Below are 115,343 nucleotides of genomic sequence, written 5' to 3' on the forward strand. Positions count from 1 at the left end.
ACCTTACTTATACGAACGAGAAGGAACCAACTGCGAGAATCTCCCTGAAACCCATGCTTTCTTGAAGAAGCTACGCAAGCATGTGGAATCGAACTATCCAGAGTGCATGTTGCTTGCAGAAGCCAATCAGTGGGCTGAAGATGCTGCTGCCTACTATGGCGATGGCGATGAATGTCATATGAACTTTCATTTTCCATTGATGCCGCGCTTGTTTATGTCTGTGCGAATGGAAGATAGCTTTCCGATCAATGACATTCTGCAACAGACTCCACCAATTCCTGAAAACTGTCAGTGGGGCATTTTCTTGCGGAATCATGATGAACTGACGCTGGAAATGGTGACAGATGAAGACCGAGATTATATGTATCGGGTCTATGCTCAAGACAAAGAGATGCGGGTGAATCTGGGAATTCGGCGGAGATTAGCACCATTACTCGGTAACGATCGACGACAGATCGAACTGCTCAACAGTCTCTTACTGACTTTTCCGGGTACACCTGTGCTGTACTATGGCGATGAGATTGGTATGGGGGACAATGTGTATGTGGGCGATCGCAATGGGGTGAGAACTCCGATGCAGTGGAGTGACGATCGCAATGCCGGATTCAGTCGCGCGAATCCTCATAAACTATACTTACCAATCATTGTGGATTCTGAGTACAACTATACGACGGTGAATGTTGAAGCTCAGCGATCGAATCCGAACTCTCTGCTTAGTGCAATGCGCCGCCTCATTGCAACTCGTAAGCGCTTTCAGGCATTCGGACGGGGTGACTTTCAACTGTTACACCCAGAAAATCGCAAAGTTCTAGCTTTCACTCGCACGTATAAAGATGAATGTATTCTGGTTGTGGCAAATCTGTCACGATTTGTGCAAACGGTTGAGCTAGATCTCTCTGCTTTCTCAGGTTCGATTCCAGTGGAAGTGTTTGGACGGACTGAGTTTCCAGCGGTGAAAGAGGCTCCTTACTTCTTGAGCTTAGGAGCTTACGCTTTCTACTGGTTCAGTCTAAAGCCTGTTGATTCTTCAACTCAAACAGAACTTCCCACAATTAGAAGCACCTGGGAGACATTGCTGGCTCGTTCTAGTAGCAGAGCAAAGCTAGAAAATATTCTGGTTGATCACTTTAAACAATATCGTTGGTTCAAGGCGAGAACGCAATCGGTTCAATCGGCTCAAATCATTGAAATGATTCCGATCTCCCCTGAGGTTCAACTCATTTGGCTGCAAGTAAGCTACATTCAAGAGCAACCCGAAACGTATGTGATGTTTATTGCGCATGGCGATCGCGAACTCGATGCTTCTGTGATTGCTCAGCTTGAGGAGGGTGTTTTATTTGAGGCGGTGACTGATCCAACTTTTCTGACTATCTTACTCAGTCTCTTGCGACATGGTGTGCAAGCAACGGGAGAGTTTGGACAACTGAAGTCAACGACTGTCAATCTTCCCAATTCTTTTGAAGCTTGTTTACTTAAAGGCGAGCATAACAATACTTCGATTCTCTACGGCGAATCTGTCAAAACTGGGGCAGAAGCTGAACTTCTTCTAAAAATATTCCGTCACGTTGAAGAGGGGATGAATCCGGATCTCGAAATCCGTCGATTTCTCGATTCAAAGTTCAACCATATTCCCCGAATTCTAGGCTCGATCGAGTATCAAATTCCTGGACGTGCTCCGATGACGATCGCGGTTCTTCAAGAGTTCATTGCAGGAGCGCAAAGCACTTGGGACTATACTCTCGACAGTCTTCGCACCTACTTCGAGTCGCTGAACAATCATGAAGTTCCTGAAGTTGCGACGCTAGAGGATATTCCTGATTTTATTCAAACTGCGATCGGAACTTATCTCGCGAATATTCACCTCCTAGGACAACGAACTGCTGAATTGCATCTTGCACTAGCTACTGAGTCTGAACATCCTGACTTCAAGCCAGAACCCTTTACATCGTTGTATCAGCGATCGATTTACCAATACGCTCGCAATCTCACAGGACGAGTCTTTTTAGCACTCAGAAACCAACTTCATCACATTGCTGATCCGTTACTAGCGCGCGATGTTTTAGAACTATACGAGCCTTGTCTAGAACAGTTTCGCGGCATTTTAGATCAGAAGATTACAGCTTTGCGGACTCGATATCATGGCGACTATCATCTGGGTCAAGCGCTCTATACGGGCAAAGACTTTGTTCTGATCGATTTCGAGGGGAATTCGTTGCGGAGCTTAAGCGATCGACGAATTAAACGTTCTCCGCTCAGAGATGCTGCGGGGATGATGCAATCGTTTCATGTTGCGGCTGAAATTGCTTTAGCCAATGAGATCAGCACGGCTGAGCATTCACCGAGCCAACTCAAGAAGATGAAACAAGGGGCACAGCATTGGAAGTATTGGGCAGGCGGAACTTTCCTCAAGTCATATTTTGAGACGGCACAGTCGGGGAAATTTTTACCTCAAAGCAGTGATGAATTAAAGCGATTGCTCAATCACTATTTACTAGAAAAAGCGATCGCATCTTTAGGTAAAGAATTAAATGAGCGATCGGACAAAATCGAAATTGCTCTCCTCCGCATCCTTGAACTTCTAAATTAACCTCAATGTCCTTTGGCGATCGCTTCGGTACGAAAGTATGCAGTTAAATTATTGATATATGACGTGCTGACAGAGGTGATTGTGCAATGGAGAAATTAGAACAGTATCGGCAAGCAATTCGGTCATTACTCAAAGAGTATGCCACTAATGAAAATCAAGATGATTTAGAGACTCAAGTCATTTTTGATCAAGAGCATGATCATTATCAGTTGGTAAGTTTAGGCTGGCAGGGACAGCGACGATTTTATAGCTGTCTAATGCACTTGGATATCAAGGGTGGAAAGATCTGGATTCAACGTAATCAAACCGATCGATTAATTGCTCAAGAACTCGTAGAGATGGGCGTGCCAAGAGAGGATATCGTCCTGGGGTTACAGCCTGCTTATGCTAGACCTGACACAGGTTATGGAGTCGCTTAAATCTTTTGGAGTTCGCTTCAGTCAAGAATGATTTTATACTTCATCATCCTGAAACTTCACCCGATCGCTAATCTCGCTACCCAAAATCCACCTAGCAACACCAACGCCACCCAATCAAATCGCTTCAAAACTAAATGATGCCACTGCACCCGATGCTGATTTGGGCTAGTAAATCCTCTCACCTTCATTGCATTTGCCATCTGTTCCGCCCGCAGCAGCAAATTCTGCAACAGCCGCTCCGCCACTGACAAACACACCTGCGCCGTTCGCTTAAAGCCCAACTTCTTCCAGTTAATTGCTCGGGTTCGCACCGATCGCACTAAATTCTGAAATTCCTCTAGCACCAACGGAATGAACCGCAAAGATAATGTCAATGTCAATGCAACCTCGGTCACGGGCAGATTAAACCGTCGCAACGGACGCATCAAATCCTCCAAACCTGCGGTCACTTCCTCTGGAGCAGTCGTCAGCAAAAATAAATTCGTACTATAAATCAGCGTAAACAGCAGAGTACTGACTCGAATTGCCAAATCCAGCGATCGCCGAGTCACCCGAATTGGACCGCGTTGAAATACGACATACCGATAATCTGTCGGCTGCTTTAATTCCGGTCGTCTCTGGCTTTTCGCAAACTCTTCTTGCGCCTTCGGAGTCGGCTGAAACGGGTTAAACCAGGGCTTTTGCGGTGCGGGTTCCGGTATCGTCGCAGGCTGTTGCACAAACGCCAATTCGTTCTCCGGCAATCTCGGTCGCGGTTCCACACTCAACCCATCCGGAGCGATCGCCACTAGCGAGAACACATACAGCGCCAAAGCCAGCAACCATCCCATCTGCTGTCGCCATACGCGCATCGGAATCCGCGCCACCACCGTCAGCAGAATCAGCACGACCACGATCGCCAATCGCCATTCCGCTGTCGCCAAAATTGGAGCCGCCAAAAAACTCATCAACCAGGCAATTTTTACCCGGGGATCGAGTCGGTGCATCCAGGTAATAGGCTGCTCCAAATACAACCCGATTGGCAACGATCGCAGTAAATCCATGCTTTAGACCACCGTCTTAAACTTTGGTTGCACGATTCGGGCTATTTCCCCGTTCCACTTCCCGCAGTTTCTTACCTCGCCATAATAGCCGCAACGGAGTGCCTTGGAACCCTAACGATTCGCGGAATTTACGATCGATATAACGCCGATAGTTGTCGTTAAATAAATGCGGATCGTTGACAAATAGCGCGATCGTTGGAGGCGCAGAGCTGACCTGCGTACCGTAGTAGATCTTCCCTTGTCGCCCTTGGCGAGTCGTGGGCGGTGTATGCCAGGAGAGCGCATCTTCTAGCACTTCATTAATCACAGAAGTCGAAATGCGTCGCTTATGCTGCTCGGCAGCGCGATCGACGAGTTCAAAAATCTTTTCGACCCGCTGCCCGGTTTTCGCACTGATAAAAATGCTTTCCGCCCATTCGACGAAATGCAAGCGATCGCGAATTTGCTGATCGTATTCATAAATCGTGTGTGCGTCTTTCTCGATCGCATCCCACTTATTCACAATTACGACGCAGGCACGCCCTTCATCATCAATCCGCCCTGCCAATTTCTGATCCTGCTCGGTCACGCCATCTAAAGCATCAATGACGAGCAACACCACATCAGATCGATCAATTGCCTTAAATGCCCGATTGATCCCGAAAAATTCCGGGCCATATTCGACATTCTTCTTCTTACGAATCCCGGCTGTATCAATCAATCGATACATCTTGTCATCGCGTTCCACGAGCATGTCGATCGCATCTCGTGTCGTGCCAGAAATCGGGCTGACAATCGAGCGATTCTCACCGACAAACGCATTCAAAAGACTGGATTTACCAACATTCGGACGACCCGCGATCGCAACTTTAATTTCAGGACTTTCCTCGATCTCATCAGTCGGTGGAAAATGTTCAACCACCCGATCGAGCAAATCCCCTGTGCCGCTGCCATGAATGCTGGAAACTGCGAAAGGCTCACCCAGTCCTAACTCCCAAAACTCTGCTGCCTGCACTAATCCTTGATCCACGGACTCGCACTTATTCACAGCGATCAGGACTGGAACAGGTTGCTGTCTCAACCATCGAGCAATTTCTTCATCTGCCTGGGTCAATCCCGCCTGCCCATCGACGACGAAAATCGCTGCTTTCGATTCTGCAAGTGCCGCCATGGCTTGCTCTCGAATCAAGGGCAAAAATTCAGTGTCGTCATCAAACACTAATCCACCGGTATCGACCACCTGAAATTCTCGATCGCGCCAAAATGCCCTTTTGTAAGTGCGATCGCGGGTCACTCCAGGCTGGTCAAAGACGATCGCATCCTGTACCTGAGCTAAGCGGTTTACCAGGGTAGACTTACCCACATTCGGACGACCAATAATGGCAACGATCGGCAATGACATAATGTTTGAAATGGAATTGATTCAAGGCAGCATATCATTGTAGCGCGATCGTTTCGAGATTTGGTTTGATACGATTTGAAATTGTCTGTTAAGGAAAGCCGAATTCTTGGGATGGACATCGACGCACGCATTAAGATCAGTTTCAGATTGGCAATCTGTCGCGATCGAACTGAGACTTTGTGCCTATGACACAGTCTTAGTTCGATTGCTTATGATTCAGTGAGCAATTTTATAAATTGATAGAGTTTTGCGCCTATGTCTGAACGGTCTTATGATGTCATTCTCTACGGTGCTAGCGGTTTCGTCGGCAAACAGACTGTGCAGTATTTTGCGAAACATGCCGCATCTCAGACCGTGCGATGGGCGATCGCAGGACGAAATCGGCAAAAGTTAGAAGCAGTTCGGGATCAAGTCGGGGTGAATGTCGATGTACTGGTTGCTGATAGTCGGGATCAGCAGGCGATTGATGCGATCGTGGCTCAAACTAGAGTGATTCTCACCACAGCAGGCCCATTTGCACTTTATGGCGATGCAATAGTCGATGCCTGTGTGCGATACAAAACGCATTATGTAGACATTACGGGAGAAACGCCTTGGGTGAGAACGTTAATCGATCGCTATCATTCTCAAGCTGCCCTCGACGGAACTCGCATTATTCCCTGCTGTGGCTTTGATTCGGTTCCATCGGACTTAGGCGCTTACTTGATTGTTCGCTATCTGCAACAAGAATTCCAGCTCTCTTGTCAGCAAGTGAAGGCTTATTTTCAAGCGGCGGGCGGTTTTAATGGGGGCACTTTGGCATCGGCATTCAATCTCTACGATTCAAAAGGATTGGCGCAGATGACTCGCCCTTTTTTGCTGAATCCATCCGCAAATCAGTCTCCCACTCAAATCGAGCGCAGCCATGACCCGCAATTGCCTTTCTTTGATGCTGACCTGAAAATTTGGGTAGCACCTTTCTTCATGGGTGTAGTCAACACTCGCATTGTGCGCCGCAGTGCTGGACTGTATGAAGACTGGCAGGAGTCATATGGTGCAGAGTTTAGCTATCAAGAGTATCTGAAGTTTAATGAGCCACTGTCTGCTTTTGGACTGACGGCAGCACTGGGATTGATGGTCGGAGTGCTCCAACAACCACAATTGCGATCGCTGATAAAACCCATCTTGCCGCAACCTGGTAGTGGTCCATCTGAGCAAACCATGAATGATGGCTGGTTCTCGTGTGAATTAATTGGAACTGCGAGCGACGGGCGAAAGGTACAAGTTACGATTCGAGATCAGGGCGATCCGGGCAATCGTGCAACGGTCAAATTCGTCTGCGAGTCTGCCTTGTGTCTAGCACTTCAAGCAGATGAACTCCCAGGAGGTTCAGCAAGAGGAGGAATTCTCACACCCGCAACTGGACTGGGCGAAGTTTTAGCAGAACGCTTACGAGGTGCGGGAATGACAGTGGACGTATACTTGTCATCTAATTGACTAGGCTCGCAAGGCAGGCGTTTGGGGAGCGGAAATGCCAGCACAAGAACAGCGGTGGAATCAATTCTGCGAGATTTCCTGCTAAAGTCTATTCAACTCGATTCGCCTGCGTCTCAAACCTTCGCCCAACAAGTAAATTGATGAGCTTCTACCGTTTCTGACATGATAAGGGATAGCGATTCCCGCGCCACGTTGTCCAACCTGTTGCCGATCGCGTTTGCGGATCGTAGCGCAGGAACCAATTATCCTGCTCTTTCCCTTGATATCGAATGCCAAAATCATTGCCGCGACTGTAGCGCTTTGCTAAAGGAACCCAAGCACTCCCACTGTCGCTAAACCACCCGACCACTTTTACTCCCGAAGTCGTGGAGCAGACTCCGCCTTGGCAATGTGTGTTTGGAGCATCTACTACTTTCCATTGCATTTGGGCAGGTCGTCCATCAATTCGACAGTTCCATTTACCGAAGTACCATTCAGAAACAACTTGGCTGGCATGAGCCGTTCCAACAGTCAGCAAAACAGTAAACGGTAAGAGAGCAACACCAAGCGTGCGTTTTTGGAAAAGCTGATGTAGAGATTTCATAGTTTGGAGATGTTTGGGAATGTGTATCAGTGGTTTCTACTCAACCAGTACGATTCAAATTTGGGAATTATGCAGCGATAATTTGCGATCGTACTGCAACGGTCATCTCGTCTCAACAGATTCCTGAACCCAAGGTGAGCAGGTCGAGCGAGCTAAAAAGCGTGAATTACAGCCTTGGACACTGATCGTATAGATTCGGTTAGGTCGAACATTCTTAAACGTAAAGCGTCCAGAGCGGTTAACGACTTGCTTCTCACCGCCTCCCTTCACGCGGTAGCGAACATTGTAAAAGTCCCACCCCGAAATTCCGTCAAATCGGAAAATTACCTGATTCCCTGACTGATAACTTTCTGTGAAACAGGGTTGATCAACCGGGCAAAGCCGAGGGTTACTAGCCATGACAGTTTGGCTCGACGATAAACCTAAACCCATCAGCAGTGTCAACAGAGCACCAGCTTTCAACATTTTCATTTTCGTTCTCCTAAGTGAGTTGAGTGAGGCAGCTTTTCAGAATGCGTATCTAATGCTCTCTACGATTTATTTTTTGTCTTATGCAAGTGCGAGTTGAAATCGTCTGAAGCTCGATCGTCATCGCAAATTGTGTGAACACAGGCTCCCATCGCGCTATCAGACTTGCCTCCTGCCCGTCTTTGCGAAGATGGCGAGGGATCTCCGCCACAAGGCACTATCTGCACGCTTTTCAAAAGAATCGCAAAGTTGTCTAAACTTTAGAGCTAAAGAAATTCAATTGCTGCGATCAGGGCAGTAAAAATAGAAAAGGAAGTGTTGCAGGAGCGATCGCATGATGCCCGGTCGGGGAGCCAAATCAAAAAAACTACTCCAACATTCACCACCGGATCAGCGCGACTGGTCTTGGTTCTTCTGGTTCACCTTGCCACTTTACCCCTACAGCAAGCGCCGAACCAGTTGTCGGGAAATTGTGGAGAACACAATCTGGAGCTTTGAACAACTTCATGGCATTCTCTATACGGTGACTCCGATTCGGATGACGGTCGTGCGTCTCGAAGCTGGAGGGTTACTCGTTTATGCGCCTGTTGCTCCCACGCCCGAATGTTTGCGTTTGGTCAAAGCCTTGGTCGCAGAGCACGGTGATGTGAAGTATATTCTGCTGCCGACCGCTTCAGGGCTAGAGCATAAAGTGTTTGTCGGCCCGTTTGCGCGGTGTTTTCCAACGGCTCAAGTGTTCGTTGCGCCGCATCAGTGGAGCTTTCCGGTAAATCTTCCCCTGAGTTGGCTAGGCTTTCCCAAGGATCGCACCCAGATTCTGCCGCAAGATAGCAAGCTTGCTCCGTTTGCTGACGAATTTGATTATGCAGTCCTCGATATTGATCTCGGTCGGGGATCGTTTGTAGAAGTAGCAGTACTGCACAAAGCATCACGATCGCTGTTGCTGACCGATACCCTTCTTTCAATCTCCGAAGACCCACCTACGATCGCTCAACTCGATCCCTATCCCTTACTCTTTCATGCTAGAGAAGATGCGGCGGAACCCATCGAAGATACTGAAGCGAATCGGCGCAAAGGATGGCAGCGCATTGCTCTATTTGCCGTGTATTTCCGTCCCGCAACGCTCGAACCGATTGGACTCAAGCAAGCAGTTCGCGAGGCACTGAAAGCACCGAATCGCACAAGAAAAGCCTATTTTGGGTTATTTCCCTGGCGATGGCAAGCCGATTGGCAGCGATCGTTTCAGGCACTCCGCGCCAACGGACGACCCTTTGTGGCTCCCATCTTACAGACGCTAATTTTGCCGCAAGCCCCGCAGCAGGTGATTGAGTGGGCAAATCAAATTGCCACTTGGGAGTTTTGCCGGATTATTTCTTGCCATTTTGACGCACCCATTGCAGCAACACCCTCTCAGTTCCGGCAAGCCTTCACCTTTTTAGAGCCATCTGAAACGAATCTCGTGGCGCTGCCCGAAACCGATGTTGCCTTTATTAAGAGCATTGAAACGAAGCTGCTAGAGCTAGGCATTGCCACCCTGCCGCCAGAAAACGATATATCCTATTGAGGAACCTAGCTCCTGCTGGGCAACACAACTTCTCGTTTCTCGCGAGCTTTTTCATGTCTCCTACTCTAACGCTGCGGCAAACTCTCCTCTATAGTTGCACTTCGATCGGCATCAATTTGATCAATACCTCTGTTTCTACCTGGCTACTCTATTACTACGCGCCACCTGATACCGCAGGGGTGCAATATCTCTCGGTTGCAGTCGTCGGTACATTGCTGGCGATCGGTCGAGTTTGGAATGCCATCATTGACCCTTGGATTGGACATTGGAGCGATGTTACTCGCAGTCGATGGGGGCGACGTAAACCCTTTTTGATGGTGGGTAGCGTCATCACACTATTCTCGCTGCTGTTGCTTTGGATGCCTCCGACTGCACAGCCTAGTCTGCTGAATGCGATCTACTTTCTTACGATGACGATCGTCTTTTATACAGGGATTAGTCTAGTTGGTGTTCCGTACGATGGCAGCTTGGCTGAACTCGCAACAACGGCAGCGGAGCGGGTTCGTCTCAGCATGTGGAAGAACATTTTTGGCATCGTTGGTGTGTTGGCAGGTGCAGTGATCGCAAGTGTGGTTTATGGTCGCTGGGGTGCAGTGGCAATGGGGGCGGTCATTGGAGTGATCGGGCTAGTGACGGCGGGACTCACGGTGCAGGTACTCCCAGAGCATCCAAAACACAATGCCACCGTGACGATGAGCTTTGGGCAAAGTCTTCGCGCAATGTTCCAAAATCGACCCTTTCTGATTCTCTGTAGCTCGACGATTCTAGTACAGACTGCGTATGCAATGTTGCTGTCGAATCTACCTTACTTTGTCACTCTGATTCTGCGTGAGCCAGAGGCAGCAGTAGGACGATATCAAGCGATCGTAGTAATTGCGATGCTGATTGCTGCGCCGATTTGGAATCGGTTGAGCCGAATTTACCGCGATCGCGCATTGCTGCAAGTCTCTCTGCTAGGGTTCGCACTCACCAGCGCATTACTGACCGGAGTAGGATGGTTTATCAATGTTTCCAGTACGCTCCAAGCTGCGATCGTCTTTGGTATTCTTGGACCTTTTTTGGGCGGATATTTTGTCTTAATTTACGCCATGATGGGAGATGTTGTAGAGCAGGATGCTAAGGTGACAGGACAGCGACGAGAAGCTTTTCATTACAGTATTTTCTCTTTCTCGATCGGGATGGGACTCTCGTTCTCAACTCTGATCATACCGCTCATTTTTTCTCAATATGGTTATTCTCTGGAGAATCCAACAGGGGTTCGGATTGTATTTCTGGTTGCTGCGGTGCTTGTGATATTGAGTGTTATGACCTTACGGGGCTACAGGTTGACAGAGGCTGATACGAAAAGGTGAGCATCAACGATCGAACTTCAGTTTGATACCGCATTCACCAGGGTTTGCGGCACAGTCAAGGCAATCTTTCCAAATCGACGATCGCGGTTTTGATACTGTACTAAAGCATCATGCAGCATTGATCGATCGAAGTCGGGAAACAGCACATCAGTAAAATACAGTTCCGTGTAAGCCATTTGCCAGAGCAGATAGTTACTAAGCCGCATTTCGCCGCTCGTACGAATCAGTAAATCTGGATCAGGCATTCCTGCCGTGTAAAGCTGTTCCTCTAGTCGGGAAGCATCAATATCTGAAGCATCTAACGTTCCCTGCTGCACCTGTTGAGCAAGCTGACGACAGGCAGTCACCAGTTCGTGACGACTTCCATAATTGATTGCAACATTGAGATGAACCGCAGAATTACAAGCCGTTTCCTGTACAGTCCGTTGCATCTCCTGACGGAGCGAGGCAGAAAGACTGGAGATATCCCCAATAAAGGTAATTTTGACTCCTTCGCGCTGCATTTCTGCCAGTTCATGACAGAGGAGTTGTTCAAACAAATTCATGAGGAACTGAACTTCTGAGCGGGGACGGTTCCAGTTTTCGGTAGAAAACGCATAAGCCGTCAGAGTAGGAATTCCCCAATCTTTGCAGCAGCGTAGTAGTTCTTTTAGAGCATTTGCTCCCTTACGGTGTCCAGCGAAGCGAGGCAACCCCCGTCGCGTTGCCCAACGCCCATTCCCATCCATAATGATTGCAATATGGGAAGGCAGTCGCGTCGGATCTAAATTCTTAGGTAAGCTTGAAAAGTCTTGACTACTCATCGTTCAATCTCCCTAGTAACACGGGCTTGCACCCAGTACATCTTGCAAGAATGTGGGCGTGAGCGTTCGATTCCAACGACCCAAGAGACGGAGCGCTTGGATGCAGGTCAATGCAAACGTCCATCGATTTTTCGCAGACCAAGTTTGCCAGGCTAGTACCTGAGTCATGCGATCGAGCGTACCGACTAAACTACTGCGATCGCGTTGATACGTCATTCGTCCTTTTGTGGTTTGAAGTAAACTCCATCCCACTCGCGGTAACGATGAGTTAGGATATGCCCAAACCCCAAAGCCCCAAAACTTTGCCATGTGGTTGATTTCGTCGAGCAGGAGTTCATGTAGTACAGCGTGTAAAGCTCCGGTCGTCTGTGCCATCAACCAAAGGTAAAGACACGCTGCCCCGTATTCTGTTGCCACTCGATGCAATCCGTGACGGTAAAGCGAGATCGCGGGATCACTCACCGATTGATAAGCTCGAACTGTGTGAGGCTCGACAATCGGTTTTTCAGACGTGAGTTGTGTATAAACTTTCAGCAATGCAGGCGTGTGCTGCCGCTCTTCTTTTTCCCAAAGACCTGGTTCGAGCAATTTCCCGTCTGCCGACACAACTCCGCCCACAAAGCGAGCCATCCGAGCATCGATCGGTTCTAAATACTGGCGACTGGTTTGGGTGTAGTCTCGAATCGGCGCTTCTGTGTTAATTGCACCCCTTAAAATTGACAGGAATACCTCAGGATCGATGCCAACAATTTGATTAACAGAGATCGCCTGCCAATCGATCGAGTTCCAAGGGCGAGGTTGGGGATGATGAAACTGATGGGGTAAGTCCTGAAGCCGATCGTTTAAGTGAGCGATCGAAAAATAATGATTGAGCAGTTCCCGTAAATGCGGCTGAAGATCAGAACTTGATGGAGTGTGATGCAGCAGTGGAGAATCAATTGTCATAAAGTAATTTTGTAGTAGATTCAGTTTCGGTCGCCTACAGCCTAAGCAATCCCGCTGGTTCGTGTCAGTCGGTGAGAGTCGGGAATTGAATCTGTGCAGAAGTCGGAAAAGTCGGAAAGTTGGAGGGAGAGACAGAGACTAGCCCGACCGATTAGAATGGATAGAACTCTTGATCAATGATTCCGCAATGGAAGCTGAAACTGCACTGGCGTGGGTGGATCAGCTACTCGCTCGAAAAACTGGGAAACGTCTTAGCGTCTTACAAAGAGACATTCTGAGCAAGGTGCTACGCGGGCAAAAATATTTGGAGATTGCAGCGCACTCGGGTTACACAGAGGGACACATTAAAGATGTGAGTGCCCATCTCTGGAAATTGCTGTCTGGGCTATTGGGTGAGCGAATTACTAAAAGTACCTGTCGAGCAGTGCTAGCGCAGTATTCGCAGCCATTATTTGAGGTTTCGGCAACATTTCTACCTGCACCGTCTCCGATCGACGATCGCAGATCAAGCAATCTTCTAGGGCGTGAAGGTGCGATCGCAGATCTCGATCGTCTGATTCAGCAAGGCTGCAAAGTCATTGTCATTCAAGGTGAAGGCGGTTTAGGCAAAACAACGCTGGCACAGCACTATCTCCAGACTCAGGGGTTTGAACAAGTGCTGGAATTGTTAATCGCTAAAGAAAGTCAGAACATTACTTCGGCTGAACGAATTGTCGAAGAGTGGTTAAAACAAGACTTTCAACAAGAAGCCGGATCGGAATACGGAATTTCGCTCGGACGCTTAAAGCGCCAACTGCACCAACGGCGCATCGGAATCTTGATTGACAATCTCGAACCTGCGCTCGATTCAGAAGGGCGATTGATTCCACCGCATCGAGCTTATGTCGAGTTGCTACGAGTTCTAAGCGATGCCGGAGTGCAAGCAGTTACTCTGATCACGAGTCGCGATCGTCTGTGTGAGCCTGATTTAGCAGTCGAACACTATCGTCTACCTCGACTCGATCTCACCGCATGGCAAACTTTTTTCAGCCGCTCCATGTCGATCGATGCTGTGACACTTGAGCAGATGCACCGAGCTTATGGCGGGAATGCCAAAGCAATGGGGATTTTATGTGGTGCAATTCGTGAAGACTTCGATCGAGACATGGCAGCCTACTGGCAGGAACATCGACAGGACTTGCTCGCAACGCGAGATCTGAAAAATCTTGTGATTAGTCAGATCAATCGTCTGCAAGCGCTCGATCCGGTTGCCTATCAGTTGCTCTGTCGATTGGGATGCTACCGATATCAAGAAATTCCAGCCATTCCCTCTGAAGGAATGCTCTGTTTGCTTTGGGATGTACCCCCGGATCAACAACGACAGGTACTCACCTCACTGCGAAATCGATCGCTAGTCGAGTGCGAACATGGCAAATACTGGCTGCATCCTGCCATTCAAGCCGAAGCCATCGCTCGACTGCGAAAAAGTTCAGATTGGGAAATCGCCCACCGCAAAGCCGCAGAATTTTGGACGACTCAGGTTTTGACGATCGAGACTGTTCAAGACGCGCTACAAGCCCTGCAAGCCCACTACCACTACCTTGAGATCCAGGACTTTGAAGCGGCAGCGGGTGTGATTCTCAAAAGCCGCACCAATCAATGGCGGCAATTTTTACCTCTCGGTAGCACGCTTTACCGAATGGGGTTGTTACAACCTGTTCTAAGCGCGATCGTGCAAGTGATTCCGAATCTTGAAAATCCTGCCAAACTCAGCGAACTTCACAATATTCTGGGAGATTTGTACTGGATTACGGGTCGCATTCAAGACGCGATCGCTTGTCAGGAAAAAACAATCGCTCTAATTGGGACTGCTGAGCAAAAACGTTCTGCTGCCCCATCCAGTCAGCACACCGCTTACTACTTCCAAATGCTAAAAGTTGATGCTCTGCTCAGCATCGGACTCTATCAGATGGATCTTTGGGAATTAGAAATGGCGGCTCAATCCTTCCAGCAAGTGATTGATCTGGCGCAGAACACCGCTCATCATCCCTGGGCAGAAAAAGCAGCCGTCTGTTTAGCCCTGACCTATTCCTATTTGGAACGATTTGAGGCGGCTTATCACTTAGCAGAAGCAGCTTATCAATCGATCGTCACTGAGAAATTAGTCGAACAAAGCGGACGATTCGCCTATTTCATTCAAATGTTAGGGCAAACCTATACGAATCTAGGAGAATTTGAGCGAGCCAAGGCAATGTACGATCGCGCCCTAGAATTTGCAGAGGAAAGTCATTACACCCAAGTCAAAGCAAAGACGCTGAGTGGACTTGCAGAACTTTGTCGCTGCCAAAATGCTTTAGATGCTTCACTGATGTACCACACGCAGGCAATTGCCCTACTTGAAACGATTGGAGCAATGTGTGATTTAGCAAACGCCTATTGCCAACTCGGATTAACTTATCAAGCAAGTGGTCGATCGCAACTGTGCCAAAACTCTTTAGAACAGGCATTACGGCTGTTTGGACAAATGCAAGCAACAAGGCAAGTTGAAAAGGTTCGATCGCAAACTCGATTTGACGATCGCTAAAGCGCTTCTGCAAGCGTAGGATGATGGACATTCAATAAGGCTCTAGAAATAGACTCTGGAGCCTTAAATTTTCAAATGACTTCTGTCATAATTTCTTGATATTTGGGAGTTTCAGAAGCATCGAAGCAGAGAATTGTTTAATTCTCGATCGCACTGGTCGCAACTGGACGTTCGGTATAGCCTTGGGATATTCCATAAGCTTGTCCGCGTGTTCCATTCGCAACAATCCCTAAAATTGGAATGTGAGCCGTTTCTAGATTCTCGATCGCATCCATCACAGCGGAGCGAATGGTCTTTCTCAAAGTCGCAACCAGAATCAGTCCGCCTGCTTGGGAGGCAAGTAGGCTACTATCCGCAAGGTTGAGAACCGGAGGCGTGTCATAAATCACTAGATCAAATGCAGCTTGTAAGTCCTCCATTAAAACTTGCATTTTTTGGCTCGAAAGTAATTCAGTGGGTTCGTCCGGAATTGGTCCAGAAGGCAACACAAACAATCCACCCCGACCTGCAATTCGCATTAGGGCACTTCCGTCTTGCGCTTGAGGTGTAATCGGGTTAATCACGCTGTTAAAGTCGAAATTGTCGAGCAATAGATCGCTCAAGCCTATCTGATTGGGCAGGTCTAACAAGGTGCTAATTTGAGGACTGCGAAGATCCGCATCCACGAGCAAAACTCTTTGTCCCATTGCTGCCGCCGCTTGAGCAAGAAACAGAGAAATCGTGGATTTGCCGTCTCCGGATTGAGCTGAACTAATGACGATCGATTTTCTGGGCGATTTCGCGTTGAGGTGACGAATTGTGGTGTTGAGCGATCGAAATGCCTCAGAAAATAGAAACTGCATTGAAGAGTTAGCAGCATTGGAGCGATTGAGCATGGCACTCCAACCTGAACTTTCATACAGCGAGGGATAGTGAGGAATTGCTCCGAGTAGGGGTAGTTTTGCTTGCCTTTTTAGATCAGAGGACGATCGGAATGTGTTGTCGAGTTTTTCGAGCAGAAAGGCAACCGCTGCCGCTGCAAGTAATCCGGTCAGTGCACCGACCAGTAAGTTCTGAGGGGTAGACGTTAGCGGAACTTGGGGACTGCCAGGTGGGGTAATTAACTGCCAGGAAACTGTTTTTTGAGCGACTTCAGCCTGGAACATTTCTCGCATTTGCAACAAGCGATTGAGGCTTTCTGTAGCGACTGTCAGTTCACGCTGAAGATCGGTGAATTGACGCGAGGTGATTGGGAGTTGTTGAGCTTGTTGCTGCCAGTACTGAGTCGCATTGTCGATCGCAGAAAGTCGGACTCGTAGAATTGCCATTTGACTCTCGATCGCGGAAAGTCGATCACCTAACACTCGACCCGCTTCTTGACGGAGCAGAGGTAACAATCGATCGCGCTGTTTCTGTAAGGCATTTAAGGTGGGATTATCACCCCGGAAACGAGCTTGCTCGATCGCGATTCGACGCTCTAACGCTTGAAGTTCACTTAGGAATTGTTGATAAGACTGAGCCTGAGATAACGCGACTCTTGCACCCGATTGATCTGCAAGACTGTTGTAAGCCTGCTGCACTTCCGCAAGCTGATTACTCACTTCTAATCGTTGTTGTTCTAAAGCAGTCAGTTGACTATCGACCTGACCTGATTTTGTTTGAGGATCAACGATCGTGTTTTGCTGTCGAAAAGCTTGAAGTTGACGCTGTAGGACATCAACGCGATTTTGTGTTGTCTTGAGTTGATCATTGACAAACTCAACGCCTTGACGCAAGTTACTTTGTCGCTCTTGCTGGCTATACCGCAAATAGCCTTCGGCAACTTTATCCAGTACAAACTTGACTCTTTGAGCATCTGAGTCTTGATAGCTGACTTCGATAAGTTTCGATTGTGGAGGCTGTGTCACTGTGAGTCCGGACACCAATACTCCATAGTTAAATCCGGGATACTGTGCCTGAATTTTTTGTGAGATCGGCTCTAGAATTTTGGGACTGCGAAGAATTTGGATTTGCGATCGGTAGTCCAAGCCGCTAGGATTAGCTGCTCCTGTGAGTCTAGGCAACGCTTGATTATCGGTGATCGGCTCAACCAGCAATTGAAAAGCACTGCTATACGTTGGCTGTCTGGTAAAGGACTGATACCAACTAATGCCAGAGACGACACTTGCCACCCCAACTATGACGATCGCACGTCGTCGCACAACATCAAGAATGGGTGCTAAGCTCCAACCGCCCTCTTCAGTCGGGGGAGCAGAAGTCGAGGGATAAGTCAGGATTGGCAGTAACTTCCCATTCGCCTCAGCAGATGCGGGGGAGGAGTTGGTGTTTTTCACGGGGCAAGATGGATAAACAATTCACAAAGGTGGAACATAAGCATTTGCACAGGTGAACTAACGTAGGAAAAAGCCGAACGGTAAGATTTTTCCAAGAAACCCGCCGACCCGATCCAAGCTGTCTTCGAGTTTTGCGCCACCAGAACGATCGACTAAAATCACGTCGTTATTCCGCAGAATGGGATTGCCTTTTTCATCTATACCACGGGCGAAATCGATCGCGATAGCTTGGCGCGATACCGTGCCGTCTGGATTGAGTCGGAGCAGTTGAACCGATCGGCGATTGGCGCGACGATTGAAGCCTCCAGCCGATAAGAGTGCTTGATTGAGCGGACTGTTGGGAGGAACTTGGACGGCTCCAGGAGATTCGACTTCTCCGACGATGTTGACTCGAATTGCAGTTGGCGCAAAGGTAGAGCCACCAACTTGAGTGACTTCCGCAGCAGTGAGCGCAGTTCCTTTTGGAATGACGATCGTATCTCCTTGTTGCAGCACGAGATCTTGAGTGGCATCACCACTAGATAAGAGTTGCCACAGATTGAGGCGCTTGGTTTGAGTGGTTCCAGTGCGAGTCGATCGACGAACTTCAACTTCGCGCACATTGGCAAGGGCGGTGATGCCTCCAGCCTGTTGAATGGCTTGACTGAGTGTAGGTAGTCCTCCTGTCGTGGCAGCGAGAACGATCGGTCCCGGTCGCATTACTTCACCAACGACAGTAATATTGAGTGCTTGTTTACTATCGCTTGCAAAGTTAGCGGTTGCGAGTTGTGAGGCTTCTGCGAGGTTAATGTCTGTATTGGTGGGAATCACAATGCTGTCGCCGTCTCGCAGGGTCAGATCTTGCCGTAGATCGCCGGTTTGTGTGAGTTCCCAGAGGTTGGCTTGAATGGTCAAAGCAGTGCCACCCGCTTGAGGACGGCGAATCGCGACTTTACGAGCATTTGCCGCTTGGGTAATGCCGCCTGCTTGCTGAATCAGTTGTGTGAGTGTAGGAAAGCTACTGTTCTCTTGAGTGGTGAGGACGTAAGTACCAGGACGATTGATTTCTCCTGCGATCGCAACTCTCACAGGACGTGCTGCGAGTAAAGTCACATCGATTCTCGGCTGATCAACGATCGGGGCATATTTGGCAGCGATCGCGGCTTGGGCTTGGAGTGGAGTCATTCCTCGCACGGATAAGGGTCCAACGAGATACAGATTGACGATGCCATTGACGAGGACTTGATACTCGCGGCTGTATTCAGGAACGTTGAACAATTCGACTCGAATGCGATCGCCTGCTCCGAGGGTATAAGACGCATCATCGATTTGAGTGGCGGGAACTTCTGGAGCGCTCTGAGCAGGAAGCGGACTTGAGGGTCGAACGGCGAGGGGTTTTGCGGGTTTTGCTTTAGGTTTTGCTTTGGGTTCTGGTACGGATTGGGAGAATAACGATGCAGCGATAATTTGATCGATCGGGATTTGATCGACTCGGATGCGAGAAATTTTCGGTTGAACTGGCGTATTCTGCTGTGAGGCGGGTTTGAGTGGCGGCTGATTTTGCTTATGAGTGGATGGAAGTGGAGTGAACTGAAACGTTTGGGCTTCAGAAATAGCCGCGATCGTTTCTGGAACTGCGATCGAATCAACGGGTTGAACGGACACCGCTGAGGATTTCGGTTTGGTTGGACTGTTTGATGGAGTTTGAGAAGTGTCCGCAGTACTCGCGCTAGTACGTCCCAAACCATAAGCGGTCAGGGCGGTGACAGTACCGAGAACAGCGACAGAAACACGAACAGGAGTAGACTGCATAGATTCAACCACTCGTTAAGCCTGAGCGAAATAAGCAAAGTTTGATACTGACTTTCCTCACTGGGTACTGATACAAGGGTGATCCGGGTTTATCAGGATGAAGCGATCGAAAAACTACAAAGTTTTCATGAAGGGACAGAAGGGTTCTGAGTGTAGATACGCTATAACGTCCCAGCAAAAAACAGTTGGAAGTCCAAAACCTTCCAACTGTTCAATTTTCAGAGAAGCGTTAACCGATCGATTTCTCTTTCTTCTGTTGCTTCTTCCGCATCATTGCGCCAACACCGAGAGCAACACCAGAGCCTACGATCGTAAAGGGTTCTGGTACAGCATTCGGAGCATTCTCAAATTGAGCGTACAAAGTAGCATGAGAAAGATCAGGCTGCCGATTTCCATTATTTAAGAAGTTAGCAGTAGACCAAGTGCCGGATAATGGAGTGCCTGAACCAAAGTGATAGTAAGCGTAATCATTCGCCGCTTTTAGAGCGATGATGAACGAACTAAGCACCTTGCCAGATGGGATTGAGATCCCGCTAATATTCCATGTTCCAGAACCCCCGCTACTAGCAACATTGAACCCACTAACGGTACTCCCCGTAGGTGGAGCAGCAGGGCTATTCACTCTTGCAACTTGATTCCATCCAGTTCCCCAAGCAGCAGATAACCCAGAAACCGTACTGATTTTGCTATTGAGATCAGTTAGTGAATCATTACCATCGTACACACCTGCACAACTATCTGCACCTGATACTACAGCAGAGCAGGGACGAACTGTGCCCGCTCCCCCGTACACCGTAAATGCGGAGGCAGGTTTCACTGCTGTAGTCATTGCAATACTCACCGCTGCTGCCGCGATCGGCAAAACAGAATTAAATCTCATAAATGAATCTCCATTTCATGTTGTTTGATTGATGCTCCCTATGGCAAACTCACCCTGAAAACTTTTGTGCCAAATGATTGATCGCGGAGTCTTGTAGAGGTGCGATCGTTCAAATTACGCTTCTGAAGGAACCGATGGCAAAGAATACTTCAAGTCTTCATGATCGAGAACGGATTGATACACCACATTCGCATACTGTCGAGCAATGATCTCAGGTGTAAACCGAGCTTTCATATAGCGTCGTCCCGATCGACCCATTTGTTCAACTAACTTCGGATTCGCCACCAAACTCCGAATAAAATTCGCGAGTCCTACTCCATCCCCGTTACTAAAACAAGCTCCACATTCCGCTTCATCAAGCATCGATCGAAGATAGGAATGCTCCTCACAAATTGCCGCGATCGGGCGACTTGCAGCCAAAGCAGAATACAACTTACTCGGCGCTACAATCCCTTCCATTCCAGGCTTCACGCTCACGAGCGACAAATCGCACGCAGTCAATGAGAACGGAAGATCCGCCTTATCTTGATAGGGTAAGAGCTTAAAATTGTGCAGGTTTAATCGATCGAGCTTTTCAATCAATTGATCGCGTTGAGCACCACTGCCAATCACCAAAAACTGAACTGGATCATCCCGAAGCTCTTGAGCGGCTGCCACGATCGTTTCAATGTCATGGCACCGCCCCATGTTGCCCGAATACAGCACCACGAATTTATCTACTAAATCATGCTCTTGAGCAAACCAATTCTCATGCTTCGGAATCGGTGTGATCAAACTCGGATCAGCCCAGCTATGAATAATCGCAATTTTGTCAGCTACTTCAGGGCATTTCGCGACAATTCGCGCTTTCATCGAAGAACTCAACACAATGATTCGGGTCGCACGTTTCCAAACTCGTCGGTTCACTGCATCCCATGCCCGCACAATCCAATGATTTGCAGGTTTAATATTTAGCTCCACTGCCACATCTGGATAAAGATCGTAAAGTAAACAGATGTAAGGTATCCCAAACAACCAATTTGCTAGGAAACCAAGAATGGGTAAAAAGGGTGGCGCAGTCGTTAGCATTAACAAATCGCCCCGATTGCGCGATCGCAGCAAATACAATGCCGATCGCAAAACAAACATTAACCCATTCAAAGCCTTGCCACGAATCCGATTGGGAAACAGTTGAGCCGTTCGCGATCGACGGACTAAAAGCTGATGAGATCGCTCGATCGCAGGCGCTTGCGATCGACTAAACGCATAACCAGGTTGACCAGTAAACACCTGCACCGACAATCCTTCTGGTTGCAAGTTACGAGACAATTCCTCGATTAGCTGTCCGGTTGCAGCAAAATCTGGAGGGAAGAACTGCGTCAGAATTGAAAACTGAACTTGAGTAGGTGGAAGTTCCAAAGAACGAGCGGGCGCTGGGACAGTCGTGCCTCTTCTTGTCATACAATCAAACCTTATTTGGGAACGAGAAATCTAATCAACTGGGGCGGAAAGTGACAAAACGTATGACAATCTGAGTGCGAAAATACTGTCTAAATTGAACCCTCTACGGTCATTCGTAGTAGATTTAGAACTTGGGCTTCTTGAGCAGTCAAATCACTTCTGCCTTGAGCGATCGTCGTTTGCTGAGCTTCAAGCGACTGCTTCGCCCAAGTCCTTAGCGCACACCGCTTTGGATAAGCAAACCAAATCATCATTGGACCCACAATAAACATTGCGGCGATGAATGCCCAAGTCCAAGTGAACCAAGGTTTTAGAGCAAGCATTGTGAGAATCAGACTCAAAACCGGGAGATACTCATAAAAGAACTCTAATCGTTTGGTTCTCCGAAGAAGTCTGTTCTTATGACAAGCGATCGGAGCGAGTTGTCGCAGCATTAGCTCCTCGTAGAACTCGTGAATCACTTGTTGATAGTTCGATAATTCCTGACGAAGCGAAGTTTCGTCGCCGTCTAACACTCGTTCTAACAGTAAATCAAAGTTGATCTTGGCAAAAACGCGATCGTAAAGCTTCATGTTCAACGATCGAATGGTTTGTAAATTCGTCTGAAGGCGAGTACCGAGCTTTTCAAACCGCGTCTGTCGTGCTTGAATTTCGTGAAAAACTTGCTGATGGCGATTCCGACAGATTTGGTGATGTGCCCAATGTTCTGGCTGCTGCAAAATTAAATTGAGACTATCCGAAATCTGTAACAATTCGCGGAATGAGCATTGTAGAATTCGGGTCGGTCGCGAGAAAGTCGCGATCGCGCTTACTAGCGAAGCCTGAGTGACTGTTTCGGGACATCTCAGATTCGCGGAATGAACAACAGCGTGTAACAATGCTTGTTCATCAGAACTCAAGTTCAGTTGATGAAAGACCGCTAAATAGTGTGGAGAATTCATCATTATTGTATATGGGGGCGATCAAGCAGTTGACTATTTCGTAACTTACATGAACTATTGAGACTAAAATTCTTTTAACCGCCAACATTCGCAGTAGCGCGCAATCCTGTACGGCGTTTGCGTCTTGACCAGCTACTAAAGCGCCAGAGTGAGAAGAATAAGACGCTAGAAACAAATGCACCGATACCCCATTTGATGGCACTCTTATACAAGGCAGTAGATTGATTCGATTTTGCTGTCTCAGCTTGAGATTTCACGTTATTTCTAACTTGCTCCACCTCGGTGAGAAGCTGATTTTTAAGGTCTGTCGGTGTGTTGACGTTGGCAGGAGGATTGCCTTGACGATTGAGGTTTTGAAGCAGGGCGTTCAGATCTTGTGAACTTGCACTACCGACTCGTTGTTCTAGCTGTTGAAGCTGACTAATTTGGGAATTGACTTGATTGTTGAGTTGGGCAGCATTTTGAACATTGAGGCGCAAGGTCAACATCAAGAGCAACGGAATCATCAAGAGGAACACAACACTTGCAACTAGCGATCCCCAGGATAGAAGTTTGACGATCGCTTTTTCCCAGCGCTGCCGCAAATCGGTTTCGCCAAAAAACACCAGGGGTAATGCCAGCAAGGGGACAGCGACCCGTTCAACGATCGCACCAATAGAGTTAAACGTCCAAGCGACATCAAGCCAGCGAACCGGAAACAGAATATTGAGCCAATCGACGATCGCGAAAATGATCAGACCGTAACCAACAATACGAAAGGCAGCGATCGAGGATAATTCTGAAGAGTCTTGAGATTTCATAGGTTAGAGTTTTTGAGAATAAACGAGTGAGAATGCAGCCCTAAAAACTTTGCAGGCGAGGTTGCCACCACTGATACCACTCTGTCCAAGCTTGTTCGAGCAGTTGATAGGCTTGCTCTGGGGACTTGTTTTGTATCGGGGTTTGGAAATGAACCAGCAAACAGCGAGTATCGCGCAGTTCGGACAGTCCGGCTAACCAGAGAAAGGGACGCTCTGAGAAAACATCGAGATTGCGATTGCGCTGAAACTGCAAATGAGTGAAGGTACTTTCGCCTCGACCGTTGATACAACTACTCAAGTGCGCTTGTTGCTGCTCGACAAAGACTCCATAGTATCCAACCTGGGATTTGTGTCGGATGTCGAGTTCAAGTTGCGCTTTGCTTTTGAGGTAATCAGTGAGAGATTGTAGGGTGGGTTTGACATCGCCATTGCTGCTTGCAAAGTTGTAGACCGTTACCTCGATCGGAGTGCCATCTTTGAGATAGCGATAGCGCCGATTCGGAATCGCATCTTGATCTTTGAGGTTAGGAATGGTGATGCGTTGACTGTCAATGGTTTGCCACCCTGAAAGCGCGATCGTGTTGGGTAGTTCGATCGCCCGGTTATTTATACTGGGAGCCGTTGGTTTCGTCAGGATTAAAGTTCTGCCGAATGTTAAAGTTATGGCTAAGAATGTGAGTGCTAATAATCCGATGCGAGCCGAGTTTTGAGGAATACGATCTTGCATGATTACCAGTCCTCCCATTCTTCAGGATCAGATTCTTCTTGCATCAGCCAGAAATAGCAAATTGCTCCGACGATCGAGACTGCGATCATCGAAAAGACCAGTGATCCATTGCCATCGTGCCAGTAGCCAAAAGCTTCACCATTTCCGGGAGCCGAGAGTACTGCTAGGATCGCAACTCGAATCGCATTGGTGAGAAACGCGATCGCAATTCCAACAATCGGCAAGATCATTCGCTGTATCCAAGTGGTTGGAAACATCAAAAAAGCTAAACCGACGAATTTGAGTACTTGCAGAATCACAACAATGCCAGAACAACCGTGATAAACCTCGATCGAGGCTCCGGTTGACAGCATGATATAGACTCCTTGCCGCTGTACTTCAAAGCCTGAAATCCAGAGCAGGAGAGTTGTAAATCGGGCAGTGATTGGAGAAATTTCGATAAATGCTAAGGCAGTCGGCGGCAATGCTAACAGAATAAAGACGACAAATTCCCGCCAGTACGATCGCAGATGTTTGAACCCTGACGCAAGCAGCGCTAAACCGAGTCCGGTAATCAGTGGGAACAGTCTCAGGAACAGTCCTAGATCGGGCAGGATGTGAATCCGGAGAAGTGCGATCGCGATTAACCCAAATCCGACCAAACTAGCAAGAATACTACTGTTGAATACTAAATCGTCACGTTTTCGCCACACCAGTGAAACAGCCGCCGCCCAAAATACAAAAGCATTCCCTTGAAATTCAGGTAGGTTTCCTTGCCAAACCAGCGAGAGGTGGATTGCCATCAGACCTGCACCGATCGCGAGGAGCCAGTATTTCGGAATTCGCAGCAGTTGAGTGGGATCAGAACGTACAAGTTTCATGAGGGAATCTTACCGAAAACAGGATGCTAATTTAGTGCAGGTACTGATAAGGTTAATCGGGAACACTTACGCGATTTGGCACAGAAAGTCTGCTGCAATGTGCGAACTATGGGCAGGTTGCAGGAGTTGCAGGATTGGTAGATCCAGGACTGAAGCAAACACTATATCCAGAGAAAGGAGTGTTAACTGACCATTGAAGACGCTGAGAAGCATTTCCAGCACTTGTATAATTACTAATTCCGATCGTTGCACTGGCTCCGTTGTTCAAGCTGGTGTTTCCCACATCTAGATCGTTGTAGGCAAACAGAATTTTATTTGAAGTCTCGTAAAGAACTGCTTGGAAAGTTGCACCGTTGTTAGCCTCTGCTCCTGTATTTTGATTTCTAAGATTGTTCCACTGCACAACGAAGCGCCGACTCCCAGCAGTGTCACCTAAAAGACGATAAGTGACATTCGAGCCATCAGATGGCTGTCCTTGTGTTCTCCAATCGTCCCAAAGGACTGCGATCGTTGGTGCACTAACTGCAACTTGCTCTAAGTTGACATTTGCTCCGCTAGTAATTGGATTATTGCCAAAAGACAGAACCCCATCAACTCCGATGTTGATATTAGTGTAGGTTGCACCAAAGAAGTTGAAGCTTATGCCAAGCGAAACTGCTGCCGCCCCGCTTTGTACATTGTTATTAGTGAAAGCTAGTGTGCCACTCGTTAAATTTTGAAATGGAACGACAGAAGGAGAGTAGGCAGTGGCAGTATACGTTCCTCCTGTGATAGTTTGTGCACCAGCAGATTTTAGTGAGCTAAGAATTCCAACGCCTGCTAATACAGCTGTGAGGGCGGTGAATGAACTGAGATTGCCGATCGTAAATAGAGACAGCGCGATCGACATTAACGATCGCTTTAACGTAACCCTCATGAGATTTCCCCAAACCAAGATAACATCAGGATGAACCCACAATAGGATCACGATCGTGCTGCAAAGTTTGGAACACGATCGTTGATCTGTTATTCGCCTGATAGAACACCCTGATGTGCGATCGCAAATAGTTGAAGCGATCGCGATGATTCAATCGAGTTAGTCCACTTTCTGGGCTGCCAATTGACGCTTTTTGCGCTTCCGCTGCATCATGCCACCGACACCCAAAGCTGCCGCACCCCCCAACATCGTGAATGGTTCAGGCACAGCAGAGAAGCCAGTCGCAATGCTATAGCCCCCATTTGTACGTTGTCCGCCCCAACCGAGCAGAAGACCAGCCACTGAAATGTTCGGAGTCCGATTCGGTCCACCAATTCCTAAGAAGTAATTGCCGGCAGACAACACCAGCGGCGAAATCGTCGAACTTCCTCCTGCAAGCTGTTGAATCGTATTTGGAGCGGTTTCTCTAAACAACCAAAGCGTTGGACTCACCAACCCTGCGATTGTCTGTCCTCTAATTGCAGCAGGTAGAAAATTCGAGTTTGGAATTGTGAAACCTCTGAGTGTTGCAGTCGCATTAAAGGTGAAAGCATTTGACAAGCTAAATCTAAACAAGTCAGTGCCCGTTTCGCTGAGTGAAAATGGAGAAATCGCTCCTAAGATCGTGTTGCTCGCATTGGGAGCGCCAAGGTTGAGTGCATTGCTGAGAGTATCTGCCGCGTCGCTCGTTAGCCCTTGACTATTTGGAATCGTAACGTTAACAATCGGAATCGTTGTTGTCGATTCGCCGTTTGCAACTGTAAATGCTTGAGCAGAACCGATCGAGCCAAGCGTCGCGATCGCAGTTCCAGCCGCAGCCAGCCCGAATCGCTGAATTGAAGTTGACAAATTGAAAGACATAACTTGCCCTAAGTGATGATCATTAAATTGCATCTGCGTGAACGTCCCTGCTGAATAGATGCAATGAGCAGAGGTCATTCGCCTAGCATCACCCTGAGCGTGAAACCGCGATGCGATCGCAGTTCCGCAAAAACCGATTCAGTATAATTACAGCGTATCTATGTAGCTGACACCCATATCACATATCCTGAAATACTGTATATCAGTATGTGCCAGAAGCTCACGTGTAAAAGCGAACTTCACGCAAACTTTATACCAACACTGTAAGGCAAAGCCTCCGTAATCGCCCCATTCAATTCATTAATCTTTTACAAAGAATACACGATTTTCTCCGAAATTTCTCCTGACTTGCCTATCGCCTCCTGTATAAGAAAGAGAAATGGCATACCCGTGCTGTGATCCCTTCTGAATCTATGAGTAGTCCGCCCCCAGCCGAGTTAGTGATTTCCGCAAATCGAGTCGAACGTCAATATTGGCAAGACCTTTGGCGTTACCGAGAACTCTTATATTTCCTTGCGTGGCGGGATCTACTGGTGCGATACAAGCAAACCGCGATCGGCGTTGCCTGGGCACTGATCCGCCCCTTTATGACAATGGTTGTTTTTACCATCATCTTCAGCGGAGTTGCCAAACTTCCCTCAGATGGTGTCCCTTACCCCATTCTCGTCTTTGCGGGTATGTTACCGTGGCAATTCTTCTCAAGCGCTCTGGGTGACTGTAGCAATAGTCTCGTCGGCAGCGCTCACCTGCTCTCAAAGGTGTACTTTCCCCGACTCCTAGTGCCGATCGCGTCTGTGATTGTTAGTTTTGTAGACTTTCTGATCTCTGGGATCATTTTATTAGGGCTAATGGCTTGGTATAACTTTGTTCCAAGTTGGCGAATTCTGACTCTCCCGTTATTTATTGCGATCGCGTTTGCGGCAGCGACAGGAGCAGGGCTTTGGCTAGCGGCACTGATTGTGAGATACCGCGATTTGCGCTTTGTCGTGCCCTTTATCATTCAGTTCGGACTTTACCTCTCCCCAGTCGGCTTCAAGTCGAGCGTGATTCCAGAACAATGGCGACTGATGTATTCTCTCAATCCGATGGTTGGGGTGATCGATGGGTTTCGCTGGGCAATTCTAGGCGGTGATAGTGCGATCGAGCCTGTTGGATTTGTGCTCTCGCTCATCCTAGTCACGCTTATACTCTTCAGCGGCATTTGGTACTTCCGCAAAATCGAGCAAACCTTTGTGGACATTGTTTAATCTGATATGAGCCATCCGATCATTCGTGTTGAAAATTTAGGGAAGAAGTACACGCTCTCACATCAAGAAAAAGCCAGCACGTTTCGGGATGCTCTGACCCAACGACTGTCTAATCCTTTTCGGCGCTCTGCTTCAAAGCCAAATGGCGGTCAACTAGAAGAGTTTTGGGCGCTGAAAGATGTGTCGTTTGAGGTTCAACAAGGCGATCGGGTTGGGATCATCGGACGCAATGGAGCCGGAAAATCAACTTTGCTGAAAATTCTCAGCCGCATTACTGCCCCAACTCATGGTGAAATTCGGATCAAAGGCAGAGTCGCGAGCTTACTAGAAGTTGGCACGGGCTTTCATCCTGAATTGACCGGACGAGAAAACATTTTCCTCAACGGTGCAATCTTGGGAATGAGTAAAGCAGAGATTAATCGGAAGTTTGACGAAATTGTTGCGTTTGCAGAAGTAGAGCGGTTCATCGACACGCCTGTGAAACGATACTCTTCTGGAATGTATGTTCGCTTAGCTTTTGCAGTTGCGGCTCATTTAGAGCCTGAAGTGCTGATTGTTGATGAAGTTCTCGCAGTTGGTGATTCAACATTTCAACAAAAGTGTCTTGGGAAAATGGAAGATGTCTCAAAGAATTCAGGACGCACTGTGGTCTTTGTAAGTCACAATATGGCAACAGTTGAGAAGCTTTGCAATAAAGGTATTTTTCTAAAGCACGGGAATTTAATCGAAACAGCCAGCATTACTCAAGCGATACAATACTACATGGGTCAGATTGAATCTAATGTAGCCATCTTCAAAGATAGCCCGGTACGGAGAGCAACAGCGGATCAAGTCGGCAAAGTCATTGAAATTACTGCTGAGTACGAGCTTGATCGTGAAATTACTCTTCCTTCTCTAGGGTTTGTCATCTCTGACTATTTGGGTAATCCAATCCTCGGCTGTAACCCTGTTGTATCTCCACCCACTCAGCCTACAACTCCCAGCAAATCCGGCATCGTCAAGGCATCTATCCAATCTCCTAAGCTGCTGAATGGCACTTATCGAATCTCACTATGGTTTGGCGATGGAAGAAAGGACTTCTTTCATCAGCAAGACTGCCTAACGCTAGAGGTCATCAATATGGCAGATGTGAATCAGTTACCCTCTGCGCTGGTCGGTCCTGTATTCCCCACATGTCAATGGAGCTTTAGTTCCTAGGGATGAAGGTTTAGCTATCTCAATCTAACTTGAGGATTAAAAATGAGCATAACGATCGCGATCAAAAGTCCCATCACAGGTACAGACAATGTAATTCTAGAGAGAACAATAGATTGTGAACTCATCATTGCAACTTACCAGGATCAGCTCAATATCAATGTAGAGAAATATTTCACAAATTTACAGCACATAGAAATTTATCGCTGCTTAGACACTGGCTATCGTTTTTACTATCCATTCAATCTAGAAGGCGACAGCAACTTCTACGAAGCCTTGCAAGATATCCCTTGGTACTATGTAGATTGGAAATGGGAATTCAATTTAGCCAGCAAGCTGATTAGCAATAGTGATCGTGTGCTAGAAGTGGGAAGTGGACGGGGCGCTTTCCTTCGACATCTGAAAGAAAGGGGGATTACAGCAACAGGACTTGAACTCAACGAACAAGCGATCCAATCTGCACAGAGCATAGGATTAGATATGCGGAATCAGACGATTCAGGAATGTTCTGTCCTACAATCTGGGCATTATGATGTGGTCTGCTCTTTCCAGGTTGCAGAGCATATTAGTCACGTTAGATCTTTTATTCAAGCTTCTGTGGATGCGCTAAGAGTCGGTGGAAAGCTGATCATTTGTGTTCCTAACAATGACTCATTTGTTCGGCATGAATCAGTCTGGATTACGAATATGCCGCCCCATCATATGGGATTATGGGGCAAAGCAGCTTTACAAAATCTCGAAAACGTCTTCCCATTAAACTTAGAGAAAATTTATACTGAGCCTCTAACGACATATGCCTGGTATTACTACCTGCAAACACAGCAACTATTAGCAAAACTGCCAAATCATCGAGTGGTTCAAAGAGTTGCGCGTATAGGCGTATCAGTTCTGCGTAGTCCGTCATTAAAGATTCTTCCACTATGCGCTCCATTCATTCCTGGTCATTCAATCCTAGCTGTATACAAAAAGATTAGTAGAGACGCACAGCTTTCTACTGCTGAGGAGTGTATGGCTCTATGAAAGTTACTTTCTGCACATATGATGCGCCTACGTTTACCGGGGGACCAAATTCCTGGCTTAGAAGGCTTTTGCCTACTCTAAGAACATTAGGAATTGAATCAGAGGTTTTATTCTTTATAAATAGCCCATTGCCTGCGGACTGTCCCTGTTTGTCGGCACTGAGAAAGCAAGGTTTCACCTGTCACTCATTTCCCTTTCAATCTACAACACCGCAGCAAGTTCGTTGGATTCTGTCAAAGCTGAAGCAAAACCCACCAGATATTTTTGTCCCAAACCTCATTGTAGGAGCATTGTATGCTAGTCGATGGGTTAAGGAAGCAGGTATCCCGACCGTTGGCGTTTTACATTCCGACGATGATTTTTATACAGGAGTAACCCAGGAGTTCATCTTTGGTGAAGAAGTTTATCAACTTTCCGCAGTGGTCTGCGTTTCGGATTTCCTGACACAAACCGTTTTGAATTCAGGACGCACCACGAGTGTAGTTATCAAAATTCCCTGCGGTGTTCCAGTACCCTCTGTTATAGCTCAAAAACCGACTAATAGCCTCCGCCTTATCTACCTTGGACGCTTAGTTGAGGAACAGAAGCAGATTTCAAAACTGACTTCCGCTCTATGTCGCGCGTTGCGCTCAGTTCCCAACACAGAGGCACTTATTTTCGGAGAGGGACCTGCAAAAGCAAATGTTCAAGCCCTTCTTTCCTCTGAGGGAAAAGGACTACCGATCTGTCTAGGCGACTTTGTAGATAATTCAAAAATTCAAGACGTACTAGCAAAAGCCCATGTTCTGGTATTGTTATCAGATTATGAAGGGCTACCTGTGGCACTGATGGAAGCAATGGCTTGTGGAGTGGTTCCAGTCTGTCTCAACATCCGCAGTGGCATTACAGAATTAGTTGAACATGATGTGACTGGGCTGCTCGTGAACAATCGAGAAGAGGAGTTTATTGCGGCAATTAGACATATTGCCACTGAGGCGGGATGTTGGGAACGTCTTTCTCAAGCCGCTCGCGCTAAAGTGGTGAGTTCCTACGCTAATGATTCCTGTGCATCTGATTGGGCAGACCTTTTCTTCACACTTCAGCAGAAAGCATCAACGAAACAGTCTCTAGTTTGTCCTAAAGCGTTAACTCTTCCTGCTTCTAACCCCTTGTTAGCATCATTCGATCGACGCGACTCTTCTTGGTGGACGGACATCACTCAACGGTTGCGGCGGCAAGTGAATGCATTTAGGAAAATTAGTCTGCGCTTGATCACCAATAACTTCATTTGATGTTTATGCACCTTTCAACTCTTCCATCTCCCATTAACATTGTTTGCACGATCGACAATCACTACGCCCAACATTGTGCAGTCATGTTGGCATCGCTGTTTCATCACAATCCGAAGCGACAATTCAGAGTCTTTCTGATCACAGATGGACTGGAGATGAGTATTTGGGAGCGGCTTGAACAGTTTTTGCAAGATCAAAAGCAAGAATATGAGCTAATTCAAATCGATAGAACTGCGTTAGGAGATGCTCCTGTGACGCACCATATTTCCCTCGCAACTTACTTTCGTCTGTTCATTCCCGAAGTTCTGCCTCAGACCCTTCAGAAAGTTCTCTTTCTCGATGTTGATATGATTGTTCGCAAATCCATTGATGAACTTTGGGACAAAGATATCCATGCATTTAGCCATGCGGCAACGATCGCGGCAGGCATGGATGAATATCCTGAGCAAATTGGTCTTCCAAGAAATTCGCTGTATTTTAATGCAGGATTATTGTTAATCAATCTTGAGGCTTGGCGCAACCTTCGAGTGTTCGATCGGGGTTGTGAGATCATTCGCCAAAGTTCAGATCGAATTACTTGGTGGGATCAAGATGTTCTCAACATTCTGCTGCACGATCACTGGATGCCGCTAGATTTACTTTGGAATGCTCAACCCTTTCTCTACAGCGAAGAGTTCCACCAGCGCCCGCAAGCACTCTATAAATTGTTTCAGAGTGCAACTGCGATCGCTGAACCTGCAATCGTGCATTTTGTTGGAGGCGGCAGTGCTAAACCCTGGCATTTCTACTGCACTCATCCATTCAAGGACGACTACCGCAAGTTTTTGAAGAAGACTCCTTGGCAAAACACACCCCTGATTTGTCAGCCTGACTTAGTTACGCAGATGCGATTTCGCTTAGGGTTGGGTAGCAAAGCTCGCAAGTTGCTCAGAGGCAGTTCAATTTAATCGAGTATTTCCCTGATGCGATTTCGCTTAGGGTTGGGTAGCAAAGCTCGCAAGTTGCTCAGAGGCAGTTCAATTTAATCGAGTATTTCCCTATGCTTCAACGACTTCTCAACCAGCAAGATAAGCTCTCAGCGCTTTGGCAGCAACTTCACCTTGGTCAGGTCGGGGTTGAAGTACATCCTTCTTGTCTCATCAAAGAGCAAGTGAAAGCGAAGCTAGGATCCGCCAATGGAGCACGCGGACAAATTCAACTCGCTCAGCAGGTACAGTTAGAGCAGGGCGTATTACTACACGCTTGGGGAGGCAGAATCACGATTTCCGAAAACGTCTTCATTGGGCCATATACGGTCATTTATGGGCATGGCGGCGTAACAATCGGAAAGGATTCACTGATCGCGATGCACTGTCGCATTCTCTCTTCTAATCATACGATTCCTGATCGATCTCGCAGAATTCGTTGGGAATCGGATGTCCATCTGCCAACGACGATCGGGGAAGATGTTTGGCTCGGTGCGGGTGTGACCGTGTTAGGAGGCGTAACGATTGGAAATGGTTGTGTCGTAGGAGCAGGAGCAGTTGTGACGAAAGATTTGCCACCTTATTCGATCGCAGTAGGTGTTCCTGTAAAAATCGTGAGGACACGAGCATGAATCCCCTGATTTCAGTCATCATTCCCACGCATAATCCGAATCTCGCACGACTTGAGCGTACGATCGCGGGATTGCGATCGCAGTCTCTGCCGAATACTCAGTGGGAACTTCTGATTGTTGATAATGCTTCCGATTGCCCGATCGAGATCGATACAGATTGGCATCCAAATGTCCGCATTATTCAGGAAAATCAGCTTGGACTCACCCGCGCCAGACTGGCTGGAATTCAAGCAAGTCGAGGACAGTATCTCGTCTTTGTCGATGATGACAATGTGCTAGAGGCGAACTATCTCAACCAAATTGTTGACATTTTTCAAGCGCATTTCACACTCGGCGCGATCGGTGGCAAGTCGCTGCCAGAATTTGAAATCGAACCAGAACCTTGGGTTAAAGCATTTTGGGGATGTTTAGCACTCCGCGACTTAGGAGAGACAGAACAAGTTTACTTCTATGACCCCAAAACCGGAGACACAAAGCAGTATCCAGATTTTGCGCCGATCGGGGCAGGAATGGCACTCCAGAGAACAGCCGCACTCCAATATGTTCAGACCATTGTTGATAATCCTGCTCGATTGGCACTTGATCGTACCGGACGCAGCTTACAGTCAGGCGGAGACTGTGATATCAATCTCACATTGATCAATCTGGGCTGGGGTGTGGGGTATTTTCCGCAACTCGAACTCACCCATCTCATCTCTGCCAATCGATTAACAAAAGCGTACTTAGCACGATTGAATCGGTCGATCGCGAAATCGTGGATACAAGTGCTGGATGCACATCAGATTCGACCTTGGCGCAAGATTTCGCGCTGGAGCGTGTTTCTCAGACAACTTAAAGCATTTGTGTCTTATCAACCTTGGAAAAGTCCGATTGAGTACATTCGCTGGCAAGGAGCATGTGGAGCTTTTGAAGGACAAAGCCTACTGCCTGACTGAATCAACCAAGGTTCCAAACTGATGTTGTTATCCTCGCCCCCCGGAAAGACCATGATGCTTGATTTATCAATAATCATTCCTGCCTACAATCGAGCAGAACTGCTGCGACAGACGCTTTGTAGTCTCAATCAAGCCTTGCAAACCCTCAGAGCCGAAATCATTGTGGTTGATGATGGCTCAGCAGAACCTTTAGAAGAACAGCTATCCGGTACGATCGATTTTCCAGTACGCTTCATTCGCCAATCGAATCAGGGATCGCTAATCGCTCGAAATCATGGGTTAGCTCATGCGATCGGCAAATATGTGTTTTTCATTGATTCGGATGATCAGGTTCATCCAGACAAGTTTCGGGTTCAAATTGCTTGTCTTGAGAAGCATCAAGCAGATGTTTGCTACTCGGATGAATGTGTCGCAACCATCAATGCTGAGCAGTCTACACTCTCGATCATAGGTGAGCGATCGCTCCCGTTTACTCCTGATCCGGTTGAACTCTATCTGAAAATCCAACCCACTCCAGGCAATCTGATTTTTCGGAGAGAGTACATCACCCAGCACTTTACCAATCCAATCGTGCCACCACAGCGATCGTTATCCCCGGTTGGAGACATTTGGATTTACTACAATCTGATGATTTATCCTGCCAAAATCGTCAAAGTCGATCAGCCTTACACGATCTACATTCAGCACGAGCAAGATCGCTACTCAAATTGTTGGGAAGCGACCGGAATTGCTTCATTATTGATGACACTGATCTTTCTCAAGCATTGTCCGAATCAAGAGTCTACCCTGCCTGTTCGTAGACAGATTGGCGAGTCTGCTCTCGTGTCATGGCGCAAACTGCCGCGAAATTTTCATGCTGAGTTTGAATCAAAAGTTTTAGAAATCTGGAAAACTGCGCCACCAACCTCGATCGAGAATTTAGGCGGTCGTCTTTTCCAAAAGCTCGCCAAACTCATTGGCATCGAAAATACAGCAAGACTACTCAGGCGGATTCAACGACCAGACTATTCCAAGATTCAAACCCTCGATCGTCAAACACTCAACACGCTCATGCAACCTCTCTCGAATCTCTAACTTCCATGATGACCAGCACCCCCAATCAAAATTTGCGCCAATTGTCAAAACAGTTAAAACTGGGTGTGTTGTTCTATCGCCTGTACTACGCACCCAAAGGTTTTGTGACCTCGCTCATGCGTGAAGGACTCCTCGATCGTGCAATCAACAACAAAGCCAGAGCGCAAATGGAGAGAGCAGCCTATGGTTTAAAACCCTTACCAATTTCCACTGCTCCAGCGTTTGACATTCACTTTCTCACAGGGAAAAGATTCTGGTATCAGACTTGTTTCTGTGCCTATTCAATGGCGCAATATAGTCCGATTCCGCTTCGTCCTGTGATTCATGATGATGGTTCTTTAGCACAAGCTTACCAAGACGAACTGCACCGCATTTTTCCGAATGTCCAAATTATCTTGCATTCAGAAATTGAAGACCGCATTGAATCTTATCTGCCGATTGCGAAATTTCCTTCTCTACGAGAGCGACGATCGAACTATCCCCACATGCGGAAGATCACAGACATCCACGCAGGTTCAACTGGCTGGAAGCTCGTTTTAGATTCAGATATGTTGTTCTTTCGCTCTCCAACTTTACTGACAGACTGGCTACAATCTCCGCAGCATCCATGTCATATGATTGATATTGAGCCATCGTATGGCTACTCCAGAACACTCATGACCGAACTCGCTCAGGCATCGATCGCGGATCAACTCAATGTTGGCATCTGTGGGCTAAACAGCAATGAGATCGACTGGGAGCAGCTAGAGTTTTGGTGCAAAACACTGATTGAACAGCAGGGAACACATTACTACCAGGAACAAGCCTTAGTCGCAATGCTGATGGCGGGAAAATCTTGCACGATCGCACCCATACAGGACTACATTGTGAAACCCGATCGCGAAGAAGCGATCGATCCCCAAGCGGTCTTACACCACTATGTTGCAGACTCTAAGCCTTGGTATTTCCGTTATGCCTGGAAACATATTGCTGCACTATGAAAGATACAAATAAAGTCATTCAAGGGTTATGGATTGGAGGAGAGCTTTCTATAATGGAACAGCTTTCGATTCAGTCCTTTCTTCAGAACGGTCATGAGTATCACCTCTATACTTATGAGCCTGTTAAAAATATCCCAAAAGGCACGATCGTGAAAGATGGGCGCGAGATTTTGTCTAGCGATCGCATTTTCACTTATCAATCTGGCTTTGGTAAGGGCAGTTATGCAGGCTTTGCTGATCTGTTTCGCTTCCATCTGCTGTACCAAAAAGGTGGATGGTGGGCTGACACAGATGTCATCTGCCTCAAGTTTTTCGATTTTTCGCCCGCGCATGTTATTTCATCAAGCTACGAGGCACAGTGGGGAGATTGTGCGAATACTTGCGTTTTGAAAGCTCCTACTGGCAGTAGCCTGCTAGCCTACCTAATTGAAAAATGCGAAGAGAAAGAAGCAAACGAGATTGGATATGGCGATATTGGTCCCATTTTGCTACAAACTTCAATTCGCGAATTGCACTATGAAGATGCTATTGTTTCTTCTAAAGCTTTTTGTCCGATTAGTTGGAGAGCTGTTGACAAGATTGTTCGCCACGATTCTGTTCTCACTCCACAAACATTTGTTAAAGCCGTTAAAGCTCAAATTCGCCCGATCGTTCGTCCCTATACCAACCCAGGGCGAGTGACTCATAAGAGCTATGCACTCCATTTATGGAATGAAATTTGGCGACAAAATCAGATCGATAAAAACGCGACGTATAGCCCTAATTGTTGGTACGAACGACTCAAACGCCGCTACTCTGTCTCACCTGCATAACTCCCATGAAACCGCTCGTTTCGATTCTGATTCCTGCTTATAACGCCGAAGAATACTTAGCAGAAACACTCGATTCTGCTCTCGCACAGACTTGGGACAATCTTGAAATCATTGTTGTCGATGATGGCTCTCAAGACAATACATTGGCGATCGCGAAACAATACGAGTCGAAGATTGTCAAAATCATTCACCAATCGAATCAAGGGCAAAGTGCCTCTGAGAATCGAGCACTCGAAGCGGCTCAGGGTGACTTTATCCAGTACCTAGATGCAGATGACTTACTGGCTCCCGATAAGATCGAGCGGCAAATTCAACTTCTTGGAGATAGCAACTCCCCCTATGTTACAGCAGGAGAATGGGCGCGGTTTTATCACACCCCAGCAGAAGCCCGCTTTATCCCTCAAGTTCTTTGGGCAGATTTTTCACCGATCGATTGGCTAGTCACAGCTTGGGAGGGAAGCTACATGATGCACGGAGCCGCTTGGTTGATTCCTCGGACTATTTCAGATCGAGCAGGCGGATGGAATGCAAATCTCTCGCTGATTAATGATTTTGAGTACTTTAGCCGGATTCTACTTGCCAGTGAAGGCGTAAAGTTTTGTTGGGGGGCGAAAACCTACTACCGTTCTGGTAGTTCCGAGAACCTCAGTGGATCAACATCTTATGCGGCTTGGAAATCAGCAGTTCTATCGATGAAGCTTGGTACTCAACATTTGCTCTCAGTCGAAAACAGTCCCCGCACTCGCCAAACCTGTGCTAATGCCTTGCAAAGTTTAATTTATACCATCTATCCCGATGCTCCAGATTTAAGACAGAACTTAGACCAGCAGATTCAGCAACTCGGAGGCTCAAATCTTCCTATGCCAGGAGGTCCAGCACTACAGATTCTATGTTGTTTGGTGGGATGGCAACGTGCTAAATCCCTACAAAAGCAAATCTATCACTATGGATATCAAAAGCTTGCTCTGGGTTGGCGATTTTCACAATGGACACAGAAACTGGCGTATCAAGCTCGCACCGGGAATGAGGAGTAACACGATGCGAATTTTCCTAAGTTGTCAGCAATCTCAAGTTCGCCACCCTGTTCCAGCGTATGGATTTTGGCAGACTTACCTTAAAGCTGGGATTGAAGAAGCTGGACATATCTGGACAGATGATGAAGCGATCGATTGGGCTGAAGGACTCGTTTATTCTGATCCTCAAGACCTGAAACAGTGGCGAGATCGCGTTTGGAGCCGTGCGATCGATATCATTCGACAACAACACCAACAACAGCAAATTGATCTGTTTCTCAGCTACCTGTTTCCCAAACAAGTTGAGCCGAGTGCAATTCGCGCAATTCAAGAGCTTGGAATCCCTTGCGTCAATTTCTTTTGTGATAATGTCCGGCAACTGCGCCAAGTTCCGCGATCGTTCTATCCGTTTGATCTCCACTGGGTTCCGGAGTATGCGGCTTTAAAACTTTATCAACGGGCAAAGCTCAACTATCTCTATGCGCCAATGCCCGTCTGGATTGCGGCTGAGCAACGGACTTGGAACCATTCTGAAATTGACAGTGTAAGCTTTATCGGCTCTTACGATATTCAACGTGCAGCATTGCTTGACCAGGTGATCAAGTTAGGCGGCGAAATCGAACTGCGAGGTGCAGGATGGAGTTCTGAACTGACTGCCAAATCTTTATTTGAACCGAAGAGTCGCTGGCAGACCTTGAGGAATCAATGGCAGTTTATTGCGGAACAAGGGGCTTCAGCTTGGATCAGAAAGCTCCAAAGCCGATCAATTCCTGGTATTCCAAGCTCTACATTCTCGGCTTGGGTAAAACCTCAACCGGATGCAGAAGCCTACATCGAGATTCTTCAGAGAAGTCGCATTACTTTAGGCATTAACCGCTATCCCAGTTTTCACTATTCCTTCACTCAGCCGCATACTTATTCTCGAATGCGAGACATTGAAGCACCGATGATGGGTGCGTGTTACCTTACTGAGTGGGCAGAAGGCTTAGAGCACCTCTACGAACTAGGCGAGGAGATTGAAACTTATCGAACGGCTGAAGAGCTAGTTGAAAAAATTCAGCATCTCAATGCCGATCCTGCAAAACGACGAACAATCAGGCAGAAAGGACAACGACGTGCTCTTTCAGATCATACGATCGCTAAAAGTTTAAACAAAATTCAGGTGCATCTGGGACTGACCGAGCAAAAATCTTTCTTAGCCCTATCATGAAGATCTTTTTCCCTAGCGATCACTGTCCAGAACTGTGGCAGCGGCAAAAGATTGAGCAGTTTGTCGCAGACCTAAAACGGCAAAGTCGAACGGTTGCTCCCCAATGTCACGAGGTCGTTTCTCATATAGAAGCAGCCGATATTTTTGTATTTGCGACTCATGTTGCAGGGTTTGATTTGTTCAACTCTAATTTTTACTTTGATCTTAGACATCATCCGCTTGTGAAACAGTTCCCCAATCGCTGTGTTCTCTGGGATGATAAAGATTTTCCGCTCCCAATCCTGCCAGGACTATACGCTTCACTGCATCAACGGGATTTTGACTCGCGAGAACATCGATCGTTTTGCTATTCCTCTGCTACGAATCCCTACATTGAGGAGCATGTTCAGCGCAATGATATTCAGCCTGATTTGCTCGTTAGTTTTGTCGGGTCGATTTCGTCACCGATTCGAGCCAGATTGTTTGAAATCGACTTTCAGCGATCGGATGTGTTCATTCAGAAGAGTCTGAATCTTTGGGATGGACTATTAACCGACGATCGACATCAAGATTTACAGATTGAATATGCGAAGCTACTCTTGCGAAGTCGCTTTGTTCTCTGTCCAAGAGGGAATGGAGTCTCTTCTTACCGACTGTTTGAAACCATGCAGGCAGGTCGAGTGCCAGTCATTCTTGCAAAAGGTTGGGTCTTTCCTGAAGGGTGCAATTGGGAGAAGTTTTCACTACGCATCGATGAACGTCAGATTCATCAACTTCCACAGCTTCTGGCTCAATACGAACCTGAAGCTCAAACAATGGGTGTACTGGCTCGAAAAGCCTAGGAGACTTGGTTTGATCCAGCCATTCGAGTTCATGCGATCGGGAAGCTAATCCAATCGATCCAACAGGCCTGTCCTCAGCGATCGTATTTCTGGCGAAGCTGGCAGCAACGATTGATCATCGCTCGATATGTGAGCCGTCATCGAAAAGGACAACTACAACGGCAGATTCATCGACAAATCGGAACGCTTTTATCCGCTTTTATCCAAAGTCACGAAATCAGGGCATTGACTGATACGAATTTGATCTTTCATCGCCACAGATTCTTGCCCCCCTGCCTACGGCACTCCCCCTTGCCAACGTGGTATTTCTGCTTCCCTCCTTGCTAAGGAGGGGTTGGGGGAGGTCAGAGATCTGTCGCACTTAAAAATCGATTTGGTATGACATTTCTCATTCACCTACGTTCAGCCAAAGTCGCGCTTATGATTACTAACCCACGCTTAAAGGAATTCCAGCTTTTCAGTCCATTTGTGCCTGATTCATCGAATCGCATCCGTCGCGCTTTTGATTGGGCACTTGAAGGGTTACGAGGATATGCTGCGCTTGCTGTTGGGTTTTATCATGTGCTCGGTCCAGAGCTTGATCCAGGATTTCAGCCCAATCGCCTTTGGGGATATCTTAATCCAGGTCCAGCCTGTGTTTTACTCTTTTTTGTACTTTCTGGATACGTCATTGGTTTAACCACAACGGCTGATTTCTCGCGTCAGGAAATGATTCGCTATCTTATCCGTCGCACGATTCGACTCGTACCAATTTATTGGATTGCGATCGTCTGTTCGATTCCCTTTGCAACTGGAGATAGTTGGGGAACCATCCTTGGCAATGCGCTCTTCCTACAAGGGCTTACCGTCCCTGTCATTACTGGAAACGGTGCATTGTGGAGCTTGAGTTATGAAGTCGTATTTTACTTACTCTTTCTCCTCATTTGGTGGCTGAGACCGAAAGTGATTACAGTTTTTGCGATCGCTACTGGATTGTGCTTACTCGGATGGCTGATTCCATCTTCAGCGTTTGGGATACAAATTCTAGCAAGTTTCTCGACCGGGTTCTTGTTTTGGCTCGTGGGCTTGTGGCTGGCTTGGAAAGTCGAACCGTCTTCTGATCAAAAGCAAATTCCTCTATTCAGTTATCTCTGTTTGTTTATCGCATTTTTCCACGTTCGACCCTTTGGAATTTTGTTTCAAGTTTTAGGGTGGTCTAATTCCCACATTGGGCGTGTCAACTTAGCGACGGTTGGATGGTTGCCAATTTGTCTATTGCTAATTGCGGGCGTTGCACGTCGAGAATTTCCCGGATTTAAGTGGCTGCAATTGATTTGTTTATTGGTTCCGATCACTAATCTGATTCCAATCATTCTGAAAGGTCGTCTGTTTCAGCAAGATTTTTGGATTTTACTGGCAGTCATTTCGCTACTCGCAATCGCGCTTTGGCGAGTCCGAATTTCTCCTACTATTCTGAAAATCTTTGCTCCAATTGGACAAATTTCTTATGCGTTTTATGTCATTCATTTACCTGTGATGGAAGCAATTCAGCAATTCTTTCCCATTCAAGGAACGCTCTGGAGCTATTTGCTGCGATTGATTATTTGGTTCGGACTCTCGATCGGGTTGTCGATTCTACTAGAGCGAATTCTACAGCCCATGATTCGCAAAAAACTCACCCCACTGCTGATCTGTTGAACATGACTGCTGCTCTCAATACCATTACCCTCGCCCATCCCGCTCCCACCCCATTTGTGCAACAAGTGGGACGAGCACTCTATGAAGCAAATCTTCTCAGTCAATTCGCAACGACGATCGTTTATCGCCCGGATCGCGGTCTGACCAGAACATTGACAACCTTGAGCGATCGTATTCACTTCGATCTCGCAAAACAACTCTCTCGCAGAGCCATCACAGAGTTTCCGCTGACTCTAGTCAAAGACAATCCTTGGTACGAAATTTTGCAACTATGTATCGGTCGAGTGGATCGCGATCGACGAGTCAGCGATTGGTTTTTTCATCGTGGGCTGAATGCTTACGATCATTGGGTTGCTCAAGAAACAGTGCGCTCGAGTCAGGCAGTTTATGGATATGAAACGGCTTGCCTTGCGACATTTGAGGCATCAAAACAAAAGGGAATTGCTTGTATCTATGATGTTCCAGCACCAGAACATGAATTTGTCGAAAATCTACTTTCTCAGGAACTTCAGCGCTATCCCGAACTAGAAACTCCCTACCGCAAATATGTGAAACAGCGACAGGCAGAACGCACACAGCGACGTAGACGAGAATGGGAACTTGCAGATGTCGTGATTGCAAATTCTGAATTTACGAAAGCGTCTTATGCTGCAGCTGGATTAGATGTGACAAAAGTTCGAGTCGTTCCTTATGGTGCACCACCTGTAAACTTAGCGGCAGTGAAAGAACCACGATCGCAGTCTACTCCGATACAGTTTTTATGGGCAGGAACCTTCAGTATCCGCAAAGGAGCACATTATTTACTTCAGGCATGGCAACAACTACAACCCCAGCACGCTCAGCTCCAAGTTTTGGGATCAATGGGATTACCTGCTACCTTAACAGCTGATCTTCCTGACTCTGTCCACCTTTCTGGAACCGTACCGCGCACAGTGCTTTACGAACGATATCGACAAGCGGATGTCCTTGTTTTCCCCACACTCTGCGATGGATTTGGAATGGTTGTGACCGAAGCACTTGCTCAAGGCTTACCTGTGATTACGACCGATCGAGCAGGTGCAGCGGATTTGATTCAACAGGGAGTGAATGGACTAATTGTTCCCGCAGGTGATCCTGACGCGCTGGCAGAAACATTGAACTGGTGTATGACTCATCGTTCAGAACTGCAAGCGATGCGCCAAGCTGCTTTGGAGACTGCCGAAAAATGGCAATGGTCAGATTATCGTCGATCGCTGATTGAGAACTTACGAGATGGGTTGAGTGCCGCAGGATTTACGCTATGAAGCGAGTGTGTTTAGTCAGTCCTGGTCATGTTGGCTCTAATCCTCGATTGGTAAAAGAAGCAAATAGTCTTCATACGGCAGGGTATCAGGTGCGAGTCGTAGCGGGAGATTACATGGCAGAAGTCCGCCCATTAGATGCCGCAATCTTATCTAAGGCAGAGTGGTCTTGGGTGCAAGTCGGACTTGGATCTCTCATCGACTATTCCAGCCGTCGAATTCGCCAAGAACTAGCTCGCAAGATTGTTCAGAAAATGCCTCATCTGCCTTGGGCAGTCTGGGCGCATAGTCCAATGAGCGATCGACTTGCAAAAGCGGCAATGGCAGAACCCGCTGATCTCTATATCGCTCATTGTTTAGCGGCTCTTCCTGCGGTTGCGATCGCGGCTAGACATCACAAGGCTCGTTTTGGATTTGATGCGGAAGATTTTCACACGGGCGAACTAGAAGATACTCCCGAAAACCAGGCAGAAATTCAAATTCGCGATCACATTGAACGCACTTTATTGCCTCACTGTGATCATCTCACCGCAGCTTCACCCAGGATCGCAGATGCTTATGTAAAACGATACGGGGTTGAGATGGAGCCGATCTTAAACGTTTTTCCTTTATCTGAAGCCCCGGATTCGTCACCAAAACAGTCCAGACCCGTTCCTTCTCTCTATTGGTTCTCGCAGACGATCGGAGCAGGGCGAGGCATTGAAGCGATCGTGCAGGCAATGGGGCAGATGCAAACGCCTGTCGAGCTACATTTGCGCGGAATTCTCGCCAATGGCTATCGAGATCAACTGATGCAGTTAGCAGAGACCATGAACTTGTGCGATCGCATTCACTTTCTTCCGTCTGCTCCACCTCCAGACATGATCAAACTTGCTGCACAACATGACATTGGTTTGTCGCTAGAACTGACCACTCCTCGCAATCGCGATCTGTGTCTGACTAACAAAATTTTTACCTATCTGTTAGCAGGGTTACCCGTGCTCATGAGCATAACGCAAGCACAGCTAGAATTATCCCGACGACTCGGATCTGCCTCTGTATTAATAGATGTCCATAATCCAACCAAAATCGCGAACACGCTCGATCACTGGCTATCGAACCGGGATCACTTGACTCAAGCTCGTCAGCAGGCTTGGCAGTTAGGGCAAAGCCACTATAACTGGGAGATCGAACAGCATCGCTTTTTATCTGTTGTCCACCGAGCACTGCTATGAACTTTTCTGGAATTTCCTATCAATCTCCCCTTGGTAAACTGCTACGATCGCCGTTACAGTGGTTGCCTAAAGAGATGCAAATGACGATTTTACAAGGCAAGCTCAAAGGCAAACGCTGGACAGTTGGATCGAGTCAGCATGGTTGCTGGTTAGGAAGTTACGAATACGATAAGCAGCAATTGTTAGAACAGACGATTGCGGCAGGCAGTATTGTGTTTGACTTGGGTGCGCATGTAGGATTCCACACCCTGTTAGCTTCGGCGCTCGTAGGTTCATCCGGTCGTGTCTTTGCATTCGAGCCGATGCCGAAGAACTTACACTATTTGAAACAGCACTTAAAGATGAATCAGATTCAGAATGTCACCGTGATTGAGGCTGCCATTTCTGATACCGATGGAGTTGCATCATTTGATCTAGCTGCAAGTAGTTTTCATGGACATTTAGCTGCACAAGGTAGCTTACAAGTCAGAACTATCAGTCTAGATAGTTTACTGAATCAAGGCGAAATTCCTCTGCCTGATTACATCAAAATGGATGTTGAAGGTGCGGAAGTTGCTGCATTACAGGGAATGAGAACAATTCTAGAGCAAGCACATCCTACGATCGTATTAGCAACCCACGGTGATGAGATTCAGCAACAGTGCCGCGAGTTATTAACGGCGATAGGATATCAGTTTCAGGTCATTGGGGATAAACCGCTAGAGAGTGCTGACGAGTTGCTGGTTTATCATCCTAGCCGGGGCGTTCACAGAGTTTTGCAATGAGAATTTTACTAACGGCTGATCCTGAACTTCCAGTTCCACCCACACTGTATGGAGGAATTGAGAGAATTGTTGATTTGTTGATTACGCAACTCAAACAGCGTGGACATACGGTTGGATTAGTCGCGCACCGAGATTCAAACACGCTTGCCGATCGACAATTTGTCTGGAAAGGGCAACGATCGCAGGACAAATTAGATGCGATTCAGAATACTTTGCTGCTCAAATCAGCGATTCGTGACTTTCAACCGGATCTCATTCATAGCTTTTCGCGCATTCTCTACCTACTCCCACTACTACGATCGACGATTCCCAAAATTATGTCGTATCAGCGCTATCCCAGTGCACGAACCACGAGTTGGGCAGTTAAACTGGCTGGAGAATCGCTGACCTTCACAGGCTGTAGTGAGTATATTTGTCGAGCAGGTCGCGCTTCTGGGGGCATCTGGCATCCGATTCACAACTGTGTAGAACTCGAGAAATATACCTTTCGTCCTACTGTGGATGAAGATGCGCCGCTTGTGTTTTTGAGTCGAATTGAACGAATTAAAGGAGCACATACGGCGATCGAGGCGGCTCGGAGATCGAATCGTCGTTTACTGATTGCTGGAAACTACAGCACAACTGGAGAAGCAGGACAGTACTGGCGCGAAGAGATTGAGCCGCATTTAGGTAAAGACGGGATTGAGTATGTCGGTGCGGTAAATGACCAGCAGAAAAACGAATTGCTCGGTCAGGCAGCCGCGATGATCGTCCCGATCGAGTGGGATGAACCTTTTGGAATTGTATTTACCGAAGCCTTAGCCTGTGGAACCCCTGTGATTTCTTGTCCACGGGGGGCACTCCCGGAGATTGTGCGTCCAGGAATAGATGGCTTTTTGATCGATTCAATCGAGGCAGCATGTGATGCGATCGCACAAGTTTCAAAGCTCGATCGATCAAAGTGCCGTCAACGAGTCGAACAATGCTTTGCTGCACCTGCGATCGTCACTCAATATGAACAGCTTTATCAACAACATGCTCAATTTAAGAACTTGAGGCAGAAACAGCAATGCTGAAATTAGAGAATGCAAAGAAAATCGTGGTCTCATTCATTGAATTAATGATCCGCGAAAGAAGACTGCCATCCAGACTGACTGAAAATAAAGGTGTCCAGTTTTTTGGTTTTTTACTAGCGACTCTACAGCACCGACTTCGCCCAATTCCTACAGATGACGTGATTGTTGCTCAAATTTCGGGAATACAAAAACGCTATATTTATCAAGTTCTAAGGATTTTAAGTCTAACTTACTCGCAAGTTATCTTCGTGTGGAATTTTAGTCTAGAGAACTATGTTGATTTAGGACAGGAAGGAAGAAGATTATTTAAGATTAAGAACCTGAAGATAATTTCACCTGCTTCAAAAATACCGAAATCGAAAGTCACTTTAACAACACATTTGATCGACAACCACATATCACATGAAGCGCCAAAGATAATTTTAGAAACAGATGTCTCACAAATCCCCCCAAACGACTCTTTGATGCTGCCGTACAGTGTCCATCCTACTTTTCTTGAAGGATTTGAAGATTTCAAGCACCAAATGACTCAACTGCGTCTTCATCCTCGATCTCTGTCTCTGTTCTTTTCAGGTGCAGTCGGCTTTGTGACCGATAAACATCTTGTAGAACGATACTATGGCGTACCATCACGCGATCGAAGTATTGAATTCTTAATTGAGCAGTCTAGTCGTCTCAATCTTCGTGTGATTTCTAACTTTCAAGAACGTCGATCGCTAGTAACCAAGACCGAACAGTATACGAATTACTCTGGTGTTTTCTGCACCTGTAAGGGGATTGTCAATCAATGGCTTTCTGAGTTAGCCAGTGCTAATTTCTTCTTGGCATTGCCAGGAGGATATATGCTAATGTGCCACAATCTCATCGAAGCAATGGCAGTCGGCACAATCCCCGTTCTGTCTTATGAAGATTGGCTCGCACCGACGCTGGTGCATGGGCAGAATTGCTTGACTTATCGAACACTAGAAGAACTACCTGCGCTCATTGATACAATCAATCAAATGGATCAAAGCGCCATTGCAAAAATGCGGCAAGCCGTCATCGATTATTACGATCGCTATCTCTCTCCAGATAACATTGCCCAGTTTCTCCGTAGTTATCAAGGGGCCCAACTCCATCTATTTATCAATCACGAAGATGCAGAAACACTGAAAAACGTTATCGATACCTCAGTTCTTCAACAAGGTGGAACGCTTCAAAATCAACTACGTCCTTTAACTCAAAATCTCACTCAGAACAGAGTATAAATTTATCCTGATGGAACCGCATATCCGCCGTATCTATAGGTGGTGTTTTCCGTGATGGAGATATGCTTTGGCTCGTCGAGTTCTAATAGTCAGCCCTCATTTTCCGCCCTTTAATGCGCCAGATCATCAGCGGATTAGAATGTCTTTGCCGTATTTTGAGGCTTTTGGCTGGAACCCGTGGATTTTAACCGTCGAAACAGAAACGATTGGAGGAACAAAAGATCCGTGGTTGCTGAGAACAGTGCCAGAAACGATACCCATTACGCAGACGCCAGCACTTCCGATCAAGCTCACACAACGAGTCGGACTGGGAAATATTGGATGGCGATGCTTGCCGTATTTTCTGCAAATGGGCGATCGCTTAATCAAGGAACAGAAATTTGACCTGATCTATTTCTCCACGACCGTATTTTTAACCATGGGACTTGCAGCCCGATGGCAACGAAGATTTGGTGTTCCTTATGTTCTAGATTTTCAAGATCCTTGGCGCAGTAACTATTATCAGAATGCTCCCACTACCAAGCGCCCCGGTGGACGATTCAAATACGGATTTGCTCAAACGGTTGCGAAGACTCTAGAACCTAGAGCCATGCGCCAGGTGAGTCATGTGATTAGCGTTTCGGCTGCCTATCCTCAAACCTTGAAACAACGCTATTCATGGCTGAGAGATGACCAGTTTACCGTGCTCCCGTTTGGTGCACCAGAAGCGGATTTTGAACAATTACCGACTTTGGGAATCAAGCAGCGTATCTTTGATCCTAAGGATGGGAAACGGCATTGGGTCTATGTGGGACGCGGTGGAGCAGACATGGCATTCTCACTCCGATCGCTCTTTTCCACCATTCGACAAGAACGCGATCGCAATCCTGAAGTCTGGAAATCAATTCAACTTCACTTTGTCGGAACAAGCTACGCAACCGATGATCGGGCTGAGAAAACGATCGAGCCGATTGCTCAGGAACTTGGTATCAGTGATTTAGTTCGAGAACATACGGAACGAATTCCCTACTTTGAAGCACTCCAAACGTTAGTAGACAGCGATACAATTGTGCTGATTGGCTCAGACGATCCGAGCTATACCGCCTCTAAGCTTTATCCCTGCATTCTCGCTCGTAAGCCGATTCTGGCGATCTTTCACGAGGCAAGTTCCGTCGTTTCGATTCTGCGATCGACCCAAGCAGGACAAGCCGTGACCTTTAATGCCCAAACCACTTGCGAACAGTTGCAACCTGCAATCGCACAAGCACTCAATACTTTGATCGCTTTACCTCGTTCGTTTCAGCCCGCTACAGATTGGTCTGCGTTTGCACCTTACACCGCTAAAGAAATGACGCGGCAACAATGTGCCATCTTCGATCGTTGTCTTCTACCTACTCCAGTGCCCTCATGACCCAAGCTGCTCTCGAATCTTTTCCCGTCCAACTCTCTCGCCAACGCCACGACCAACTGCTGAGTGTGTTTTGGTGTGGTGCGATCGCGATTTTATTGTATGAAATTTATGGAGTGCAGACCGGATCGATCTGGAGCCAGGCGAGTGCCATCTTGATTACGATCGTCTCATTGATCCCGTTCTACTTGTGGTGTTCGGGTCGAGTGTTAGGAATGCCAGTCTTTCCGATGTTCGCTCTGACCTTTGTTTGGACTTATGCTTTTCCATTGATTAGCAATCATCCGGTTGTGATCACGTATACGCCTCAGAGCCATCTATTTGCTGCTGTAACTGTTGCAGGAACGCTTTTACTTGGCGCTTGGGTGTGGTATCGATTTGTCACGGCTATTCCCCCACAACCGAGCTACTATCGTGCTTTAGGAGTTCGGAAAGGAGATCAATTTTTTCTCGTTGCTCTTGCCTCTAGCGTTGTCTTTAATATCTGTAATGCGGCAGGATGGATCACGATTACAGGTCCGCTCTTTTCGATTATTCGGAATTCAACGTTAGGACTGACTGCAATTTCTACCTTTGTGCTGTGTTATCGTTTCGGCGCTCAGTCACTGTCTCGACGGCAAATCACGCTCCTAATCGGGCTAATTTTAAGCTTTGTTTTGACCGATGCGTTGAGCTTCCTCTTAATTGGAACGGCTTCAATTTCCATGATCGCGATCTCAGCTTACACGATCGGACGAAAAAAAGTGCCGATCATTGCGATCGCGGTTTTCTTTGCGTTGCTGACGTTTCTGAACTATGGCAAAGCAGATATGCGAGGAAAATACTGGTTTTCGGATGTTCAGCCGAACGTGGTTCCTTGGGAATATCCAGCCTTATATAGGGAATGGATTGATTATTCTTGGAAATTTGTTCAGAAGCGAGAAAAGAAGGAAACTGAGGAAGATCGATCGTTTACAGAACGTGCCAGTGTCATCCACATGCTGCTGCTCGCACAAAATCTTAGTCCAGAAAAGCTGCCTTATCTCAATGGTGCAACTTACGCGATTATTCCTCAGATTCTAGTTCCTCGAATCTTTGTTGAAAATCGCATTCGGAGTCAGGAAGGAACTCACATGCTAAGCGTTCACTATGGACTACAAACCGAGGAAGCAACCCAAGTGACTTCGATTTCTTGGGGATTGTTAGCAGAGGCTTACGGTAATTTTGGCTTGCTCGGCTGTGCAGGACTCGCGATCGTGTTAGGCGCATTCTATGGAAAGGCAACACAATTAAGCATTAATGCACCACTCTTATCCATCCGATCGCTCTTTACAATTCTGTTAGTGACGTTTGCTTTTCAAACCGAATGGACGGCGGGAACTTATCTAGCAGCATTGGCACAAGCGAGCTATCTTCTGTTAGGAATTGCGATCGTCTTTATGGAAAACTATCGCGTTCCACCTTCTGCGATCGTGGCATTTCTGGAGGCTTCAAGACTCGAATGAAACGCCTCGCGATTATTACTTCTCACCCCATTCAGTACTACGCTCCTTGGTTTCGGCACCTTAGTACAGTGTTTGCTGTTCGAGTGTTTTATCTATGGGATTTTGGTGTCACTAAAACGCTGGATCAAGGATTTCAGCAGGCAATTCAGTGGGATATTCCATTGCTCTCAGGCTATGAGTATGAGTTTGTGCCGAATATCAGTTCTGATCCAGGAACCCATCATTTTTGGGGCTTACAAAATCCATCTTTACTCGCGCAAGTGAAGCAATACCAACCGGATACAGTATTGCTGATGAACTATAACCATGCCAGTTTGTATCGATTCTTGTGGAGTTGGACAGATACACCGCTTTTGTTTCGCGGCGACTCGCATCGATTGATCCCCGCAACTGGGCTGAAAGCAACTGTGAGACGACAGATCATCTCCACGATCTATCGTCGGTTCGCAGCTTGTTTGTATGTGGGGAAAGCAAACTATGAGTACTTTCGGTTTCATCGGGTTGCTCCAGAGCGATTATTTTTCTCACCTCATGCGATCGACAACGATCGATTCATTTCACAAGCCGCTCAAAATCAAGCGATCGATTGGAAACAACAGTTAGGGATTCCACTGGATCATTCAGTCATTCTGTTTGCCGGAAAGTTTGAACCAAAAAAACGTCCGCTCGATCTTCTACACGCCTTTCTCAAAGCCAACCTTTCTCAAGTTGCGCTCTTGTTTGTGGGAGCAGGATCGCTAGAAGCCGAACTGAAAACCACTGCTGCAAGTCACCCGAATATTTACTTTGCACCGTTTCAGAATCAAAGTCAGATGCCGCGAACTTATGCGATCGCAGATGTGATGGTGTTACCGAGCTATGGTGCTTGGGAAACGTGGGGTCTTGCGGTCAATGAAGCGATGTGCCTTGAATGTCCAGTGATTGTCAGTTCTCATGTCGGCTGTGCTCAAGACTTAGTGACTCCGTTTGAAACAGGGTTGATGTTTCCGGCAGGAGATGTCCAAGCTTTGGCTGAATGTTTACAGGAAGCATTTTCGGATCGCGATCGACTTAAAACCTGGGGCAAAAATAGCAGGACTCGGATTACTCAATATTGCTATGAAACTGCAACTGCTGGCTTGCAGACTGCCATGACTACACTGCTTCCTGAAACATAGGAATGAACTGAAGATGCCACACTCTAACACTCGATTGCACCTGTGGATTCCTGAATTGTTTACATCCAAAGGAGGAATTCAATCTTACTCCGCTTACTTTCTCGCTGCTTTACAGCATAGTATTCCACCCACCCAGCTAGAGATTTTTCTCAAAAATGATGCGATCTCAAATTTACCTCTACCCTCGAAACCCCAATGGCATTGTGCAGGTCACTATCCCACTTCATTGCGAACTCTGCTATTTTCGGCTCAACTGCTGAAGTATGGCATTCAACACCGTCCCGATTTAGTGATTACCACGCATCTCAACTTTACCCTTGCTGCCAACGTGCTAAAACGCCTCGCAAATGTTCCTTATTGGACAGTCGCGCATGGTATCGAAGCTTGGGATATTAACAAACCTGCACTCAGAACTGCTTTGCACCACGCTGATCGCATTCTGGCAGTGAGTCGCTACACAGGCGATCGCTTGATTCAAGAACAAGGATTAGATCCGAAAAAAGTCGTTGTACTGCCCAATACTTTCGATAGCGATCGCTTTCAAATCAGTGAGAAACCAATTCATCTATTAAAAAAATATCAGTTACAGCCGGATCAGCCGATCATTCTCACGGTCTGTCGATTAGCTCCTCAAGAACGCTACAAAGGCTATGACCAAGTTTTCGCAGCGCTGCCTCTGATTCGTCAGGCAATTCCGCATGTTCATTACATGATTGTCGGTCAGGGTAGCGATCGATCAAGAATTGAACAATTAATCTCAGACCTAAATCTGCAAAACTGTGTCACGCTGGCAGGTTTCGTCCCTGATCAAGAGTTGTGTGATTACTACAACCTCTGTGATGTATTTGCGATGCCCAGTAAGCGAGAAGGATTTGGAATTGTCTATCTAGAAGCGATGGCTTGTGGAAAACCTGTGTTGGGCGGAAATCAAGACGGCTCGATCGATGCACTTTGCCAAGGTAAATTAGGGGCGTTAGTCGATCCAGAAGACATCAGCACAATTGCAGCAACACTCATTCAAATCTTACAAAAACACTATCCAAACCCGCTTCTATATGAGCCTCATCTACTCCGACAGCATGTGATTGAGACATTTGGGTTCAAGAAATTTCAAGCCACGCTGACTGATTTACTGATGTCTTAGAGGGTGTAAATAGCGTTTATTGCATTCCCGCCTCCGCAATAGAACGGAGCGAGGAAGCTTTTTACACCTTTCAGATACGCTTTCAACGATCGATCCAAAATGGCAGTTCAATCTGTCCTGATTCGCGATCAACAAATTGTACTTCTAAGTAGACCCTTGTTTCAGAGAATGTAAGTAGATGTCCGATGAATTCCCGGCGGCACTGCTCGATCAAGCCAAAGCACATCAATCACTTGACCCTCAAGCTCTGAAAGTGTGTCATGTGATTGCTTGTATTAATCAAAACATTGGTGGACCTGCTCTCTCAGTCACCAATCTGACCGAAGCTCTGAGCCAAACCACGATCGAGCCGCATCTCTGGACCCTCCACTATCCTGAGCATGGTTCACAACTCCAACCTTTTGGAGTTCAGCTTCATAGTTATCCAGCCACCTTTCTCACAAGACATGGTCGAGGATTTCATCCGATCGCCGATCGTGCCTTGCATAAATTAGCCGCACAAGACCTCAACCTGATTCACAATCATGGGGTGTGGATGTTTCCTAACCGCTACGCCCGTCAAGCTGCTCAGCGTTATGATCTACCGCTCGTAATTTCGCCACGGGGAATGTTAGAGCCTTGGGCGCTTCAGTGGAGTGGACTGCGAAAACGAGTCGCATGGTGGCTCTATGAGCGAGAAAACTTAGAGCGAGCCACCCTGTTTCATGCCACATCTGAGATGGAAGTGCAAGCGATTCGACAACTAGGATTTCAACAACCGATCGCATTAATCCCCAACGGCGTATCGATTCCAAATCTCGAACAGATTCCAACGAAAGCTGTACTCACCGCACAGTTTCCAACCTTAGCAAACAAACGCTGGCTCCTCTTTCTCTCGCGACTGCATCCGAAAAAGGGACTTGATCGACTCCTTCAGGTTTGGCATCAGTTAGAAGCACAATTTCCAGAGTGGCAACTCGTGATTGCAGGTCCAGATTTGATTGGCTATCAAGCGGAACTGATTGCGCTCACTACAAAGCTAAATCTTCAGTCCCGCGTTACGTTTACAGGAATGTTGTCAGGTGATCAAAAAGCAGCCGCATTAGGCAATTCAGAATTATTTGTACTACCTTCTCACTCTGAGAATTTTGGCATTGCAGTGGCAGAAGCCTTGTCCTACGCCGTTCCAGTGATCACAACCCACGGTACACCTTGGCAAGACTTGCACCGCGCTAACTGTGGGTGGTGGATTGAAAATCAGACTGAGCCATTAACTCAGGCATTAACTGAAGGAATGCAACTTTCCGATTCAGACCGTCGATCGATGGGACTTAACGGACGGGCATTAGTCACAAAAAACTATGCCTGGAGTTCGATCGCTCAAACCATGTCCGCCGTCTACCGCTGGATCATGCAGGGCGGAATTCCTGTGGAAAGTATTCGATTCGATTAACCAAGATCAAAAATCAACCTGGGTGTTTTTATGAAAATTGCGATCGCGATGGGCCCTTGGTTTCCCGTTCCCGCTATTCAAGGCGGAGCTGTTCCTCGATTTTGGCAAGGGTTAGCCGAGCAATTTGCCGCTTCTGGGCATCAAGTGACGATGCTTTGTCGGAGTCATCCTGAACAGCCCGATTATGAAGTCATCAATAGGGTTCAATATGTGCGACGGGGTGGATTTCCTCAGAGTCCGAACATCTGGCTAGATCTCGTCAAAGATTTGGTCTATGCGATTACCACAACGCCAATGTTGCCTCGAACAGATGTGTTGGTGATCAACGATTTTTGGCTCCCTGCTTTTGCTCAATTCCATCCTTTAGTAGATAAGGTCGTTGTTAATGTCGCTCGTTTTCCTAAAGGGCAATTTCGACTCTATCAGTATGTGGATCAGTTTGCAGTCGTATCGCGTCCGATCCAAAGCGCCGTTGCTAGGCAATATCCTGCTATTACGGATCGAATGCGGGTGATTCCGAATGCGATCGACACTTCTGTTTTCTACCCTTCAATTTCCTCGATCGAACGTTCCGAAAAGGTCCTGCTTTATGTCGGTAGACTTCACCCAGAGAAGGGAATTCACTTGCTTATTGATGCATTTGCCAAGTTTTCCAAGCGATTTCCCGATGTCAAGCTAAAAATTATCGGTCCTGCACAAGGCAATCAAGGCGGTGGTGGAGAGAACTACTTAGCCACACTCAAACAGAAAGCGATCGGACTCAAAATCAAATTTGTCGGTCCGATCTTCGACCCCCATCAACTTTCAGAGACCTATCGAGCCGCAGATTTATTTTGCTATCCTTCACTTGCTGAGAAAGGTGAGTCTTTCGGTGTTGCGCCCCTAGAAGCGATGGCATGTGGATTAGTCCCGATCGTCTCCAACTTAGCTTGTTTTCAGGACTTTATTGAACACAAGCACACAGGCTATATCTTTGATCACCAAAGTTCTCAGCCTGCCGATCAATTAGCGCTAACTTTAGAGACCGCGTTCTCGAATTGGTCGAGCACCTGCAAAATTGCTAGAGACGCAGCACAAAAGGCAGCGCAATATAGCTACGAGAAAATCGCGCAACAGTATCTCGCCGAGTTCGAGCAATTGCTGAGAACTTGATGAGAAAACGGCTTTGTTGCATGAATAACAAACTTGACGATTCCGGAATTGAAGAAGACTGAGATTAAGAGCGTATTTCTAAACTAAAGATCACGCCAATCGGAGTGCTTCTTCACCAGTGAGCTTCTTCGAGAGCCAAAAACTCAGCATGGTTTTTTGCTACAACATCACCAGGTAGATAGTAAACCCAATACACCAAGAGGTAAGCAATCAGATTCCGGGTGCAGCGCACACCGACAACTGTTCTTCATCCTCGACGCTGCACCGCTTGGAGAAACTCAATCGTGCCGAACTCCGTGTCAGCTAGTACAATCACAGGCGCATCTAGAGCTAAAGCCGTTGGCACAGTTGCGAGTAACTTACATGCCAATTGAGCGAGACTGGTCTGACCCTTGCCGCGCCAAACCCGAACACTCCACGGAATGCGCCAATCGCCCAGATTGAGATACAACACCACCAGATGCAACCCTCGCTTGCTGTTGAGCATTCGCACCCAAGGGTCAGGCATCTCTGGGTTCTCGATCGGCGTACTCAGATGCAAGAACTTGCCGCACTTCATCTAAGGTCGTCATGTAAACGATTCGCGATCGCTCCAGCATCCTCTTGCCCCAACAGATGAAATATTCTTTGCTCGCGATGAAATTTGCTACGCAGATCAAATCTTTGGTGTGAAATAGGCAGAAGCCTGATGCAGACATCCAATACTGCTTGGGACACATTCGATTTTTCTGCGGAATATACTGAACTGTTGCGATCGTCCGCCTTTATAAAATCACCCCTGAAATGCGAAAAGTCTGTTATTTGGCTGGTATCTTAACAAAACTCAGGATAAATTATCGGGTAACGTCACGATTCATTTAGGAGCGAACGTCATATGTGCGGAATTGTCGGCTACATCGGGACACAAGAAGCCAGTGGAATTCTGCTGGAAGGGCTTCGCAAATTAGAATATCGCGGCTACGATTCTGCCGGAATCGCAACGATTTTGGAAGGCGAAATTCACTGTGTACGGGCAAAAGGGAAACTGCATAATCTGGAAGAAAAATTGGCAGGCGAACCCAATCCCGCTCGTACCGGAATTGCGCATACACGCTGGGCAACTCATGGGAAACCCGAAGAATATAACGCCCATCCACACATGGATATGCAACAGCGGATTGCGGTGATTCAAAATGGCATTATCGAAAATTATCGCGAATTGCGCGAAGAACTAAAAGCGCGCGGCTGTGAGTTTCGCTCGGAAACAGATACCGAAGTCGTGCCGCACCTCATCGCAGAAGAATTGAGTAAAGCGGAAAAATCTGCCGAATTTCCCTTGCTCGAAGCCGTTCGATCAGTTGTGAATAAGCTGCAAGGAGCCTTTGCGATCGCAGTGATTTGCGCCGATTATCCCGATGAAATTATCGTCGCCCGTCAACAGGCTCCCGTCGTTCTCGGCTTTGGGCAAGGTGAATTCTACTGTGCGTCTGATACGCCTGCATTAATTCCCTACACCCGTGCCGTGTTGAATCTGGAGAACGGGGAATTAGCAAGAATGACACCGATCGGGGTGGAAATTTACAGCTTTGAAGGACAACGCTTGAAGAAGAAACCTCGCACCCTGGATGTCAATCCCGTCATGGTGGAGAAGCAAGGCTTCAAACACTACATGCTGAAAGAAATTTACGAACAGCCTGGTGTAGTTCGCGCCTGTTTAGAGGCTTACTTTGACACAGAATGGAGTGCGGCGAAAGCTTCTTCTCCAACGAAGATTGGACTTTCGGATGCTGTGTTGGATGATTTACAACAAGTTCAGATCATTGCTTGTGGAACCAGTTGGCACGCAGGCTTAGTCGGAAAATACTTGCTCGAACAATTAGCAGGCATTCCCACCTCAGTACACTATGCGTCTGAGTACCGCTATTCGGCATCGCCGTTAACTAAAAATACGTTGACGATCGGGGTGACTCAATCCGGCGAAACGGCTGATACCTTAGCAGCGTTAACAATGGAACAAGAACGTCGATCGACGTTAAGTTCAGGCTTTGAGGCGAGACTCTTGGGGATTACAAATCGTCCTGAAAGCTCACTGGGTCATCTCGTTCCCAATATCATTGAAACTCATGCAGGGATTGAGATTGGCGTAGCTGCTACGAAGACTTTTGTAGCACAAGTCATGGCATTTTATAGTTTGGCGATCGATCTGACGTACCGTCGCCAAGCAAGGTCATCTGAAGCTTTAGAACAGTTGCTTGACGGATTGCGACAGCTCCCTGCTCAGATTGAATTGATTCTAGAAAGCCAAGAGCGCTATATCGAAGAACTAGCGCATGATTTCGCAGAAACACAGGATTTCATTTTCCTCGGACGAGGCATCAATTTCCCGATCGCGTTAGAAGGGGCGCTGAAATTGAAAGAGATCAGCTACATTCACGCAGAAGGCTATCCAGCAGGTGAGATGAAACATGGACCGATCGCATTATTAGATGCTAAGGTTCCGGTTGTCACGATCGCAATGCCAGGAACTGTGTTTGAGAAAGTGTTGTCGAATGCTCAGGAAGCACGGGCGCGGGATGCTCGCTTGATTGGTGTTACCCCAATGGATGAGCAGGAAGCAGCAGATACATTTGACACACTGATTCCAGTGCCTCATGTCGATGAGATCCTGTCACCGATCTTAACGGTGATTCCGTTGCAGTTATTGGCGTATCACATTGCAGCACGACGCGGCTTAGATGTGGATCAGCCCCGAAATTTAGCGAAAAGTGTCACTGTAGAGTAAAGCATACTCCTAGTAGCTTGTATTGTTTGACTGAAAAAAGTCAAATCGTCATTCAACGGCTACTAGGAGACTATATGACTAATCCTGGATATATTTCGTACTATCCAGGATTAGTCATATAGCATGTTGGATAGTACGTGACAAGTCAATCAATTTTATCTTTCGGATCTTCGCGCCTTGCTAATTGACTCCGAGTAACTTATGAGTCTGCAATCCCATTCGCCATTTTGGCTGCTGCTTTACGTATTCAAAAATTAAACTTGTGCTTTCTTGACTGCTCCATTCGGGTTGCAGGTAACGCACTGCTCGATCGCTGACTTGCTGAGATTGCTGTTCTGCCCATTCAAAATCTGCTGCCTGAGTAATCACAACTTTCAACTCATCCACATGAGCATAAACGCTCTCATGCGGCGGCTTAAATTGCTTCGGTGAAAGCGTCACCCAATCAAACGTCCCGCTGAATGGATGTGCGCCAGAAGTTTCGAGATGGAGCCTTAACCCCTCGCCTTTTAATGCTTTGGTTAATTCAGTTAAGTCGTGCATTAAAGGTTCGCCTCCGGTAATCACGACGATCGCGCTTTTCACCTCGATCGCCAGGTTCACGAGTTCTTGAATGGATTGACGGGGATGTCGTTTTGCGACCCAAGATTCTTTCGTGTCACAGAACCAGCAACCAACATCACAACCGCCTAATCGAATAAACAACGCACTGGTTCCTGTCCAAGCGCCCTCTCCTTGGACAGAGTGAAACGTCTCCACAATCGGTAAAGTCTGTGCTTCTGTGCTAATCATCTTCGTACTCTGCCCAAGAATTTGGGGTTTCTGATACTGCAACTTTGAGCTTAATTTCAGCCGGAAGGTCTTTCTTGGTTTTGTCGTAAATGTATTTGGCGATCATTTCAGCCGTCGTTTCGTATCCTTCTGGCAAAACTTCATTTAATACACAATGATCCAAGCCACCTTTGAGCACATCTTTTTTCGCCCATTTTAAGGTTCTAAAGTCAGCCACCATGACCGGATGGGGACAGAATTCAGAGGCATGAAGTTGAGATGCGATCGCGCTAATTCTCACCGTGTAAGTATGTCCATGCATACGCCCACAGGGTCCGTCATAATCCCGAATCCAATGTGCGGCATTGAACGTAAATTCTGTAGTGACTGTCCATTTCGGCATACGCCCCTCGCAAAAAACGCTAGAAGTTCTAGCGTAAATCACATAGGGCTTTTTTTGGGGTAGATTTATTCACAATTGTGAGATTGTGTCAGTATCATATGCAGCTTTTTCATAAAAAAGGAGTCTCATTGTTGAGACTCCGGGCTGCGTGAAAAGTGAACACCTGAAGTGAATCGTCTAGCACTCGTTCAGCGAAGTTAAAACGAGCGACCTAGACAAGCTGATTGCGTTCTGCTTCAAGCAGAGAGAGGAGATTGTAATCGCCATTTTGACGTGCAACTTCGATGCGGTGCTGCAAATTGCGTTGCAAGTTCGCGTGGTGGGTTGCAGCCAAGTTGGCGATCGTATTCAACCTAGAGGTCACTGGTCGATCCCCCGATGCGCCAACCCAGTATCGCACGCCGCGATAAATTAACTCATGCGGACGGCGCGCTTCGGCAGGTTGGGCAGGTTGAGTCGGATCCATTTGGTAGCGATTGCCGCGATAGGTCAATGTGATCGGCTCGCGAGAACTAAAAACGCGATCGACCAGATTGGTTCGCGGTTGGGTTGGGTCGTATTCGTATTCAACACCACGGTAAATCAGTCTCATAACCGCCTCGAAAAGTAAGAATGAAGTGAGTTTGAGGCGCGTTCCTTCAGGAGAACTCCTTACTTCCGTCTCTGTTTACCAGAGATGAACGTTTATGTTTGTATTATACACTACGGTTTTCAGGTTTCCGCAAGAGGATTGTAATATTCTGTCAATAGTTAGAGCGCGATCTGCGTGGGGATCATTACGCTACTAAGTGATGTGATCCATAGAAGTTATGCAGATTCAAACGCCGGATTGGGTGAAGCACGCAATTTTTTATCAAATTTTTCCCGATCGCTTTTCCCGGGCGACTCAGCCGTATAAGAAACTCCTCAAGCAGATGCCCTGGGAAGACTGGGATGCGACCCCAACACTGCAAGGTTACAAAGGGGGAGACTTATGGGGCGTAATGGAACGGTTGGATTACATTCAAGACTTGGGCGTGAATGCGATTTACTTCACGCCGATCTTTCAGTCTGCTAGTAATCATCGCTATCATACGCACGATTACTATCGGGTTGACCCGATGCTCGGTGGCAATGAGGCGTTTCGCGATTTACTAGATGCAGCGCACGATCGCGATATTAAAGTCGTGCTAGATGGTGTGTTTAATCACTCCAGTCGCGGCTTCTTCTTTTTTCATGACGTTCTAGAAAATGGGAGCAATTCTCCCTGGCTCGATTGGTTCAAGATTCACGAATTTCCGCTGCATCCTTACACGGGCGAGTTTCCGGCAAACTATGAAGGATGGGCAGGAAATCGGGCGCTGCCTGTGTTTAATCATGACAATCCAGCCGTGCGCGAATACATCATGGAGATTGCTGAATATTGGATCGAATTCGGGATTGATGGTTGGCGTTTAGATGTCCCCTTCGAGGTTAAGGCTCCCGGATTTTGGCAGGAGTTTCGCGATCGCGTCAAAGCGATTAATCCAGAAGCTTACATTGTTGGTGAAGTGTGGGGTGATTCGCGCGAATGGCTCGATGGAACTCAGTTTGATGGCGTGATGAATTACTTGTTTGCAGGTCCAACGATCGCATTTGCAGCAGGTGATCGCGTTGTTTTAGAGCAAGTTCAAGATCGCGATTATCACCCGTATCCGCCTCTATTCGCAGGTGAGTACGCTCAGAAAATGCAGAGCTTACTCGAACTTTATCCCTGGGAAATTCAGCTTACGCAACTCAATTTACTCGCAAGCCATGACACTGCACGATTACTCACTATTGCAGGAGGTGATCATGCGAGTGTTGAACTTTGTACACTCTTACTGATGACCTTTCCGGGCGCACCTAGTATTTACTATGGGGATGAAGTTGGCTTACCGGGTGGCATTGATCCAGATTCTCGTCGGGGGTTTCCAACTGAGGAAAATTGGAACTTAGATATTGATAAAGTCCATCGTCAATTGATTGCAATTCGTCATGCCTATCCAGCCTTGAGAACCGGAACTTATCAAGTGCTTCATGCCGAGGGAACGGCTTATGTGTTTGAGCGATCGCTGGAGGATCAAACCGTGATCATTGCAGTGAATGTTGGCACAGTTCCCGTGAAAGTTGCGCTCCCTAAAATTGAGAAAGTTCTATATGGAGAACTCACCCTTGGGGAACAGGTAGAATTGCGCGATCGCGCAGGCTACATTCTGCTAGCATCCTCATCCCGATAGATCACCGAAGCTTTCTTTTGAAAGATGCCTCAGCGGTGGGACAGGACTAGGATAGTTCCAGATTTAATATTCTAGGAGTTATTCATATGCCAACAGGAAGCGAACGGACTCAAGCCAATCCGCAAATCGATGCAGAAGATAAACAGCTTGAGCAGGTGAATACGGTCAGTAGCGGTGAAGATCAAGCCTCACTTGCTGAACCGAAATCAACTGCGGATAAGATGGCAGCAGGGCGAGATGATGTTGATGAGCAAAACGAAAGCTTGCCCTCTGAAGTAACCGATAAGTTACTGGACGGTGCTGATCAAGTCTTTATGGCAGCGTTCAAGAACTCTCAAAGTGATGGTTTGAGCCGTGAGGCTGCGATGCAGGTAGCTTGGAACAGTGTCAAGCAAGGTTTTGAGAAAGGTGAAGATGGAAGCTGGCATCGCAAAGGTCATCCCGATGACAATGTTTACAGCGCAGGTGTTGAAGGTAGCGCAAGCTAGTCTACGGATTGTAAATTGATGCTAGAAAATTGCCCAACGATCGAGTCTAACCGTTGGGCAATTTTTTTGGCTTGAATGATTCAATCACCCAATATCGCATTCGACTTCAACTGAAATGGCAGAACTTGGTAACGACAAGGGCTGATTGAAATACACCATCGTGGTTGTCTGATTCACCTCAAATCCGATGCGCTTATAAAATTCCTGCTGATTCGTCGTCATCAGATAAAGCCGTTCTACGTTCGACACCTGCGGATGGCTCAGCACCGTCTGGACTAATTTTCGTCCCAATCCTGCGCCTTGATAGTCCGGATGTACGACCACATCCCAAATCGTAGCGCGATAAATTCCGTCCGAAGTCGCCCTGGCAAATCCAATCAACCGATCGCCATCCCAAGCCGAAATCACCGGGTCGCTATGCTTAATGGCGATCGCTAAATCTTCGACTTTGCGATCGCGCGCCCAAAATGCACTAAGTTGAAATAATTCTTGAAGTTGTTGGAGATCGATCTGAGTTTTGCGATCGCAAAACTGAACCTGACTGCAATCCATCCTGATGTCCTAAATTCTGAGTTGAAACTTTGTTGTATCGGAATTGGCAAAAAGTAACAGTCACAAATTTGTCACTTTAAAAACTATTCTGTGAAAGGTGAGTACTCAGAAACAATTTAATCTTGTTTTAAGTCACCCTTTCATCGGACTCAATGCAGTAAAGGTCTTCGCATGTCAAATTCCCCTAAGCGCCGTCGGATTCGCAGACGATCTCCTGTGATTTTAATCGGAATTCTGTTGATTTGGAGTCTGATTTTAGGATGGGGTTTTTCTCAAGCAATGGAATCCCCCCCTGTCTCCAATGCGCCAGCCGAGATTGGCACAGTCGATGCTGTGACTGGCAATCTTAAACTCGCACAAGACGCTTATTTACAAAATTGCGCCACCTGTCATATCGGCATTCCACCTGCGATTTTCCCGACTCAAACCTGGCGCGACTTGCTGCAAGATTCCCAGCATTACGGCGCGACGCTGACTCCGCTTGTCGATCCAACGCGATCGCTCGTTTGGCGCTATCTGAGAACATTCTCGCGTCAAGTCGTCGAAGGCGAACGCATTCCCTACCGCGTCAACGAATCTAAAGCCTTCAAAATCCTTCATCCCAAAGTCGAACTCCCAAAACCGCTCAATCTTTCAACCTGTATTACCTGCCATCCTGGAACGAATCAATATAATTTCCGCAAGCTCAGCGCTGACTGGGAGAACGCTCCGTAAGGATTGAACCATACTCTCACTGTAGTAAAAAAGTAATAGTCAGCGTTCTCCGGAAAGTTCTGAATGAAAGTCTCCGTCTCTTTACCTGACGATTTGATTGCTGATATCGATCAGCATGTAGAAGATCGAAGCCAACTCATTGAATCCCTTCTGCAACACTGGCGCAGGGAACAGGAACAGCAAGCCTTAGTCGAAGCCTCTCTTGCACTGGATGAACTAAAGGGGAACTGGGAGGAGGAATGGCAACAAGCAGCCATTACCGATTGGGAAGCATCTGGTGGTTTGTAACGTTTGAATCTTCGGTTGGAACAGAAATTCAAAAATCCCTGTTCTGGCAAGTCAAGCCAGAACAGATGCAGCAAGTTCAACGTATTCTCGCTGCTTATCTAGAATTGCAGTCGATCGAGTGAATTGAATTACAATACCTACTGGTTCGGCTTTCCCCCGATCCCCTTGCCCGTTCAGGTTTCATTCTGGGTGATAGGATTGGAATACCTTTGATTAGAATCGATACGGAAACGTTAAAATGCGTCTCTTGTCTCGATACGAACCCATACCCACATTCAGCGATCTCTGATTTTCCCCCGTCATGTTTAAATCTATTCTGGGCGATCCCAATGCGCGTAAGCTCAAAAAATATAAGCCACTCGTTAATGACATCAAGCTTTTGGAAGAGGAGATTGAGCCACTTTCAGATGAAGAACTGAGAGGCAAGACTGCTGAATTTAGAGCGCGACTCGCCAAGGCAAGAAATCTCGACGAGGAGAAGCAGATTCTCGACGATATTCTGCCAGAAGCCTTTGCAGTCGTGCGGGAAGCTGGAAAGCGCGTTTTGGGGATGCGGCACTTCGATGTGCAGTTAATCGGCGGCATGGTGCTGCATGATGGACAAATCGCAGAAATGAAAACGGGTGAAGGAAAAACTCTAGTTTCAACGCTGCCAGCTTATCTGAATGCGCTCTCTGGTAAAGGCGTTCATGTCGTCACGGTGAACGATTACCTGGCAAAACGAGACGCGGAATGGATGGGACAGGTGCACCGCTTTTTGGGCTTGAGCGTGGGTCTGATTCAGCAAAACATGGCTCCGGCGGAACGTCAGAAAAACTACGCCTGCGATGTCACCTACGCCACCAACAGCGAATTGGGCTTCGATTACTTGCGCGATAACATGGCAACTTCGATGGAAGAAGTTGTACAGCGCCCCTTTAACTTCTGCGTGATTGACGAAGTGGACTCGGTGCTGATCGATGAAGCCCGGACTCCGCTGATCATCTCTGGTCAGGTTGAACGTCCGACTGAGAAATATTTGCAGGCGGCAGATGTCGCGCGATCGCTTAAACGCGACGATCATTACGAAGTTGATGAGAAACAGCGCAACATTCTCCTGACGGATGAAGGCTTTATCGAAGCAGAAAAACTGCTCGGTGTATCAGATCTCTTTGATCCGAATGATCCTTGGGCGCACTACGTTTTTAATGCGATTAAAGCAAAAGAACTGTTTATCAATGATGTGAACTACATCGTCCGTAGCGGCGAGATCGTGATCGTCGATGAATTTACAGGTCGCGTCATGCCGGGTCGCCGTTGGAGTGATGGCTTGCACCAAGCGATCGAAGCAAAAGAAGGCGTGGACATCCAAAACGAAACGCAAACACTCGCGACGATTACCTATCAAAACTTCTTCCTGCTGTATCCGAAACTTGCAGGTATGACCGGAACGGCGAAGACCGAAGAAGCTGAACTTGAGAAGATTTACAAGCTAGAAGTCACCCAAATTCCAACCAACCGGGAACGCCGCCGGGTGGATTTATCGGATGTGGTGTACAAAACCGAAGCCGGGGATTTAACCGTCTTTACGCGCGAAGCCGCAGAGAAATCTGAGCAAGGTCGCCCCGTCTTGATTTGGGTGATGAACTTGGAAGCGTTGAGTAATTTGTCTCAACTGCTCGATAAACAGGGTCTTGCCCATAATCTTTGCCCAGGATTACCCCAAAGCCAAGAGCAAGCCAAAGAAATTCTGCGGCAGGCAAAACATCCCGGCATGATCACCGTGACGAATAGCTACGAAGTTTACCGGATGATTCGCCAAGGGGTGCCAGAAGGTGAAAACGGGCTGTTTGTTTTGGGCATTACCGGAAAGTGGAGCGCGATCGCACTCGAGTGTGATGAGATGCACCGCACCGGTCGTCCGGTTCTGGTTGGAACGACCAGCGTTGAGAAATCTGAATTGCTCTCTCAACTGCTGCAAGAGTTGAATGTGCCCCATAACTTGCTGAACGCGAAACCTGAGAACGTCGAGCGAGAATCAGAGATCATTGCTCAAGCAGGTCGCAAGGGCAAAGTGACGATCGCGACCAACATGGCAGGACGCGGAACCGACATCATTCTGGGTGGAAACTCAGACTATATGGCACGTCTGAAGATTCGTGAGTACTTCATGCCGCGCATTGTTGAGCCTGAAGATGACGAAGATTTTTCGGGCATGGGTTTTGCCCAAGATCAGCGCGGTGGCGGTCAAGGATTTGGGCTGGCAACCAAGATTAAAACTTGGAAAGCCAAATCGGATATCTATCCGGTCGAACTTTCGGCAGAGACAGAGCAAGCTCTCAAAGATGCGGTACATGTTGCAGTTCAGCAATATGGTGAGCGCAGTTTGCCGGAACTTGAAGCAGAAGACAAGATCGCAACGGCTGCGGAAAAAGCTCCGACGACTGATCTGGTAATTCAAAAGCTGCGAGAAGTCTACAAGCTGATTCGCTCCGAGTACGATGCCTTTACCGATCGCGAACACGAAGAAGTGGTTCAACTCGGGGGGCTGCATGTCATCGGTACAGAACGTCATGAATCGCGCCGGATTGATAACCAGTTGCGAGGACGAGCAGGACGGCAAGGTGACCCGGGTTCGACCAAGTTCTTCCTAAGTTTGCAAGATAACTTGCTGCGGATTTTTGGTGGCGATCGCGTTGCAGGCATGATGAATGCTTTCCGCGTGGAAGAAGATATGCCGATCGAGTCGAAGATGCTTACGCGATCGCTTGAAGGCGCGCAGAAGAAAGTCGAGACTTACTACTACGACATTCGGAAGCAAGTCTTTGAGTATGACGAAGTGATGAACAATCAGCGTCGTGCTATCTACGCCGAACGCCGTCGGGTTCTTGAAGGGCAAGACCTGAAAGAGAAAGTGATTGAATATGCTGAACGTACAATGGATGACATTGTGGAAGCCTATATCAATCCAGAGCTACCGCCGGAAGAATGGGAGCTAGACAAGCTTGTCAGCAAGGTGCAAGAGTTTGTTTACTTGCTTCAGGACATGCAGCCAGAAGATTTGGCAGACATGACCTTGAGCGAAATGAAGGCATTCTTACATGAGCAGGCACGAATTGCTTATGACTTGAAAGAGGCGGAAGTAGATTCGGTGCAGCCTGGATTGATGCGTCAGGCAGAGCGGTTCTTTATTCTGAATCGAATTGATACCCTCTGGCGTGAACACCTCCAAGCAATGGATGGCTTGCGTGAGTCGGTCGGATTGCGAGGATACGGTCAGAAAGACCCGTTGATCGAGTACAAGAGCGAAGGATATGAGCTGTTCTTGGAAATGATGATCAACATTCGTCGAGATGTAGTTTACTCATTGTTCCAATTCCAGCCTCAGCAACCTCAGCCTCAAGTCGAAGTTGAAGTCGTTTAGTTGAATTGAAAACTGAAGTATCCCAGGTACACCATTCGAGCGTACCTGGGATTTTTTGTAGCCTAACTTGGGGAAGATGGGGGAGTAGGGGAATGGGGGAGTATGGCACTAGAAGAGAATGGGGAGGGATCCAAATCCTTTGAAAACAAGGCTGGTGTGGCGAGGAATTGCTTGTCGATCGACATCAAATCGTAGATTTGGCATTCGTTTCAGCAATGTTGTAAAGCAAATTGCTAGCTCCATTCGGGCGAGTACGGCTCCAAGACAGTAGTGAACTCCGGGGCCAAATCCTAAATGTTCGTTAGGAGTGCGGGCAATGTCAAACTGATCAGGATGAGTAAATTTAGCTGGATCATGGTTTGCTGCTCCCAATCCTAAAGCAACAACACTTCCTGCTGGAATCGTCGTGTCGGAAATGACTATCTCCTCTTTTGCAATGCGAAATACAAACGGTGCCGGGGAATCGTAGCGAATCATTTCTTCTACAGCAGACTGCATCAATTCTGGGTGAGCAATGAGCTTTTGCAGTTGCTCTGGATGGGTGAGCAAAGCGGCTACTCCATTGGGGATTAAATCAGTCGTGGTGAGATGTCCAGCATTGAGAATCAGGATACAAAGTGAAGGCAATTCTGCAAAGTCTAATCCTTGAGCTTCATAAGCGATCGTGAGCAAACTGATGAGGTCGGTTCCTGGCTGGCGACGACGTTCTTCAATTAAATGTTGAATCAGATTGGTAAATTGAATTGCAGCAGCATCCGCCTTTCGCGCCAATTTCTCGATATTTTGACCACTAGGAGCACCCCATAAGGTTCCGATATCGGCTGCCCACTGGATCAAATTTGCGCGATCGCATTCTGGCACACCAAAGATTTCAGCAATAATCAGTGCAGGTAAAGGTACTGAAAGGTCGTCCACAATATCCATGTAACCTTGGGTTTGAACTTGATCCAGTAAACGATCGGTCGTTTGTTGAATGATGCTTCTCCAACTTTCTAAAGCACGAGTAGTAAAGCCTTGATTCGCGAGTTTTCGCATACGGCTATGCTCTGGCGGATCTTTCTCGATCATCATATTGCCGATCAACTGCAAGAAATTCTGAATTAAGCGAATGTCGAGATCGCCGATTTGATGAATGAACAGAGAACTACGATCGGCACTCAATCGTTCATCTTTGAGAGCTGCTTCTACATCTTGATAGCGAGTTAAGATCCAGTAGCCTAGCGATTCTGAATAGTAGACTGGATCGCTTTCCCGCATTTGCTTGTAAAGTTCGTAGGGATTGGCAAGCGCTTCGGGTGAAAATAAGTCGTAAGCTGGAAATCTTGTATTCGTTAGCATATTGAATTGTCCTCGGATTACTCGGTTGATTGTGATTACGCCTGAGCATCACAATCGGATCTGTAAAACAGAAAAATTAAGTTCAATGAAGGCCACATTGCTGAGAAAAGCACCTGTACCAACTAGTAGCAATGTGGCGATCGCAAATTTAAATTGATTCAAGCAGATCCAACGCAGTTGCTTTTGCGTAATCAGAGTAGATTCAACATTCACTCAATACTTATGTCTAACTCCACAACGGTTTCACCTCAAATGGTTCAGACGATTGTTCAGCAGTATTTTGCAGCGAGTCGTTCTCCTCATAAAGCAGAGGCAATGGCGGCTTGTTTTTCTGAAACTTGCATTCATCAAGATCCCGCCGAAGCTCCGATTTTGAAAAGCCGTGACGAAGTTCGTCAATTTCTTCAAGCGATCGTCGATCTGTTCCTGTCTGTCGAATTGACCGAAGAGTTTGTTTCAATCAATGGTCAAGCAGCAGCCGTTAAGTGGAAAGGTCACGGTATTAGTAAAAATGGGGCTGAGGTTCACTTTGAAGGCATTGATGTGTTTGAAATTAATGCCGATGGCATGATTCAGACCCTAAAAACCTACTGGAATCCATCTACAATGTTGGCTCAACTCCAGGAGAAACAATAATGCCATCTGCTTACCGACGGTTAGGCGCACTGGAACAACTGCTATGGTTGCGCGATCGCGTGATTCCATTCCATTTTGCTATAACGGCTCAAGTTCGAGGAACCATTGATTCTGCTGCTCTCACCTATGCGCTGGAGCAATTACAGCAGCGTCATCCCTTACTGCGCGTCAAAATTTCATTAGAGCAGAAGAGTAGCCCCCATTTTGTCGAACACTCGAACGCGATTCCCTATCGAATGATTGCGCGATCGGGAGAAACACACTGGCAAACAGAAGCAGCGAGAGAACTGACAGAGCCTTTTGATTGGGCAGAAGCGCCACTGATTCGGATTGTGTGGTTGTATTCTCCAGAAATTTCCGACCTGATCGTTGTCTGTCACCATGCGATCGCGGATGGAATGACCACGGTAAAACTGATTGAGGAAATTCTGTCCCTACTAGCGTGTCCTCAGCAAGCCGTCCTCAATCATTCTGTTCCACCTTCTTTAGAATCGTTATTACCTGATCACCAACCAATTTCTCACTTTCAGAAAGTTCTAGCAACTGGAATGGTTTACTGGCAACAGTTCTGGCAGCGCATGAAGCCGAGGCAAAATGATAGCTTGTGTGAAAATTCTTCACTCCAAGTCAGTGCAGGACAGTTCTCTCCGGAGATAACAACTCAATTGATCCAATACTGTCGTCAGGAAGCAACAACTGTTCATGCTGCAATTTGTGCTGCCTGGTTATTGACGATTGCACAGCATTGCGATTCTAAACAACTGCTTCATTGTTTATCTCCAATTAATCTCCGTCCCTATTTTGCTAACCTGCCAGAGTGTGGATTGTATATCTCTTCTGGTCGGACGGCGTACACGATTACTCACCAAACTCAATTCTGGCAACTTGCACGATCGCTGAATTTGGATTTGATGCAGCAAGCGAAGAATGTACAGCAATCTGTACAACAACTCGTGCAGCAACACACAGCCCTGATCTGTGCTAATCCTAGCCCTGAATTTGTGAATCACTTGTTTAGAAAACAGTACGCATCTGATGTGATGGTGACAAATCTAGGACGCTTATCAATTCCTCAGCAGTATGGCAATCTATTTTTGAGCGCGATTTATGGGCCGATCGTCTTGTCAGGATTTGAGCAAGAACGAGTCTGTGGAGTCGCAACGCTCAACGATCGCTTGTTTTTTACGATCGTGCATCACACATCCGAAGCAATGCTTGTAAAACAGGCGATGCAGCTTCTAGAAACTGTGATTTTACACCCAGACACAGCGCGATTCACTGTGGAAAGCTTAAGGATAGAAAATGGTCATCTCACACAAACTGCTCACGCTTTGAAACATTAACTCCAAAAACACGATGGCAGAATATCAATTTGTGACTCGCTGGCTCATTGCTGCACCCATCGAACAGGTTTGGGAAGAGATTCTCAACACTAAATCCTGGCATCTTTGGTGGGATGCAGTTGACTCTGTTGTTGATCTCGAAGCAGGAGATTCAAATGGAGTGGGAACCGTTCAGCGATTTGTCTGGAAAACACCGCTCTCTTATACACTGACCTTTAATACTCGTGTGATTCGACTCGAAGCTCCGATCGTAATGGAAGCGATCGCGATCGGAGATGTAGAAGGACGCGGATTATGGGAACTTACAACGCTCGATCGCGGCACAGAAATCTACTACACTTGGACAGTTCGCACGACAAAACGCTGGATGAATGCTCTCGCAGTCATTGCGCGTCCCCTGCTGGAGTGGAACCACAACATCATCATGCAGCAAGGTGGGAAAGGATTGGCACAATGGCTTCAAACAGAATTGCTAGCTTCGGAAAACGTAGAACCGTCGAAATTGTTCTCGAAAGCTGAGGGGCTGAAATATTGAGACTTGAAAAGATTTCTTCTAGCTGAGCAAGAAGATCAGTATACTTGCCAAATATAATTCCGATAAGAAAATTGGGATGAAACCTTCTTCTGCGGTAGATGATGTGGCGTTGCTGACCCAGATTGCTCAGCGCGATCAAACCGCCTTGTCCCTACTTTACGATCGCTATGCCCGAATCATTTATGGGCTAGCGTTCAAAAGCTTGCGTTCAGCCGAAGAAAGTGAAGAAGCGGTGCTAGATGTGTTCGCGCAAGTGTGGCGCATCGCGGAGCGCTATGATGTCCAAAAAGGAAAAGCTGATACTTGGCTATTTACGCTTGCACGCAGCCGCATTCTCGATCGACTTCGCAAACTGAAACGATCGAACTCCACCGCAGTCGTATCAATCGAAGCCGTAGAGATCCAACCGAAGGCAGATTGCGTAGATCTATTTGAGGAGGCATCAATAAAAGAGCGACGTAGCCAAGTCATAATCGCCTTGCAAACCTTACCGAAAGAGCAACGACTTGTTCTTGAGCTTGCTTACTACCAGGGATTATCCCAAGGTGAAATTGCGGCTCACACTGGATTAGCATTGGGAACTGTAAAAACGAGAATTCGGTTAGGATTAAGCAAGTTAAAGTCTGCTCTGGGTTCAAGCGAATACTTGTAAGCGTAAATGGACGACGAAAGGCGATCGAGAACATGGACACCGAAAACTACTGCTTTTGTGAACTAGCTCCCCTCTACGTTTTAGATCTACTAGGTGAGCAGGAAAGAGCGTGGGTCGAGCAGCAGATTGCCGAATGTCCTGATTTAGCAGAAGAACTGTTAAGTTACGAATCTGCTGCTACTGCACTGCCTTATAGTACTCCAGTCTTACCAATGTCAGACAAGCTGAAAGATCGCTTATTCGATCGCCTTGGTCTAGACTCTCCACCATTAGAGACTATCCCTGTTCCACAATCTACGCCTTCTGCGCCTCATCTCGCAATTCGTGCTCAGGAATTAGACTGGCAACCTCATCCTACTCCAGGTGTGATGATTGCGATCGTGCATCGAGATGAAGCAACGCGCGAACTCGTTGGCTTTTTGAAGGCAGAACCGGGGGTTTGCTATCCTTGGCATCGCCATGCCGCGACCGAAGAAATCTTTATGATGGAAGGCGATCTGGTGATTGGCAATGAAGTCTACGGAGCGGGCGATTACATTCGCTCTCAACCCGGATCCAGTCATGCGCCTTTTACAAATGGCGGATGTCGCTTCTTCTTTCACACCTCGATCGATGACGAATATCCTGTTACCGTCTAGCACGATCGAGGTGTGACAAAAGCAATCAGCTTGCGATCGCGCTGACTGTGTTCACAACTCCACTCCACTGATCGAGATCAGCAAAAGCGCGATCGCGATATTGTCCGTATCGCTCTTGCTTGTTGCGAATCTTCTTGGGAAGCTCCGGTAAGATGCCAAAATTGGGCGGCATCGGTTGGAAATGCTTGGGAGAAGCAGAACTAATAAAATCAAACAACGCTCCCATCATGGTTGTCACGGGCAAGGCTAGAGGAGAAAGCCCTAACGCAATTCGAGCAGCATTGGTTCCAGCGAGCCAACCGCCTGCACAAGCGGCAGTATAGCCTTCGGTTCCACTGATTTGTCCGGCTGCTAGTAACGTCGATCGCGATTTAAACTGCAACGTTGGCAACAACAATTCTGGCGAATTGATAAACGTATTGCGGTGCATCACACCCATGCGAACGAATTCTGCATTCTCTAAGCCAGGAATTAGTTTAAATACTCGCTTTTGTTCGCCCCATTTCAGATTGGTCTGAAACCCGACCATGTTCCAGAGTTGCCCCGCTTTATCTTCTTGTCGCAGTTGCACCACTGCATACGGGCGTTTTTCTCGATTTTCGGGATCTCGAAAGTCACCTAATCGCGCATCGAACAATCCCACAGGTTTCAACGGGCCGTAGCGCATCGTATCTTCACCTCGACGCGCCATTTCCTCGATCGGTAAACATGCCTCAAAAAACTTCGCCGTTTCGCGCTCAAAATCTTTCAATTCTGCCTGTTCTGCCTGACAAAGCTCCTGCCAAAAGTGCAGATATTGCTCTTTACTCATCGGACAGTTTAGATAAGCAGCTTCGCCGCGATCGTAGCGCGATGCCAAAAATGCCGTTTCAAAATCGATCGATTCGCCAACCACGATCGGACTAGCTGCATCGAAGAAACTCATGTACGCCATGCCTGTAAATTGGCGCAAATCTTCAGCCAGTGCATCGGTTGTTAAAGGTCCAGTCGTCAGCACCACGATTCCATCTTTGGGAATCTCCGTAATTTCCTCACGCCGCAATTCGATCAGCGGATGAGCCGAGAGTGTTTCAGTCAGATCTTGGCTAAAAATTCCGCGGTCGACCGCTAATGCTCCGCCTGCTGGAACTTGGTGAGCATCGGCTTTCTGAATGACGATCGACCCCAATCTCCGTAATTCTTCGTGTAAGAGTCCCGAAGCGCGATCGGTTGCCTGCGCTCCAAACGAATTGCTGCACACCAATTCTGCCAAATGCTCAGAATGATGAGCCGGACTTTGGCGCATCGGGCGCATTTCGTGCAGCACAACAGGAACGCCTGCTTGAGCAATTTGCCAAGCAGCTTCTGTGCCTGCTAAGCCACCGCCGATAACGTGAATAGGAGAATGTTCAGTCATATGAAAAAAGCGCGCGTCAACAGTCCTTTTCTAGGATAAGCCTTTCGGCTAAAACTCAGGGGATTTAAACATTCGATGAGCAGCGTTGCGATCCGTAAAGAATATAGAACTTCATTGAAGCTTTATATTCAAGCCTATAAAATTTTTCGCATCTCCGTGAAAATACGAATACCCGTACTGATTTAAGCCGAACGAAAAGAAAAAACGAATTTTCGAGGGTTTGAGCCATTTTCACTCTATATTTCATTCTTCAGAGTGATGAATAATGCCGGAACTATCTGAAAACGTGGTCAGATACGTCCGTATTTTTCAAATCCACTTGTGAAGAACTAATAAATTATCCGTAATAACACTGGCTTCTTATGGGGAAGTCCCCTAAAGTATGTACAGAAACCGAAACAGATTATCTCTACTCAGAGCCGTTTAGGTCAGGTTGCTCTACCTTTATTCAAGATTTTCAAAGGATTCAACGTGCTGAAGTCTCCACAACACTAAAACCTAATATCAGGCAAGTTGAAATAGCAGCGGGAGCATTTTTACGGAAATGTTGCTGTCTTTATCATTGTAAAGCGATCGCGCTTAAAATTCAGAAGGTGAATGCTGGTTGGAATTTTATGCGATCGTCTCCTTCTCGTTTCCCACCTCGTCGAAATCTCTGGTTTGAGAGAGCGATGGCAGGGTTGGCACTTGTAAATTTGGGACTTGTTGCCTTTGACTTTGCGTATATTCCTTGGCGGGATTTCTGGTTTCGCAACTTTCCAGCCGTCACCCGCCTCTACGATCCGATAAAGGGAATCGAGCCGCATCGCGATACGGAAGCCTATCTAAGTACAGTAAACACTTTAGAGCAAGAACTTCAACAGTTTGGATTAGAAAGTGTGCAGGTACAGACTCGATTGCAAGATTTGCGCGATCGCAGTTCAGAACTTGTGAGCACGAATCCTTTTGCCGTTGCGAATAAAAGCGGCACGCTTGAACGAATCAAGAATCGTATGCGAGAGCATGTATTTGGTCAGCGTCGAGGAGAATCGGCAAAGCAAGCGTTTGCAACATTCTGGAGCCAGGAAAATTTAGCACAGCGAGGCGTAGCCGCAGAACAGAAGTTTTTCAATCAAGAGATTCGTCCTTTAATCGCGGTGAACTACTATCGACCCATTGGAGAGAATGGCGAATTTGTTGATTGGTTTTGGCTCGTTGATGCACCATTTGTTGGAATTTTTGCTTTAGAATTCATTGCTCGAACGTTCTATCTCAGCCGTCGCTATCAAAGTTTGTCTTGGTTAGATGCAATGCTATGGCGATGGTATGACATCTTTTTGCTCTTACCTTTTCTCAGATGGTTACGGGTGATCCCGACTGTGGTTCGGTTGGATCAGTCCGGGATGGTTAACCTTGCGCGGGTGCGGACTCAAGCAAGTCAAGGCTTTGTCGCGAACATTTCTGAAGATATGGCAGAAGTCGTTGTCATACAGGTTATCGATCGCTTCCAAGATGCGATCGCGCGCGGTGAGATTTCACGCTGGCTGATTCAATCTGTGAATCGTCCTTACATTGATCTCAATCAGCGCGATGAGGTTCAAGAGCTTGCAACGCATTTAGTCAAAACGACCGTCTACAATGTTTTGCCAAAGATCAAGCCTGAGCTAGAAGCAGTGCTGAGACATAATGTTGATATGATTCTCAGCCAGTCGCCTGCTTATCAAGGCTTGAAAGCAATGCCATTAGTAGGGGATCTACCGCGTCAGATCAATGAGAGACTCGTGGCAGAGGTCACAAGCGGGGTTTATGATGCGATCGTGCTGGCGCTAGAAGATAAAAAAGGTGGTGAATTGATCAGTCAACTTGTGAAAAGTTTTGGTCAAAATCTGGCAACAGAGTTGCAAGATCAGCGATCGCTGCAAGAGCTTCAGTCTCTAGCAACGGATTTACTCGAAGAGATCAAAGTCAACTATGTGCGGCGATTGAGTGAAGAAGATGTAGAAGGCATTCTAGAGGAGACTCGGCAGATTCGACAGGTTCGCTGAGTGTTCGAGAGAAACGACTTTAAATCTGGGGAGATGGGGAGAATCTACACTTAGATTGCTCCCTATCTCCCCACTCTGCACTTTGTGCCGTTAAGATTGACCCGACGGATCAGCCGCATTGACCAAATCAGGTTGCTTCTCAAGCGGAGGACGCTGAATTGACTGGTGTAGGCCAGGGCGGTGCTCTCGCTGCATCGTGGGAAGCTGAACAAAGCGACCGGATTGAATTGAATCATAGAGTGCTTGAATGATCCGAATATCAATCAAACCTTCTTGCCCCGACGGTTCTGGATCTTTGTTCTGTAAGATGCAATCCGAGAAGTAAACGAACTCAGCTGCAAGCTGATCGTGACCTTCAAACGTTTGAGTTTGAGTCTTGTCGTCGATCGTTAAAATATGCTTCATCTCACCTTGCCCTGAATAACCTGGGTCAACTCGCAAATCGCCTTTTGTCCCGACCACTTGATAACTCGAAGTTTTTGCTGCACCAAAGCTGACCGTAAACGAAGCGAGTTGATCGTCTGGGAAACGCAAAATTGCACTCGACATCTCTGCAACATCTCGAAAACGAGGTTCGTCTTTACTAGCTGCTGTTGCAAAAACCTCGATCGGATCTGCCTGAAAGAGATAGCGAGCCGCATTGATACAGTAGATGCCAATATCATCTAGTGTGCCGCCACCAACTGCTTTCTGAACGCGAATATTTCCCGCATTTACTTGCTGAGTAAACACAGAGTTAAAGATGCGTGGTTCGCCAATTTGCCCAGACTTGAGAATTTCGACTGCCTGCATATTCGCTTCTTCGAGATGCAGACGGTAAGCAATCATCAGCTTGACTTGATTGCGATCGCACGCATCAATCATTTGTTGACACTCGTCTTCTGTCACTGCCATCGGCTTCTCACAGAGAACGTGGATGCCTGCATTTGCAGCACGCACCGTATACTCACAGTGCAGATGATTGGGCAATGCGATATAGACGGCATCCACTTCACCACTGTTTAGGCAGTCTTCGTACTGATCATAAGCATAGGTATGCTGAACTCCATACTGTTTAGCAATTTCTTCTCGCTTTGTTGGGTCGTCTGAAACCAAAGCTACGAGTTCAGAATTTTCAGCATGAGCAAAAGCGGGAAGTGCGGAAGCTTGAGCAAACCAACCCAAGCCGACAACAGCATAGCGAATCTTCCTTTGAGTAACTTGATTGGGAGTCATAATGTTAGGAGAAACGGGATTAGGATGAATTTCAGAGGATCTTTGAAACGTATCGTTCCTTGCATTCACCCGCCCCCGGAATAAAACAGAGCGAGGACACGGTGGATGCGTTTCAACCACTCTTGCAGGCTTACTGTAACGAGCGAAAATAGACCGTTCCTCTTGCTAATGAAAGATTAGGACTAAACCAATTGACTTGAGGTGCATCGAATTCTCATCAGTTAAGAAGGACTTGGGGATCATCATCTAACGAAAGCATGAACTCAATCGCAGCAGTCTGCTCCTCTGGGGTGAATCCCGCAGCTTGATCAATCCAATACTCATGTCCACTACCATCTATGTTCGATCGCACTAAATCAGCATTTGCCCGATTTGCCTCAATCATCGGTTTGCGTAAATTGCGATCGACTAACATCCGCAAGCTTGCCGCTGGATCAGGCAAAACATGCTGCATCAATGTTCCTGCCATCCCAATTTGATCAGCTTGAGTAATTTGATAAGCTCCGGTCACGTCAGGCTGCAATGCTTCTGAACTCGCTGCGACTCCACCATCATGCAGATAAGGAGCAGTGACTGCTAAGCCAATCAAGCTAGGAACTTTGTATGCTCCAGATGGATCATTCAGCGCAAACGCTCTTTGTTGATCAGACTTTGGCGTAATATCCGTTGGAACAGGTAAAACAGGTGGATTTTCAGGCAGGGGAACGGATTCCCCATTGGGATACGTTTTAGGTGCAACGAAGCTTTTGGCAAAGACTTTCAAAGCAGGCGCGCGCGAAGGCTGAGTTTTGACTTCTTGCTGCGAAATGACGTGGTGATTCGTAAACGTGCGTCCACTGTGACATTCTGCACAGCCTGCTCGATCGAAGACTTTTGCGCCTTGCTGCAACTGCTGTAAATTTTGAGCTTCAGAGTAGGGAGGTGGAGCTAAGGTATTTTGCCAAGCAGACATCGCATTCAGTTGTTGACCTACAGGCAACCCTGGAGAACTTGCCATTAAGCCATCTAACATAAATGGTGAGCCTTTCGGATAACCAGGCATCCGAATCACTTCATTGATTGCAGGTTCGCCGGGAGTTGGATCAATTTGATCGAAAAATTCAGCCGGATTCACACCATCGGGTAGACGAAATTTCGGATTTGAAGCATTTTGCAGCAGAATGCCGAGATAGGTCTCTTTATCAATCCCAAGTGATGCCTGACTCCCATCTGCTCCAGTCGTCGTATCAGAATTGGTTGCATGAACATTGCTATTGAGCGTCGTGAGTCCGTGAAACCAGCCAATCGCTGAATGTCCGCTCCAACCGTAAGGATAAGCCTCAAATGTATAAGACGAAGGATTTTGAGAAGGATTATTCGTCATGGTTCCCGTTGAGTCGAAATTACCGGGTGCCCAACTGAGAAAATCTGCATCTACCGCATCTTCTACTGCTTTCGCATCGGGTAGCTGAGCTTCGTTGCCTTGGGCATCAATGTAACGTCGATCGCCGAATTGCAATTGAGTCGGATTGACACCTGTATGTCGGAACATCGCGGCTGAATTCGATGCAGATGCCAGAATTAGCCCCGTGTCCAAATCATTGTTAGGCGCACCTTCTAGAATTTTGCCTGTTTGACGATCGACTGCTGCATGACAAAACGCACAAGTAATTCCAACTCGGACTTTACCTTGAGATAATTCAGTCCGCATTCCGAGCGGTAAAAGCGATCGAGCCGGAATATCTAACCCAGTATTCAACAAGGTTCCTGCTTTGAATTCTCGCCCACCGAGAGTGACATCTCGATCAACTGCAACTTGTAAATTCGTGGTGGGTTGTCCTGCGAGTTTGACGATCGCTTTTGTAATACTTGCTAAATTAATTGGTCCATCTAACGCTCCTACTACATCGGTCAGAAAGCGCTCATTGCCAAAGGTTTCGCGATAAAAGGTATCTCGTCCGAGTGTGAGCAAGTCTTGATTAATCTCGACTGCACCTTGTTCTGGGGAGAGTTGTTCTTTTCCAGCTTCAGTTTGCAGCAGTTGTTCCGCATCGGATGCGCTGACCACGTGACCCAAGACATCGTAGGAACCGAGACTACTGGGCGGCGCTTGAGTCACTGGAGTGTAAGTACTGCTGAGATTCGGCGGTCGCATCGGTAAGACAAGCTCAGCCTGATACCCCAGAAAGCCAAAAAAGATCAAACTTAGCAATAGCGCGATCGCGCGAACTGGCAATCGTTTCGGGTGTGACTCAAGAGAAGATTCTGGAGAAGATTCGACTGGCTCTAGCTTGTTCGATGAACTCATGCATGACCTCGATCGCGCGAATGACCTCCCGTAAAACTAAAAATTTTCTCGGTAAGAATTCGTCTACCTAAAGCGGGAGACGGCTCTATACAAAAAACGACTTGATGAATACGAAGGTTCTCTATGGAAATCCTTACAAACTTGCATCATAATCAATTCAGCTTTTGCAACATAATGATCAGTTAGAGAACACTGAGGTAAGTATGCCAATTAAGAAAGGCGAGATGGTACGCGTTGTGCGTGAGAAGTTAGAAAACAGCGTCGAAGCAAAAGCAAGCGATCCGCGCTTCCCTAGCTATATCTTTGAAACCCAGGGTGAAGTCGTCGATTTGAAGGGCGATTATGCTTTCGTCAAATTTGGCAAAGTTCCCACTCCTAATATTTGGCTGCGTCAAGACCAGCTTGAATCCTTCAAATAGGCGCGATTCTTAAAGGATTCCAATTGTGCCGCTAGTTTCTTGATCGACAGCGCTAAGATGAAATCAAGAAGCACTGGCGGCAATTTTCATGTCTTCTTCTTTTCCAACCTGCTCCCAATTCCGCGTTTCAATCATTGGCTCAGGCAATGTTGGGAGTGCATTAGCTCAGCGAGTTGCAGAGAAAAATTTAGCAGATGTTGTCCTACTTGATGTAGTTCGGGGTCGTCCGCAGGGATTAGCGCTCGATTTGATGGAAGCGCGTGGGGTAGAACGGCACGATCGCCACATTTTTGGAACCAACGACTATCTCGACACAGCAAATTCCGATGTCATTGTGATTACAGCCGGACTGCCGCGCAAGCCCGGTATGAGCCGAGACGATTTGCTTTTAACCAATGCCAAAATCGTGCGCGATGTAGTGAAACAAGCGATCGCACATTCTCCTCATGCGGTGATTATCGTCGTTACGAATCCACTCGATGTCATGACGCATCTCGCTTGGGCAGTGAGCGATCTGCCGCCTCAACAAGTCATGGGCATGGCAGGTGTTCTCGATTCCGCTCGGTTTCAAACCTTTATCGCAATGGAACTGAATGTCTCAGTGTCAGACATTAATGCCACCGTCCTAGGCGGGCATGGCGATCTCATGGTTCCATTGCCTCGATATTCGACTGTCAATGGAATTCCAATTACAGAACTTTTACCCGAAACCACGATCGACAAACTCATCAAACGCACCCGCAACGGCGGTGCAGAGATTGTTGAATTAATGCAGACCGGAAGCGCATTCTACGCACCTGCATCTTCAGCTTGTGCGATGGTTGAAGCAATTTTGTACAACAAATCTCGCCTGTTACCGATCGCCGCCTACCTTCAAGGAGAATATGGACTGAACGAGATCTTCATTGGGGTTCCTTGCCGATTAGGATGCGGTGGCATCGAGAAAATCATCGAACTCAATCTCACAGATTCTGAGTTAACAGCACTTCATACTTCAGCAAAATCGATTCGAGAAAATATTGATCGTGCAAATCAACTTTTAGCAGCTACAGTGTAACCATGCTGAAAAACCCCGCTGTAGGGGGAGTCTGAACATTTAGAAACAGTGCAAACTATCGAAAGGAAATTCATCAACTTTTTGTCACCGCAAGGAACCGAAGAACATGAATCGTCGCTGGCTGATGGGCATAGTGGGTCTGATTTGTCTTGGAACCGTTGGATACACAGTCTCGATCGTGGCTGCAACGCCTGAAGAAATGCTACGTCGCCCATTTAGTTGTCCTGGCTCATCCAAAGCTGAAGCAAAGGATTTTCAGGTCTTGACGGTGCGAAAATGGGAAAAAGGCATTGTAGCTTTGTCGCGTGGAAATTGTCCGAGTGAAGCCAAATCGTTGCAAAAAGAAGCTTCAGTTCAGCCTGCCCTCAGTTATCGAGTGGTCAAACGCAATGGCATGGAATGGAGCCTAAAATCGACAGGCAGTTCCTTCAATCAGAATCCTGACAAACCCACTGCTGGAAAACAGCAAAAACTGATTCGATACCACGTCGGACGGACTCATCCCAACGTTAAAGAGCGCCATACGGTGTTCTATGGTGAAATTTTTTCTCCCGATGTTGCAGCCGTCGAGGTTGTCTTTGATAACGGTAAGGTTCTCCGAGATACAGGCACGAATGGAATGCTACTGCTGGTCGGATCTGGAGCGACGGGTATCTGCGATGTACGGGCTTTAGGGACAGATAATCAGATCTTGCAACGAGACGAGCCGATTCCCGTACGATCGCCGATGGGAAGTAATACCTGTCAACCGATTTCGGGACAATTATAGACTGCTCGATCGATTAAATTTCATCCATAGACTCCAGTGAATTGATAAGTATATATTGATCAATTTCCCGTAATTTGCCGGAGATTAAATTCTTGGGATGATATCAAAAATGGGCTGCCTCCGAAGAGCACAGCCCACTTATCTTAGATGCGGAACCCGGGACTTGAACCCGGAAGTCCTTGCGAACACTAGAACCTGAATCTAGCGCGTCTACCAATTCCGCCAGTCCCGCATTTATCGGTCGCGATCTCCAAGTATCGTGGATTGCATTGAAATTGTCAATCTTTTTGGAAATTGATTTTTTCTGAGTTTACGCAAAACGGGCGACGTGGAATGCCGGGCAGTGCAGAGTGATGCTGGACAATTTCCTGCTTTCCGGTAGAATCTAAACCAACTTTGAAGTCCCAAATCTTAGCGTAAATTTCAACATGCCGACCCAGGAGGACAGACCCATTACTCTCGCGCCCAATTTGTCTCAAGATTCTTCACCTGAAGAAAGTCACTCTGTACTACACATTTGGGGACAACAACCCCTGAGTGGACACGTCAAGATCAGCGGGGCTAAAAATTCCGCCCTTGTCCTCATGGCTGGGTCGATTCTTTGCTCAGGAACTTGTCGGTTACGAAATGTCCCTTCGCTGCTCGATATCACTCGCATTGGCGAGATTTTGTCAGCCTTGGGCGTTAAAGTACTCCACGATCAAGAAGCTGGCATTCTTGATTTGGATGCTTCTGATATTAACCAATCCAAAGCGCCTTACGAAATCGTTAGCAAACTCCGGGCAAGCTTCTTTGTCATTGGTCCCTTGCTGGCGCGTTTAGGCGTTGCTCAAGTGCCGTTGCCGGGTGGATGCTCGATCGGCGATCGTCCCGTTGATTTGCACGTAAAAGGCTTACAAGCCCTGGGTGCAGAAGTCATCATCGAACATGGGGTTGTCAATGCGTACGTGCGTGGAAATCGCAAACGCTTGACAGGCGCACGGATTTATCTCGATTTCCCAAGCGTGGGTGCAACCGAGAATATCATGATGGCAGCGACCTTAGCAGAAGGCGAAACAATTATTGAAAATGCCGCTCAAGAGCCGGAAGTCGTCGATTTGGCGAATTTCTGTAATGCGATGGGTGCAAAGATTCAAGGTGCAGGAACTAACCGGATTGTGATCAACGGCGTTCCCAAATTGCACGAAATTGATTATTCGGTTGTCCCGGATCGGATTGAAGCGGGAACGTTTTTGATGGCGGGTGCAATTACGCGATCGGAAATTAGCTTATCTCCTGTTGTTCCGGATCATTTGAGTGCAGCGATCGCGAAACTCAGCGAAATCGGAATTCATGTGGCAATTGATGCTCCCGATTGTGTTCGAGTTTTGCCTGCCAAAACTTTCCGGGGTACGGATATTGAAACCTTGCCTTTCCCTGGATTTCCTACAGATCTGCAAGCTCCGTTTATGTCATTGCTGACCTTAGCCGAGGGAGACAGCATGATTACAGAGACGCTGTTTGAGAATCGGCTTCAGCATGTGGCAGAACTGAATCGCATGGGTGCAGATATTCGCTTAAAAGGCAATATTGCGATCGTGCGCGGTGTGCCTCAACTGTCTGGTGCGCCTGTCCAAGGTACAGATCTGAGAGCTTCTGCCGCCTTAGTAATTGCGGGCTTGGCAGCGAATGGCATGACGACTGTAAAAGGGTTGAATCACCTCGATCGTGGGTATGACAACATTGAGGCGAAACTGCGAGGACTGGGTGCAAAAATCCAGCGTGCGCTCGATACTTCTGTTGTCAGCGCTCCCATGAAAGTCACCCTCTAAGTTCAGGCGTTTTCGTTATACTGGCTTTGAGAGATTCTGTACGCCTGAACATGTCATTCTCAAAGTCAGCCCTGATTGGGCTAAAAGCTGATCAGTTCCGTCACCCTCTAGATTTAGAGGCAACCCAAGCGTTGAAGCAGTTGCCTGGATTGGATCTGGCAATTCGCGCTCTGTTGGGGAATGTGGCGGAACAATTTTTTTATCTTGAAAATATTGCCTCCAGCATTTTGGTGAGCGAGCAGCAACTCCCTGAGTTGCACCAGCTTTTGGTTGAAGCTTGTAAAGTTTTAGATTTAGACGTGCCGCAGCTTTATGTGCGTCAACATCCTGTACCGAATGCTTATACCTTCGCGATGAGAGGGAAGCAACCGTTTATTGTGATGCACACATCGCTGATTGATCTGCTCACACTTGAAGAGATTCAAGCCGTGATCGCGCATGAATTAGGGCATCTGAAGTGCGATCACAGCGTTTATTTGACGTTGGCAAATCTGCTGATTTTGGCGGCAGGTCAGTTGCCGATGGGAGGCGTTTTGACCCAAGGATTGCAAGCGCAGATTATGAATTGGGTGCGCTGTGCGGAGTTTACTTGCGATCGTGCAGCCTTGCTTGCGACTCAAGATCCGAGAATTACGATGTCGGTGATGATGAAGCTGACGGGAGGATCGCCCAAGTTGGCGAATCAGTTGAATCTCGATGCCTTTATCGCTCAAGCGCGGGCTTACGACGAGGTGAGCAAGACGGAGATTGGAGAGATGTTGAAGCAGTTGCAGACGGCGCAACTATCGCATCCGGTTCCAGTTTTGCGAGCACGAGAAATCGATCGCTGGGCGAGTTCGCAAGAGTATCAGAAGTTAATCAGTGAACGGTCAGAAAAACCCGCGATCGGCGGCTGGCGAAACTGGTAAAAGCAATCAGCGATTTAGCACTCCCACTGCTTCAATCCGTTGGAGTGCTAAATCGCTTGGAGAGTCTTTAGAGATAAGTAGGAGAACTTGTCCACGCTTCCAGAAATGAGAGAACAAGGCTGATCCGGTTCTCCCAATTGATCAACGACGAGCGCAGCCCCAGAAAAATCGTGTTGGCGGGTGTAATCGTTCATTGTGATCACCGTTTTGAGATTGGCTTGCAGGGCAGCTTGCAGTCCTGGATAGGAATCTTCGATCGCAATACAGTCTTCAGGCTCTAAATTCAATTGCTCCAACGCATACAGATAAATATCAGGTGCGGGCTTTTTCTGAGGCACAATGTCCCCTGCTGCAATCACTTCAAACCAATTCGGGCTATCGGGCGCAAGCGTTGTTTCGAGCAGGGCAATCACATTCTCAAATTGGCTCGTTGTCGCGATCGCTAATCTCACGCCTGCGTCTTTTGCCTCTTGAATCAAGCGCTGCACACCGGGACGTAATGGAATTAATCCTTCTTTGACTAGCGTTTGATAATGCTTAGTCTTCGCAGCATGAAGCTGTGCCGCAAACGCTTTGAGATCCGCTTCAGGAGATGGCACATCATACTTTTTCACATAATGCTGAATGCGCTCTTTGCCTCCTGCAACTTCGAGGAGATCGTGATACAGGTCGATCGACCAATTCCAATCCAAGCCAAAATCCGCGAAGGCACGATTGAACGCAATGCGATGTCCATCCCGTTCGGTGTCAGCCAGCGTTCCGTCTACGTCAAAAATTAGAGCCTTAAGTGCCATAAGAATTTTGTAATCAATTTCCTGATTCGTCGAAGATGCGACTGTAGAGAACAATATCAAGATGTGCTTTTAATTACTCAGTGATTTGTTCAGGGGCGAAAACAATGAAGAACGGAAAATGGTTGAACCTAGCTGAATCCTTAACGTTAGTTGGCTCAGGAGTTGGAGCGATCGCATCGATCGCATCTCAACAATTAGCGTTCACTGCTGCTCCCGTGTCTTTTCTGTTACTTTTGAACGTTGCAAATCGCCGTCGTCTTGATAAAGAAACCCTAAACGCGGCAAATCGTAACATTGCTCATCTTGACCAGCGCTTCTCCGATGATATCAAAGCTTTAGATCAGCAAGTGCGAACACTGCCCACCTTTGTTGATCTTGCCAGCGTTCGCAAAACAATTCAGCAGCGGCACGATAACGCGATCGCTCAATTACAGCACAATGTCTCCAGCCGATTGAGCGCGATCGAAAGTCGGGATCATGAACAGCTTGAAAAAGAATTAGAGTACCTGAAGACGAAGTACTCTCAGCTAGCAGAATCGATGGCAACCGTTTCGCAGTATTTGAATCGGTTAGTGACCACAAATCGCGTCGAAAGTGCCGAAAGTGAGATTGCCGAATTACGCACCGAAGTGGAGCAATTAGCGTCGAAACTCAGCGAGGTTTCGACCAGTCAGAAGCAAGTAATTCCGCGGCTGATGCAAGATGAAATTCATCAAATTCATCGGCGGTTGAATAGCTTGCCCTCGCCTTTTGATGCGACTGCTTTAAAGCAAGAAGTAGATGGACTCGTCAAAATTGTCGGAGATTTGGTATCTCGGCGAGATATGGCAAAGCTGATGGCAGAAATTGAAAAAATCCGCCATCAACATCAAGCTTTAGAGCAAACAGTCGTTCCGATGCGATCGGTAAATACCATTATGCGAAAGCAGATGGAAACTTTATCGTCTTGGATGACAACCGGACATCCGGCTTCGCCTGGGAGCAATATCAATCTTGAGCAGTTGCAGAATACCGTCGCTCAACTCGAAGCGCGGTTAGAAGAAAGTGCAAATCTCAAAGATATGCATACCGAAATGGAAACCATGCTCAATGGGCATTTGAGCCATTTGCAAGAGCAATTTGAAAGCGTTCAGCAGCATACCCGCAGTCTCGATCGCCAACAGAAACAGCTTGCTGAATGGATGGGTCGTTTGCCTGAAATGTTGGATGCAAAAGCATTGCAAAATCAGATGAAGTATCTCACTTCTCGTTTAGAAGTCACTGAAGCTCAGCTTTCAGACCTGGTGAATACGCCAAAATCTGAGTATGAATTGATGTTTAACCTATCTCAGGCACAATCTGATCCGTTTTCAAATACTCGCGCTGTGCTACAAGAAGCATTAAGTTCGGCTCAGTCTCGTGTGATTGTGGTATTCCCTTACCCCGACCAGGCAACGCTAGATGCAGAACTGATGCAAAGCTTTCAAGACTTTCTCAATCGGGGAGGACAGCTTGATATTGGTTGGGGACATTTGGGAGATCGGCAAGCGATGCAACAAGCAAAACTGATCTCCGATCGCGAAGCTCCTTCAACCTCCAAGAGCTATATTAAGCAAATTCTGCAACAGCTTACCCAACTCAAGCGCGATTATTCTGAGCAATTTCATTTTAAGATTTTAGGCACGAATGAAAATTTCCTGGTTTGTGATTCCAGCTATGGCGTGGTTGGAATTCAACCAATTCCGACCGCTAGCGTTGCCTTTCCTGAAGTTGCATTTGGCATTCGGACTGAAAATCAAACGGTGATTCAGGGATTAGTCGATCGCTTTAACAAGCCGATGCTCGATGCAAAAGATGTAACGTCGCATTTGAATCGAGCGATCACCCGGTATGAGATGGGCGATTTTCAAGGTGCGATCGAAGACTATTCTAAAGTCGTTGAACTCGATTCAAACCATTACATTGCTTATAACAATCGGGCGCTGATTAAGTTTGAATTGGGGAATTACGCAGAAGCGATCGCAGATTTGAATCGGGCTGTGATTAGTCATTCGGGCAACTGTATTGCTTACTGTAATCGGGGTGTCATTTGGGCACACATGGGTGAGAAAAATAACGCGATCGATGATTTTAGCTATGCCATTCAAGTCGATCCAGCTTGTCTGAATGCCTATTTTCAAAGAGGATTGGCACGGATGAAATTTGAGAATACGCTCGGTGCGATCGATGATTTTACTGCCATGATTTGTATTGATGCAATGAATGCTGTGGCTTACTTTCATCGAGGGCTAGCTCGCAGTAAAGTGAGTGATAAAACTGGAGCGATTCGGGATTTGAAAGAGGCAGCTTGGTTATTTTCGGTACAAGGCGATCAGGCGAAACATCAACATGCGATCGCGGCAATTCATAAACTCCGCAAACGGTTTGTCACCGTAGACACTCCGGATCTGAAGCTCGTTTGTGAGGCTTAATATTGCAGCATCGCGCTTTGCGGTTTAATTGAGAGTGGACGTTACGACCTCGAAGACCATGACTCTCCAAAGTAAGCCTGCCTGGGCTGGCGATGATTTTCTCTCGCGCTGTGTCAATTTGTTGATTCAGACTCAGCCTGTTTACGCGGTGATGAAACAGCAGGCGCGTCAAGTCCTAATTAAAACGGCTGAGCGAAATGGTGTGCCTTGGCGGAAACGAGTTGAAGAATTGGCGACAGCTGAAATTGAACATTCTGCTGCTCAGCTTACCAATCAGAAAGTCAGCTATCCCGATTATTACCAAGTGCCATTTCATGCTTACGAGCACGGGAATCTATGCTGGCAAGCTGCGTTTGAGGCAGAACCTGCGACTCATGCGATGGCACTCCGAGTCTGGAAGGATGAACCGCTGACGTGGGAGGAAGCTCAAGCTCGACTGCGGGGGAGTTTCCACCAGGTACTTGCTCAAAATATTCAACAGCCTGTGCAAGACATTCTCGACATCGGTTGCTCGATTGGACTGTCTACTATAGCTCTACATCGGTTCTATCAGAATCGGCAGCAGCAGCAAGTTCGCACGGTTGGGCTAGATTTATCCCCTTATATGCTGGCAGTCGCTCAGTATCGGGATGGCGATCGCGAGATCAGTCAATGGATTCATGCCAATGCTGAAGCAACCGAGTTGCCCGATTGCTCATTGGATTTGATCACGATCCAGTTTGTGCTGCATGAGTTGCCGCGATATGCGACGATCGCAGTTTTTCAAGAAGCACTGCGATTACTGCGTCCGGGTGGGCATTTGGCAATCGTCGATAACAATCCCAAGTCTCCAGTCATTCAGAATCTACCGCCTGTACTCTTTACGCTGATGAAAAGTACTGAGCCTTGGTCAGATGATTACTACACGTTTAATGTTGAAGCGGCTCTAGAGTCTGTTGGCTTTGAGCAAGTTACAACGGTTGCAAGTGATCCTCGACATCGCACGATTTTGGGATGTAAGCCATGAATTTTCAGAATAAAACGATCATTCTGACAGGAGCATCGGCTGGTATTGGGAAAAATCTCGCGATCGTGCTCGCTCAAAAGGGCGCAAATTTAGTGCTCGCTGCTCGAAATTCGACCGCTTTAGAAGAAACAGTTGCGTTGTGTATCGCACAGGGAGGACAAGCAATTGCAGTCCCGACAGATGTGACTTACCCTGAAGCCTGTCAAAAACTGATTGAATCTGCGATCGCAAGATTTGGACAGATTGATTGTCTGATTAACAATGCTGGCATCTCGATGATTTGTCGGTTTGAGGAAGTCACGGATCTGACAACTTTTGATCAGATTATGCGAGTGAACTATCTAGGAGCTGTGTATTGTACGCATTCTGCTTTACCTCATCTCAAACAAAGCCGGGGGCTTTTAGTTGCGATCTCTTCTCTTTGCGGTAAAACGGGAGTTCCGACACGCACAGGATATGTGGCGAGTAAACATGCAATGCAAGGTTTTTTCGATACACTCCGAATTGAACTGCAAGGGAGTGGTGTCGATGTATTAGTAGTATCTCCGGGATTTGTTGCAACTGACATTCGAGAACGTGCTTTCGATGGAAAGGGGCAACTACTAGGGCAGAGTCCTCGCGATGAAGAACAAGGCACAATGTCTGTAGAGGAATGTGTGCGGCAAATTGTGGGTGCAATGGAAAGACGGAAACGAGAGCATTTGATGACCTTGAAAGGCAAAGCAATTCCGTGGGTAAAACTCATCGCGCCGGGGCTAGTCGATCGCATCGCTGCCTATGCTGCGCGTGTTAAGGCGGAGAAAAATAGCCCTCTTGCGTAAATCCCTGCGTCTTGACCCAAAGCAATATGCCATGAAGCACAGGACTAGATGATTCAACCCTCTCCAAGATCGCCCTACAAAGTGATCCAGTCCTAGTTCTTCCTTTAGGTGCTGATAAGCTTGCTCGATCGTCCAGCTTTGATGTGCCCAAGCCAAGAGTTGCAGCAAAAAAGTTGGGCGTTGCTGAATCACAGTATGTTTTCTTCGTTTGAATCGGTTGCAGCCCTCACCCCAACCCTTTCCCAAATTGGGAGAGGGAGCCAGAATTCTAGTTCCCCTTCTCCCAAATTGGGAGAAGGGGTTAGGGGATGAGGGCAGAATTCATGCCATCATTCAGCAACGCCAAAAGCTGAGATGGAAGCATTAGAAACTTAATACCGAATCGTCCCATCTTCAAACTTCTTTGCATCTTTGAAGGTCATGTTCTGCTTGCGCTTTAGTTCTATTCCTATTGTAGAAAGTCTTCACGCTACTTAACGGAGTAGTATCTGCGCGCAACCAAAGCATAGGTAGGCTAGCTCTTTAGCTATTCATGTAAACAATGGCTTCAAATTACTATCTATTGTCTCGAATCATGACGTTAATTATATTCTTCTCCAATTATATTTCTCATCTATTATCCCAGTAATCACATCTGTGCTATTTGTCTACAACACTGGCAATTCATCAAAAAAATCTATTCACACACCTCAGGAGGAAACCACTATGAGCAGCGAAAGTGGATGTCCATTTATGGGCGGAGGTCAGAAACTTCAACCTCGTCATGTACCGACAAACCGAGAGTGGTGGCCGAATTATTTGAATCTGAACATCCTCCATCAGCATCCCCCCCAGGCAAATCCTATGGGTGAGGAATTCAACTACGCGGAGGAGTTCAAGAGCCTTGATTTAGCTGCCCTTAGAGCAGATATCTACGAGCTGATGACGACCTCTCAGGACTGGTGGCCAGCCGATTACGGTCATTATGGACCGCTCTTCATCCGAATGGCTTGGCACAGCGCAGGTACGTATCGGATTGGCGATGGTCGGGGTGGCGCAGGCTCGGGTAGTCAGCGCTTTGAGCCGCTCAATAGTTGGCCAGACAATGCCAACCTCGATAAGGCGCGCATGTTGCTTTGGCCGATTAAGCAAAAATATGGCAAGAAAATCTCGTGGGCTGATCTCATGGTCTTTGCGGGCAACTGCGCTCTGGAGTCGATGGGCTTCAAGACGTTGGGCTTTGCTGGCGGGCGCGTGGATATCTGGCAGCCCGAGGAAGACATCTACTGGGGGTCTGAGAAAGCTTGGCTCGGCAATGAGCGTTACCAAGACGATCGAGTTCTGCTGAATCCCCTTGCCGCTGTTCAGATGGGTCTGATCTACGTGAACCCGGAAGGACCAGACGGCGAGCCTGATCCAGTGGGTTCAGGTCGCGATATTCGCGAGACCTTTGGTCGGATGGCGATGAATGATGCAGAGACAGTCGCGCTGGTGGCGGGCGGACATACCTTTGGCAAATGTCACGGTGCGGGCGATCCATCGCATGTTGGTGCTGAACCTGGAGGTGCGACTATCATCGATCAGGGACTGGGCTGGAAGAGCACCTTCAACACAGGTATCGGTGTCGATGCAATCACCAGTGGGATCGAAGGTGCATGGACTACTCATCCGACTCAGTGGGATAACAACTACTTCGAGAACCTATTTAACTATGAGTGGGAATTGACAAAGAGTCCTGCTGGCGCGCATCAATGGGTGCCTAAGAATGGTGCTGGGGCAAATACAGTGCCGGATGCACATGATCCATCAAAACGGCATGCTCCCATGATGACCACAGCCGACATGGCAATGAGGATGGATCCTACCTATGAGCCGATTTCGCGGCGTTACTATGAGAACCCGAATGAGTTTGCAGATGCGTTCGCCAAAGCATGGTTCAAGCTGACACACCGCGACATGGGACCACGATCGCGTTATCTCGGTTCAGAAGTTCCTGAGGAAGAATTCTTGTGGCAAGATCCCATTCCCACAGTTGACCATGAATTGATCAATGAGTCGGACATTGCCACTCTCAAAGGCAAGATTCTGGCTTCGGGACTATCTGTTTCCCAACTGGTTTCGACGGCTTGGGCATCAGCATCAACGTTTCGCTGCTCTGATATGCGGGGTGGAGCGAACGGAGGGCGCATTCGTCTCGCGCCGCAGAAGGATTGGAAAGTCAATGAACCCGCCCAATTGGCAACAGTAATCCAAACGTTAGAAGCGATCCAACGGGAGTTCAACACCTCGCAGTCTGGCGGCAAGCGGGTTTCGCTTGCTGACTTGATCGTTCTGGGCGGATGTGCAGGCATTGAACAAGCTGCAAAAAATGCGGGTCACGACGTAACGGTTCCCTTCCAACCGGGACGCACGGATGCGGTGCAAGAGAAAACAGATGTCGAGTCCTTCGCTGTGCTCGAGCTAACGGCAGACGGGTTTCGCAACTACTCTAGCGGCAACCACAGCGAATCGCCCGAAGAGTTGCTGGTCGATCGAGCACAATTGTTGTCTCTATCAGCCCCTCAGATGACGGCTCTCTTGGGCGGCTTGCGCGTCTTGGGGGCGAACTTTGGAGGAGCCAAACAGGGTGTCTTCACCCATCGACCCGAGACGTTGACTAATGACTTCTTCGTCAACCTGCTCGACTTAGGCACGACATGGAAGGCGACTTCTGAAGATGAGTATGAGTTCGAGGGGAGCGATCGCAAAACGGGTGAACCCAAATGGACTGCGACCCGCGTTGACCTTATCTTTGGGTCAAATTCTCAGCTTCGCGCGCTTGCAGAAGTCTATGGCGCGGAGGACTCGCAACCGAAATTTGTGCAGGACTTCGTGGCAGCGTGGAATAAGGTGATGAACCTCGATCGCTATGATCTTCGTGCGGTTTCGGCGAAAAGCGCTGCGAGGGGCTTCTAAGCATCACTCATCCTCCGAGGTAAGCCACTCTTTCTCCCAAGGGCTTACCTCAAGAATTCTCATTTCGAGAACTGATCGAGAGAGCACATTGAAATCACAATTGCATTCAGGTTGCGAGGCTAGGATCATCGCCTTCTAGCATCGTGCCCTTGAGCGTCGTGTCTTTGAGGTCTGCGCCGCTCAGGTTAGCATTCTCTAGAGAAGCATCTGTTAGATTTGCTTGCTCTAGTTCAGCATTGGCGAGGTCTGCTTCACTCAAATCCGCAGCCTCTAAGTTTGCACCACTCAGTATGGCTTGATTGAGATCTGCCTGGGTTAAGGTCGCTTGAATGAGATTTGCTACTTCGAGATCGGCATTGCTCAAATCCGCACGATCGAGCAATGCGCCTTCTAAAATTGTGCCTCCTAGCATGGCATTACTGAGATTTGCCCCTGTCAAATCGGCTCCCGCTAGGTCTGCCCCACTCAGGTCGGTGCTGCTGAAGTCAGTATTGATCAAGGTCGCGTTTCTTAGGCTCGCGCCTTCTAAGTTAGCACCTGCGAACACGGCATTACTGAGATTCACCCCTGATAAATCTGCTTCTGCGAGATCTACGTTACTAAAGTCGCGATCGCCACTTTCATACCGCTGCTGTAGTTGCTGAACGTCTATCGGTTGTACCATCGCAAACCTCCTAGTCCCCTTATGTCGCTTTCTTCGGCTTTTGTAAAGTTTGAGTGTATGGGTTCTCACTACGAAAAGCGTCTACCTGTTGTCATACGCCCCGCAATCAAAACACTTCTTAATACTTCCGATTTACATCCATCCGATGTTGTAGCGTTTTTAGTTAAGGCAATCCTTTCGGGTTACTTAATCTTTTTGACTGATTCTGACTTGAAATCGACAGTCAATCAAGGCATCAAAGGGCACGATGGGCTGAACCTATAGCCTAACCCTATCCGTGTAAGAACTCACCCCCGAAAGTCAGACTCGGCAGACCTATTGAATTTTCGTCAATTTTTTCATTCCCAGAGGAACAGAAGAGGGACATAAGGAGCCTGTGAGGAAGAATTTCCCGCAGCTAAGGGGGCAGGATAACTTTTTGAGCTAACCCAACCTGTCTAAGCAGCCAAATTGCCCACCACGTTACATCGATTTCCCACCAGCGCCATCCTGCTTTCGCTACATGAGGATAAGCATGATGATTGTTATGCCACCCTTCACCATAGGTCAGAATTGCTGCCCACCATAAATTTCGAGAGCCATCGGGAATATCAAACGATCGATATCCCCAAACATGCGTCACAGAATTAATAAACCAAGTACTATGCCAGAGCAGCACCGCTCTGACAAACATGCCATAAATCACGAACGACCAACCGCCAATCGCATAGAGCAAGAGTCCGAGCGGAAGCTGTAGGAGAACAAAGTAACGATTCAACCACCGATAGAATGGATCGCGCGCAAGATCTGGCGCAAAGCGTTTATATTGCTCATAGTCAAAAAACTCAGCATGAGGATAGAAGATCCACAGCATATGACTCCACCAGAAGCCTCGCCGAGCAGAGTAAGGATCTTTCTCTTCATCTTCTGTATGAGCATGATGTAAGCGATGTCCAGCTACCCAAAAAATTGGTCCGCCTTGTAAAGCTAAAGCACCAATCAGTGCGATTGCATATTCCAACCCTTTCGGAACTTGAAAACTTCGATGGCTCAACAAGCGATGATACCCCAGACAAATCCCAATGCTGCCAAAGAACCAATGAAGCACTAGCATTGTCCCCAAAGCTGACCATGAAAAGAACCAAGGTGCTAGCAGTGCAAGGGCATGAATCAGTGCAAAAAATGCGACGGTTCCCCAATTCAAAGGCGGATTAGACCTTGACGATAAAGATTCAGATGACATAACGTTCTTCCTCAACCACACTATCAGTCAATTAGAGCCATTCCTATGACGTTACTGAAGCTTGTAGCAGTGCTGAGATCGCTGGATAGCGAACAGCTCGTTCAGAACTCATTAATTCACTGCATCACTAGCCAGTAAAGAATGGCAGCAGAATCATGGAATGCTCATCACTCCATGATCTTTTGCATTAAGCTTAGCGCTTAGACATCTTCTGGATAGAGATTGCTATAGCGATTGAGTTCATCGACAGTAATCAGATTTTTCAGTCCTTCTTGACGCGATCGCAGAAGTTCCTGGCTCAGATGTGCAATTTCGCCGTCTGGTAAGTCTGCTTGTGCTAGCTCATCAAAAAACTGATGATAAACATCCCGAAGCTGATGAGCAAACTTAAATCGAAGTTGCTGGGCTTGGAGTCGCTTTTGTGCCAGCGTCGATTCTGGTGCTTGATTTGCCCAATCTTGCGGCTTGAGAAAGACTTCGGTCAGTTCAGCTTCTGGGCTACCCGGTTCCGACTCGTAGGCATATTCCCATCGAGCCAGGGGTGGCAATGACATGAGAATCGATTCAGTCCGTCCATTCGTTTGCAAGCCGAATACAGTGCCACGATCGTAGACCAAATTAAATTCGGCATAGCGTCCTCGGCGGTAAAGTTGGAAATTGCGTTCGCGATCGCCATAGTTCATTGATTCGCGTTTTTGCGCGATCGGTAAGTAAGCAGGAAGAAACGCATTCCCACAGCTTTGAACGAAGGCAAAAAGTTCTTCCCAAGTCCGAGGAACAGAACCAACTTGCTGACTATATTGTGCAGCGAGTGACTCTGATTGTGATCCGACATAAAGCGATCCATTACCATCCTGGTAATCGAAGAAGATGCCGCCAATACCTCGCTGCTCTTGACGATGACGCAAGTAAAAATACTCGTCACACCACAATTTGAAGGCAGGATAGTAAGCCGGATGATGGGCATCGCAGGCATTTTTTAGGGTTTGATGGAAGTGAATAGCATCTTCTGCGAAAGGATAGTACGGTGTTAAATCTGCACCGCCGCCAAACCACCAAATCGAACCTGCTTCAAAGTAGCGATAGTTGAGGTGAACAGTCGGAACATAAGGGTTGCGAGGATGCAGTACCATTGAGATTCCAGTGGCGAAGAAAGGCTGTCCAGCAGCCTCTGGACGCTGTGCCAGAATAGAGGGGGGCAAACTTTCACCCCAAACCTCAGAAAAGTTCACGCCACCTTGTTCAAACACTCGCCCATCGCGAATCACGCGAGTCCTTCCCTCGCCGCCTTCGGTGCGTTCCCAATGGTCTTCTTGAAATTTTGCTTCTCCATCTAGTTGCTCTAGTGCAGCACAAATTTCATCTTGTAGGTTCTGGACAAATTGTTTTGCTCTCTGCCGTGAGTCTACAGGGGGCAGAGAGTTTGTCAAAGAATTGAATTGCAAAAGAGTATTTCTAGCCATAGCAGGGGTAGTGAGTTGCTTTAATCACTCTATGGTTATTAAACTGACTAACTACAAAACTGTTTCAAAACTTAATACAAAGCGTTAAATCATCAAACGAGCTAGAAAGGCTCTAATCATGCACGCTTCCATCGGGCATAATTGCGCCTTGCAAATCTGCATCGGTCAAATCGGTTCCCGTCAGATCTGCACCTTGCAAATTCGCATTGCATAGGTTTGCGCCGCTCAAGTTCGCATAACTTAAATCAGCCCCGCGCAAACTTGATGCACTCAAGTCCGTAATCAAATCTCCCCAGAGCAATCTGCGACTCAAATTTGCTCGACATAGCTTCGCACCATCTAGATCCGCATGATGAAGTACCACAGCCCCCAAATCGGCATAGCTCAAATCTGCACCACTCAACACTGCAAATCCGAGATCCGTTCGTTGGTCAGAACTAGGACGAAGATCCGCTTCAATTAACAATGCGTGTGAGAGCTTGGCATGAGTGAGATTTGCACCGCATAAACTCGCTTTCACTAAATTGGCTTCATCTAATCGAGCGTGGACTAACTTGGCTCCCGTGAGATCAGCCTCACGTAAACTGACTCGATATAAATCTGCTTCACTTAAATCAGTTCCCCAAAGAATTGCTTCACTTAAGTTTGCTTCGCGCAGACAAGCTTGATGAAAGTTAATTTTGCCGAGTCGCGTCTGACGTAGATCTGCATGACTAAAATCGGCTCGGCTCAAGTTCGCATTGGTTAGCTCAGCATCTTGTAAAGCAATGCGCTGAAAGTTGCGTTCTCCAGTGTTATATCGTTTGAGTAGCTCATCTACTTTCATCGCGTTCACTCTTCCTCGATCGTAGTTTCATTCTTCATCTTATGCTGTGAGTGCTGGAATACAGCCCACCCCAGATACGATGTTTCTTCGAGCATGACTATACTCTCGAAAAAATCAAGAAATGGGCTTGACATTTTATAACTATCTAGCTATTAAGTTAGATAGCTGATTATTCAGACTACTTTGTATTTTACTCATCCATACGGATTTATCAACTCATGACAACGCTATTGCAAAGACGTGATCGTGTCCCCCTCTGGGATCGCTTCTGTGATTGGATTACGAGTACCGAGAATCGGCTTTATATTGGTTGGTTTGGGGTGTTGTTGATTCCGACTGCGCTGACCGCCGCGATCGTATTTATTCTTGCGATGATTGCGGCTCCTCCGGTAGATATTGATGGCATTCGAGAACCCGTTTCTGGGTCATTGCTCTACGGAAATAACATTATTACAGCGACCGTTGTGCCAACTTCTGCGGCAATTGGCTTACATTTTTATCCCATTTGGGAAGCCGCTTCATTGGATGAATGGCTCTACAATGGTGGTCCTTATGAATTGATTGTCTTTCACTTCCTGATTGCGATTTTCGCCTACATGGGGCGGCAATGGGAATTGAGCTATCGCCTAGGAATGCGTCCTTGGATTCCAGTTGCATTCTCTGCTCCAGTCGCAGCAGCAACCTCTGTACTCCTGATTTACCCGATCGGACAAGGAAGCTTTTCTGATGGTTTGATGCTCGGCATTTCAGGAACGTTCAACTTTATGATTGTGTTCACAGCTGAACATAACATTCTTATGCACCCGTTTCACATGCTAGGGGTGATCGGGGTCTTTGGAGGTGCATTATTCAGCGCAATGCATGGTTCATTAGTGACATCTTCTTTGATTCGCGAAACAGCAGAAACGGAATCTCAGAACTATGGCTATAAGTTTGGGCAAGAAGAAGAAACCTACAATATCATCGCTGCACACGGGTACTTTGGGCGATTGATCTTCCAGTATGCGAGCTTCAACAATTCGCGCTGGCTACACTTCGTGCTTGCTGCTTTTCCAGTGATGGGAATTTGGTTTGCTGCTCTGGGAATTAGCACCATGGCGTTTAATCTCAATGGGTTTAACTTCAATAGTTCGATTCTCGATAGTCAAGGGCGAACGATCGAGACTTGGGCAGATTTGCTCAATCGAGCAAATGTTGGGATTGAAGTGATGCACGAGCGCAATGCTCACAATTTTCCGCTTGATTTAGCATCAGGTGCAGCTCAACCGCTAGCACTGATAGCCCCGACCATCCAGAGTTAGTCTGATCTTCCTTCATCAACGAGCGTCCTCTAACCAGGACGCTTTCTTGCCAGAGTTTTTAGGAGAGCCTGAATGAAATCCCCCATCCGAGAATTCTTTTTCTGGTCATTGCTGAGTACCTGGGTAATGGTGATCTCACTAGGATTAGGAGTATTGATGAGTTCACCTGCAAGGGCAGAGATTCGGCAGTTAGAAGAAGCACCGGGACAAAGTGTGATCCAATCTCGACAATTGCTGCAAGACCAGCATGGAAATCGCTGGCAAGCGATCGCATTTCAACGCAGTTATCCCAATGGTCAAACCAGTTTTGATCTCAGGCTTGTGGGGTTTCCGGGAATTGCCAACATTGATCACTCTCAGCCTTTGATGCTCACAAATTCTTTGGGCGCAAATTTGACTGCTCACGCAAATGATCAAGAAATTTTTACCGATAAAACTCATCCCGAACCGAATGTTGGGCAATACGATTTACAATCTGTATTCCCTCAGATGCAGGCAGAAATTCCACTCAAACTTTCAATCCCAACGCTTCAAGACGAGTCGGTTCGTCTCTCAGTTTCACCTTTGATTATTCAGGAATGGAAGGCTGTTGCAAGCAGTGAATTGCAGATTAAAAAATAGAGGTTTTATTCCGTAAACTCTTTAAGCTTGCCGCTTGCTGTTGGACTCGTTCACTGATGCGATCGCACGCTAGCTCGCAAAACTCAAAAATCATTGGATCAGCGATTTCGTAGTAGGCACTTGTACCTTTCGCCTCCCGCGATAAGATTCCGGCTTGATAGAGCACTTTGAGATGCTTTGATAAATTCGCCTGCCCTAAACCTGTTGCTTCGGAGATTTCCATCACATTCATCGCGCCCGATCGCAAACAAGTCAGAATCTGAAGCCGACTCATCTCTGACAAGACTTTGAAATAGTCGGCAACAGCAGCAAGAATCGCTGGATCTGCTTTTGATGGTTTAGTTTTTGGCATAGGGTAATTCAGCAATCAATAGGGTAATTTTATAACTAATTAGGATTATAGCCAATTACCGAACTAACTCAGATTAGAGCGTCGATCATAGATATACATAGATATGAATGCTTGAAAAGACTTGTGCTATGTCACGTGCATAGTAAGAGAGAGCATTATCAGCTTAACTCTGAAGATATAAAACCTGTGGAGACCTTCGCTCTTTAGCGTTGCTAAATGCTGCGCGGACTTCGTTTGTGTAGCCGCGAATTCCATTCGCACGGCATTTGTCGCAAACATTCTTCAATTCGGTATCAGGTCTATTTTTGAGTAGATGCTATCTTTGTGTGATTTCTTCGCTATAATACTACGGTGAATCGACCAACTCACCGTAGTATTTCATAAAATCGCCAAATGTTAGTTTTTGCTGAGCAAATTCCGTTAATTTGGTCAAACCGATCAAGCTTTATTTGATGATTCCTTCAAGTCACAACTAGAATTTATGCAATACAATTCCCTTGGTGAAAGTAACCTCAAAGTTTCTGAAATTTGCCTAGGTACGATGACCTTTGGGCAGCAAAATACAATCGAAGAAGCCCATCAACAACTTGATTACGCTCTCGATCGTGGCATTAATTTTATTGATGCCGCAGAAATGTATCCTGTTCCGCCACGTGCTGAAACTCATGGCGTGACTGAAACTTACATTGGTGAGTGGCTAAAATACCAGCAAAGAGACAAAGTGATTGTCGCCACGAAAGTGATTGGTGCAGGACGACGGTTCAAATGGGTACGTGAGGGGGTGAACAAAGTCGATCGCAATAGTGTACAACAAGCGATCGACGATAGCCTCAAGCGGCTCCAAACTGATTATGTCGATCTGTACCAAATTCATTGGCCCGATCGCTATGTGCCGCAATTTGGACAAACCATTTTTGATCCCAAGCAAGAGCGGGAAACAGTTCCCATTGCTGAACAGTTGGAAGTATTTGCAGATCTGATCAAGGCTGGAAAAATTCGCTACTTGGGACTGAGCAATGAAACCCCTTGGGGCATTACAACGTTTAGCTATCTTGCTCAACAATTAGGATTACCGAAAGTGGTGTCAATTCAAAATGCTTACAACTTATTGAATCGGGTCTTTGATTCTGCATTGGCAGAAGCTTCGTACCGCGAGAATGTGGGTTTACTAGCTTATAGTCCTTTAGCATTTGGATTTTTGTCTGGAAAGTATTTACAAGGCGATCCTGGAACGACTCGAATTACCCTATTTGAGCAGTTTGGACAGCGTTATCTTAAACCTAGAGTCAAGGAAGCGGTTGCGGCTTATGCTGAGGTTGCAAAACGTCACAACCTTAGTCCGACAGCATTAGCGTTAGCATTTGTTCGGAGTCGTTGGTTTGTGAGCAGTACTATTATCGGTGCAACAACCCTAGACCAACTTCGAGAAAATATCGATAGCATCAAGGTTGATCTAACTCCAGACATTCTCAAAGACATTGAGGAAGTTTACACGCAATATCCCAATCCGGCTCCTTAAGTCGGTTTGCACTCAATGTCTGACCATCGAGCGTTCTGCTGCGAGGTGCAGCGTTGGGAGATGTCGATCGCAGGACTAAAAATTACGAGTCGGTCAAGCAATTCGACATCTCCAGAAGAAATCTTGAGAAGCGTAGTCAGTTCGATTCGGCAATACCTGAAGAAAAGACAGAACTCATAGCCAATCAATTTGTAAAGGGGCAGAACTCCGCCCCCTAAATTCCCCATTTTCGGGAACTTTGAGAATCTTAGATCACTACGATCGTGGAAATTTTCTAAGATTTGATCAGCGTTGATCGTTAGGAATATCTCAATGTCGCATTTGTTTGAACCACTTACCCTTCGAGATGTCACTCTCCGCAATCGCATTGTCGTCTCCCCCATGTGCCAATACTCCAGCATTGATGGATATGCCAATGATTGGCACTGGGTTCATTTAACAAGTCGTGCTGTTGGTGGAGCAGGATTAGTGTTTACTGAAGCAGCCGCGATCGAACCCCAGGGACGCATTAGCCCTGAAGATTTAGGAATTTGGTCAGATGATCAGATTGAAGCTTTAGCAAAAATTGTCATGAGTATTCATAACTGTGGTGCGGTTGCAGGCATTCAACTCGCCCATGCAGGCAGAAAAGCAAGTACTGCAAAACCAAGTGAAGGGGGACATGCGATCGACGAGTCTCAGGGAGGATGGCGACCGATTGTATCGAGTAGTGCCGTTGCATTTAGTCCCAAGCATCCAACCCCAGAAGCCTTGACTGTCGAAGAAATTCAGCAAACGACTGAGGCATTTGCTCAAGCCGCGCGTCGATCAGTAGAAGCTGGATTTCGAGTCATTGAAATTCACGCAGCACATGGGTATTTACTGCATCAATTTCTCTCGCCTTTGGTGAATCAACGACAAGATGAGTATGGTGGCAGCTTTGAAAATCGCACTCGATTTCTCCAAGAGGTCGTTCGAGCAGTGCGGGAGATTGTACCAGAACGCGATTCGCTCTGGGTTCGCATCTCAGCAACCGATTGGGCAGAGCAAGGATGGGACATTGAACAAAGCATTTCTCTGAGCGATAAGATCAAATCTCTTGGCGTTGATGTGATTGACTGTTCTTCGGGTGGCACGATCCCTGGCGTGAAAATCCCTCTATCTCCGGGCTACCAAGTGCCCTTTGCTGAACGAATTCGTCGAGAAGCCAAAATTCAAACGGGTGCAGTGGGATTGATCACCTCTGCTGAACTAGCAGATTATATTATCCGTGCAGGTCAAGCAGATGTTGTCTTGATAGGGCGGGAATTCTTGCGGAATCCCTATTGGGCACTTCAAGCAGCAAAAGAACTAGGTCAGGAAAAAGTCTATCCCGTGCAATACGAACGAGCCTGGATTTAATGACAGAGTGTCTCGGTCGGATGGAACCTGTATGAACGCACCTCTAGCACCTCTACAGTTGGGGCTAGTGGCTTTAGAGAGTAACCTATTTCGGATTGTCGATCGTCACTTCATAGTTCACCACTCCGAGCCAAGGAGCTTGAGGTTGCTGATAAGGTTTGAACTTCAAAGGTGCTAGATCAGCGTTGCGAATGAGGTGAGCCATAAAGTGCAGCGAACCTTGTAGCAAATCTGCGCTGAGTAAATCGCGTTCTAAATTTGTCGATCGCAGTTTTTGTGTAAACGATTTCATCAATTTCTTGAGAAAACTTGCATTCTGAGACAATTCTAAATACGCAAACGTAGCACTGCGAATTTCAGCTTCAATCTTGGCAGGATTCGTAATTCTCTGACCATCTAGGATGCCATTAAATCTGCGCTGAATAAATGTTCTTACATGCTCCGAATAAGGCTGAGCATGATATTTCTGCATCGCTTCAGATAAAAGCATCTTGGAATTTCCATTGAGCATTGCGCCAACCACCCAAGCAGCAACATCTGCCGCATAATCTGACTCTGAAGCAAACCGATCGAGCGCATCCCCTAAGCCTTTGAACTTTTCTGGAGTGGCGCGATACGTCTCGATCGAAGACCCAATATCACCCGCCCAAGAGGTATGATCTCCTGTCCAGCGCGTCAAATCTGACCATTGCAGCCCTGGCTGATTGATTTGATCCGACAAAGACGCAATGAAATGTCCAAAATCTATAGTTGCACCTGCTAAGATCACATCTTGATTGAGTTTACCTTCAATAAATGCTTGCTCAAACCCTGTCACAACCGTCCAGACTTTCGTCGTATAGCTCGGCTTCGTATAGCCGCGTAAACGATTTGTAATCTCGTAAGTCGAGGCATCAGGGTGAGATTGTTCAAAATCGCTGATAAATTGAAGAACGGTTGTGAAATCAGTCATAGGACAGAAAGAGAAGCGACACTTAAGAGAATATTAGCGAGACATTACTGTGCCCACACAATTAGACACATCATTCAGCGATAACACTACGGAATGGCGGCAAGGTGAATTGCTGGAAGTCACGATTACCGATTTGAGCGATCGCGGTGATGGAGTAGGTCGCGCAGGCTCACGGGTCGTCTTTGTGCCCGATACGGTCACCGGCGATCGCGCTTTAGTCCGATTGATGCACGTCAAGCCGAATCTTGCTCATGCGAAGTTATACAAACTCCTCGAAGCTTCGCCCCATCGGATTCGACCCGGCTGTATTGTTGCTGACAAGTGCGGCGGCTGTCAGTGGCAGCATGTCGATTATGACTATCAACGAGAAGCGAAACAGAATCAGGTCGTTCAGGCATTAGAGCGAATTGGCGGATTTCGTAACATTGCAGTTGATCCCGTTCTGAATGTGAGCGAACCTCTGCACTATCGCAACAAATCGACTTATCCACTCGGAAGTTCCAACACGCGACAAGTTCAAGCGGGATACTATCAAAAAGGCACGCATCAGATTGTGAATCTGAATCAGTGCCCGATTCAGGATGAGCGATTGAATCCTTTACTGGCTGAAGTCAAACAGGACATTCAGCAGCAGGGATGGCGAATCTATGATGAGAAATATCATCGCGGTCAATTGCGGCATTTAGCCTTAAGAATTGGGCAGCGCACAGGTGAAATCTTGCTAACGTTAATTACGGCTGATCCAGACTTGCCGAATTTAGAAGCTCAAGCTCAGGAATGGCTGCAACGCTATGAGAATTTAGTCGGTGTGTCGCTGAATGTGCAGCGCGATCGCACGAATGCCATTTTTGGTTCAGAGACACATTGCATCGCAGGTCAGCCTTTCCTCTCAGAACGATTCGCAAATCTGACGTTCCACATCCGACCCGATACTTTCTTTCAAGTCCATACTGAGCAAACTGAAGCTTTGTTAAACATTGTTTTGGAACAGTTAAACTTACAAGGTGACGAAACATTTGTTGATGCTTATTGTGGAATTGGAACAATGACTTTACCGATCGCACAACGTGTCAAAACTGCGATCGGATTAGAAATTCAACCGGAAGCGATTGAACAAGCTCAACAGAACGCAAGTTTGAATGGAATCGAGAACGTCAGATTTGAAGTGGGAGCGGTTGAAAAAGTTTTACAATCGCTTGAGATTCACCCGGATTTAGTCATGCTCGATCCACCTCGTAAAGGATGTGATGCAACTGTTTTGGAGACGCTTCGACAACAGAAACCTAAGCAAATTGTTTACGTCAGTTGTAATGCTGCGACATTAGCACGAGATCTGAAATTGTTATGTGCAGATGATGCCTATCAACTGATACGAGTTCAGCCTGCGGACTTTTTCCCGCAGACGGCTCATGTCGAATGTGCTGCTTTTTTAAACCGAGTGGAGGAGTAAATGCTGTTTAAGGATCTGGTAGAAAAGTTAGGGCAATCCGTGAAGAGTAGTAGCGAAACACCTGATCTAGAAATTTCAGGAGTTTCCGCAGTACTTGATAGTAAGCCGAATACGCTGACCTATTCTGAAAGCCTGAAATTTGCAAAGCAGCTTCGCGAAACCCAAGCTGCTGCGGTGATTTTGCCTGCAAATGAGGAATTACTAGCGATCGCGAAAGAACGCGGTTTAGCTTGGATCATTGTAGGCAATCCGCGCTATGCGTTTGCTCAAGCGATCGCGCTTTTCTACCAACCTTACAAACCTGCCGCAACAATTCATCCGTCTGCAATCATTGATCCGTCTGCTCAGATTGGTCAAAACGTTGCGATTGGCGCGCATGTTGTGATTGAAGCCAACGTGACAATTGGCAATGATGTTGTTATTCATCCGGGTGTTGTCATTTACCCAGACGTGATAATTGGCGATCGTACAGTTCTCCATGCCAATTGTGTGATTCACGAACGCGCTCAAATCGGTGCAGACTGTGTGATTCATGCAGGGGCAGTGATTGGCTCAGAAGGCTTTGGCTTTGTGCCGACTCGTGAAGGCTGGCTGAAAATGGAGCAATCAGGCTGTACCGTGCTCGAAGATGGCGTTGAAGTAGGGTGCAATTCTTCGATCGATCGCCCTTCTGTCGGTGAGACTCGAATTGGGCGTAATACAAAGATTGATAACTGTGTGCAGGTTGGGCATGGAGTCAAAACTGGAGAGGCTTGTGCATTTGCCGCTCAAGTTGGGATTGCCGGGGGATCTGTACTGGGCAATCGCGTGATCTTGGCAGGACAGGTCGGTGTGGGCAATGAGAGCCGGATGGGCGATGGTTCGGTTGCCTCTGCAAAAACTGGAGTTCATGCCAGCGTGGCGGCAGGACAAACAGTATCGGGTTATCCTGCGGTCGATCATCGAATTTTTCTACGATCGTCTGCTGTCTATAGCCACTTGTCTGAGATGTACAAAGCGATCAAGCAAATTCAGAAGCGCTTAGGAATGGATACGGATTCATAAGCAACGGTTGAGGAGAATGCGATCCAATTTGTATCCAGACAACTGTACCCAAGCAAAATAGTAGGGGTTCGTGCATCATCACTGATTGCTCTATACTCCTACTATTGTATTCATGTGAGCAATAGATTAACCGTCGTCTTTGTCTTTGCTCTCTTTGCGATCTTCTTGGTCATTCTCTCGATCGTTGTTGTTGCGAGCGTTGGATTTCTCGCCATCTTTCTCATCATCGCTATCATTATCCTTAGCTTTGTCTTCTTGGCGCTTTTCATCGTCATCTTCAGATTGATTTGAGGCTTCTTGCTCCTTGGATGACTCTTCTTTTGCCTCAGTCTCAGATTGTCCACTGCCACAACTTGTAAGTGCAGCACCTCCGATTAAGAGGGAAACGCTCACGAGGAAGACTCCTATCGTTTTTTTCAAATTCACCATAATCATTTACGCTGTTTTTAATCTCTCTTTAAGAATTTAGCGAATAGAGCTACAAACAACATTCCTCGTTTTCTATTGATAGAATTTGCTAAATTCAATGCCTTACGAAATGGAGGTCTTGAAATCGTAGACGATCGCATCATTCGTCATCTGAATCGTGCCTCTTACAGTTGCAAAGATTGAGCCAGCGTTTTGAACTAATTTTGGAACGTCAAGCGTGGTCTGAATGATGCCGAAATCGCCCGTCATCTCGATCGGAGGCGTTCCATCTTGCACAGTCACAGTTCCTGAAGCTTGCAGGGTGCTAGGTTTGACTAATGCTGATAGATCAAAATTTGTTGCAAATGCTCCAAAAGGAGTTGGAATATTCAGAATCGCTTGTCCATCGTTGAAGGTGACATTGCCGCTGAGTGCATTAATTGGAATTGCGATTTCGTCATCTTGAATTTCAGGCTGGAAATCCAAGATGACTAAACCATCGTCTAGATTGACAATGCCTGGAGTGCCGTTGAAATTGAATGGATATTGATCAGAGGATTTGAAGTCGATCGATGAAAAATAACTTCCAAAAGGCGTTGTTAAATTGGACACAAGCGCCCCATTACCAAACTCGATCGAGCCTTGGACTGCTCCTGCTGAAGTTGAAAGATCGACGTCGATTGTGCCATCTGCGAATGGAACTGTGCCTGAGATCTCTTTGACCAACCTGCTGATGGAGACAACGATATCTTGAGCAGATTGAACCGAATCTGTTTGATCGCCGCTGGAAGCGGTTAAACCGCTCGTGACAATTTCTCGGTTTAGGGAATTCGAGAAATCAGGGGGCAATTGAGCGATCGCACTAGTCACTTGCGTGTTGCCCGAAGGGGGTTGTAAGTCTGTTGTCAGTCGTGCTTGATCGAACGTGAGCGTTCTACTTGCTTGCTGGAACGTTGGAAGATCAGGAAATAAAGACGAGGATGCAAAAAAGACAGGTAACCGATTGGGCTTCAGCGGCGATTTTAAGGTAGATGGCTCTAACATAAGGCGACTGGCAACTCCTGTGCTTGTACATTATCAGCCCAGTTACAGGACGGTCTACCTCTGGAGTCATAGATTAAAAGATTTCTACATCTCGACAAAACTCTACCAAAAAACTCGACTAATAGTGATACAGTGAGTCACACCTTAAATAAAGTTGGATTGGGGAAAGTGTAGTGCAAAGCTGCCGCTGTCCCGCAACTGTAAAGCGAGATTTCGCTAAGCCAGAATGCCCACCAGCTTTACGGTTGTTAGTTCTGCGAGGTACAGAATGAGGACTCGGAAATGGATGAGCCTTGCTGCAATGGCAGGGCTGAGTTTGTATTTAGTATTGGGATCAGCAACTCCAGCCCAAGCAATGCACATTGCAGAGGGTTTTTTGCCTGTTCAGTGGGCAGCATTTTGGTGGGCGATCTCGCTGCCGTTCTTTGCGTTTGGACTGCGATCGCTGACGCGGATTACACGCCAAAATCCTGAATTGAAACTGCTCTTAGCATTAGCTGGCGCATTCACATTTGTCTTATCTGCGTTAAAGCTTCCTTCCGTGACAGGAAGCTGCTCGCATCCCACGGGAACTGGACTCGGCGCAATTTTATTTGGACCTGCGGTAATGACCGTTTTAGGGGGATTGGTGCTGCTGTTTCAAGCCGTTTTGTTAGCGCATGGAGGCTTGACAACGCTCGGAGCCAATTTGTTTTCAATGGCGATCGTGGGACCTTTCGTCGCATACGGTATTTATCATTTAGTGCTGAGAACTGGGAATCAAAAAGCTGCAATTTTCCTAGCTTCAGCTTTCGCGAATCTTTTAACCTATGTCACAACTTCGATCCAGTTGGCATTGGCGTTTCCGGCAGCAACGGGTGGAGTATGGGCTGCATTTCTAAAGTTTGCTGGAATTTTTGCGCTGACTCAAATTCCCTTAGCCATTAGCGAGGGCTTACTCACGGTCTTAGTCTGGAATTGGCTACAGACCTACAATCGGACTGAATTGGAAACCTTAAACTTGATGAAGACATGAGACAATCATCGACGCGACAGAATTGGTTCCTTGCGATCGCAGTCATTCTCCTCACTGTGGCTCCTTTGGTGTTTGTGCGAGCAGAGTTTAATGGAGCAGATGGACAGGCACAACAACTGATCGAAGAGAGCCATCCGACTTATGAACCCTGGTTTAAGCCCATGTTTGAGCCTGCGAGTACAGAAGTTGCAAGTTTACTCTTTGCATCGCAAGCAGCATTGGGTGCAGGTGTACTTGGATATGTCATCGGGCTGTATAAAGGGCGATCGCAAGGTAAATAAAACCATGCACCTTTGGCTGGATACGCTTTCTCATCGCAATCGATTACGACAACTACCACCGCAACATAAATTACTATTTGCAACGATCGTACTGTTGATTGCTCTGATTGCAACTCCAATCATTCAGATCGCGATCGCAATCTGGCTAGGAATTTGGATTGTCATCTATGCTCAAATTCCCTATCGTATCTATTTACGGTTGCTTAGTCTTGCGATCGGGTTTTGGCTGATCAGTATTCCAGCCTTGATCCTGGGGATTGCGGATCGCTCGGCAAGCGATGCAGTTTTGGGTTTCTCAATTGGATCGACTTACTTTTATTTGAGCCAGCAAGGGATTTTACAAGCTGTCGTCATCTTGACTCGGACACTTTCGACAGTGTCGTGCTTATATTTCGTCTTATTCACAACCCCATTTACAGAAATATTACAAGTTCTCAAACAAATCAGATGTCCAGAGGTACTCACAGAACTGCTGATGCTGATGTACCGATTCATCTTTATTTTGCTCTCAACTGCTCGTGAACTTTGGATTGCTCAACATTCGCGCAATGGTTATCGCAGCGTCGGACGCTGGTTTTATAGCTTGAGTCTGCTGATCAGTCAGCTTTTTCGTAAAACAATGGAGAACTATCAACAATTCGTTTTATCCACTGCAGCAAGAGGGTTTAATGGGGAATTTCGAGTCTATTCGCCACGAACCTATCGCCCTTCTCGACGCTATGCGATCGAAGCTAGTTTAGGATGTCTCATATTGCTTCTTATCAGCCTATGTCGTTAGCCTTTGATCAAGTCGAATATACGTATCCCGGAACCAAAAACCCTGTGATTCAGGGCTTGACGGTAGAGATTCCGATCGCAAAACGAACGGCTTTGATTGGGCAAAATGGCTGTGGTAAAACCACATTGTTTCTACTGGCAAATGGTTTATACAAGCCACAACGCGGCACGATTGCTTGGAAAGGTCAGACATTGAGTTACGATCGCCGATCGCTGATCGAACTTCGGCAAAAAGTAGGCTTAGTCTTTCAAAACCCCGAACAGCAGTTGATCGCATCAACTGTTGCAGAAGATATTTCATATGGATTGTGTAACTTAGGCTGGACAGAATCAGAGATCGAACCTGCGATCGCGAAATCTCTAGCCGAATTTGGTTTAACCGAACTCGCTCATCATCCGATTCATCACTTGAGCCTAGGGCAGAAAAAGCGAGTTTCCCTAGCAGATGTCATGGTTCTCAAGCCTGAGTTATTGCTACTAGATGAGCCAACAGCTTATCTCGATCCACTCCACACTCGAATGCTCGCGCAGACTTTAGAAACCATTCATGCCAATGGCACAACCATTTTGATGGCAACGCATGATCTAGAGTGGGTTTATCGCTGGGCAGATTGGGTGATTGTGCTCGATCGAGGAACCCTCGCCCTAGAAGGAACTCCGCAAACTGTTTTCGCTCAGAAATCGATTTTAGACCACCTAAAACTCGGAGTTCCGCTCACTGGAGACCTGATCTCACTGCTCAACCACCTAGAGCAACAGCACGGCAGACATCCGATCATCCATCAAATCCGAGAAAGGCTACACCCAAATCAGCCCTAATTCTCAACTAAATCTTCAAAATCTCCCCAATTCCCGAAAACGCCTATGCCTGCGCCTGCTGTGCTTCCCACAAATCCGGCACAGTCTTCCCCTGCCGACGCAATTCTGAATCCAGAAATAACCAATACAAAATCTCTTCGGCTCGATCGCGTTCCTCACGAATTTGATCTAGATGCCGCGCCATATCTTCGTACTGAGTTTCATCTGTACAGGCAAACGCTTGATTAAACTCTGCCCAATGCCGATCTTGAATCAATCGGAATCGATACGCATATTCATCTATCACTGGATCTTCGACCATCCAGCAGTGATCGATTACATAAAGCACATCCGATCGAGAGACAGGTTGCATACCTACTTAGTATCCTTAAATACACGATATTCCGTCACGTATTATGTCAGGCATCGGGCAATTGGACAGAAATTTTAATCGATCGTCAGAGAGATCATAGGGCAAAAATGTCAGACAAACGCCAGAAAATAAAAAAATCTGAATCTAAATGAACAGTTTTTAATATGGAGTTTTGCAAAATAAATCCAATCTCCTAAACTAAATCCGCTAAGTTAAAAGAATTAGAAGCCTCTCATCGTTTTGCCCTTCTCTTCTATATGAAAATTCGACTAGACCGGAAGCTGCCTTCTTGCCCCAAACTGCTTCTCTGTACTGTTACCAATGCCGCATTTGAAGTTGGCAATATTCGCATTTTCCTCTATACCGATCGCGGACTGTTGCTCGGTGATATCTCACCGGATTGTTTAAGACTCTCTTCCTCTGAAATTCGTCAGAAATTAAGAGAACAAGCCTGTGCAATCTTACATCCTGAAGAAGCAGGCTGCGATCGCGATGCTAGCCCGACTCGAGAGCGAGCGTTAGAACTCTTGCAAGCTGCTCAAGAAAAGGTAAAATTTCCCAGTGCATTCGATTGGTGGATCAAAAAATTTGAGATCTTTTCTGAAGAATCTCAAGAGATCGAAGCAGCGCGCACGGGACTTTCAGACTATTACGTTTTGGAGCGATCGCGCTTACAAAAAATCTTGGATGACGATCGCGAATAGAGATCATCCCCACATCGATCGCAGTTTGCGCTAGTGTTGAAACGTGGTCATGGATTTAATCGATCGTGCTGTCGTTGCAAAAGATTACGCTTGGACTTGTAAGCTTATGTTTGTTCGCGAGTTGTTCTAACACACCCGCTGCGAATTCAGTTCGGGATGCGTTGTCCGCAGATCCGCGCCTGACAAACAGTTCGCCTAGCCCACAAGCTTCTCCGAGTCCTTCGCCTTCTGACTCTCCAACTCCTTCTCCTGAAACAACGACAGAGCCGAGTCCGACTCCCTCTGCCACTCCGGCTCCGACTGTTGATTCTTCTAGTTCCTTCTCAGATCTCGATAAAGCACCGCAAGCTCTCCGCCAAGCGGTCAAAGAGACGGCTGAATTAGGGATTCTCACGCATAGCAATTCAGCAAAAGCCAATGAATCAACTGTATTTGAACCAAACAAAAATGTAACTCGACGGGTCTATGCGCGATGGCTCGTTGCTGCGAATAACCGCATTTACAGCACTCGTCCTGCTCGTCAAATTCGGTTAGCGGTTGAATCCTCAACGCCTGCTTTTAAAGACGTTCCCACAAAAGATCCTGACTTTGCTTCAATTCAAGGCTTAGCTGAAGCAGGATTGATTCCAAGCTCTTTGTCTGGCGATTCAACCGCAAGTCTGTTTCGTCCCGATGCACCACTGACGCGCGAGGATTTGATTTTGTGGAAGATTCCGGTCGATACTCGTCAAGTTTTGCCAAATGCCACGATCGAATCTGTCAAGCAATCCTGGGGCTTCCAAGATGCGAACAAAATTGATGCAAAAGCATTGAGAGCTATCTATGCTGACTTTCAGAATGGCGATCAAGCGAATATCCGCCGAGCATTTGCTTACACGACTCTGTTTCAACCGAAACGCCCTGTAACCCGTGCGGAGGCTGCTGCTGTTCTCTCGTATTTCGGCTTTCAAGGCGATGGCATCTCGGCTCAAGAAGCGTTGAAAGGCACGCCTAAGCCTTAATTTAGGTGCATAGATAGCAAGCCAAAAGCTAGACATGCACATTGATAAGCTGGAATTGCATGTGTTGAGATTTATCAATTTCAACACATCGATCTTAGAATCTCTTACTATCACAGAGGTTTTTGATCATCCATCATCATTCATGTCAAATTTTTTCAAGGTTAGTGTTTTCCTTTCAGGAATCATTGCGATCGCTCTATCTACCCCGGCTCAAGCTGCTGTCACGACTCAGTGCCAAATTCAATCTCGCGAAGGTCAGCCTAGTCCGTTAGCCATGCGGGCATTGTTCACACTAGAGTCTACCTCAGACGGAAATGTAGCAGTCACTTACACGAATTTGCCCTCTCCAGTAGGTGTAGGTCAGCCCGTGACGATCGAACAAACGCGTAAAATGATTTTCTACAACTCTACGATTCCCGCTGTTCGGCAGCAAATGTTGAGTAATCCGACCTTCTTTACTGAACTGCGCGGATTTTCTGACCCCGAAGGGTTTAAGCCGTTTAACGATTTGCTCGTTTGCCGATCAGTTGGAGCAGATAAGCCTCAATCAAGTCCACCTCAATCAAGTCCACCTCAATCAAGCACGCCTCAGCCAGGTGCAGCGATCGCTGATCTCGTCGATGGCTCATATCGATACTGGAACGGTGCGCCTTCGATGAATGTTACTGACAAGCAGCTCAGACCCGGAAGTTTTACTTTTCTGTTTACTAAAGCAGGCAATCGAATTGTTGGAATCTTTGCCCGCCCTGATGATCTAGCAATATGTATGACCGGAACTGTGAAAGGAAATACCATCTCAGGAGTGGTAAATCTGCCTGTGCGATTTTCAGATGCAGAGGGACGATCGCGGCAAAATAAACCGTTTGATCCGCCAGGATATCTGAAACTAGGCACTTGGTCAAATGCGGGAAATGCGTTTAGTTCTTCTACCCTAAACTTGTCTGAGTTCAATCGCATCAATATCGGACCTCGCAAAGCACCCAGTACCTGTCGCTAAAGCAAAAAAATGGGATGGTTGACATTCCATCCCATCGCACTACCAAACTTGAACTAGACCAAACTTGAACGAGCAGCTTACTTGGCTTGATTGCGTTGTTGTCTCGCGACATCAAGCAATGCTCCCCATCGCTTCTGAAGCTGCTTGGTTGTGCATTTGAGGATCTGCACAATCTCTTGGTCACTCACACCCGATCGCTTTAATTGCAACAACTGTTGTTGCTCGTCTGAAAGCGTATCGAGAAACATTTCCCACTGATTCGGAGACAAACCCAAATTTTGATCTAAATCTGCACCTAACCATTCATGCACCAGCTTCCAATTGCCAGACGTGACGAACTTTTCGACGTGGTACTTAAAGCGCTGTTGGAGATAGTCACGCTTGCGAGGCGTAAGCCCTAGAATCTCATCAATTTCTGGAACAGAGAGGTCTTGTAGCTTCAAGGTGAGATAGTCTACACAGTCCTTTTGATCTTGCGATTCTAGATAGTGCATCAGTTCCATCACAACTCGATCGCGCAAGACCGACTCGGAACCATCGCCTTTGTCCGAAACCATCTGCTCTCGAATCATCTGCATCACTGCAGATCGCCCGTACGTGTCTGCTTCATCGTTTTTTGCAGTTTCCATTGCAGTTTCAATATCGACTGCAATCTCTTGCGGTTGTCGGCTCGCAAACCGCTGAGCGCGTAAGATAATGAGCTGCTGATTATGTTGAGAAGGCAACGTGATGCGGCGCTTTGCATATTGCTCAGTAAACGCCATATATTCTGCTAGCTCTAGTTTCGTGCGAGGCTGATAGGTTTCAGGTAGTTCATTCTCACGCCGAAAAGCTCTTAGAGACTCAGTATAGAACCCTTGTAAAAAATCTTCGATCAGGGTGTAACGAGCTTGAAAGGTCAGTTGCAAATGAGCAGGAGCAATCGGACGATACACCATCGTGCTCAGGTTGCTATGAAGCTCAACTCTGCCGCGCTGAGAGCCAAGCTGATAGTAATGCACGCATTTCTGAGAACGGTAACGGGCAAGCGTCAGCCGCCATGAACTGATCTGTCCAGATGACTGAATGCGATCGCTCTTACTGCAAATGCGATCGACTTCAGTCGCAATGCGGTGAGCGACTTGTGCGATCGTATTCGATTGAATGTTTAACTCAGCTTCAATCTCGGTTTTAAGCAAACTCGCAAGCTGTGCAGTGCGATCGAGTTGGGCTTGAACTGCGTTGGCAGCGATATCTGTTTCTGGCATAGGTACTGTCAGCAGAGAAGAATCGCGCGGGGTAGATTGGGTAGACTTTGCTTTCATGAGAATCCTGACTTGGTAGTGCACATCAGTCGCTACACGCAGATCCAGCAGCGCTTCGGGAAGAGTTCCCAAATCGTGTGTCAGTTTCTGGTCTGGTTACATACGATGTGAGGCTGGTATAAAGTGTTTGTCCCGTTTGAGAGTCGCAAAGTTCCAAGTGTTCGTAGTTCAAGGGCATTCGATCGCATAAGAGGATGAATCGAGTGTACCCCCCAAGTCGTGACAGTCACCAAAGTGGCGAGAGTTGGGCGATGGCTGTTATTCCAACACCCAGTCTGCAGCAGTTTCCCATCCTAATCCCTTGCGCACAATTTCAGGCTCGTCATTTGTTAAATCCAAAATGGTTGAAACCAGTTGAGTCGGTTCTTGTCCCGTATCGACAATTACATCCACCAGTCGATCCATGCTGTCAAAAAGTTCCGGTAAAGAAAGATTTTCAGGGTCACGGACTTTGAGCGGAACCGTTTCATCTTCAACCGGAATATGGGCAGACGTGGAAATGATCGGATTGTCGATCGCTTTTAACAATGCCTGACAGACCGGATGATCGGGAACTCGAATCCCGGTAGTTCTGCGCTTCGGACTCATCACCAATTTTGGAACGAGTTTGGTGGCAGGCAGAAGAAACGTGTAACTGCCAGGAATCAGACTGCGCATGATGCGATAGGCACGATCGCTCACGACCGCATAATGAGCAATATTCGATAGCGATGAGCAAAGGAAGGTCAGCGGTTTGTCGTTAGCGAGTTGTTTGAGTTGCCGAACGCGCTGAATGGCAGATTTTGAATTGAGATCGCACCCGATCGCGTAAACGGTATCGGTTGGGTAGAGCATGACTGCGCCGTTGCGGAGTTCAGCCACGATTTGGTCGATCGTGCGGGATTGGGGATTGTCGGGATGGAGTCGGTAAAGCGTTGCCATAAGCGAGTGCGGGTGTAATGTGGAAAATGTCAATTCACCCTTTTCAAAGTGTAATGAGCAAGATTGCGTATCTAGATTGTCCGACTGGAATTGCTGGAGATATGTGCCTCGGCGCACTAGTTGATTTGGGTGTTCCTCTAGCCTATCTGACAGAGAGACTCGATCGCTTAGGAATTTCAGAAGAATATCAACTGAAAGCCGAAACCGTTCAACGCAATGGGCAACGCGCTACGAAAGTTCATGTGATGCTGAAATCTGAGCAGCACCATTCCCATCATCACGAGCACGAGCATTCTCATCATCAAAATCAGCACCATCATTCTGATCATCACCACGATCACCATTCCCATCATCACGAGCACGAGCATTCTCATCATCATGAGCATCATCACGCACATGAGCACAATGAATTACGGAATCTGCCAGATATCGAAAAAATGATCAAGGGTGCAAACTTACCACCGAGAGCCGAAGCTTGGAGTTTGGCAGTGTTTCGGCAGTTGGCAGTCTCGGAAGGGGCAGTGCATGGAATTCCGCCCGAAGCAGTGCATTTTCACGAAGTCGGGGCGATCGATGCGATTGTCGATATTGTGGGTACTTGTTTGGGGTTAGATTGGCTGGATGTCGATCGCATCGTTTGCTCAGCCTTGCCCACAGGAGGTGGGACAGTGTGGGCGGCTCATGGTCGCTTGCCCGTTCCGGTTCCCGCTGTGCTGAAATTGTTTGAGATGGGGAATGTACCGATTTATAGCAATGGCATTGAGAAAGAATTAGTCACGCCAACCGGAGCCGCGATCGCAGTGACGTTGGCAGATGAGTTTGGCGCGGCTCCTCGCATGAGAGTCAAACAAATTGGCTTAGGAGCCGGATCGATCGACTTACAAATTCCCAATATGATACGGATTTGGATTGGGGAAGTAGAACATCGGGAAGCATCCCAGGGCATCGCTGTTTCTCCTGCGAAAGATTCCAAAAGTGGCAGGCTCGACTCGACTCTTGAACAAGAGACGAATACAGAAACGATTACCGTGCTTGAGACTCAAGTCGATGATCTCAACCCCCAAGCGATCGGGTATCTGTTTGAGCAATTGCTAGAAGCGGGAGCACTCGATGTGTTTACTCAAGCGATCGGCATGAAAAAATCGCGTCCTGGGCTTTTATTAACGGTGATTTGCGCGCCTGAACAGGTCGAACGGTGTGAAACGATCGTGTTTCAGGAAACAACGACGCTCGGAATTCGGCGAACCGTTCAACAGAGAACCGCGCTCGATCGACGATTTGATCCGGTGCAGACCGAATTGGGGACAGTGCAGGTCAAGGTAGCCTCACGGCATGGCGCGATTGTCAATGTGCAGCCC

Annotated in this window: 104 protein-coding genes, 1 tRNA gene and 2 riboswitches (2 of these 107 only partly in view); of the genes, 67 read left to right on the forward strand and 38 right to left on the reverse strand. The window is 47.1% G+C overall.

The features are described 5' to 3' along the window. Positions 1 to 2,587 carry the 3' portion of a maltose alpha-D-glucosyltransferase gene (gene treS / locus OU814_RS03995; RefSeq protein WP_268180672.1) on the forward strand. It extends 632 nt beyond the left edge of the window, so only the last 2,587 of its 3,219 coding nucleotides appear in the window; its start codon lies beyond the left edge, outside the window; its stop codon occupies positions 2,585 to 2,587. An 86-nt stretch (positions 2,588 to 2,673) separates the two neighbouring features. Beyond that, positions 2,674 to 3,006 carry a XisI protein gene (locus OU814_RS04000; RefSeq protein WP_017290368.1) on the forward strand — a complete coding sequence of 111 codons (333 nt, stop codon included), beginning with the start codon at positions 2,674 to 2,676 and terminating at the stop codon, positions 3,004 to 3,006. A 56-nt stretch (positions 3,007 to 3,062) separates the two neighbouring features. On the opposite strand, the gene OU814_RS04005 is transcribed toward OU814_RS04000, so the two are convergent. Together OU814_RS04005 and der are read right to left on the reverse strand one after the other, a co-directional pair. Next, the gene (locus OU814_RS04005; RefSeq protein WP_190653431.1) at positions 3,063 to 4,049 is read right to left on the reverse strand and encodes an energy-coupling factor transporter transmembrane component T family protein; all 987 of its coding nucleotides are present in this window, start codon (positions 4,047 to 4,049) and stop codon (positions 3,063 to 3,065) included. A 16-nt stretch (positions 4,050 to 4,065) separates the two neighbouring features. Beyond that, positions 4,066 to 5,430, reverse strand: coding sequence for a ribosome biogenesis GTPase Der (gene der / locus OU814_RS04010; protein ID WP_268180675.1), 1,365 nt, complete (start codon positions 5,428 to 5,430; stop codon positions 4,066 to 4,068). A 255-nt stretch (positions 5,431 to 5,685) separates the two neighbouring features. Here der and OU814_RS04015 point away from each other — a divergent pair, with 255 nt between their 5' ends. Next, the gene (locus OU814_RS04015; protein WP_268180677.1) at positions 5,686 to 6,906 is read left to right on the forward strand and encodes a saccharopine dehydrogenase family protein; all 1,221 of its coding nucleotides are present in this window, start codon (positions 5,686 to 5,688) and stop codon (positions 6,904 to 6,906) included. Positions 6,907 to 7,054: 148 nt separating this feature from the next. Here the strand turns inward: OU814_RS04015 and OU814_RS04020 are convergent, their stop codons facing one another. Next, entirely contained in the window at positions 7,055 to 7,489 is a 435-nt protein-coding gene (locus OU814_RS04020; protein ID WP_017290364.1) for a DUF6006 family protein, read from the reverse strand. 102 nt (positions 7,490 to 7,591) lie between these two features. Beyond that, complete coding sequence (locus tag OU814_RS04025) at positions 7,592 to 7,960, reverse strand: fibronectin type III domain-containing protein (protein WP_051077824.1); 369 nt, start codon at positions 7,958 to 7,960, stop codon at positions 7,592 to 7,594. Positions 7,961 to 8,291: 331 nt separating this feature from the next. On the opposite strand from OU814_RS04025, the gene OU814_RS04030 reads away from it, so the two are divergent. Both OU814_RS04030 and OU814_RS04035 read left to right on the forward strand, forming a co-directional pair. Beyond that, positions 8,292 to 9,521: a DUF4336 domain-containing protein gene (locus tag OU814_RS04030; RefSeq protein ID WP_326498275.1), complete on the forward strand. Its 1,230-nt coding sequence runs from the start codon at positions 8,292 to 8,294 to the stop codon at positions 9,519 to 9,521. Between the two features lie 53 nt (positions 9,522 to 9,574). Beyond that, on the forward strand, positions 9,575 to 10,873 hold the full coding sequence (locus tag OU814_RS04035) for an MFS transporter (protein ID WP_268180681.1): 1,299 nt from the start codon (positions 9,575 to 9,577) through the stop codon (positions 10,871 to 10,873). Between the two features lie 17 nt (positions 10,874 to 10,890). On the opposite strand, the gene OU814_RS04040 is transcribed toward OU814_RS04035, so the two are convergent. Together OU814_RS04040 and OU814_RS04045 are read right to left on the reverse strand one after the other, a co-directional pair. Next, positions 10,891 to 11,676, reverse strand: coding sequence for an isoprenyl transferase (locus OU814_RS04040; protein WP_268180684.1), 786 nt, complete (start codon positions 11,674 to 11,676; stop codon positions 10,891 to 10,893). A 12-nt stretch (positions 11,677 to 11,688) separates the two neighbouring features. Then, positions 11,689 to 12,621 carry a ferritin-like domain-containing protein gene (locus OU814_RS04045; protein WP_268180686.1) on the reverse strand — a complete coding sequence of 311 codons (933 nt, stop codon included), beginning with the start codon at positions 12,619 to 12,621 and terminating at the stop codon, positions 11,689 to 11,691. Positions 12,622 to 12,808: 187 nt separating this feature from the next. Here OU814_RS04045 and OU814_RS04050 point away from each other — a divergent pair, with 187 nt between their 5' ends. Next, positions 12,809 to 15,184 carry a tetratricopeptide repeat protein gene (locus OU814_RS04050; RefSeq protein ID WP_268180688.1) on the forward strand — a complete coding sequence of 792 codons (2,376 nt, stop codon included), beginning with the start codon at positions 12,809 to 12,811 and terminating at the stop codon, positions 15,182 to 15,184. Between the two features lie 137 nt (positions 15,185 to 15,321). Here the strand turns inward: OU814_RS04050 and OU814_RS04055 are convergent, their stop codons facing one another. The 10 genes from OU814_RS04055 to OU814_RS04100 form a co-directional block, all read right to left on the reverse strand. Next, complete coding sequence (locus OU814_RS04055) at positions 15,322 to 17,496, reverse strand: GumC family protein (RefSeq protein WP_268180690.1); 2,175 nt, start codon at positions 17,494 to 17,496, stop codon at positions 15,322 to 15,324. A gap of 57 nt (positions 17,497 to 17,553) precedes the next feature. Beyond that, positions 17,554 to 19,287 (reverse strand): SLBB domain-containing protein, encoded by a 1,734-nt coding sequence (locus tag OU814_RS04060; RefSeq protein ID WP_268180692.1) that lies wholly within the window; start codon positions 19,285 to 19,287, stop codon positions 17,554 to 17,556. A 229-nt stretch (positions 19,288 to 19,516) separates the two neighbouring features. Beyond that, the gene (locus tag OU814_RS04065) at positions 19,517 to 20,167 is read right to left on the reverse strand and encodes a PEP-CTERM sorting domain-containing protein (protein ID WP_268180694.1); all 651 of its coding nucleotides are present in this window, start codon (positions 20,165 to 20,167) and stop codon (positions 19,517 to 19,519) included. Between the two features lie 114 nt (positions 20,168 to 20,281). Beyond that, complete coding sequence (locus tag OU814_RS04070) at positions 20,282 to 21,607, reverse strand: glycosyltransferase family 4 protein (protein ID WP_268180696.1); 1,326 nt, start codon at positions 21,605 to 21,607, stop codon at positions 20,282 to 20,284. An 89-nt stretch (positions 21,608 to 21,696) separates the two neighbouring features. Continuing rightward, positions 21,697 to 22,548: a hypothetical protein gene (locus OU814_RS04075; protein WP_268180698.1), complete on the reverse strand. Its 852-nt coding sequence runs from the start codon at positions 22,546 to 22,548 to the stop codon at positions 21,697 to 21,699. Positions 22,549 to 22,622: 74 nt separating this feature from the next. Further along, positions 22,623 to 23,348 carry an HpsJ-like protein, cyanoexosortase A-associated gene (gene hpsJ-A / locus OU814_RS04080; protein ID WP_268180700.1) on the reverse strand — a complete coding sequence of 242 codons (726 nt, stop codon included), beginning with the start codon at positions 23,346 to 23,348 and terminating at the stop codon, positions 22,623 to 22,625. A gap of 40 nt (positions 23,349 to 23,388) precedes the next feature. Next, positions 23,389 to 24,075: a cyanoexosortase A system-associated protein gene (locus OU814_RS04085; RefSeq protein WP_268180702.1), complete on the reverse strand. Its 687-nt coding sequence runs from the start codon at positions 24,073 to 24,075 to the stop codon at positions 23,389 to 23,391. Positions 24,076 to 24,077: 2 nt separating this feature from the next. After that, a complete protein-coding gene (gene crtA / locus OU814_RS04090; RefSeq protein ID WP_268180704.1) occupies positions 24,078 to 24,935 on the reverse strand; it encodes a cyanoexosortase A in 858 nt (285 codons plus the stop codon). Between the two features lie 106 nt (positions 24,936 to 25,041). After that, complete coding sequence (locus OU814_RS04095; RefSeq protein ID WP_268180706.1) at positions 25,042 to 25,851, reverse strand: hypothetical protein; 810 nt, start codon at positions 25,849 to 25,851, stop codon at positions 25,042 to 25,044. Positions 25,852 to 26,010: 159 nt separating this feature from the next. Continuing rightward, positions 26,011 to 26,751: a PEP-CTERM sorting domain-containing protein gene (locus OU814_RS04100; protein WP_268180708.1), complete on the reverse strand. Its 741-nt coding sequence runs from the start codon at positions 26,749 to 26,751 to the stop codon at positions 26,011 to 26,013. Between the two features lie 413 nt (positions 26,752 to 27,164). Here OU814_RS04100 and OU814_RS04105 point away from each other — a divergent pair, with 413 nt between their 5' ends. The 25 genes from OU814_RS04105 to OU814_RS04225 all read left to right on the forward strand — a co-directional run bounded on the left by OU814_RS04105 (position 27,165) and on the right by OU814_RS04225 (position 54,918). Further along, complete coding sequence (locus OU814_RS04105; RefSeq protein WP_268180724.1) at positions 27,165 to 27,998, forward strand: ABC transporter permease; 834 nt, start codon at positions 27,165 to 27,167, stop codon at positions 27,996 to 27,998. Positions 27,999 to 28,004: 6 nt separating this feature from the next. Beyond that, the gene (locus OU814_RS04110) at positions 28,005 to 29,195 is read left to right on the forward strand and encodes an ABC transporter ATP-binding protein (RefSeq protein ID WP_268180726.1); all 1,191 of its coding nucleotides are present in this window, start codon (positions 28,005 to 28,007) and stop codon (positions 29,193 to 29,195) included. Positions 29,196 to 29,237: 42 nt separating this feature from the next. Continuing rightward, entirely contained in the window at positions 29,238 to 30,212 is a 975-nt protein-coding gene (locus OU814_RS04115; RefSeq protein WP_268180728.1) for a class I SAM-dependent methyltransferase, read from the forward strand. Beyond that, on the forward strand, positions 30,209 to 31,483 hold the full coding sequence (locus OU814_RS04120; RefSeq protein ID WP_268180730.1) for a glycosyltransferase family 4 protein: 1,275 nt from the start codon (positions 30,209 to 30,211) through the stop codon (positions 31,481 to 31,483). The genes OU814_RS04115 and OU814_RS04120 overlap by 4 nt, the downstream gene beginning before the upstream one ends. Positions 31,484 to 31,488: 5 nt before the next feature. Then, positions 31,489 to 32,430, forward strand: a complete 942-nt coding sequence (locus OU814_RS04125) for a glycosyltransferase family 8 protein (RefSeq protein ID WP_268180732.1) — start codon at positions 31,489 to 31,491, stop codon at positions 32,428 to 32,430. A 92-nt stretch (positions 32,431 to 32,522) separates the two neighbouring features. After that, positions 32,523 to 33,080 carry an acyltransferase gene (locus tag OU814_RS04130; protein WP_268180734.1) on the forward strand — a complete coding sequence of 186 codons (558 nt, stop codon included), beginning with the start codon at positions 32,523 to 32,525 and terminating at the stop codon, positions 33,078 to 33,080. Further along, positions 33,077 to 34,015, forward strand: a complete 939-nt coding sequence (locus OU814_RS04135) for a glycosyltransferase (protein ID WP_268180736.1) — start codon at positions 33,077 to 33,079, stop codon at positions 34,013 to 34,015. The genes OU814_RS04130 and OU814_RS04135 overlap by 4 nt, the downstream gene beginning before the upstream one ends. A 51-nt stretch (positions 34,016 to 34,066) precedes the next feature. After that, complete coding sequence (locus tag OU814_RS04140) at positions 34,067 to 35,089, forward strand: glycosyltransferase family 2 protein (protein WP_268180738.1); 1,023 nt, start codon at positions 34,067 to 34,069, stop codon at positions 35,087 to 35,089. A gap of 5 nt (positions 35,090 to 35,094) precedes the next feature. Next, positions 35,095 to 36,069 carry a glycosyl transferase gene (locus OU814_RS04145; protein ID WP_268180740.1) on the forward strand — a complete coding sequence of 325 codons (975 nt, stop codon included), beginning with the start codon at positions 35,095 to 35,097 and terminating at the stop codon, positions 36,067 to 36,069. Then, positions 36,066 to 36,881, forward strand: a complete 816-nt coding sequence (locus OU814_RS04150; protein ID WP_268180742.1) for a glycosyltransferase — start codon at positions 36,066 to 36,068, stop codon at positions 36,879 to 36,881. The genes OU814_RS04145 and OU814_RS04150 overlap by 4 nt, the downstream gene beginning before the upstream one ends. Before the next feature lie 5 nt (positions 36,882 to 36,886). Next, positions 36,887 to 37,915 (forward strand): glycosyltransferase family 2 protein, encoded by a 1,029-nt coding sequence (locus OU814_RS04155; RefSeq protein ID WP_268180744.1) that lies wholly within the window; start codon positions 36,887 to 36,889, stop codon positions 37,913 to 37,915. A 4-nt stretch (positions 37,916 to 37,919) separates the two neighbouring features. Further along, complete coding sequence (locus OU814_RS04160) at positions 37,920 to 39,104, forward strand: glycosyltransferase family protein (RefSeq protein ID WP_268180746.1); 1,185 nt, start codon at positions 37,920 to 37,922, stop codon at positions 39,102 to 39,104. Then, complete coding sequence (locus OU814_RS04165) at positions 39,101 to 39,925, forward strand: exostosin domain-containing protein (protein ID WP_268180748.1); 825 nt, start codon at positions 39,101 to 39,103, stop codon at positions 39,923 to 39,925. Before OU814_RS04160 ends, OU814_RS04165 begins: the two co-directional genes overlap by 4 nt. 420 nt (positions 39,926 to 40,345) lie before the next feature. Beyond that, positions 40,346 to 41,602, forward strand: coding sequence for an acyltransferase family protein (locus OU814_RS04170; protein ID WP_268180750.1), 1,257 nt, complete (start codon positions 40,346 to 40,348; stop codon positions 41,600 to 41,602). 2 nt (positions 41,603 to 41,604) lie between these two features. Then, on the forward strand, positions 41,605 to 42,885 hold the full coding sequence (locus tag OU814_RS04175) for a glycosyltransferase family 4 protein (RefSeq protein ID WP_268180752.1): 1,281 nt from the start codon (positions 41,605 to 41,607) through the stop codon (positions 42,883 to 42,885). Beyond that, entirely contained in the window at positions 42,882 to 44,096 is a 1,215-nt protein-coding gene (locus OU814_RS04180; RefSeq protein WP_268180754.1) for a glycosyltransferase, read from the forward strand. Before OU814_RS04175 ends, OU814_RS04180 begins: the two co-directional genes overlap by 4 nt. Beyond that, the gene (locus OU814_RS04185) at positions 44,093 to 44,860 is read left to right on the forward strand and encodes an FkbM family methyltransferase (protein ID WP_268180756.1); all 768 of its coding nucleotides are present in this window, start codon (positions 44,093 to 44,095) and stop codon (positions 44,858 to 44,860) included. The genes OU814_RS04180 and OU814_RS04185 overlap by 4 nt, the downstream gene beginning before the upstream one ends. Beyond that, a complete protein-coding gene (locus tag OU814_RS04190; protein WP_268180758.1) occupies positions 44,857 to 45,915 on the forward strand; it encodes a glycosyltransferase in 1,059 nt (352 codons plus the stop codon). Before OU814_RS04185 ends, OU814_RS04190 begins: the two co-directional genes overlap by 4 nt. A gap of 524 nt (positions 45,916 to 46,439) precedes the next feature. Continuing rightward, complete coding sequence (locus OU814_RS04195; RefSeq protein WP_268180760.1) at positions 46,440 to 47,162, forward strand: glycosyltransferase; 723 nt, start codon at positions 46,440 to 46,442, stop codon at positions 47,160 to 47,162. Positions 47,163 to 47,301: 139 nt separating this feature from the next. Continuing rightward, positions 47,302 to 48,552, forward strand: coding sequence for a glycosyltransferase (locus OU814_RS04200; protein ID WP_268180762.1), 1,251 nt, complete (start codon positions 47,302 to 47,304; stop codon positions 48,550 to 48,552). After that, positions 48,549 to 50,033 (forward strand): hypothetical protein, encoded by a 1,485-nt coding sequence (locus tag OU814_RS04205; protein WP_268180764.1) that lies wholly within the window; start codon positions 48,549 to 48,551, stop codon positions 50,031 to 50,033. The genes OU814_RS04200 and OU814_RS04205 overlap by 4 nt, the downstream gene beginning before the upstream one ends. Next, positions 50,030 to 51,190 (forward strand): glycosyltransferase family 4 protein, encoded by a 1,161-nt coding sequence (locus OU814_RS04210; protein WP_268180766.1) that lies wholly within the window; start codon positions 50,030 to 50,032, stop codon positions 51,188 to 51,190. Before OU814_RS04205 ends, OU814_RS04210 begins: the two co-directional genes overlap by 4 nt. A 13-nt stretch (positions 51,191 to 51,203) precedes the next feature. Beyond that, entirely contained in the window at positions 51,204 to 52,334 is a 1,131-nt protein-coding gene (locus tag OU814_RS04215; RefSeq protein ID WP_268180768.1) for a glycosyltransferase, read from the forward strand. A 178-nt stretch (positions 52,335 to 52,512) separates the two neighbouring features. Further along, positions 52,513 to 53,766, forward strand: coding sequence for a glycosyltransferase (locus tag OU814_RS04220; RefSeq protein ID WP_268180770.1), 1,254 nt, complete (start codon positions 52,513 to 52,515; stop codon positions 53,764 to 53,766). 30 nt (positions 53,767 to 53,796) lie between these two features. Then, positions 53,797 to 54,918 carry a glycosyltransferase family 4 protein gene (locus OU814_RS04225; RefSeq protein WP_268180772.1) on the forward strand — a complete coding sequence of 374 codons (1,122 nt, stop codon included), beginning with the start codon at positions 53,797 to 53,799 and terminating at the stop codon, positions 54,916 to 54,918. A gap of 247 nt (positions 54,919 to 55,165) precedes the next feature. On the opposite strand, the gene OU814_RS04230 is transcribed toward OU814_RS04225, so the two are convergent. Beyond that, on the reverse strand, positions 55,166 to 55,477 hold the full coding sequence (locus OU814_RS04230) for a hypothetical protein (protein WP_268180774.1): 312 nt from the start codon (positions 55,475 to 55,477) through the stop codon (positions 55,166 to 55,168). Between the two features lie 315 nt (positions 55,478 to 55,792). On the opposite strand from OU814_RS04230, the gene glmS reads away from it, so the two are divergent. Beyond that, a complete protein-coding gene (gene glmS, locus OU814_RS04235; protein ID WP_268180776.1) occupies positions 55,793 to 57,679 on the forward strand; it encodes a glutamine--fructose-6-phosphate transaminase (isomerizing) in 1,887 nt (628 codons plus the stop codon). Positions 57,680 to 57,859: 180 nt separating this feature from the next. Here the strand turns inward: glmS and OU814_RS04240 are convergent, their stop codons facing one another. The 3 genes from OU814_RS04240 to pirA form a co-directional block, all read right to left on the reverse strand. Further along, positions 57,860 to 58,471, reverse strand: a complete 612-nt coding sequence (locus OU814_RS04240; RefSeq protein ID WP_268180778.1) for a 7-carboxy-7-deazaguanine synthase QueE — start codon at positions 58,469 to 58,471, stop codon at positions 57,860 to 57,862. Next, entirely contained in the window at positions 58,464 to 58,853 is a 390-nt protein-coding gene (locus tag OU814_RS04245; RefSeq protein WP_190653423.1) for a 6-pyruvoyl trahydropterin synthase family protein, read from the reverse strand. The genes OU814_RS04240 and OU814_RS04245 overlap by 8 nt, the downstream gene beginning before the upstream one ends. A gap of 211 nt (positions 58,854 to 59,064) precedes the next feature. Continuing rightward, positions 59,065 to 59,445 carry an arginine synthesis PII-interacting regulator PirA gene (pirA, locus tag OU814_RS04250; RefSeq protein WP_268180781.1) on the reverse strand — a complete coding sequence of 127 codons (381 nt, stop codon included), beginning with the start codon at positions 59,443 to 59,445 and terminating at the stop codon, positions 59,065 to 59,067. 35 nt (positions 59,446 to 59,480) lie between these two features. After that, positions 59,481 to 59,538: riboswitch (Glutamine riboswitch) on the reverse strand. A gap of 124 nt (positions 59,539 to 59,662) precedes the next feature. Between pirA and OU814_RS04255 the strand changes: the two genes are divergently transcribed. Both OU814_RS04255 and OU814_RS04260 read left to right on the forward strand, forming a co-directional pair. Next, a complete protein-coding gene (locus tag OU814_RS04255; RefSeq protein WP_268180783.1) occupies positions 59,663 to 61,090 on the forward strand; it encodes a glycoside hydrolase family 13 protein in 1,428 nt (475 codons plus the stop codon). Between the two features lie 86 nt (positions 61,091 to 61,176). Further along, a complete protein-coding gene (locus OU814_RS04260; protein ID WP_017290350.1) occupies positions 61,177 to 61,578 on the forward strand; it encodes a ChaB family protein in 402 nt (133 codons plus the stop codon). Positions 61,579 to 61,662: 84 nt separating this feature from the next. On the opposite strand, the gene OU814_RS04265 is transcribed toward OU814_RS04260, so the two are convergent. After that, a complete protein-coding gene (locus OU814_RS04265) occupies positions 61,663 to 62,130 on the reverse strand; it encodes a GNAT family N-acetyltransferase (RefSeq protein ID WP_017290349.1) in 468 nt (155 codons plus the stop codon). 171 nt (positions 62,131 to 62,301) lie between these two features. On the opposite strand from OU814_RS04265, the gene OU814_RS04270 reads away from it, so the two are divergent. The 3 genes from OU814_RS04270 (at position 62,302) to secA (ending at position 66,535) form a co-directional block, all read left to right on the forward strand. After that, positions 62,302 to 62,844: a diheme cytochrome C gene (locus tag OU814_RS04270; protein ID WP_268180788.1), complete on the forward strand. Its 543-nt coding sequence runs from the start codon at positions 62,302 to 62,304 to the stop codon at positions 62,842 to 62,844. 239 nt (positions 62,845 to 63,083) lie between these two features. Further along, the gene (locus OU814_RS04275) at positions 63,084 to 63,254 is read left to right on the forward strand and encodes a hypothetical protein (RefSeq protein WP_268180790.1); all 171 of its coding nucleotides are present in this window, start codon (positions 63,084 to 63,086) and stop codon (positions 63,252 to 63,254) included. A 179-nt stretch (positions 63,255 to 63,433) separates the two neighbouring features. Next, a complete protein-coding gene (secA, locus tag OU814_RS04280; RefSeq protein ID WP_017290347.1) occupies positions 63,434 to 66,535 on the forward strand; it encodes a preprotein translocase subunit SecA in 3,102 nt (1,033 codons plus the stop codon). Positions 66,536 to 66,643: 108 nt separating this feature from the next. Here secA and OU814_RS04285 read toward each other — a convergent pair whose 3' ends face one another. After that, positions 66,644 to 67,873 (reverse strand): cytochrome P450, encoded by a 1,230-nt coding sequence (locus tag OU814_RS04285; RefSeq protein ID WP_268180792.1) that lies wholly within the window; start codon positions 67,871 to 67,873, stop codon positions 66,644 to 66,646. Positions 67,874 to 68,095: 222 nt separating this feature from the next. Between OU814_RS04285 and OU814_RS04290 the strand changes: the two genes are divergently transcribed. The 5 genes from OU814_RS04290 to OU814_RS04310 all read left to right on the forward strand — a co-directional run bounded on the left by OU814_RS04290 (position 68,096) and on the right by OU814_RS04310 (position 71,677). Continuing rightward, positions 68,096 to 68,509 (forward strand): nuclear transport factor 2 family protein, encoded by a 414-nt coding sequence (locus OU814_RS04290; protein WP_268180794.1) that lies wholly within the window; start codon positions 68,096 to 68,098, stop codon positions 68,507 to 68,509. Further along, positions 68,509 to 69,852, forward strand: coding sequence for a condensation domain-containing protein (locus tag OU814_RS04295; protein WP_268180796.1), 1,344 nt, complete (start codon positions 68,509 to 68,511; stop codon positions 69,850 to 69,852). The genes OU814_RS04290 and OU814_RS04295 overlap by 1 nt, the downstream gene beginning before the upstream one ends. A gap of 13 nt (positions 69,853 to 69,865) precedes the next feature. Beyond that, entirely contained in the window at positions 69,866 to 70,387 is a 522-nt protein-coding gene (locus OU814_RS04300) for an SRPBCC family protein (RefSeq protein ID WP_268180798.1), read from the forward strand. Between the two features lie 76 nt (positions 70,388 to 70,463). After that, positions 70,464 to 71,039 carry a sigma-70 family RNA polymerase sigma factor gene (locus tag OU814_RS04305; protein ID WP_268180800.1) on the forward strand — a complete coding sequence of 192 codons (576 nt, stop codon included), beginning with the start codon at positions 70,464 to 70,466 and terminating at the stop codon, positions 71,037 to 71,039. A 32-nt stretch (positions 71,040 to 71,071) separates the two neighbouring features. Beyond that, a complete protein-coding gene (locus OU814_RS04310) occupies positions 71,072 to 71,677 on the forward strand; it encodes a cupin domain-containing protein (RefSeq protein ID WP_268180802.1) in 606 nt (201 codons plus the stop codon). 25 nt (positions 71,678 to 71,702) lie between these two features. On the opposite strand, the gene trmFO is transcribed toward OU814_RS04310, so the two are convergent. After that, positions 71,703 to 73,073, reverse strand: coding sequence for an FADH(2)-oxidizing methylenetetrahydrofolate--tRNA-(uracil(54)-C(5))-methyltransferase TrmFO (trmFO, locus tag OU814_RS04315; RefSeq protein ID WP_268180804.1), 1,371 nt, complete (start codon positions 73,071 to 73,073; stop codon positions 71,703 to 71,705). Positions 73,074 to 73,435: 362 nt separating this feature from the next. Between trmFO and OU814_RS04320 the strand changes: the two genes are divergently transcribed. Further along, on the forward strand, positions 73,436 to 75,097 hold the full coding sequence (locus OU814_RS04320; RefSeq protein WP_268180806.1) for a hypothetical protein: 1,662 nt from the start codon (positions 73,436 to 73,438) through the stop codon (positions 75,095 to 75,097). Positions 75,098 to 75,187: 90 nt separating this feature from the next. Here OU814_RS04320 and OU814_RS04325 read toward each other — a convergent pair whose 3' ends face one another. Together OU814_RS04325 and OU814_RS04330 are read right to left on the reverse strand one after the other, a co-directional pair. Beyond that, on the reverse strand, positions 75,188 to 76,312 hold the full coding sequence (locus OU814_RS04325) for a Gfo/Idh/MocA family protein (RefSeq protein WP_268180808.1): 1,125 nt from the start codon (positions 76,310 to 76,312) through the stop codon (positions 75,188 to 75,190). Between the two features lie 217 nt (positions 76,313 to 76,529). Further along, the gene (locus tag OU814_RS04330; RefSeq protein ID WP_268180810.1) at positions 76,530 to 78,599 is read right to left on the reverse strand and encodes a hypothetical protein; all 2,070 of its coding nucleotides are present in this window, start codon (positions 78,597 to 78,599) and stop codon (positions 76,530 to 76,532) included. 203 nt (positions 78,600 to 78,802) lie between these two features. Between OU814_RS04330 and OU814_RS04335 the strand changes: the two genes are divergently transcribed. The 3 genes from OU814_RS04335 to OU814_RS04345 all read left to right on the forward strand — a co-directional run bounded on the left by OU814_RS04335 (position 78,803) and on the right by OU814_RS04345 (position 80,844). Continuing rightward, entirely contained in the window at positions 78,803 to 79,018 is a 216-nt protein-coding gene (locus OU814_RS04335) for an NAD(P)H-quinone oxidoreductase subunit O (RefSeq protein WP_017290342.1), read from the forward strand. Positions 79,019 to 79,106: 88 nt separating this feature from the next. Beyond that, the gene (mdh, locus tag OU814_RS04340) at positions 79,107 to 80,075 is read left to right on the forward strand and encodes a malate dehydrogenase (protein ID WP_268180812.1); all 969 of its coding nucleotides are present in this window, start codon (positions 79,107 to 79,109) and stop codon (positions 80,073 to 80,075) included. A gap of 106 nt (positions 80,076 to 80,181) precedes the next feature. Beyond that, on the forward strand, positions 80,182 to 80,844 hold the full coding sequence (locus tag OU814_RS04345; protein WP_017290340.1) for a hypothetical protein: 663 nt from the start codon (positions 80,182 to 80,184) through the stop codon (positions 80,842 to 80,844). 148 nt (positions 80,845 to 80,992) lie between these two features. Here the strand turns inward: OU814_RS04345 and OU814_RS04350 are convergent. Further along, positions 80,993 to 81,076 (reverse strand) — tRNA-Leu (locus OU814_RS04350). Between the two features lie 196 nt (positions 81,077 to 81,272). Between OU814_RS04350 and murA the strand changes: the two genes are divergently transcribed. Both murA and OU814_RS04360 read left to right on the forward strand, forming a co-directional pair. Beyond that, entirely contained in the window at positions 81,273 to 82,655 is a 1,383-nt protein-coding gene (gene murA / locus OU814_RS04355; protein WP_190653414.1) for a UDP-N-acetylglucosamine 1-carboxyvinyltransferase, read from the forward strand. Positions 82,656 to 82,705: 50 nt separating this feature from the next. Next, positions 82,706 to 83,563 carry a M48 family metallopeptidase gene (locus tag OU814_RS04360; RefSeq protein WP_190653413.1) on the forward strand — a complete coding sequence of 286 codons (858 nt, stop codon included), beginning with the start codon at positions 82,706 to 82,708 and terminating at the stop codon, positions 83,561 to 83,563. Between the two features lie 47 nt (positions 83,564 to 83,610). On the opposite strand, the gene OU814_RS04365 is transcribed toward OU814_RS04360, so the two are convergent. Next, positions 83,611 to 84,357, reverse strand: coding sequence for an HAD family hydrolase (locus OU814_RS04365; protein WP_268180816.1), 747 nt, complete (start codon positions 84,355 to 84,357; stop codon positions 83,611 to 83,613). A gap of 104 nt (positions 84,358 to 84,461) precedes the next feature. Between OU814_RS04365 and OU814_RS04370 the strand changes: the two genes are divergently transcribed. From OU814_RS04370 to katG, 4 genes are all read left to right on the forward strand, one after another. After that, positions 84,462 to 86,807, forward strand: coding sequence for a tetratricopeptide repeat protein (locus OU814_RS04370; RefSeq protein WP_268180818.1), 2,346 nt, complete (start codon positions 84,462 to 84,464; stop codon positions 86,805 to 86,807). Between the two features lie 58 nt (positions 86,808 to 86,865). Continuing rightward, a complete protein-coding gene (locus tag OU814_RS04375; protein WP_268180820.1) occupies positions 86,866 to 87,813 on the forward strand; it encodes a class I SAM-dependent methyltransferase in 948 nt (315 codons plus the stop codon). Beyond that, entirely contained in the window at positions 87,810 to 88,634 is an 825-nt protein-coding gene (locus tag OU814_RS04380) for an SDR family oxidoreductase (protein ID WP_268180822.1), read from the forward strand. The genes OU814_RS04375 and OU814_RS04380 overlap by 4 nt, the downstream gene beginning before the upstream one ends. Before the next feature lie 705 nt (positions 88,635 to 89,339). Beyond that, on the forward strand, positions 89,340 to 91,568 hold the full coding sequence (katG, locus tag OU814_RS04385) for a catalase/peroxidase HPI (RefSeq protein ID WP_268180824.1): 2,229 nt from the start codon (positions 89,340 to 89,342) through the stop codon (positions 91,566 to 91,568). A gap of 106 nt (positions 91,569 to 91,674) precedes the next feature. On the opposite strand, the gene OU814_RS04390 is transcribed toward katG, so the two are convergent. From OU814_RS04390 to hetL, 4 genes are all read right to left on the reverse strand, one after another. Next, entirely contained in the window at positions 91,675 to 92,232 is a 558-nt protein-coding gene (locus tag OU814_RS04390) for a pentapeptide repeat-containing protein (RefSeq protein WP_268180826.1), read from the reverse strand. Between the two features lie 397 nt (positions 92,233 to 92,629). Beyond that, complete coding sequence (locus tag OU814_RS04395) at positions 92,630 to 93,454, reverse strand: acyl-CoA desaturase (RefSeq protein ID WP_268180828.1); 825 nt, start codon at positions 93,452 to 93,454, stop codon at positions 92,630 to 92,632. Positions 93,455 to 93,654: 200 nt separating this feature from the next. Further along, a complete protein-coding gene (hemF, locus tag OU814_RS04400; RefSeq protein ID WP_326498276.1) occupies positions 93,655 to 94,917 on the reverse strand; it encodes an oxygen-dependent coproporphyrinogen oxidase in 1,263 nt (420 codons plus the stop codon). 112 nt (positions 94,918 to 95,029) lie between these two features. Then, on the reverse strand, positions 95,030 to 95,743 hold the full coding sequence (hetL, locus tag OU814_RS04405) for a heterocyst differentiation pentapeptide repeat protein HetL (RefSeq protein ID WP_017290328.1): 714 nt from the start codon (positions 95,741 to 95,743) through the stop codon (positions 95,030 to 95,032). A gap of 218 nt (positions 95,744 to 95,961) precedes the next feature. Between hetL and psbA the strand changes: the two genes are divergently transcribed. Then, positions 95,962 to 97,044, forward strand: a complete 1,083-nt coding sequence (psbA, locus tag OU814_RS04410; protein ID WP_017290327.1) for a photosystem II q(b) protein — start codon at positions 95,962 to 95,964, stop codon at positions 97,042 to 97,044. 72 nt (positions 97,045 to 97,116) lie between these two features. Further along, positions 97,117 to 97,665: a DUF3122 domain-containing protein gene (locus OU814_RS04415; protein ID WP_268180831.1), complete on the forward strand. Its 549-nt coding sequence runs from the start codon at positions 97,117 to 97,119 to the stop codon at positions 97,663 to 97,665. On the opposite strand, the gene OU814_RS04420 is transcribed toward OU814_RS04415, so the two are convergent. Then, positions 97,655 to 98,017: an ArsR/SmtB family transcription factor gene (locus tag OU814_RS04420; RefSeq protein ID WP_017290325.1), complete on the reverse strand. Its 363-nt coding sequence runs from the start codon at positions 98,015 to 98,017 to the stop codon at positions 97,655 to 97,657. The genes OU814_RS04415 and OU814_RS04420 overlap by 11 nt on opposite strands. 481 nt (positions 98,018 to 98,498) lie before the next feature. Here OU814_RS04420 and OU814_RS04425 point away from each other — a divergent pair, with 481 nt between their 5' ends. The 3 genes from OU814_RS04425 (at position 98,499) to namA (ending at position 100,916) form a co-directional block, all read left to right on the forward strand. After that, positions 98,499 to 99,536 carry an NADP(H)-dependent aldo-keto reductase gene (locus OU814_RS04425; RefSeq protein ID WP_017290323.1) on the forward strand — a complete coding sequence of 346 codons (1,038 nt, stop codon included), beginning with the start codon at positions 98,499 to 98,501 and terminating at the stop codon, positions 99,534 to 99,536. Between the two features lie 15 nt (positions 99,537 to 99,551). Then, positions 99,552 to 99,716 (forward strand): hypothetical protein, encoded by a 165-nt coding sequence (locus OU814_RS04430; protein WP_268180833.1) that lies wholly within the window; start codon positions 99,552 to 99,554, stop codon positions 99,714 to 99,716. 132 nt (positions 99,717 to 99,848) lie between these two features. Continuing rightward, the gene (namA, locus tag OU814_RS04435; RefSeq protein ID WP_268180835.1) at positions 99,849 to 100,916 is read left to right on the forward strand and encodes an NADPH dehydrogenase NamA; all 1,068 of its coding nucleotides are present in this window, start codon (positions 99,849 to 99,851) and stop codon (positions 100,914 to 100,916) included. A gap of 85 nt (positions 100,917 to 101,001) precedes the next feature. Here the strand turns inward: namA and OU814_RS04440 are convergent, their stop codons facing one another. Next, positions 101,002 to 101,868, reverse strand: coding sequence for a hypothetical protein (locus OU814_RS04440; RefSeq protein ID WP_017290320.1), 867 nt, complete (start codon positions 101,866 to 101,868; stop codon positions 101,002 to 101,004). Between the two features lie 49 nt (positions 101,869 to 101,917). On the opposite strand from OU814_RS04440, the gene rlmD reads away from it, so the two are divergent. Further along, the gene (rlmD, locus tag OU814_RS04445) at positions 101,918 to 103,318 is read left to right on the forward strand and encodes a 23S rRNA (uracil(1939)-C(5))-methyltransferase RlmD (RefSeq protein WP_268180837.1); all 1,401 of its coding nucleotides are present in this window, start codon (positions 101,918 to 101,920) and stop codon (positions 103,316 to 103,318) included. Next, a complete protein-coding gene (lpxD, locus tag OU814_RS04450; RefSeq protein WP_268180839.1) occupies positions 103,319 to 104,362 on the forward strand; it encodes a UDP-3-O-(3-hydroxymyristoyl)glucosamine N-acyltransferase in 1,044 nt (347 codons plus the stop codon). Between the two features lie 126 nt (positions 104,363 to 104,488). Here the strand turns inward: lpxD and OU814_RS04455 are convergent, their stop codons facing one another. Together OU814_RS04455 and OU814_RS04460 are read right to left on the reverse strand one after the other, a co-directional pair. Continuing rightward, a complete protein-coding gene (locus OU814_RS04455; protein WP_144056267.1) occupies positions 104,489 to 104,755 on the reverse strand; it encodes a hypothetical protein in 267 nt (88 codons plus the stop codon). A 138-nt stretch (positions 104,756 to 104,893) separates the two neighbouring features. Beyond that, on the reverse strand, positions 104,894 to 105,814 hold the full coding sequence (locus OU814_RS04460; protein ID WP_268180841.1) for a hypothetical protein: 921 nt from the start codon (positions 105,812 to 105,814) through the stop codon (positions 104,894 to 104,896). A gap of 140 nt (positions 105,815 to 105,954) precedes the next feature. After that, positions 105,955 to 106,094, forward strand: a riboswitch (adenosylcobalamin (AdoCbl) riboswitch). Here OU814_RS04460 and OU814_RS04465 point away from each other — a divergent pair. The 4 genes from OU814_RS04465 (at position 106,083) to OU814_RS04480 (ending at position 108,706) form a co-directional block, all read left to right on the forward strand. Further along, entirely contained in the window at positions 106,083 to 106,829 is a 747-nt protein-coding gene (locus tag OU814_RS04465) for an energy-coupling factor ABC transporter permease (RefSeq protein ID WP_026148905.1), read from the forward strand. (Overlaps the previous riboswitch by 12 nt.) Next, on the forward strand, positions 106,826 to 107,110 hold the full coding sequence (locus OU814_RS04470; RefSeq protein ID WP_190650730.1) for an energy-coupling factor ABC transporter substrate-binding protein: 285 nt from the start codon (positions 106,826 to 106,828) through the stop codon (positions 107,108 to 107,110). Before OU814_RS04465 ends, OU814_RS04470 begins: the two co-directional genes overlap by 4 nt. Before the next feature lie 4 nt (positions 107,111 to 107,114). Beyond that, positions 107,115 to 107,888, forward strand: coding sequence for a cobalt ECF transporter T component CbiQ (gene cbiQ / locus OU814_RS04475; RefSeq protein ID WP_268180847.1), 774 nt, complete (start codon positions 107,115 to 107,117; stop codon positions 107,886 to 107,888). Beyond that, positions 107,879 to 108,706 (forward strand): energy-coupling factor ABC transporter ATP-binding protein, encoded by an 828-nt coding sequence (locus OU814_RS04480; protein ID WP_268180849.1) that lies wholly within the window; start codon positions 107,879 to 107,881, stop codon positions 108,704 to 108,706. The genes cbiQ and OU814_RS04480 overlap by 10 nt, the downstream gene beginning before the upstream one ends. Before the next feature lie 43 nt (positions 108,707 to 108,749). On the opposite strand, the gene OU814_RS04485 is transcribed toward OU814_RS04480, so the two are convergent. Beyond that, the gene (locus OU814_RS04485) at positions 108,750 to 109,058 is read right to left on the reverse strand and encodes a hypothetical protein (RefSeq protein WP_017290311.1); all 309 of its coding nucleotides are present in this window, start codon (positions 109,056 to 109,058) and stop codon (positions 108,750 to 108,752) included. A 257-nt stretch (positions 109,059 to 109,315) separates the two neighbouring features. Here OU814_RS04485 and OU814_RS04490 point away from each other — a divergent pair, with 257 nt between their 5' ends. The 3 genes from OU814_RS04490 (at position 109,316) to OU814_RS04500 (ending at position 111,760) form a co-directional block, all read left to right on the forward strand. Further along, positions 109,316 to 109,762 carry a hypothetical protein gene (locus OU814_RS04490; RefSeq protein ID WP_017290310.1) on the forward strand — a complete coding sequence of 149 codons (447 nt, stop codon included), beginning with the start codon at positions 109,316 to 109,318 and terminating at the stop codon, positions 109,760 to 109,762. Between the two features lie 65 nt (positions 109,763 to 109,827). Continuing rightward, a complete protein-coding gene (locus OU814_RS04495) occupies positions 109,828 to 110,763 on the forward strand; it encodes an S-layer homology domain-containing protein (RefSeq protein WP_268180882.1) in 936 nt (311 codons plus the stop codon). A 142-nt stretch (positions 110,764 to 110,905) separates the two neighbouring features. Continuing rightward, positions 110,906 to 111,760 carry a hypothetical protein gene (locus OU814_RS04500; protein ID WP_268180884.1) on the forward strand — a complete coding sequence of 285 codons (855 nt, stop codon included), beginning with the start codon at positions 110,906 to 110,908 and terminating at the stop codon, positions 111,758 to 111,760. Positions 111,761 to 111,837: 77 nt separating this feature from the next. On the opposite strand, the gene OU814_RS04505 is transcribed toward OU814_RS04500, so the two are convergent. Together OU814_RS04505 and OU814_RS04510 are read right to left on the reverse strand one after the other, a co-directional pair. Then, on the reverse strand, positions 111,838 to 113,064 hold the full coding sequence (locus OU814_RS04505) for a HetZ-related protein (protein WP_268180886.1): 1,227 nt from the start codon (positions 113,062 to 113,064) through the stop codon (positions 111,838 to 111,840). 258 nt (positions 113,065 to 113,322) lie between these two features. After that, positions 113,323 to 113,985: an L-threonylcarbamoyladenylate synthase gene (locus tag OU814_RS04510; protein WP_190650721.1), complete on the reverse strand. Its 663-nt coding sequence runs from the start codon at positions 113,983 to 113,985 to the stop codon at positions 113,323 to 113,325. 53 nt (positions 113,986 to 114,038) lie between these two features. Here OU814_RS04510 and larC point away from each other — a divergent pair, with 53 nt between their 5' ends. Continuing rightward, on the forward strand, positions 114,039 to 115,343 hold the 5' portion of the coding sequence (gene larC / locus OU814_RS04515) for a nickel pincer cofactor biosynthesis protein LarC (protein ID WP_268180891.1). It continues 111 nt past the right edge of the window; only the first 1,305 of its 1,416 coding nucleotides appear in the window; it begins with the start codon at positions 114,039 to 114,041; its stop codon lies off the right edge, out of view.

The organism is Leptolyngbya sp. GGD, from assembly GCF_026735145.1.
Classification (GTDB): Bacteria; Cyanobacteriota; Cyanobacteriia; order Leptolyngbyales; family Leptolyngbyaceae; genus Leptolyngbya; species Leptolyngbya boryana.

What these genes read in the sequence shown, in the direction of transcription:
- psbA (WP_017290327.1), top strand. Translation starts at nt 95,962, where the DNA reads ATGACAACGCTATTGCAAAGACGTGATCGTGTCCCCCTCTGGGATCGC.
- OU814_RS04485 (WP_017290311.1), bottom strand. Translation starts at nt 109,058, where the DNA reads ATGCAACCTGTCTCTCGATCGGATGTGCTTTATGTAATCGATCACTGC.
- OU814_RS04320 (WP_268180806.1), top strand. Translation starts at nt 73,436, where the DNA reads ATGGGGAAGTCCCCTAAAGTATGTACAGAAACCGAAACAGATTATCTC.
- OU814_RS04190 (WP_268180758.1), top strand. Translation starts at nt 44,857, where the DNA reads ATGAGAATTTTACTAACGGCTGATCCTGAACTTCCAGTTCCACCCACA.
- OU814_RS04335 (WP_017290342.1), top strand. Translation starts at nt 78,803, where the DNA reads ATGCCAATTAAGAAAGGCGAGATGGTACGCGTTGTGCGTGAGAAGTTA.
- OU814_RS04150 (WP_268180742.1), top strand. Translation starts at nt 36,066, where the DNA reads ATGAAAGATACAAATAAAGTCATTCAAGGGTTATGGATTGGAGGAGAG.
- der (WP_268180675.1), bottom strand. Translation starts at nt 5,430, where the DNA reads ATGTCATTGCCGATCGTTGCCATTATTGGTCGTCCGAATGTGGGTAAG.
- OU814_RS04160 (WP_268180746.1), top strand. Translation starts at nt 37,920, where the DNA reads ATGCGAATTTTCCTAAGTTGTCAGCAATCTCAAGTTCGCCACCCTGTT.
- OU814_RS04005 (WP_190653431.1), bottom strand. Translation starts at nt 4,049, where the DNA reads ATGGATTTACTGCGATCGTTGCCAATCGGGTTGTATTTGGAGCAGCCT.
- OU814_RS04110 (WP_268180726.1), top strand. Translation starts at nt 28,005, where the DNA reads ATGAGCCATCCGATCATTCGTGTTGAAAATTTAGGGAAGAAGTACACG.
- OU814_RS04510 (WP_190650721.1), bottom strand. Translation starts at nt 113,985, where the DNA reads ATGGCAACGCTTTACCGACTCCATCCCGACAATCCCCAATCCCGCACG.
- OU814_RS04025 (WP_051077824.1), bottom strand. Translation starts at nt 7,960, where the DNA reads ATGAAAATGTTGAAAGCTGGTGCTCTGTTGACACTGCTGATGGGTTTA.
- OU814_RS04305 (WP_268180800.1), top strand. Translation starts at nt 70,464, where the DNA reads ATGAAACCTTCTTCTGCGGTAGATGATGTGGCGTTGCTGACCCAGATT.
- OU814_RS04375 (WP_268180820.1), top strand. Translation starts at nt 86,866, where the DNA reads ATGACTCTCCAAAGTAAGCCTGCCTGGGCTGGCGATGATTTTCTCTCG.
- OU814_RS04175 (WP_268180752.1), top strand. Translation starts at nt 41,605, where the DNA reads ATGACTGCTGCTCTCAATACCATTACCCTCGCCCATCCCGCTCCCACC.
- lpxD (WP_268180839.1), top strand. Translation starts at nt 103,319, where the DNA reads ATGCTGTTTAAGGATCTGGTAGAAAAGTTAGGGCAATCCGTGAAGAGT.
- OU814_RS04310 (WP_268180802.1), top strand. Translation starts at nt 71,072, where the DNA reads ATGGACACCGAAAACTACTGCTTTTGTGAACTAGCTCCCCTCTACGTT.
- murA (WP_190653414.1), top strand. Translation starts at nt 81,273, where the DNA reads ATGCCGACCCAGGAGGACAGACCCATTACTCTCGCGCCCAATTTGTCT.
- OU814_RS04130 (WP_268180734.1), top strand. Translation starts at nt 32,523, where the DNA reads ATGCTTCAACGACTTCTCAACCAGCAAGATAAGCTCTCAGCGCTTTGG.
- OU814_RS04295 (WP_268180796.1), top strand. Translation starts at nt 68,509, where the DNA reads ATGCCATCTGCTTACCGACGGTTAGGCGCACTGGAACAACTGCTATGG.
- trmFO (WP_268180804.1), bottom strand. Translation starts at nt 73,073, where the DNA reads ATGACTGAACATTCTCCTATTCACGTTATCGGCGGTGGCTTAGCAGGC.
- OU814_RS04095 (WP_268180706.1), bottom strand. Translation starts at nt 25,851, where the DNA reads ATGAGGGTTACGTTAAAGCGATCGTTAATGTCGATCGCGCTGTCTCTA.
- OU814_RS04145 (WP_268180740.1), top strand. Translation starts at nt 35,095, where the DNA reads ATGATGACCAGCACCCCCAATCAAAATTTGCGCCAATTGTCAAAACAG.
- OU814_RS04075 (WP_268180698.1), bottom strand. Translation starts at nt 22,548, where the DNA reads ATGAATTCTCCACACTATTTAGCGGTCTTTCATCAACTGAACTTGAGT.
- OU814_RS04115 (WP_268180728.1), top strand. Translation starts at nt 29,238, where the DNA reads ATGAGCATAACGATCGCGATCAAAAGTCCCATCACAGGTACAGACAAT.
- OU814_RS04480 (WP_268180849.1), top strand. Translation starts at nt 107,879, where the DNA reads ATGTCGTTAGCCTTTGATCAAGTCGAATATACGTATCCCGGAACCAAA.
- secA (WP_017290347.1), top strand. Translation starts at nt 63,434, where the DNA reads ATGTTTAAATCTATTCTGGGCGATCCCAATGCGCGTAAGCTCAAAAAA.
- OU814_RS04270 (WP_268180788.1), top strand. Translation starts at nt 62,302, where the DNA reads ATGTCAAATTCCCCTAAGCGCCGTCGGATTCGCAGACGATCTCCTGTG.
- OU814_RS04430 (WP_268180833.1), top strand. Translation starts at nt 99,552, where the DNA reads ATGTCTGACCATCGAGCGTTCTGCTGCGAGGTGCAGCGTTGGGAGATG.
- OU814_RS04300 (WP_268180798.1), top strand. Translation starts at nt 69,866, where the DNA reads ATGGCAGAATATCAATTTGTGACTCGCTGGCTCATTGCTGCACCCATC.
- OU814_RS04330 (WP_268180810.1), bottom strand. Translation starts at nt 78,599, where the DNA reads ATGAGTTCATCGAACAAGCTAGAGCCAGTCGAATCTTCTCCAGAATCT.
- OU814_RS04165 (WP_268180748.1), top strand. Translation starts at nt 39,101, where the DNA reads ATGAAGATCTTTTTCCCTAGCGATCACTGTCCAGAACTGTGGCAGCGG.
- OU814_RS04105 (WP_268180724.1), top strand. Translation starts at nt 27,165, where the DNA reads ATGAGTAGTCCGCCCCCAGCCGAGTTAGTGATTTCCGCAAATCGAGTC.
- OU814_RS04060 (WP_268180692.1), bottom strand. Translation starts at nt 19,287, where the DNA reads ATGCAGTCTACTCCTGTTCGTGTTTCTGTCGCTGTTCTCGGTACTGTC.
- katG (WP_268180824.1), top strand. Translation starts at nt 89,340, where the DNA reads ATGAGCAGCGAAAGTGGATGTCCATTTATGGGCGGAGGTCAGAAACTT.
- hpsJ-A (WP_268180700.1), bottom strand. Translation starts at nt 23,348, where the DNA reads ATGAAATCTCAAGACTCTTCAGAATTATCCTCGATCGCTGCCTTTCGT.
- OU814_RS04265 (WP_017290349.1), bottom strand. Translation starts at nt 62,130, where the DNA reads ATGGATTGCAGTCAGGTTCAGTTTTGCGATCGCAAAACTCAGATCGAT.
- OU814_RS04205 (WP_268180764.1), top strand. Translation starts at nt 48,549, where the DNA reads ATGACCCAAGCTGCTCTCGAATCTTTTCCCGTCCAACTCTCTCGCCAA.
- OU814_RS04275 (WP_268180790.1), top strand. Translation starts at nt 63,084, where the DNA reads ATGGCAACAAGCAGCCATTACCGATTGGGAAGCATCTGGTGGTTTGTA.
- OU814_RS04135 (WP_268180736.1), top strand. Translation starts at nt 33,077, where the DNA reads ATGAATCCCCTGATTTCAGTCATCATTCCCACGCATAATCCGAATCTC.
- OU814_RS04225 (WP_268180772.1), top strand. Translation starts at nt 53,797, where the DNA reads ATGAAAATTGCGATCGCGATGGGCCCTTGGTTTCCCGTTCCCGCTATT.
- cbiQ (WP_268180847.1), top strand. Translation starts at nt 107,115, where the DNA reads ATGCACCTTTGGCTGGATACGCTTTCTCATCGCAATCGATTACGACAA.
- OU814_RS04260 (WP_017290350.1), top strand. Translation starts at nt 61,177, where the DNA reads ATGCCAACAGGAAGCGAACGGACTCAAGCCAATCCGCAAATCGATGCA.
- OU814_RS04360 (WP_190653413.1), top strand. Translation starts at nt 82,706, where the DNA reads ATGTCATTCTCAAAGTCAGCCCTGATTGGGCTAAAAGCTGATCAGTTC.
- OU814_RS04045 (WP_268180686.1), bottom strand. Translation starts at nt 12,621, where the DNA reads ATGACAATTGATTCTCCACTGCTGCATCACACTCCATCAAGTTCTGAT.
- OU814_RS04215 (WP_268180768.1), top strand. Translation starts at nt 51,204, where the DNA reads ATGCCACACTCTAACACTCGATTGCACCTGTGGATTCCTGAATTGTTT.
- OU814_RS04125 (WP_268180732.1), top strand. Translation starts at nt 31,489, where the DNA reads ATGCACCTTTCAACTCTTCCATCTCCCATTAACATTGTTTGCACGATC.
- OU814_RS04395 (WP_268180828.1), bottom strand. Translation starts at nt 93,454, where the DNA reads ATGTCATCTGAATCTTTATCGTCAAGGTCTAATCCGCCTTTGAATTGG.
- OU814_RS04030 (WP_326498275.1), top strand. Translation starts at nt 8,292, where the DNA reads ATGATGCCCGGTCGGGGAGCCAAATCAAAAAAACTACTCCAACATTCA.
- OU814_RS04370 (WP_268180818.1), top strand. Translation starts at nt 84,462, where the DNA reads ATGAAGAACGGAAAATGGTTGAACCTAGCTGAATCCTTAACGTTAGTT.
- namA (WP_268180835.1), top strand. Translation starts at nt 99,849, where the DNA reads ATGTCGCATTTGTTTGAACCACTTACCCTTCGAGATGTCACTCTCCGC.
- OU814_RS04065 (WP_268180694.1), bottom strand. Translation starts at nt 20,167, where the DNA reads ATGAGATTTAATTCTGTTTTGCCGATCGCGGCAGCAGCGGTGAGTATT.
- OU814_RS04420 (WP_017290325.1), bottom strand. Translation starts at nt 98,017, where the DNA reads ATGCCAAAAACTAAACCATCAAAAGCAGATCCAGCGATTCTTGCTGCT.
- OU814_RS04440 (WP_017290320.1), bottom strand. Translation starts at nt 101,868, where the DNA reads ATGACTGATTTCACAACCGTTCTTCAATTTATCAGCGATTTTGAACAA.
- glmS (WP_268180776.1), top strand. Translation starts at nt 55,793, where the DNA reads ATGTGCGGAATTGTCGGCTACATCGGGACACAAGAAGCCAGTGGAATT.
- OU814_RS04070 (WP_268180696.1), bottom strand. Translation starts at nt 21,607, where the DNA reads ATGACAAGAAGAGGCACGACTGTCCCAGCGCCCGCTCGTTCTTTGGAA.
- OU814_RS04140 (WP_268180738.1), top strand. Translation starts at nt 34,067, where the DNA reads ATGATGCTTGATTTATCAATAATCATTCCTGCCTACAATCGAGCAGAA.
- OU814_RS04490 (WP_017290310.1), top strand. Translation starts at nt 109,316, where the DNA reads ATGAAAATTCGACTAGACCGGAAGCTGCCTTCTTGCCCCAAACTGCTT.
- OU814_RS04255 (WP_268180783.1), top strand. Translation starts at nt 59,663, where the DNA reads ATGCAGATTCAAACGCCGGATTGGGTGAAGCACGCAATTTTTTATCAA.
- OU814_RS04425 (WP_017290323.1), top strand. Translation starts at nt 98,499, where the DNA reads ATGCAATACAATTCCCTTGGTGAAAGTAACCTCAAAGTTTCTGAAATT.
- OU814_RS04035 (WP_268180681.1), top strand. Translation starts at nt 9,575, where the DNA reads ATGTCTCCTACTCTAACGCTGCGGCAAACTCTCCTCTATAGTTGCACT.
- OU814_RS04415 (WP_268180831.1), top strand. Translation starts at nt 97,117, where the DNA reads ATGAAATCCCCCATCCGAGAATTCTTTTTCTGGTCATTGCTGAGTACC.
- OU814_RS04195 (WP_268180760.1), top strand. Translation starts at nt 46,440, where the DNA reads ATGACTCAACTGCGTCTTCATCCTCGATCTCTGTCTCTGTTCTTTTCA.
- OU814_RS04200 (WP_268180762.1), top strand. Translation starts at nt 47,302, where the DNA reads ATGTCTTTGCCGTATTTTGAGGCTTTTGGCTGGAACCCGTGGATTTTA.
- OU814_RS04325 (WP_268180808.1), bottom strand. Translation starts at nt 76,312, where the DNA reads ATGACTCCCAATCAAGTTACTCAAAGGAAGATTCGCTATGCTGTTGTC.
- pirA (WP_268180781.1), bottom strand. Translation starts at nt 59,445, where the DNA reads ATGAGACTGATTTACCGTGGTGTTGAATACGAATACGACCCAACCCAA.
- OU814_RS04040 (WP_268180684.1), bottom strand. Translation starts at nt 11,676, where the DNA reads ATGAGTAGTCAAGACTTTTCAAGCTTACCTAAGAATTTAGATCCGACG.
- OU814_RS04220 (WP_268180770.1), top strand. Translation starts at nt 52,513, where the DNA reads ATGTCCGATGAATTCCCGGCGGCACTGCTCGATCAAGCCAAAGCACAT.
- OU814_RS04100 (WP_268180708.1), bottom strand. Translation starts at nt 26,751, where the DNA reads ATGTCTTTCAATTTGTCAACTTCAATTCAGCGATTCGGGCTGGCTGCG.
- OU814_RS04170 (WP_268180750.1), top strand. Translation starts at nt 40,346, where the DNA reads ATGATTACTAACCCACGCTTAAAGGAATTCCAGCTTTTCAGTCCATTT.
- OU814_RS04180 (WP_268180754.1), top strand. Translation starts at nt 42,882, where the DNA reads ATGAAGCGAGTGTGTTTAGTCAGTCCTGGTCATGTTGGCTCTAATCCT.
- OU814_RS04365 (WP_268180816.1), bottom strand. Translation starts at nt 84,357, where the DNA reads ATGGCACTTAAGGCTCTAATTTTTGACGTAGACGGAACGCTGGCTGAC.
- OU814_RS04120 (WP_268180730.1), top strand. Translation starts at nt 30,209, where the DNA reads ATGAAAGTTACTTTCTGCACATATGATGCGCCTACGTTTACCGGGGGA.
- hemF (WP_326498276.1), bottom strand. Translation starts at nt 94,917, where the DNA reads ATGGCTAGAAATACTCTTTTGCAATTCAATTCTTTGACAAACTCTCTG.
- OU814_RS04015 (WP_268180677.1), top strand. Translation starts at nt 5,686, where the DNA reads ATGTCTGAACGGTCTTATGATGTCATTCTCTACGGTGCTAGCGGTTTC.
- OU814_RS04285 (WP_268180792.1), bottom strand. Translation starts at nt 67,873, where the DNA reads ATGCTAACGAATACAAGATTTCCAGCTTACGACTTATTTTCACCCGAA.
- OU814_RS04085 (WP_268180702.1), bottom strand. Translation starts at nt 24,075, where the DNA reads ATGCAAGATCGTATTCCTCAAAACTCGGCTCGCATCGGATTATTAGCA.
- OU814_RS04050 (WP_268180688.1), top strand. Translation starts at nt 12,809, where the DNA reads ATGGAAGCTGAAACTGCACTGGCGTGGGTGGATCAGCTACTCGCTCGA.
- OU814_RS04155 (WP_268180744.1), top strand. Translation starts at nt 36,887, where the DNA reads ATGAAACCGCTCGTTTCGATTCTGATTCCTGCTTATAACGCCGAAGAA.
- OU814_RS04380 (WP_268180822.1), top strand. Translation starts at nt 87,810, where the DNA reads ATGAATTTTCAGAATAAAACGATCATTCTGACAGGAGCATCGGCTGGT.
- OU814_RS04000 (WP_017290368.1), top strand. Translation starts at nt 2,674, where the DNA reads ATGGAGAAATTAGAACAGTATCGGCAAGCAATTCGGTCATTACTCAAA.
- crtA (WP_268180704.1), bottom strand. Translation starts at nt 24,935, where the DNA reads ATGAAACTTGTACGTTCTGATCCCACTCAACTGCTGCGAATTCCGAAA.
- OU814_RS04185 (WP_268180756.1), top strand. Translation starts at nt 44,093, where the DNA reads ATGAACTTTTCTGGAATTTCCTATCAATCTCCCCTTGGTAAACTGCTA.
- mdh (WP_268180812.1), top strand. Translation starts at nt 79,107, where the DNA reads ATGTCTTCTTCTTTTCCAACCTGCTCCCAATTCCGCGTTTCAATCATT.
- OU814_RS04020 (WP_017290364.1), bottom strand. Translation starts at nt 7,489, where the DNA reads ATGAAATCTCTACATCAGCTTTTCCAAAAACGCACGCTTGGTGTTGCT.
- OU814_RS04465 (WP_026148905.1), top strand. Translation starts at nt 106,083, where the DNA reads ATGAGGACTCGGAAATGGATGAGCCTTGCTGCAATGGCAGGGCTGAGT.
- OU814_RS04470 (WP_190650730.1), top strand. Translation starts at nt 106,826, where the DNA reads ATGAGACAATCATCGACGCGACAGAATTGGTTCCTTGCGATCGCAGTC.
- OU814_RS04460 (WP_268180841.1), bottom strand. Translation starts at nt 105,814, where the DNA reads ATGTTAGAGCCATCTACCTTAAAATCGCCGCTGAAGCCCAATCGGTTA.
- OU814_RS04345 (WP_017290340.1), top strand. Translation starts at nt 80,182, where the DNA reads ATGAATCGTCGCTGGCTGATGGGCATAGTGGGTCTGATTTGTCTTGGA.
- hetL (WP_017290328.1), bottom strand. Translation starts at nt 95,743, where the DNA reads ATGAAAGTAGATGAGCTACTCAAACGATATAACACTGGAGAACGCAAC.
- OU814_RS04500 (WP_268180884.1), top strand. Translation starts at nt 110,906, where the DNA reads ATGTCAAATTTTTTCAAGGTTAGTGTTTTCCTTTCAGGAATCATTGCG.
- OU814_RS04505 (WP_268180886.1), bottom strand. Translation starts at nt 113,064, where the DNA reads ATGAAAGCAAAGTCTACCCAATCTACCCCGCGCGATTCTTCTCTGCTG.
- OU814_RS04230 (WP_268180774.1), bottom strand. Translation starts at nt 55,477, where the DNA reads ATGAAGTGCGGCAAGTTCTTGCATCTGAGTACGCCGATCGAGAACCCA.
- OU814_RS04290 (WP_268180794.1), top strand. Translation starts at nt 68,096, where the DNA reads ATGTCTAACTCCACAACGGTTTCACCTCAAATGGTTCAGACGATTGTT.
- OU814_RS04390 (WP_268180826.1), bottom strand. Translation starts at nt 92,232, where the DNA reads ATGGTACAACCGATAGACGTTCAGCAACTACAGCAGCGGTATGAAAGT.
- OU814_RS04245 (WP_190653423.1), bottom strand. Translation starts at nt 58,853, where the DNA reads ATGCCGAAATGGACAGTCACTACAGAATTTACGTTCAATGCCGCACAT.
- OU814_RS04240 (WP_268180778.1), bottom strand. Translation starts at nt 58,471, where the DNA reads ATGATTAGCACAGAAGCACAGACTTTACCGATTGTGGAGACGTTTCAC.
- OU814_RS04210 (WP_268180766.1), top strand. Translation starts at nt 50,030, where the DNA reads ATGAAACGCCTCGCGATTATTACTTCTCACCCCATTCAGTACTACGCT.